The sequence below is a fragment of the Pseudomonas sp. A125 genome (assembly GCF_055409485.1).
In genome coordinates, this window is sequence record NZ_JBUZVP010000014.1 from 115,344 (window position 1) to 197,344 (window position 82,001).

The following is an 82,001-nucleotide window of genomic DNA, read 5'->3' on the forward strand; positions in this document are numbered from 1 at the left end:
TGCCAGAGACCCTCGGCCAGAATGGCGTGACCTCCAACTACAGCTACGAACACGCCGCCTACACCTGGAAGCTGGTGCAGCAACTCAAGCACGGCAAGGCGCTCTTCACCCAGCCGGCCATGCCGATCAAGTGCGCCGGTGCCCCGCAAAAGGCCCTGTACCTGTCGTGCGATCACTGGCTCAAGCAGGGTGACCTGAAGAACATCCACGTTGAATTCAACCTGGCCGGCGCCGCGTTGTTCGGCGTGCCGACCTTCGTGCCGCCGCTGATGAAGTACATTGAAAAGTACTCGGCGCAACTGGCGTTCAACTCCAACCTGGTCAAGGTCGACGGCCCGGCGCGCAAGGCCTGGTTCGAAATCAAGGACGCTGAAGGCAACGTACGCGTCGAAGAGAAAACCTTCGACCTGCTGCACGTCGTGCCGCCGCAAGTTTCCCCGGACTTTATCCGCCAAAGCCCCCTGGCCGATGCCGCCGGCTGGTGCGAGGTGAACCCCCAGAGCCTGCAACACCTGCGCTATCCCCACATTTTCGGCCTGGGCGATGTGTGCTCCACCACCAACGCCAAGACCGCTGCGGCGGTGCGCAAGCAAATCGTGGTGGTTGCGCAAAACCTGCTCGCCCTGCGCAAACAGGCGCCGCTGCCCCTCAAGTACGACGGCTACGGCTCCTGCCCGCTGACGGTGGAAAAGGGCAAGGTGGTGCTGGCCGAGTTCGGCTATGGCGGCAAGCTGCTGCCGACCTTTCCCCTCGACCCCACCGTGGCGCGACGTTCGGCGTGGTTCCTCAAGGCGCGCTTCCTGCCATGGTTCTACTGGAACGGCATGCTCAAGGGCCGCGAGTGGCTGACCCGTCTGGCCAAGGTGGATTGAGGCAACCCTATGCTGCTGGCAAGTTTTCTGGGCGTATTGATGGGGCTGGTCATGGGCTTGACCGGGGCCGGGGGCGGCATTCTGGGCGTCCCGGCGTTGGTGTTGGGGCTGGGGTTGACCATGACCCAAGCCGCGCCGGTGTCATTGTTCGCCGTGGGCGCGGCCGCCGCCGTGGGGGCCGTCGACGGCTTGCGCCATGGCCTGGTGCGTTACCGCGCGGCGCTGCTGATTGCGCTGCTCGGCGCACTGTTTTCGCCGCTGGGAGTGTTCTTCGCGCACCAGATGCCGGAGAAAGCCCTGATGGGCCTGTTCAGCGCGCTGATGGTGCTGGTGGCCTGGCGCATGCTGCAGCGCGAGAAGCGTGAGGCCGGGCCGAGCGACCACGGCAGCGCGTCCTGGGGCCAGAAGAACTGCATGCTCGACCAACAGACCGGGCGTTTTTCCTGGACCGCCAAATGCACCGCCACCCTGGCGGCCCTGGGTGCGGTGACCGGTGCGGTATCGGGTTTGCTCGGCGTGGGCGGGGGCTTTCTGATCGTACCGGCGTTCAAGCAACTGACCGATGTGCAAATGCGCGGCATCGTCGCCACCTCGCTGATGGTGATCAGCCTGATCTCGTTGATCGGTGTGATCGGTGCGTTTCACGCCGGGGTGAGTATCGAGCCGATGGGCTGGGTATTTATCGCTGCGAGCATTGTCGGCATGTTGGCCGGCCGGCGCCTGTGCTCGGTGATCAAGGCGCGCACCCTGCAAGTCGGGTTCGCCAGCCTGTGTGTGCTGGTGGCGGTCGGCATGTTGTGGAGGGCAGTCGTTTAGGCTTACACCCTAAGTGGCGGGCCTTTCGCGAGGCCCGTCTTACATCCAACTTGTTGCGTGCCCGCTGCGCGTCCAAAGCACCCCGCAGCTCCCTCCAAGGCAGCGTATGACGCTGCCATCATGCTTTCGATAATCGCCTCCGACATCCCGTCCCCCGCTGCGGAGCGCGCCATGCATAAGAATAAAAATTTTACCCGTCGTTTCTTGCCTGCCTTTATCGTCGGCCTGGGCCTCAGCTCGGTCGCCGACGCCGAGATCATGCTGTATGACAAGGACGAAACCACGTTTTCCACCGACGGCTACATCAACGCCTTCTACGTCAACAGCAACGTCGACCGCGCCGGTGACCAATACGACCGGCGCCAGGCGCGGGTAAAAATGGGCTTTTTGCCCAACTACCTGGGCTTCAACATGGGCAAGCAGGTCGACGACCTCAAGCTCGGTGCCCGCGCGTCCTTCTGGGTCACCATCAACGACAGCGAAACCAATGGCACCGACACCGCCATCGATGTGCGCCAGTTCTACGGCACGGTCGCCAACCCGGAGTGGGGCGAGGTGTTGATCGGCAAGGACTTTGGCCTGTTTGCCCGGTCCAACATCCTGCTCGACGAACTGCTGGCAGGTTACGGCCAGGTCAGCGACAGCCTCGGGCTGGTGGACGGCGGCGGGGTGTCGTTCGGCAATATCGGCAGCGGTTATCCGTACCCGTTTCCCACCTCGCAGATCACCTACCGCACCCCGGTGATGGACGGGTTGCGGATCGCCGTGGGCATCATGGACCCGGTAGACACCAACGACAGCAGCCCGCTGGGCAAGGCCTACCAGAAGAACCCGCGCACCGAGAGCGAGATCACCTACCAGTTCGACGTGGGCGGGGCGAAGGTCTACAGCTGGGTCAACGGCAGCTACCAGACCTCCGACAACACTGACTCCAACGTGGCGTCGGTGACATCCAAAGGCGTGGGCTACGGCGTACAGGCGAAAATGGGCGGGTTGTCGCTGACAGGTTCGGGCTTTCAGGCCAAGGGCATCAACCCGTTCTATACCAACAATGCCGGCGAGGCGACGTTGCGTAATGTCGATAGCAACGGTTACCTGCTGCAGGGTTCGTACAAGCTGGGCAAGAACCGGCTGGCGCTGTCCTACGGCAAGACCAAGGATGACGGTAATGGCGTGGTCGGCAGCGGTGCAGACTATGAGACCCGCGGGATCGCGCTGTTTCATGACATCAACGACAACCTGAAACTGGTGGCCGAGTACAACCAGTTCCAGATCCGCGGGCATGAGGGCAGTGCGCAGGACGAAGACACCGACACCATTGCCCTGGGTGCCGTGCTGACCTGGTAGGCCCTGGAAGAGGGCGGGGGTTCTCATCCCATCGAATCCCCTACCCGCTACCCAAGTAGCATAGGTCCCACTGCGCAGCCTTCGTACACTCATGCCTCATAGTGGGGAGTCGACCATGCAGCAAAACGAGGGCGTCGCCAGTGCCATGTCAGAGGCCACCGACCCGTGCCAGGCGGCAGATGACCTGGCCCGACAGCTGCTGCACCCACGGCTGGGGTTTGTGTTGTTCTTCTGCTCTGCCTCCTACGACCTGCACGCCCTGGGCCAGGCCTTGCAACACAGCTTCGGCGCCATCCGCCTGGTGGGCTGCACCAGCGCTGGCGAAATCACTCCACAGGGCTACGGCCGCAACTGCATCACGGCCGTCGGCTTCGATCACTCGCATTTTTCCATCGCCACCGAACTGATCGACCAGGTGGAACACTTCAGCCTGATCGACGCCCAGCAAATGGTCGAGCGCCTGGTGGGCGGCTGTCGCAGCAACACCCTGGCGCCGATCAAGGGCAACAGCTTTGCCCTGACGCTGCTCGATGGCCTGTCCAGCCGCGAAGAAATGGTCCTCGCCGCCTTGAGCGCGGCCCTGGGTGACATCCCCCACTTCGGCGGCTCCGCCGGTGATGACAACCGCCTGACTCACACCCACGTGTACTTCGGTGGTGAATTCCACAGCGGCGCGGCGGTGGTAGTGCTGGTCAACACCTGGCTGGATTTTGAAGTCTTCACCACCCACCACATCCTGCCCCGGGAAGAAAAACTGGTGGTGACCGGCGCCGACAGCGCTTCGCGCCGGGTGTTCGAGCTCAATGCCGAACCTGCGGCCCAAGAGTATGCCCGGCACATTGGCGTAGCGGTCGCCGACCTCGATTACCGGGTTTTCGCCGCCCACCCCCTGGCGGTGCGCATCAACAACCAATACTACGTGCGCGCAATTCAGCAGGTGCACCCGGACCTGAGCCTGAGTTTCTACTGTGCGGTGGAAAACGGCATCGTCCTGACGGTCATGACGCCGGGGGAGATCCTGCCAAACCTCGAACGTCTGTTCGATGGCCTGCAAGCGCGCCTCGGCGAGCTGCTGCTGACCCTTGGCTGCGACTGCTTCCTCAGGCGCCTGGAGCTGGAAGACAGCGGCGCCCTGGAGCACATCGGCGGCTTTCTGCGCGACCAGCGGGTGATGGGGTTCAACACCTACGGAGAACAGTTCAATGGCATGCATATCAACCAGACCTTCACCGGGGTTGCCATTGCCCGAGGTCGCGCCCCTGGACCGCGCTGAACTTGAGGCGCGGCTGGCCAGCCTGGAAAAGGACAACCAGAAACTCGTGCGGATCAACGCGGCGCTGATCGAGCGCATCGAGTCCGGCGTGACCCGTGGCAACGACCCGTATGCGGCGTTCCAGCACTCGGTGGTGCTGGCCGAACAAGTGCGCGAACGCACCGACGCCCTTAACCAGGCGATGGCCGAGCTCAAGGCCAGCAACCACCTGCTCAGTGACGCGCGCCTGCGGGCAGAAACTGCTCACCAGCATCTGATTGACGCCATCGAGAGCATCTCCGACGCGTTCGTGCTGTTCGACCAACACCAGCGCATCCTGCTGTTCAACAGCCGTTTCAAGGCGTTCTGGAACAACAGCCGCGTGGAGATCGTGGCGGGCATGCGCCTGGCCGAGGTCAAGTGGTTGATGACCGTCAACGGCCTGTTCACCGAAGAGGCGCTGGGGCACGGCGACGAAACCCTGTTTTATCGCCTGGATGATGGTCGCTGGCTGCAAGTCAGCGAACGGCCGACCCGGGACGGCGGCCGGGTGATCCTGTTCACCGACATTACCGACGTAAAGCTCGCTGAAACCCTGCGTCGGGAACAGGCCGTGGCGCAAAAGTCCCAGGAAAGCGAACGCTGGTTTCGCCTGATCACCGACCACGTGCCGGCGCTGATCGCCTACCTCAACGCCGACCTGGTCTACGAATTTACCAACAAGGTGTATGAGCAATGGTACTGCTGCCACCCGGGTGCCATGCTCGGGCGCAGCCTGCTGGAGGTGCACAGCCAGCAGCATTACCAGCGCCTCGATGCCTACGTGGCCCGGGCTCTGGCCGGCGAGAGCGTGACCTTCGAATTCTCCGAAACCAACCTCGACAACCAGGAGCGCTACATGTTGCGCTCCTACGTGCCCAACCGCCTGGCCAGCGGTGAAGTGGTGGGGATCTTCGTGCTGATCCGCGACATCACCGAGCGTCGCCGCACCGCCGAAGCCTTGCACCAGGCCAACCAGAACCTGGAGCAGCGCGTGCGCCAACGCACGTCCGAGCTGACCTCCCTCAATAACCAGTTGTTGCTTGAGATCGACGAACGCCGTCGCATGGAGTCGCGCCTGCGCGAGGCCAAGCTGGAGGCCGAGCGGGCCAACTTGTCGAAAACCAAGTTTCTTGCCGCCGTCAGCCATGACCTGTTGCAACCGCTCAACGCCGCGCGGCTGTTTACCAGTGCCTTGATGGAACGCCGCGACCCGGTGGCCAGCGAAACCCTGGTGCGCAATGTCAGCAATTCGCTGGAGGATGTGGAAAACCTGCTGGGCACCCTGGTGGATATTTCCAAACTGGACGCCGGGGTGATCAAGGCCGATATCGCACCCTTCGCCCTGAGTGAACTGCTGGACAACCTGGCCGCCGAGTACACCCAACTGGCCCGCAGCGAGGGGCTGGAGTTGCACTTCATTGGTTGCTCGGCGCTGGTGCGCAGCGACATCCAGTTGCTGGCGCGGATCCTGCGCAACCTCCTGAGCAACGCCATCCGCTACACCTACAGTGGCCGGGTAGTGCTGGGCTGTCGTCGGCACCACCAGCGTTTGTCGATCCAGGTCTGGGACAGCGGCATGGGCATTGCCGAAGAGCGGCTGGAGGAGATTTTCCAGGAGTTCAAGCGCGGCGACGTGCAGCGGCCGGACCAGGATCGCGGGCTCGGGTTGGGCCTGGCCATCGTCGAAAAGATCGCCGGGATCCTGGGGCACCGGATTACCGTGCGCTCATGGCCGGGCAAAGGGTCGATGTTTGCCGTGGAAGTACCGTTAAGCGCCACCGCGCCGAAGGCCTTGCCGATCCCGCTGATGAGCGAACCGATGCTGGAGCGTTTGCAAGGTGCGCGGGTGTGGGTGCTGGACAACGACGCGGCGATCTGCGCGGGCATGCGTACCTTGCTGGAAGGCTGGGGATGCCGGGTGGTGACGGCCTTGTCGGAGCAGGACCTGGCGCGCCAGGTGGACAATTACCACGCCGAAGCAGACCTGCTGATTGCCGACTATCACCTGGACGACGAGCAGAACGGCGTGGACGCCGTGGCCCGCATCAATGCGCGGCGGGCCAGTGCGATTCCGGCGATGATGATCACCGCCAATTACAGCAATGAGCTCAAGCGGCAGATTCGGGAGTTGGGGCATATGCTGATGCACAAGCCGGTCAAACCGATGAAGCTCAAGACCGCGATGAGTCACTTGCTGGGCAAATGAGCAGCGCACCAACGCGGGAGCTGTTGCCCCGTGGGGTCAGCGGCGCAGGTACGCGCCGAAGTCGATGTCCCCGGCACTGAGGATCGCCTGCACCCGATTGTGCACATTGAGCTTGCGCAAAATCGCCGACACATGGGCCTTCACCGTGGTCTCGGCAATCTCCAGCGTATAGGCAATTTGCTTGTTCGACTCGCCCTTGGTCATCCGCTCCAGTACCAGCAACTGCTTGCGCGTCAGGGCCTGCAGCAGTTCCGGCGCAAACCCCGGGTTCTCGTTCATCCGCCGGTGGGTGCCGGTTTTCTGGCTGCGAATGATGTCTGGCGGCAAGTACACATTGCCGTTGAGAATCTGCTGGATCGCCTCGGTCATTTGCAGCCTGGGCGAGGACTTGGTGATAAACCCCACCGCGCCATAGGTGATGGCTTGCAGCACGATCTGCTTGTCTTGCTCGGCCGAGACGATCACCACCGGAATCGTCGGTGACTCGTTGCGCAGGTTGATCAGGCCATTGAGGCCGTGCATGCCGGGCATGTTCAGGTCGAGCAGGATCAGGTCCAGGTCATCGTGCGCCTGGGTCAGGACCAGGGCGCTGTCCAGGTCGGCGGTTTCCATCACTTCGCTGCCCGGGAAACCGTCGCTGATGACGTTGTGGATCGCTTCGCGAAACAGTGGGTGATCGTCGGCAATCAGAATTTTGTACATGGCCGTTCACCTTATTATTTTTGATTATTGAAAAGGCTCGGGTTGCGCGAGCGCAACAGGCAGCTTTGCCGCTTCCCATGCATCCAGACCGTCGCGGTACCAGTACACAGAGGTATAGCCCAGGCTGGCGGCTCGTTTTACCGCGTTCCAACTCAGCCAGCAATCGGAGCGGCAATAGAACACCAGCGGTTGCGTGAGGTTTGCCGACGTCAGCCGGTACAGATGACGGGCGAAATAGCCTTGCCACTCGGGCGTCAGGTCGCCGTCGCCGGTGTTGGCCAGCCAATGGCTGCCAGGCAGGTTGGCGTGGGGTTGGTCTTCGATGAAACGCCCTTGCAGCCATTGGCGGCGGTAGACGTCGATCAGTACCGGTGCCGGCGTCTGGCGCAGCAAGGCTTGCAGTGCCTGGGTGTCGACGATGGTCGCGCCCGCCAGTTGCTCGGGCGTGGGGCTGCGGTACAGGGTGATGCGGTAGCCGTCGCTGGAAAACAGCGCGGTGTCGGCATGGGCAGTGGCCCAGAGCAGGCACAGCAGTGCCAGGAGTGAAAATCGAGCGGGCAGCATGGCGGGTCCATTCCTTATCGTTATGCGCCCATTACAGGCCAGGATCGATGCCTTGGGAATGCGACGATAGACAGGTAAACCAGTACCAAAGTACTGGTTTTGGCCCGCTTCAGCCTTTTTTACGCAATGCGGCATGTTGAGGGTTAAAGGTCAGCACCGCCAACAGCGAGAACACCAGGGTCAGGCCCAGGCACACCGCCAGCGCCAGCCCGCTGAAGCGTTCATACAGGGCGAAGCGCACCAGCTCAACGGCATGGGTGAACGGGTTGATGGCGCACAACCAGTACAGCCATTCGCTGGAGTCGCGCATCTTCCACAACGGGTACAGGGCCGAAGACAGGAAAAACAGCGGGAAGATCACAAAGTTCATGACCCCGGCAAAGTTCTCCAACTGACGGATCGCATTGGACAGCAACAAGCCCAGGGCACTGAGCATCAAGGCCACCAGCAGCAACGCCGGCAAGGCGATCAACAGGCCCATGGCCGGCGGTTGCACGCCGTAGACCCAGGCGATACCGAGGAACCCGTACACCTGCAGCAACGAAATCAACGAGGTGGCCAACAACTTGCTGCACAACAGGAAGGTACGGGGCAGGGGGCTGGTCAACAGGACGCGCATGCTGCCCATTTCCCGGTCGTACACCATCGACAGCGAGCCCTGCATGCCGTTGAACAGCAGGATCATGCAAGCCAGCCCCGGGATGATGTACACCTCGTAGGGAATGTAGGTGTCGTACGGTTCGATCACCGAAATACCCAGGGCCGCCCGAAAGCCTGCGGCGAACACCAGCAACCACAGCAGCGGGCGCACCAGGGCGCTGAGGAACCGCGTGCGCTGCAGCACAAAGCGCAACCATTCGCGCAGTACGATGCCGCGCAGACACTGCCAGTACGCGTTCATTGCGCGGCGCCCGAAGGGGTCAGCCGGGCGAAGGCGGCACTCAGGTCACCCCCGTGTTCCTGGCTCAAGGCATCGGTTTGCCCGCAAGCCACCAGGCGGCCCTGGTGCAGGATCATCAACGTATCGTCGGGCTGTACTTCGTCCAGCAGATGGGTGGTCCAGAGCACAGTGATGCCTTGTTCGCGGCACAGGCTGCGCAGGTGTTGGTTCAGGGCCAGGCGGCTGGCCGGGTCGAGGCCTACGCTGGCCTCATCGAGCAACAGCAAGCGGGGGTCGTGCAGCAGCGCGCGGGCGATTTCCACGCGGCGGCGGTGGCCGCCGTTGAGTTCGCGCACCCGTTCGCGGCGCCGTTCGGCCAGCCCCTGGCGGGCCAGTTCGGCGTCGACGCGCAAGGCGCTCTGGCGACGGGACAGGCCGTGGAGCGCGGCGTGATAGCGCAGGTTTTGTTCCACGTTCAGGTCCAGGTCCAGGGTGCTTTGCTGGAACACTACCCCCAGTTGCTTGAGAGCCGGGCGTGGTGCATCACGCAAGGAGTGACCGCCCACCCGGATGTCGCCCGTTTGCAGGTCGTACAGCCGGGTGAGCAGGGCGATCAAGGTCGACTTGCCGGCGCCGTTGGGCCCCAGCAGCGCGGCAAATCGTCCCTGCGCGAGGCTGAAACTCACCTCGCGCAGGGCCTGCTTGGGGCCATAGGCAAAGCTCAGGTCACTGACGTCCAGCGCGTTCATGGGGTGACCACCACGCCCCACGGGTAGCGTCCGACCTTGATCGACTTGATGACCTTGAGGCTGTCCACATCAATCACCGACACGTCGCCGCTGACGCCGTTGGTGGCGAGCAATTGCTTTTGGTCCGGGGTAAATGCCATCTGCCAGACGCGACGGCCCACCAGCAGGTAATCGAGGATCTCAAAGGTCTTGGCGTCGATCACCGCCACATGGTTGGCCGGGCCCAGCGCCACAAACCCATATTTGCCGTCGGCGCTGAGTTTGATGCCCACCGGCTGCACTTTGTCTGGGTGCACGCCTTTGATCTTGAAGGTCAGGGTCTTGAGGATGGCGCGGCTGGCCACGTCGAGGATGGTCACGGTGCCGCCGATTTCTGCCGAGGCCCACAGCTGCGAGCCGTCGTGGTTGAACTCGACAAACCGTGGCCGCTGATCCACCAGCGTGCTGTCGGCCAGGGTTTGGGTGCTGGTGTCGATCCAGTGCAGCATGTTGGTGGTTTCGCTGGTGTTTACCGCCCATTTTCCGTCGGGGCTGACGGCCATGCCTTCGGGCTCCACGCCGACGTTGACCTGGGCCAGCACCTTGGAAGTCTCAGTGTCGATCACTGTCACCAGTGCATCGTCTTCGTTGGAGACATACAGCCAGCGATTATTGGGGTGCAGGGCAAATTGCTCGGGGTCCTTGCCTGACGGCAGTTCCTTGATGATCGTGCGGGTAGCGACGTCCATCACCTGCACCCGGTCCGAATCGCTGGCGCAGATGTACAGCAGCTTGTTGTCGTGGGACAGCAACAGGCCCCGGGGGCGCTGGCCGACCTTGAGGGTGTCGGTGACTTGCAGGGTCTGCATGTCGATCAGGCTCAGGCTGTTGTCTTTCTCGTTGGAGACCCAGGCGGTGCTGGCCACGGCATGCCCGGCGGCAAGCAGCAGGGCGCATGAGAGCAGGGTGCGGCGCATGGCGGATTCCTTATTATTGTGGGTGCGTTCAGGGAAAGCGGCAGGTCACTTCGGGTTTGTCGTAGCCCAGGCTGTCCATTTCGTTGAAGGGGTGCAGGAAACCGTCCTGGGGCGAGGTGCTGACCAGCGCGCGGGGTTGCACGATGGGAATCGGTTGGCGCAGTTGGCCGTTCCAGGGGCGGTAGCTGAGTTTGCGGCCCTTGAAGCCGTCGAGGGGCAGTTGCTCGCTGATTTCCAGTTGGCGGATCACCATGGGGTCTGCCTGGCGTAACTTGCTCACCGCGCTGGCGACGCTGCGCACTGCCATCCAGGCGGCGAAGTCGCGGTCATTCATCCAGCGCCCGGCCAGGGCTTCGAAGCGTTTTTGCAACTGGGCAGCACCGTAGGTTTCCACGGTTTTGTGCCAGCCAGTGGGCGTCAGGCCCTGGGTGCCGGCCACGGGGCGCGGGTACCAGGTTTGATAAGGCACGTACTCGCCGAAGTCACCGCGTTCGTCGGCCACCAGCACCACGTCGTATTCGGCGGTCTGGGTGAAGAGCGGCATGTCCGCCTGGGCGCTGCGACGCTGATCATTGTCGAAACGCCAGGCTTTTTCCGCCACCAGTTGCACGCCGAAGCGCTTGGCGGCGCGACGCAGGGCGGCGGCATAGGCTTGATCATCTTCGGTGGGGCCAACGATCAACAGGGCCCGCTGCCATTTGCGCACCACCAGAAACTGCGCCAGGGCATCGGCCAGCATGGCGCGGCTGGGCAAGGTGTGCAGCACGTTGCCCAGGCAGTCGGTACTGCGCAGGCTGTCATCAGGGCTGCCGGCGTTGAACAGCAGGCTGTCGGGCAGGGCGGCGCTCAGTTGGCGCAGGCTGGCCGCGGGTGCGTTCACCACAAACAGGCGCAGGCCTTGTTCGTGCTGGGCCTTTGCAGCGTCGAGCAGTGCTTGCGGGTTGTCCACCGTGGCGCTGGCCAGGCTGTAGTGCTGATTGAGAAACGCCCCGGTGCTGTTGCTGTCGGTAATCGCCAGTTCGGCGCCACGCAGGCCGGCATCGCCAGGTTCGGGAATGACGTTGGACAGCAGCGGGCCCGGGTCGGGGCGATAGCCCAGGTAGCCGATTTGCACCTGCAAGGGCGCCTCGCCTGCCTGGCTGGCGCTGGCCAGCCCAGCGGCGCAAGCGACCGCCAGCAGGTAGAACAAGGCGTACGAGGCGAGCTGGCGCATAAGGCACTCCATGACAGGTAGCGCCAGCATAGGAACCCGCGCGCCGCCTGCAAATATGCAGAAAGTACCGCTGAGGCAGTACCAAGGTAGTAACTCGCCCGCCGCGGCGCGGTTTTAGCATGGACAGCCACGGCCCTCATTCAGGAGTTGAACGATCATGCGAGTCCTCAAGGCGCTGCTGTTGCCGTTCCTGCTGATTGTGAGCCTGATCGGCGTCGATAAACTCCATGCCCCGCGCCAGGCACCGGTGCAGGTAATGCCCGCGATGACGGTGCACTAGGCATGTCGGCACTCTGGAGGATCAACCTGTGGGTGTGCGGCTTTTTTGCCGTGGTGACGTGCGCGTGCATGGTCTTGCTGCTGCATCAGGCCATGGCAGACGTCGAGCGCGAGCTGCAGTCGGCCGAGGCGGTGGTGCAATACCTGAGTGAAACCGCCGAGCGTGACCCCGTCAGCCTGCAACCCCGGCTGACCGCCAGCCTGCGCCATGTGCGGGTACGCTGGCTGGCGCCGGGCGAAGCGGCGCGCGTGCCCAGCGAGGACGGGATGGATGCGTGGCTCGGTCGCCAGCTGTTTGCGTCGCAGCGCCAGCACCCCCGTGTCCTGGATTTGCAGGACGGACGCCGGGTGTCCATCGCTGTCGACCCGCGGGATGAAATCGACGAAGTCTGGGATTCCCTGCAACAGCTCCTCAGCCTGTGCGCGCTGGCGCTGGCCTTGAGCCTGTTGACGATCCGCTGGGCTGTGCGGCGCGGGATGGGGTTGCTGGACGAATTGCTGCGGGCCTTGCAGCAGGTGTGCAGCGGCCAACTCAATGTGCGCCTGCGCAGCGAAGGCCTGCCGGAGGCACGACAACTGGCGCTGCATTTCAACCGCATGACCAGCACCCTGGAGCAAGCCCGCACCGATAACACTCGGCTGACCCAAACCCTGCTGGCGGTGCAGGAGCAAGAGCGCACCCATTTGGCGCAAACCCTGCACGACGACCTGGGGCAATACCTGGCCGGCATTCGCGCCCAGGCGTGCCTGTTGCGCCTGGTCAGCGACCAACCTGAAACCCTGGCCCGCACCGTAGGGTTGCTGGAGGATCACTGTGAACACTTGCAACAAGGGTTCCGCACCCTGGTCCATGACTTGTATCCGGTGGCGCTGCAACACCTGCCGATGGCCGAAGCGTTCTCGATGCTGGTCGGGCAGTGGCAGGCCAGCCACGGTATCAATTGCCAACTGCGGGTCAGCGCGCACCTGCCGGCGCTTTGTGCCGGCGACAAAGCTCATCTGTACCGCGTGCTTCAGGAAGCCCTGACCAACATCGCCCGGCATGCCGACGCCAGTTGCGTGCGGGTGCGCCTGCACTATGGCGGCACGCGCCTGCGCTTGCTGGTGCGCGACAACGGCTGCGGGGCGCAGCCGCCCCAGCGCCCGGGCGTGGGGTTGCATTCGATGTTCGAGCGGGCCCGCTGTCTGGGCGGTGAATTGAAGATCATCAGCCAGCCCGGTGCCGGATGGGCGTTGGCGCTGAACATGCCTTTGGAGGCGTCATGAATATTCTGCTTGTCGACGACCATGCGGTGGTTCGCCAAGGCTACGCCAGCCTGTTGCGTGCGCTGTTGCCCGCCATTGAAGTGCGCGAAGCGGCGAGTGGCGAGGAGGCGCTGCTGCGGGTCCAGGAGGCGGTGCCGCATTTGGTGATCATGGACTTTGGCTTGCCGGGCATCAGCGGCCTGGAAACCACCCGGCGCCTGCGCCAGCGCCTGCCGCAACTGCGGGTGCTGTTTTTCAGCATGCACGATGAACTGCCACTGGTGCGCCAGGCCCTGGAGGCGGGGGCATCCGGCTACCTGACCAAAAGCTCGGCGCCCGAGGTGTTGATCGAGGCCGTACGGCGCATCCTTGACGGCCATGCCTATATCGAACAGCCCCTGGCCACCCAATTGGCGTGCCACCCGCAGCACAACGCCAGTGACCCGCGTCTACAAAGCATGACCCAGCGCGAACTGGAGATTTTCGTGATGTTGGCCAAGGGCACGCCGGCACGGGTGATTGCCGAGCAACTGAGTATCAGCAGCAAGACCGTGTCCAATCACCTGACCTTGCTCAAGAGCAAGCTACAGGTAACCTCCCATGCCGAGCTGGTGCACTTGGGCATTGATATGGGCGTGGTTCGGGTGGCTGGCTGATCACCGGTCCCAGGTGGTCGGGCAGCCGGTGCAACCTTCCATATTGGCATCCTGAAAGTTCGCGTAATGCTGGCGTGCTCCGGTCAGCGTGGCTTTTTCCAGGTTGCTCTCACTGAACTTGGCTTCCTGCAGGTTGGCATCGCTGAGGTCGGCGCCTTGCAGGTCGGCCTTGCTCAACCAGGTCATCTCCAGGTCCGCTGCCCGCAGGTTGGCCTTGTGCAACTTGGCCCCCGACAGGCGGGCGAATTGCAGGTAGGCGGCGCTGAGGTTGGCATTCGCAAATTGCGCGCCTTGGGCAAACAGGCCCCAGCCTTGAACCGCCATCAAGGTGGCGCCGCTGAAGTCGGCCAACCGCAGGTTGCTTTGTTGCAGGCTGGCGCGGGTCAGGTTGGCGCCCTGCAGCTGGGCTTTTTCCAGGTTGGCCAGGTCGAGGTTGGCGTGGCGCAAGTCGGCGCCCCGCAGGTCGGCGCCGGCCAGGTTCATGTGGCTCAGGTCCTGATTACTCAGGTTGGCGCCCTTGAGGTTGGCGCCGGGGCATTGGCTGTGTTCGGCGATGGTGCAGCCGTTGATGATCAGGGGCGCGTCGTCGCCGTCGTCGGCGTGGGCGAGCGGCAAGCTGAGTAACAGCAAAAAGGGCAGGTATTTCATACACGGACCTCATATGGCAGGAGGACGTGCGGTGAGGGGGAGCCCCTCACCGCACAGGGTTATTTCTGAGCGGTTTTCACATCCCAGCTCGGGATCTTGAACACCCAGAACGACCCGCCTTGCGCCACCGGCTTGGTCAGCTCGGCCATGTCGCCACCCCACAACGGCACGGCGCCGCCGTAACCGACGGTCACGCCGATGTATTGTTCGCCGTCCTGGTCCCAGGTGATGGGCGGGGAGACGATGCCGCTGCCGGTCTGGAACTTCCACAGCTCCTTGCCGGTTTTTGCATCGAAAGCCTTGAAGAACCCGTCGCCAGTGCCGGTGAACACCAGGTTGCCCTTGGTCGCGAGCACGCCGGCCCACAGCGGCAGGTGTTCCTTGTGCTCCCACACCACCTTGCCGGTGGTGGGGTTCATCGCCCGCAGCGTGCCGACGTGGTCGTCATACATGCGCTTGATACGAAAGCCCATGCCCAGGTACGCCGAGCCCTTTTTGTAGTTGACCTCTTCGGTCCAGTATTCCTCTTTCCACTGATTGCCCGGGATATAGAACAGCCCGGTGTCCTGGCTGTAGGCCATGGGGTTCCAGTTTTTGCCGCCGAGGAACGGCGGCGAGACTTCCACCGACTTGCCTTTGGTTTCACCCGGCAATGGCTTGGCGGGACGCTGGCCTTCGTTCTCCACTGGGCGACCGGTCTTGAGGTCGATGTGGCTGGCCCAGGTGATGTTGTCGACAAACGGGAACGCGTTCTGCAATTTGCCGTTGGTGCGGTCCACCACGTAGAAGAAGCCGTTGCGGTCGGCGTGGCCGGTGGCCTTGGTAACCTTGCCGTCCTTGTCCTTGTAGTCGAACAGCACCAGCTCGTTGTTGCCGGAGAAGTCCCAGGCATCGTTCGGCGTGTGCTGGTAGAACCATTTCACTTCGCCGGTGCTGGGGTCTACGCCAACCTGGCCCGAGGTGTAGAGGCTATCGAAATCGTGTGGGTTGCCGTCCTTGGAGGTGCGCGCCCAGGTGTTCCACGGGCCCGGGTTGCCGGCGCCAACGATGATGGTGTTGGTCTCGGCATCGAAGCTCGCGCTCTGCCACGGGGCGCCGCCGCCGTGGCTCCAGGCTTCGACTTTGCCGGTTTCGGTGGTCGGATCATCCGGCCAGGACGGTGCTTTTACATTGCCGGTGGTGGTGCTGTCCTTGCCGTTCAAGCGGCCCATATGGCCTTCCACGAACGGGCGCATCCAGACTTCTTCGCCGGTGTCCGGGTCGCGGGCGTACAGCTGGCCGACCACGCCGAATTCATCGCCGGAACTGCCGTGAATCAGCAGCACCTTGCCGGTGACCTTGTCTTTGATCAGCACGGGGGCGCCGGTCATGGTGTAGCCGGCGGCGTGGTCGCCGAACTTCTTGTTCCACACCACTTTGCCGGTGTTTTTGTCGAGGGCGATCAAGCGTGCATCAAGGGTGCCGAAGTAGATCTTGTCGCCAAAGATCGCCGCCCCACGGTTGACCACGTCACAGCACGGGCGAATGTTGTCGGGCAGGCGGTGGTTGTAGGTCCACAGGCGCTTGCCGGTCTTTGCGTCGAGGGCGAACACACGGGAGTAGGAACCGGTGACGTACACCACGCCGTCGCTGACGATGGCCTGGGACTCTTGGCCGCGCTGCTTTTCATCGCCGAACGAGTAGGACCAGGCCGGCGTCAGCTTGAACACGTTCTTGTCGTTGACCTGGGCCAGCGGGCTCCAGCGCTGGGCATTGGTGCCCATGCCGTACTGCAGCACGTCCTTGGTAGTGAGGTGGTCGTTGGCGATGTCTTCCCAGGTGACGTTGCGCGTGGTTTTTGCAGGTTCGCCAGCGGCGAGGCTGGCAGCACTCAGGGACAGGCTGCCCACCAGCAGAAAAGCCTGCAGGGCGAGGCTTAAAGGTGAGAGGGCGGGTAGCGATCTTATTGTCATGGTTGCAGTTCCCAGTGGAGGTTTTGGCCTGCACAGGGTGCTGCCTGCGTGCGGTGGGTGGATACGGAAAAACTCCCGGTGTTGCCGGGACAACTTCCCGAACGGCATCTGATTTGGGTGTGCCCCACAAGCCCTACTACCAAGGGAGTAGAGGGCGGCCACCAAAGCAGCATACGGCGTGCCCCCAGGGGTTTCTAAGATGGGTGCCATAGCCTCTGCATAGAGGTTTGCGTGCAATCCTGAGGGCAAAAATAATGACAACAAAACGCAACGCCTTGCTTGTGGCCGGTCTGCTGGCCGGCATCGTCAGTGCCGGTAACCTGTGGGCACACGGCAACGTGGTGCCGCAGGCGGTGGAAACCAAGGGCCTGACGTCGGTCAAGGACGCCGGCGTACCGGTCGACGCGGATGGATGGGCGGCGGTGAACCCCTATCGCACCTCCCCGGAGCACGACAAGGCGGTGGAAATCGGCTCGTCGGCCTACAACCAGAACTGCGCTGCCTGCCATGGGCTGGAAGCCAAGTCCGGTGGCATCGCCCCCGATTTGCGCATGCTGGACGTGGGCGACGCCGGCGATGAGTGGTTCGTCGAGCGGGTGCGCCACGGCGCCGTGCGGGACGGCCGGGTGTATATGCCGAAGATGGCGGACTACCTGAGCCAGGAAGCCCTGTGGGCGGTGCGGACCTACCTCGACACCGTGCACGTCGAGGAATAGCTGATGCGCCTGTTTGCTGCCGTACTCAGCGTGCTGATGCTGTGCTGCCAGGTCGCGCAGGCGCAGGTGCGCGGCTATGACCAGATGATCGCCGACGGCGAACTGAAAGTGGCGGTGTACAAGGACTTCGCACCCTACAGTTTTGAAGACGCCGGCACGCCTCGCGGGGTCGATGTGGAACTCGCCCAGGCCCTGGCCAAGGCGCTGGGGGTGCGCCTGACGCTGATCTGGGCCCCCGCCGGCGAGAAACTCGACGACGACCTGCGCGACTACATCTGGCGCGGCAGCCAGTTGCATAATCAGCAACTGGCCGACCTGATGATGCGTGCCCCCTACGACCACGATTACGCGCAAAAACGTAACGATCAGGGCGAGTTGGAAAACGGCCATGTGGTGATGTTCGGGCCCTACCAGAATGAACAATGGCAAGTAGCGTATGACCGCCGCCGCCTGGACAGCGTGGGCAGTGTGGCGGTGTTCGAGCAGCACCCCATCGGGGTTGAGGTCGACAGCGTGCCCTCGTTTTACCTGACCTCGGTGTTCAACGGCATGCTTGCCGGGCACACCCGTCACTACCCCGGCGTGCCCCAGGCTTTTGCGGCGATGAAGGCCGGGGAAGTCGATGCGGTGATGGGCATGCGCGGGGAAATCGACTGGCAGGTACACCAGGCCCACGACGCGCAGCTGGCCCTCGCGGAAAATGCGTACCCGAACATGGGCAAGCAACGCTGGGAAATCGGTATGGCCGTGCATGAAAGCAACCGTCAGCTGGCGTATGCGGTGGAGGAGGCGCTGGAAAGCCTGATCCGCGACGGCACGCTGCAAGCGATCTACAGCCATTACGGCCTGCGCTACGAAGTGCCCGAGATGTACCAATAGGAGCAGGCGATGAACTGGCGAGCGTGTTGCGTATTGGCCTGTTGGTTGCCGCTGGCGGCCTATGGGGTAGACGTCGACCCCGGCAAGGACCCGGTGCCGTCAGTGATGTGGGACTTCTACCACAAGCAGATGCTGGGCGATGCGCCGTTTGTGTTCGACCAGCGGGTCAGGCTGCTGGCGCCGCCGTTTGCCGAAGATGCCCGGCAGGTGCCCCTGGAGATCGACGCCCGGGCGTTCAAGGGCCAGGTGCTGAAAATCGTTGCCTGGGCCGAACTCAATCCGTTGCCCAAAATCGTCGATTTTCAGCCCCGGGCCCGGGTGCTGCCGTGGCTGTCGCTGCGCATCCGCATTGAACAGGCCACGCCGTTGCGTGCGGCGGTGCTGACGGAGGACGGCGTGTGGCACGTCGGCTCGACCCTGATCGATGCGGCGGGCGGTGGTTGCACGGCCCCAAGCGTGGTGCGCACGCAGCCCGGCTGGGAGGAGCATATCGGTGAAGTGCTGGGTGGGCGTTATCCGCGTGGTGAGTTCAGCCGCCTGCGGGTGCAGGTGGCACACCCCATGGACAACGGCATGATCAACGGCATCCCCGAGTTTTTTATCAACCACGCGCAACTGCAGGATCAGGCCGGGCAAGTGCTGGCCGACCTTGAACTGTTCCCGGCGGTCAGTGAAAACCCCAACCTGGCATTTGACATCGAAGGCGCAGGGCCAACCCGGCTGGTGCTGCGGGACAACAGCGGCAATGAGTTTGATGCAGCCATTCCCTGACCAGAAGGAGCGCGGCATGCGCTGGATACTGCTGTTATGCCTGAGCGTGAGCCTGCCCGCGCTGGCCGAGCTGGACTACGCCCTCAAGCCCCGGTTGATCGCTGAAGACACCTGGCTGCTGGAGGGCAGCACCGACAACTTCGCCAAGGCCAACGGCGGCAATATCGTCAACACCGGGTTTATCGTCACCGAAGCCGGGGTGGTGGTGATCGATACCGGGCCGTCGAAACGTTATGGCGAAGCCATGCGCCAGGCCATTGCCGGCATCACTGCCAAACCGGTGGTCCAGGTCCTGTTGACCCACCATCACCCCGACCACGCACTGGGCAACCAGGCGTTTCGCGAGGTGCCTATCGGCGCGTTGGCCGGCACCACCCGGTTGCTCCATGAGCAAGGCGACAGCATGGCCGAAAACCTGTACCGCATGGTTGGCGACTGGATGCGCGGCACCGAAGTGGTCTTGCCCAACCAGGTGCTGGAACCCGGCATTTTGACTGTGGGCAGCCACGACTTGCGCCTGGTGGCGCTGGCGGGTCATACCGGCGCTGACCTGGCGATCCTGGACCAGAAAACCGGCGTGCTGTTTGCCGGCGACCTGGTGTTCTACCAGCGCGCCTTGACCACCCCGAACAGCCCCGGCCTGGCCGTGTGGCTGGCAGACATCAATACCCTGCAAGGCTTGCCCTGGACCCTGATTGTGCCCGGCCATGGCCCGGTGGCCGCTGATGCCCAGCCCTTTGTGCAGATGCGTGACTACTTGACCTGGCTCGACCAGTTGCTGCGTGACGGCGCGGTCGATGGCAGTGACATGAGTGAGATGATCCGCAGCCCCATTCCCGAGCGATTCGCCGCCATCAGCCTGAGCCGCTACGAGTTGATCCGCAGCGTCAGCCACCTGTACCCCGGGTACGAGCGCGGGCAGATGCAACGCCTGGATTCGGCCGCACGCCCCTGATCCACCCGCTACTAAGGAACTAGCAAACTCGATACAGCGGTCAATTGTGGAGACGCCCCCAGCGCCCAAGAATCTGCACCAGACCGGGAAAATTTCCCGGGTATAACAAAAACCGCAGAGGTAGCCGTCATGACCCAACCCGCACGTCGCCAACCCTTCGCCTTGAGTGTGCTGCTCAGTGCCATCCTGTTGTCTGGCCACGCCTTCGCCGCTGTCACCGACCAGGACATTCTCCAGGACCCAAAAAATCCCGGGCAGATCGTCACCAACGGCCTGGGTGTCCAGGGTCAGCGTTACAGCCCGCTCGATACCCTAAACGTCGATAACGTCAAGGAGCTGCGCCCGGTCTGGGCCTTCTCTTTTGGCGGCGAGAAACAACGTGGGCAACAGGCGCAGCCGATGATCAAGGACGGGGTGATGTACCTCACCGGCTCCTACTCACGGGTGTTCGCGGTGGATGCACGCACCGGCAAGAAACTCTGGCAATACGATGCGCGCCTGCCAGACGACATCCGCCCGTGCTGCGACGTGATCAACCGCGGTGTGGCGCTTTACGGTGACCTGGTGTACTTCGGCACCCTCGACGCCAAGCTGGTCGCCCTGAACAAGGACACCGGCAAAGTGGTGTGGAGCAAGCAAGTGGCCGACCACAAGGAAGGCTACTCCATCAGCGCCGCGCCCCTGGTGATCAACGGCAAACTGATTACCGGGGTGGCCGGCGGCGAGTTCGGCGTGGTGGGCAAGATCGAAGCCTACGACCCGAAAAACGGCAACCTGCTGTGGACCCGGCCGACCGTGGAAGGTCATATGGGCTACGTCTACAAGGATGGCAAGGCGGTGGAAAACGGTATCTCCGGTGGCGAGGCGGGCAAGACCTGGCCTGGCGACCTGTGGAAAACCGGTGGCGCGGCCCCGTGGCTGGGTGGCTACTACGACCCGGAAACCAACCTGCTGTTGTTCGGCACCGGCAACCCGGCGCCGTGGAACTCCCACCTGCGCCCCGGTGACAACCTCTATTCGTCCTCGCGTCTGGCGCTGAACCCGGACGACGGCACCATCAAATGGCACTTCCAGAGCACGCCCCATGACGGCTGGGACTACGACGGCGTGAACGAATTGATCTCGTTCAACTACACCGAGGGCGGCAAGGAAATCAAAGCGGCGGCCACGGCGGACCGCAATGGTTTCTTCTACGTACTGGACCGCACCAACGGTAAGTTCATCCGTGGTTTCCCGTTCGTCGACAAAATCACCTGGGCCACCGGCCTGGATAAAGACGGCCGGCCGATCTACAACGAAGCCAGCCGCCCCGGCGCGCCGGGCAGTGAGACCAAGGGCACCTCGGTATTCGTGGCGCCGGCCTTCCTCGGTGCAAAAAACTGGATGCCGATGGCTTATAACCGCGACACCGGTTTGTTCTATGTGCCGTCGAACGAGTGGGGCATGGACATCTGGAACGAAGGCATCGCCTACAAGAAAGGCGCGGCGTTCCTCGGTGCGGGCTTCACCATCAAGCCGTTGAATGAAGACTACATCGGTGTGCTGCGGGCCATCGACCCGATCACCGGCAAGGAGGTCTGGCGCCACAAGAACTACGCGCCACTGTGGGGCGGCGTGCTGACCACCAAGGGCAACCTGGTGTTCACCGGCACGCCCGAGGGCTTCCTGCAGGCGTTCAATGCCAAGACCGGTGAGAAAGTCTGGGAGTTCCAGACCGGCTCCGGTGTACTCGGCTCGCCGGTCACCTGGGAAATGGACGGCGAACAGTACGTCTCGGTGCTTTCCGGCTGGGGCGGGGCGGTGCCGTTGTGGGGCGGTGAAGTGGCCAAGCGGATCAAGGACTTCAACCAGGGCGGGATGCTCTGGACCTTCAAGCTGCCCAAGGAATTGGTCGCCAAGCACTAAACCTACTACCAAATGACAAGAGCCCCCCTGCCAACGGCGCATTCGCCGGGCAGCGTGGGCTCTTTACTATCGGGTATCGCCTGTTGACCAACAGGCCTGGACCCCGACAGAGGCCTCACCATGATCTATGCACAACCTGGCACCCCCGGCGCGATCGTCAGCTTCAAGCCGCGCTACGGCAATTTCATTGGCGGCGAATTCGTCCCGCCGGTCAACGGTGAATACTTCACCAACACCTCGCCGGTGACCGGTGAAGTGATCGCCGAATTCCCGCGCTCCAACGCTGCCGATATCGACAAGGCCCTGGATGCGGCCCACGCGGCGGCTGATGCCTGGGGCAAGACCTCGGCCCAGGATCGCTCCCTGGTACTGCTGAAAATCGCCGACCGTATCGAGCAACACCTTGAAGTGCTGGCGGTCACCGAAAGCTGGGACAACGGCAAGGCCGTGCGCGAGACCCTCAACGCCGACGTGCCCCTGGCGGCCGACCATTTTCGCTACTTCGCCGGCTGTATCCGCGCCCAGGAAGGCGGCGCCGCCGAGATCAATGAACTGACCACCGCCTATCATTTTCACGAACCGCTGGGCGTGGTCGGGCAAATCATCCCGTGGAACTTCCCGCTGCTGATGGCCGCCTGGAAACTCGCTCCGGCCCTGGCGGCGGGCAACTGCGTGGTGCTCAAGCCTGCCGAGCAAACGCCGCTGTCGATCATGGTATTTGCCGAGCTGATCGCCGACCTGTTGCCGGCCGGCGTGCTGAACATCGTCCAGGGTTTTGGTCGCGAAGCGGGGGAGGCGCTGGCTACCAGCAAGCGCATCGCCAAGATTGCTTTTACCGGTTCCACCCCGGTGGGCGCGCACATCATGCATTGCGCCGCCGAGAACATCATCCCGTCCACCGTGGAGTTGGGCGGCAAGTCGCCGAATATCTTCTTTGAAGACATCATGCAGGCCGAGCCACAGTTCATCGAGAAAGCCGCCGAAGGCCTGGTACTGGCGTTCTTCAATCAGGGCGAGGTGTGCACCTGCCCATCGCGGGCACTGGTGCAGGAGTCGATCTATGAACCGTTCATGGCCGAGGTGATGAAGAAGATCGTCAAGATCAAGCGCGGCAACCCGCTGGACACCGAAACCATGGTCGGTGCCCAAGCGTCCGAGCAGCAATACGACAAGATTCTCTCGTACCTGAAAATTGCCCAGGAAGAGGGCGCCGAACTGCTCATCGGCGGTGCGGCCGAGCGCCTTGAGGGCGACCTGTCCAGCGGTTATTACATCCAGCCGACCCTGCTCAAGGGCCACAACAAAATGCGCGTGTTCCAGGAAGAGATCTTTGGGCCGGTGGTCGGCGTGACGACGTTCAAGGACGAAGCCGAAGCCCTGGCGATTGCCAATGACAGCGAGTTCGGCCTTGGGGCTGGCTTGTGGACCCGTGACATCAACCGCGCGTACCGCATGGGCCGCGCGATCAAGGCCGGGCGCGTGTGGACCAACTGTTATCACCTGTATCCGGCGCATGCGGCGTTTGGCGGGTACAAGAAGTCGGGCGTTGGGCGGGAGAATCACAAGATGATGCTGGACCATTACCAGCAGACCAAAAACCTGCTGGTGAGCTACGACATCAACCCGTTGGGGTTCTTCTAACTAACCACCCCTCGCACATTTTGATCGATGTACACCCCCGACCAATGCACTCGGCCTTTGCTTCGAAAGTAGCATTCGCTCCTTCCCGGCCAAGTGCATTAATGGCTTTACCGGAATACTCCGGCACAACAAGAGGACTGCCCCATGTGGATTAAACCCGCGTTTACCGACCTGCGTATCGGCTTCGAAGTGACCATGTATTTCGCCAGCCGCTGATGTGTTTCCCGGCCAGCCCCCGTGCTGGCCGGGTCTGTGCCGGAAGGTCACCAGGGCTACCCATTGGTCTGATTGCATTCAGCGCCGGATGGGTTAGTGTGGAGCGCATCTTCCAAAATAATAAAAACAGGCTTTCCAATGAGCCCGAACCTGAGCCTCCTGCGTAAATTCGTTTCTCCTGAAATCATCTTTGGCGCCGGCTGCCGGCACAACGTCGGCAACTACGCCAAGACCTTTGGCGCGCGCAAGGTACTGGTGGTCAGCGACCCCGGTGTGATCGCCGTGGGCTGGGTGGCCGATGTCGAGGCCAGCCTGCAAGCCCAGGGTATCGACTACTGCGTGTACAGCGCCGTCTCGCCCAACCCTCGGGTGGAAGAGGTGATGCTCGGCGCCGAGGTCTACCGTGAGAACCATTGCGACGTGATCGTCGCCGTCGGCGGTGGCAGCCCGATGGACTGCGGCAAGGCCATCGGCATTGTGGTCGCCCACGGGCGCAGCATCCTGGAATTCGAGGGTGTCGATACCATCCGCGTGCCCAGCCCGCCGTTGATCCTGATCCCGACCACCGCCGGCACTTCGGCGGATGTCTCGCAGTTCGTGATCATTTCCAACCAGCAGGAACGCATGAAGTTTTCCATCGTCAGCAAGGCGGTGGTGCCTGATGTGTCGCTGATCGACCCGGAAACCACCGCGAGCATGGACCCGTTCCTCTCGGCCTGTACCGGCATTGATGCGCTGGTGCATGCCATCGAGGCGTTTGTGTCCACCGGCCACGGCCCGCTGACCGACCCCCACGCCCTGGAAGCCATGCGCCTGATCAATGGCAACCTGGTGCAGATGATCGCCAACCCTGCCGACATCGCCCTGCGGGAAAAAATCATGCTGGGCAGCATGCAGGCCGGGCTGGCGTTTTCCAACGCGATCCTCGGCGCGGTGCATGCCATGTCCCACAGCCTGGGCGGTTTTCTCGACCTGCCCCACGGCCTGTGCAACGCGGTGCTGGTGGAACACGTGGTGGCGTTCAACTACAACTCGGCGCCGGAGCGCTTCAAGGTGATTGCCGAAACCTTCGGCATCGATTGCCGGGGCCTTAACCACCGCCAGATTCGGGGCCGGCTGGTGGAGCACTTGATCGCCCTCAAGCACGCGATCGGCTTCCACGAAACCCTCGGCCTGCATGGCGTGCGGGTGGCGGACATTCCGTTTTTGTCGCAACACGCGATGCACGACCCGTGCATCCTCACCAACCCGCGAGAGTCCAGCCAGCGTGACGTCGAGGTCGTCTATGCCGAAGCTCTCTGACGACCAGCAACGAGCGCTCGCGGGGCTGCTGGGGTTGGGCGACCAGTCGGCACGCAAGAGCCATTACCCGGAACTCACCGCGCGCCTCGATGAGCTGGAAGCCGAGCGCAACCGCTACATTCGCCTCAACGACGAACTGGAGCAGCGCGTCGCCGCACGCACCGACGAGTTGCTGGAGGCCAACCTCAACCTGCAACAGCAGATCGCCCAGCGCGAACGGATCGAACAAGACCTGCGCGACGCCCGGGATGCCGCCCAGGCCGCCAACCGCAGCAAGGACAAATACCTCGCCGCCGCCAGCCATGATCTGCTGCAACCGCTCAATGCCGCGCGCCTGCTGATCTCCACCTTGCGTGAGCGTAACCTGCCCAGCGTCGAGCAGGTGCTGGTGGAACGCACACACCAGGCCCTGGAAGGTGCCGAGGATTTGCTCACCGACCTGCTGGACATTTCCCGGCTTGACCAGGCAGCGGTTAAACCGGACATCGCCCTGTACCGACTCGACGAATTGTTTGCGCCGCTGGTCTCCGAATTCCAGTCGGTGGCGGCGGCGGCGGGGTTGAACCTGCGGGCACACACCGGCCGCTATGCGATCAACACCGACTTGCGCCTGATGACGCGCATTCTGCGCAACTTCCTCAGCAACGCCTGCCGCTACACCAGCGAGGGTTGCATCCTGCTGGGCGCCCGGCGCCGGGGGGATCGCCTGCGCCTGGAAGTGTGGGACACCGGGCGCGGGATCGCGGCAGACCGGCTCGACTCGATTTTCCTGGAATTCAATCAACTGGACGTGGGCCGCGCTGCCGATCGCAAGGGCGTGGGGCTGGGGTTGGCGATTGTCGAACGCATCGCCGAGATCCTCGGTTATGCGGTGGCGGTGCGTTCGTGGCCGGGACGCGGCTCGATGTTCAGCATCGAAGTGCCCATCAGCGACGTCATGCCGCTGCCCATCAACGTGATGGCTGCGCAACCGAGTACCGGCAATCCTTTACCGGGCAGGCGCCTGTTGGTGCTGGACAACGAAGTCAGCATCCTCGAAAGCATGAGTGCACTGCTGGGGCAGTGGGGCTGCGAAGTGGTTACCGCCACCGACCGGGCTGGTGCGTTGACGGCGTTGCAAGGCCGGGCGCCGGAGTTGATCCTTGCAGACTACCACCTGGACCACGGCGTGGTGGGCTGTGAGGTGGTGCGCGATTTGCGCGAGCATTTTGGCTGCAGGATCCCGGCGGTGATCATCACTGCCGACCGAACCGACCAATGCCGCCGTGCGTTGCGGCGGCTGGAAGCGCCGTTGCTGAACAAGCCGGTCAAGCCGGGCAAGTTGCGGGCGGTGTTGAGTCAGCTGTTGGCCTAGTGCTTTGAATATATACCCAGGAACCCAAATCCCCTCCCAAGATGGCAAGTTGAACTCCACTCAGGTTAACTACTCCCTGAGTAATGGTTTTACCGGCCTTGCGCGTCGGTCATCAAGGTCACCGAATGGACAAATACACCCCTCACACCTGGCAGCCCCACGAACGCCCGAGCCTGCCGGGCTCGCCGTCGACGCCGCTGCATTCCACCCGCAAACGCTGGGCCTACGCCTTGGTCGGTGTACTCGTGGCAATCACCGGCGGCCTCGGCAACTCGCTGGTGATTGCCAACCTGGTGTACCTGCAAGGCGCATTGGGCGCTACCACGGCAGAAATGGCCTGGCTCCCGGCCGCCTACGTCATGACCAACGTCTCGATGAACCTGCTGCTGGTGAAGTTCCGCCAGCAATTTGGCCTGCGGGCCTTTACCGAGGTGTTTCTGGTGCTCTACGCCCTGGTCACCTTCGGCCATCTGTTCGTCAATGACCTCAGCTCGGCGATTGCTGTGCGCGCCGCCCACGGGATGGTCGGCGCCGCCCTCAGCTCCCTGGGCCTGTACTACATGATCCAGGCCTTCCCCGCAAAGTGGCGCATGAAGGCCCTGGTACTCGGCCTGGGCACTGCACAATTGGCCTTGCCCCTGGCCCGGCTGTTCTCCGAAGACCTGTTGCAGATCGCCGAATGGCGCGGCCTGTACTTGTTCGAACTGGGCATGGCGCTGACCTGCCTGGGCTGTGTATTCCTGCTCAAGCTGCCTCCGGGCGACCGCTTCAAGACCTTCGAAAAACTCGACTTCCTGACCTTCGCGATCCTCGCTACCGGCGTTGCCTTGCTCTGCGCCGTGCTGTCCCTGGGCCGTATCGACTGGTGGCTGGAAGCGCCGTGGATCGGCGTGGCGTCGGCCTGCTCACTGGTGCTGATCATGGCCGGCCTGGCCATCGAACATAACCGTGCCAACCCCTTGCTGATGACCCGCTGGCTGGGCAGCGGGGTGATGATTCGCCTGGCGTTGGCGGTGGTGCTGATTCGCATGGTGCTTTCGGAGCAGTCCACCGGCGCCGTGGGCTTCATGCAGATGCTGAACATGAGCAACGAACAGATGCGCACGCTGTATTGGGTGATGCTGGCGGGGGCGATTGCCGGCCTGGCGACCAGCGCGCTGACCATCAACCCCTCGCATTTGCTGATGCCCTTGATCATTTCCCTGGCCTTTATGGCCGTGGGTTCGGTGATGGACAGTTTCTCGAGCAACCTCACGCGCCCGCAAAACATGTACGTCAGCCAGTTCCTGCTAGGCTTTGGCGGCACGTTCTTCCTCGGGCCGACCATGGTCCTGGGTACGCGCAATGTGCTGACCAACCCCAGGAACCTGGTGAGTTTCTCGGTGCTGTTCGGGATCTGCCAGAACCTCGGTGGCCTCATCGGCGCGGCATTGCTCGGCACGTTCCAGATCGTGCGGGAGAAATTCCACTCCAGCATGATCGTCGAACACCTGACCTTGCTCGACCCGCGTGTGGTCGCGCGGGTAGCCAGCGGCGGCTCGGCCTACGGCGGGGTGATCGCCGACCCCGAATTGCGTAACCTGATGGGCATTCGCAGCCTGGCCACGGCGGCCACGCGCGAGGCGAATGTAATGGCCTACAACGATGTGTTCATGCTGATCGCGATCATCGCCATACTCACCATGATCTGGATTTTTATCCGCAGCCTCTGGCTGATGAGTACCACTAAAGCTGCCGCCAGTGCAGCGCCTCCCGTTCAACCCAGCGGCGCACTTTCTTCATGACCGAACCGACGACGACCACCACCAACGCCATCGCTTCCACCCCGGAAGGCACCGCGCCGCCGAGCATGCCGGCCACCGAACCCCGCTCCTTGCGGGTGCGCATCATCTCCTCAATGGGCTTTGCCGCGATTGCGATTGTCGGCGTGCTGATCGTGCTCTATGCCTGGCAGTTGCCGCCCTTCAGCAGCGCGGTGGAAACCACCGAGAACGCGCTGGTGCGTGGCCAGGTGACAATCATCGGGCCGCAGCTCAGTGGCTACGTGTATGAAGTGCCGGTGACGGACTTCCAGTACGTCAAGGCCGGGGATTTGCTGGTGCGCCTCGATGACCGCATCTACAAGCAGCGCCTCGACCAGGCCCTGGCGCAACTGGCGGTGCAGCAGGCGTCCCTGGCCAATGTGGTGCAGCAACGCAACAGTGCCGAGGCGACCATCAAGCTGCGCCAGGCCGCCTTGGCCGACAGCCAGGCCCAGGCCCGCAAGAGCACTGCGGACTTGCGCCGCAACGAAGAGTTGATCAGCGACGGTTCGGTGTCCAAACGCGAGTTGGACGTGACCCGCGCGGCCAATGCGCAAACCATCGCTGCGGTGGCCCAGGCCCAGGCCAGCCTGGAAATCGCCCGGCAGGATTTGCAGACGGTGATCGTCAATCGCGGTTCGCTGGAGGCGGCGGTGGCTAACGCAGAGGCGGCGGTGGAGCTGGCGCGTATCGACCTGTCGAACACCCGGATCATCGCCCCGCGTGACGGGCAGCTTGGACAGATTGGCGTGCGCCTCGGTGCCTACGTCAACAGTGGCGCGCAGTTAATGGCGCTGGTGCCGAACCAGCTGTGGGTGATTGCCAACATGAAAGAAACCCAGATGGACAACGTGCAGGTCGGCCAGCCGGTGACGTTCACCGTGGATGCCCTGGACCATCGCAAGTTTCACGGCACGGTGCAGCGCATTTCCCCTGCCACCGGGTCTGAGTTCAGCCTGTTGCAGGCGGATAACGCTACCGGCAACTTCGTGAAGATCGCCCAGCGGGTGCCGGTGCGGATCACCGTCGACCCGGGGCAGGAGCAGAGCGAGCGACTGCGCCCGGGGTTGTCGGTAGTGGTGAGTATCGACACACAAGGGCGCTTGAAGAACACCCCACCCTGACCCACCGGAAGTCTCCATTGTGGAATGCGATCAATGGGGGGGCTGGCTTGTCGGGTCGCCGCATCGCTGCGATGGCATCACCTCGGTGTACGTGAAAGACCGTGTTGCCTGCATCGCAGGCAAGCCAGCTCCCACATGGGTTTTGTGTTGTTAGAGGGGGTTGTATTGCAGGCTGAAACCCAGCGCTATCGATTGGCCTTTCTCCAACAGCTTCAACCCCGGCCTGCCCGGCAGGTGATGGGCATTCACCGGATGGCTCACCGGCTCGAAGCAAAAAAAATCCAGCCCCGGCGGGCAGTACAGCAGATAGTAGTCGCTGCCGGTAGCCTGGCATTCCAGGTTGTAACCCAAGTCGGGCTGCTGGATCAGGCAAAGCCCGTCCCATTGGCAAAAGCCATTGTCCACCAGCGCCTCGGGCAACGATTTGAACTGTTGAAAGTCCCACTCGGCGGGCACGGTAGCCAGCGCCGTCGGCAGTTTCGTTTCATCACTCATCCACACCTGCGATGCCTTGGCCTGCAATTGCGTGCCCGGCCTGCGGGGTAGATACGGATGCAACCCCAGCCCATGCCACGCCGCCTGCTCTGCCAGGTGGGTGACCCGCAGACTGATGCTCAACCTGCCGTCCTTCAACTGAACGCGCTGCTCGGCGCGATAGGCAAACGGTGTAGTGCAGTCCAGTTGCAGCAGCACTTCGTCTGCCGACTGGCCGATTACCTGCCACGCCTGTTGCCAGGCGCTGCCATGAATCGGCAGCGGGTCCAGCGGGCTGTTGGACCCAAGGGCCAGCCATCCGGAGGGATTATCGAAGCCACCCTCGGCAATCCGGTTCGACCAGGGCGCCAGCGGGAAACACCCCAGCTTGCCCGGCAATCCGCTGACCAACGCCTGTTGATCGGTGTGTCGAAGCAACGGTTGGCCGCTGCTGCGCAGGGCCCAGTTGACGATACTCCCACCCAACTCAGGTGAGAGTGTCAGGCGGGTGAGGTTATCTTCGAGTTCAAGCATCATGACTGTCAGCAGACCTGTTGGATGATGAGTGCTTCTGTGGCGAGGGCGCTTGCTGTGGCAAGGGAGCTGTTGTGGCGAGGGAGCTTGCTGTGGCGAGGGAGCTTGCTCCCGCTGGAGTGCGAAGCGCTCCCAAGATTTTGGGGCTGCTGCGCAGCCCAGCGGGAGCAAGCTCCCTCGCCACAGCAGCTCCCTCGCTACACGCAGTGTGAGGTTTATAACACCAACCCAGGCAACCACAACGACAGCGCCGGAATGTAGGTCACGGCGATCAGCACCAGGAACAACACCCCGTAAAACGGCAGCAGCGCCTTCACGGTCTTCTCGATGCTGACCTTGCCCACCGCCGCCCCCACGAACAGCACCGCACCCACTGGCGGCGTGATCAGGCCGATGCCGAGGTTCACCAGCATGATCATGCCGAAGTGTACCGGGTCGACGCCGATGCCCAGCACCACCGGCAACAGGATCGGCGTGAGGATCAAGATCAGCGGCGCCATGTCCATCACCGTGCCCAGCAACAGCAGCATCACGTTGATGCACATCAGGATCACGTAGCGGTTGTCCGACAGGGTCAGGAACATCGTGGTGATCTTCGCCGGGATCTGCATCAGCGTCATGATGTAGCCGAAGCTGGCGGCGAAGGCGATCAGGATCATCACGATGGAAATCGTGCGCACCGTGCGGTGCATCAGCTTGGGCAGCTCGCTCCATTTGTAGTCGCGGTAGATGAACATGGTCACGAAGAACGCCCACAACACCGCAATCGCCGCCGACTCGGTAGCCGTGAAAATGCCCGACAGAATCCCGCCGAGAATGATCACCATGGCCATCAAGCCCCACAGCGCTTCGCCGCAGATTTTCAGCGCCTGTTTCAGCGGAATCACTTCACCTTTGGGATAGTTGCGCTTTTTCGCGAAGATCAGGCACAGCACCATCAGGCAGGCGCTCATCAGCAGCCCCGGTACCACGCCGGCCATGAACAGCGAGGCGATGGACACCGTGCCGCCCGCCGCCAGGGAATACAGCACGGAGTTGTGGCTGGGGGGTGTCAGCAAGGCCTGCACCGAGCCGCTGACGGTGACGGCGGTGGCAAATTCGCGGGGATAACCCCGGCGCTCCATCTCGGGAATCAGCACTGAACCGACGGACGCGGTATCGGCCACCGAGGAGCCGGAGATCGCCCCGAAAAACGTCGAGGCCATGATGTTCACCAAAGACAAGCCGCCGCGCACAAAGCCCACCAGCACCCCGGCAAAGGCCACGAGCCGGCGTGACATGCCGCCTTCGGCCATGATCGCCCCGGCCAGCACGAAGAACGGAATCGCCATCAGCGAGAATTTGTTCACCCCGCCCGCCACCTGAATCATCAGGGCCTGGAACGGGATGTCGATCCACCACGCGCCAATCAGCGCAGAAAGCCCGAGAGCGTAGGCCACCGGCATGCCGATCAGGATCAAGGCGATAAAGCTGCCCAACAGAATCAATGCGTCCATTCAGGCAGCTCCTTCGCTTTCTTCAACCAGGTCGAAGCGCACGACCCGCCGGTTGCTCTGGTCACCGAGCAGGAGTTTTTCCAGCACAAAAATCAGCGTCAGCAGGCCGCCAATCGGGATCGGCATGTAGGTGATGCCCACCCGCAAGGTCGGCATGGCGCTCATGAACTGGTTCCAGGTAGACAGGCACAGCTTGGTGCCCCAGATCGCCATGAACAGGCAGATGGTGCCCATCAGCAATTGCGAGACGATACCGACGATGCGGCGCTGGCCCGGTGGCAGGCGGTCGGTGACCATGGCCACCGACATGTGCGCCCCGGCGCGATAACTGGCGGCGGCGCCGACAAAGGTGAACACCAGCATCAGCAGGATGGCGGTGGGTTCTGGCCAGCTGGAGCCGGTGCCCAGGATGTAGCGGGCAAAGATGCCCCAGGGAATGATCAGCGCGACACCGAGAACGGCGAGGCCGGCGATCCAGATGCAGCTCATGTAAATGCGGTCGTTGATGCGCAGCAGTAAATTCTTCATGGCGTTCACCGTGACCGGGCGCGTCGATGCCGACCGCGCCGGGCCTTTTCTATAAGGGGAGGGCGGTTTACTCGACGGCTTCGATGCGCTTGATCAGGTCGGCATAAGGCGCGCCGTATTTCTCGCGAATCGAAGCGGTGGCCTCATAGAAGGGTTTTTTGTCGATGTCGATGAACTCCACGCCGGCGGCCTTGAGCTTGGTTTCACTGCTGGCAGACTTGGCGTCCCACAGCTCGCGCTCCTGGATCTGCGCGGCCTTCGCGGTGTTTTTTACCAGCACCTGTTGCTCGGGGGTGAGCTTGTTCCAGGTGATTTTCGACATCACGATGGGCTCGGGCAGGATCAGGTGGCCGGTGAGGCTGTAGAACTTGGCGTTCTGGTAGTGGTTGTGTTCCAGCAGGGTGGGCGGGTTGTTTTCCGCGCCGTCGATCACGCCGGTCTGCAGGGCACTGAAGATCTCGCCCGTGTCCATGGCAATACCGTTGCCGCCCATGGCGTTGATGGTTTCGATGAAGATCGGGTTGCCCTGCACGCGGATCTTCATGCCCTTGAGGTCTTCGATCTTGCGCACCGGTTTCTTGGTGTAGATATTGCGCGTGCCGCCGTCCATCCAGGCCAGGGCGACCAGGTTGAATTCGGAGTCGGTGATCTTGGCGAGAATTTCATCGCCGATCTCGCCGTCGATGACCTTGCGCATGTGCACCTGGTCGCGGAACACGAACGGCATGTTGAACACGTTCACGTCCGGCACCACTGGGCCAACAATACCGAGGCTGACCCGGGCCATCTGGATTGCGCCGACCTGGGCCTGTTCGACCACTTCCTTTTCCGAGCCCAGCACGCCGCCGGGGAACATCTTGAAGGTCAGGCCGCCGTTGCTTTCGGCGACCAGGGTTTTACCCAGCTGTTCTTCGGCGACGACGGTCGGGTAGCCCGCGGGGTGGATATCGGCGAATTTGATTTCCAGCGCGTGGGCGGCGCCGGCGAACATGAAGGTGAAGGGGAGTGCGGCGAGGAGCAAGGTGCGTTTGAAGTCCATGGGGTGTCTCTCCAGTCTTGTTATTGTTTTGTTCAAGGCACAGCGATGCAGCTAGAGGATGAAGGTGGGTTCCGGCATTCCCTGTACGCCAGGGTTGAGGGCGAAGACGCCGCCGGCCAGGGACTGCGGGCTGTGGTCGTCGCGGATCGAGGTGACGAACAAGGTGTCCAGGCGGCTGCCACCGAAGGCGCACATGCTGGGTTTTTTTACCGGTATGCTCAGTGAACGGTCGAGGCGGCCGTCGGGGGTAAAGCGGTGGACCAGCCCGGCATCGTTGGCGCAGATCCAGTAGCAACCTTCGGCGTCCACGGCGGCACCGTCGGGGCGGCCGAGGAACTTGTGCATGTCCACAAACAGCCGGCGGTTGGACGGCGTGCCGCTGTCGATGTCGTAGTCGAACGCCCAGATCTGCTGGATCAGCGGGTGTGAATCCGAGAGGTACATCGTGCGCCCGTCGGGGCTGAAAGCCAGGCCATTGGGGGTGATGAAACCGTTGAGCGCGGTGTGGACCGGTTGGCCGGTCTCAACGCGGTACAGTGCGCCGTCGGCGGCATTCGCGCCCATATTCAGCACCATGCTGCCGGCCCAGAACCGGCCCTGGCGATCGCAACGGCCATCGTTCAGGCGCATGTCCGGGCGGGCGTGCTCGACGCTGGCCAGGGGCGTGGTGTCGAGGCTGCCGTCGTTGTGGGGCGTGAGCTGGAAAAAGCCGGTTTCCATGCCTGCGACCCAATTGCCCGCGCTGGTGCGGGCGATGCAGGCGAGCATCTGTGGGGCTTTCCAGGCCTGGGCCTCACCGCTGCTGGCGCTCCAGCGTTGCAGTTCGCCAGTGGGAATGTCCACCCAGTACAGGGTATTTTCCTCGGGCACCCACACCGGGCATTCACCCACTGCGTTGCGGGCGTCGACAATCAGTTCTGCTTGCATGGCCACTCATTCCCTTGGGTTGGTATGTGGTCAGTCCCCGAACGGGCCGGCCGCACAAAACGCGCCGCCCTGGTACACCCGCGCCGGGTCGTCGGTGGCGGGCATGGGTTGGGCTTCCACCTGTTTGCGGAAGACTTCGGAGCTGTCACGCGGGGTGAAGCCCAGGTGCGCGGCGAAGCGGTTGTCCCACCACACATCGAGGTTATCCGACATGCCATAGACCACGGTGTGGCCGACGTTCGGTGTGTACAGCGCACGTTCGAGCAATTGGGTGAGGTCGTCGAAACTCAGCCAGGTGTGCATCATCCGACGGTTCTGTGGTTCCGCGAACGAGGAGCCGATGCGGAGGCTGACGGTCTCGATGCCGTAGCGGTCGAAGTAGAAACTGGCCATGTCCTCGCCGTAGGATTTGGACAGGCCGTAGTAACTGTCCGGACGGCGCGGGGAGTGGGCATCGAGGGCTTCGCCCTGCTTGTAGAAACCGATCACGTGGTTGGAGCTGGCGAAGATGACGCGCTTGACCCCATGGCGACGAGCGGCCTCATAGATGTGGAAGATGCCGCAGATGTTTGCGCCGAGTACTTCTTCGAACGAGCGCTCCACCGATACGCCGCCGAAATGCAGGATGGCGTCGACGCCTTCCACCAGTTGGTGCACTGCCTGTTTGTCGGAAAGATCGCACGGCGCTACTTCTTCGCCTTCGTCGGCAGCCGGGGCCATGTTGGCGATATCCGACAGGCGCAGCACGTTGGCGTAGGGGCGCAGGCGTTCGCGCAGGACGTTGCCCAGGCCTCCGGCGGCGCCGGTGAGCAGCAGGCGGTTGAACGGGGTAGGAGCGGTGGTGGTGGTCATGGTGGTCCCGTTATTGTTGTAGGTTGTCGTATGACTAGGTTGAAGTATCCTTAGGGTTTCCTACTCTTGTCAACGCGCTATTGGTCTAAAAGTGGTGCCCTTAGTCGCTTGGGCGTTCACACCAAACGTGTGGTTGAAGGCGCCTTTACCCGTGGTGAGCGGGCTTGCCACGTGCTGGGGTGCGCAGCAGCCCCAACAAGATCACCGAGTTCTTTCAGGGGCATTCCGGTGGCAGATTTTAGGGCCGCTTCGCAGCCCAGCGCGGGGCAAGCCCGCTCACCACAGGTCTTACAACAACGACAGCGGGTAACTGATGAATATCCGGTTTTCATCAAACTCATTGGTGCTGAAGTCCCGGCGCATCGTCGCGTTGCGCCACCGCAGATTCAGGTCCTTCAGCGCGCCGCTCTGCACGGTGTAGGCCAGTTCCGACTCGCGGCCCCATTCCTTGCCGTTGGTGATCGCCCCGGTGTGCACGTTATCGCCGCTGATGTAGCGGTTCATCATGGTCAGCCCGGGGATGCCCAGCACTACGAAGTTGAAGTCGTGCCGCACCTGCCAGGATTTTTCCTTGGCGTTGTCGTAGCTGGCGTTGTAGCTGTCGTTGGCCAGGGTGCCGCCGCTGGTGCCGTTGACCCGCATCCAGGCACTGTCGCCGGTGAGTTTCTGCAGGCCAACATAGAAGCTGTTGCCTTTGTATTTGGCCGAGAGCAAGGCGAACGCGGTTTTGTTGTCGAGGTCGCCGGCCAGGGCCTTGCCGTCTTCCTTGCCGGTGAAGAACCCGAGGTTGGCGCCCAGGGTCCAGTCGCCCACGGGCTGGCTGTGGGTGAGGTTGAAGTACTGTTGCTGGTAGATGTCGCTGAGTTCGGCGTACCACACGCCGACCTGGGTGCGCTTGTCGTTGAAGGTGTATTCACCTCCACCGAAGTTGAAGCGATCGGAGGTGAACGCAGCTTTGCCGTTGAGGAACATGTCGTCCATGCTCGCGTCGTTACGCGGGCTGTTACCGCGGAACTGGCCGCCGTACAGGGTAAGGCCGGCGATTTCGCTGGAGGTGACCTGGCCGCCACGGAAGGTTTGCGGCAGTGAGCGGCCGTCATCCGAGCGCAGGATCGGCAGCACCGGCATCCATTCGCCAACTTTCAGTTCGGTCTTCGACAGCCGGGTTTTCAGCGCAACACCCAGACGCCCGAAGTTGTCGACGGGGCGGCCATCGCTACCGGTCGGCAGCAGTTGAGTGCCCGCAGTGCCTTTGCCACCGTCGAGTTTCTGCGAGTACAGGCCGAGCACGTCCAGCCCGAAACCGACGGTGCCTTGGGTAAAGCCGGACCTGGCATCGAGGATAAAACTTTGCGTCCACTCTTCGGCCTTGGCTTGTGGGTGGGCGGAGTTGGTGAAGTTACGGTTGAAGTAGGCGTTGCGCAGGTTAAGCGTGGCTTTGGCGTCTTCAAGGAAGCCTTCTGCCGAGGCGGTGATGGGGAGGGTGAAGGCCAGGCTGCTCAAGCCGATGGCGGCGAAACGGGCAGTGCAGGAGAAATGACGGACGTGTTGGCTCACAGTGACGCTCCCTTGTCTTTTTTGTTGTTTTTATTTTTTGTTATACGTTGTCGTACAACATTGGGGCGATATTTGCGAGGTTTTAGGGGGTTGTCAATCGAAAGTTATACGATGACTTCGGTCGCGCCACCGATCAAATGTAGGAGCCGGCTTGCCTGCGATGGCATCACCTCGGTGTACCTGAAAGACCGAGTTGCCTGTATCGCAGGCAAGCCAGCTCCCACATTGAGCGGGCCCGGGCTATTTTTTTCAGCCGTTCAAAACCATGGGCGGCAAGGTGCCAAGCAACGAAACGGCGGCTACCGCTGAAACACCTAGTAACAGTTCCAGCCTCACGCTGGCCTTCAACGCTGGCAGTCGCTGCTCACAGTTATAGATCCGCAGGCGGTTCAACAGCGCCAGCGCGAGCATGCCGAATACCAGTAGCACCTTGATCAGCAGGATCAGGGCGAAACCGCTGAACAATGGCGTTGGCCAGAACTGCCCGGTGAGCACCCGCACGTTGATCAGACCGGTCAGCAGCAACCCCGTCACCAGCCCATACCCGATGCCACTGAAGCGCTGAAGGATCGGTTCCAAGGGGTAGCGCGGCGATTGCCTGAGGATCAACACCAGCATGAGCAGTCCGCCCAGCCAGGCACCGACGCACACCAGGTGCACCACCTGATTGAGGATCAGCAATTGCCCGGCCAGGCCATTGAGCATGGCGCCATGGCCCACGGGTGCCAGTGTCGCCAGCAGCAATGCACAGAGCGGCAGGCGCACCGCCTTCCACGGCGTCATCAAACCGAGCACCAGCAGCACGTTCAGCGTCAGGTGCCAGGTCCAGACCTGGCCGAAAAAGGTTTTACCCAGCACCAGCTGCACCGTCGACCACTCCAGCGCGCCCAGCCCGACACCGGCCATGCTCGCGCTGATCAACAACAACCACGCCACCCCTGACACCAACGCGAGCCACGCCAACCCCTGGGTGATGCGTGACAGCTGTCGGTCCAGCACCGGTTGCGGTCCCGTCCCCAGCAGCCAGGGCCTGAACACACAGGCCCCGAACATCAACAACACCACGATGAAATGCAGGAAGCGGCACAGCACCAGCAGGGTGGCCATGGATTATTGGCCGACCTTGAAGCTGTATTCACCGTTGCTCTTGTGGGTATCGACCGAGACGGCGTTCCACACCACTTTGTAGGTGCCGGCGGCCAACGGCGCGGCCGGTGTCACCACCAATACTTTTTTGTCGGCGTCCGGGGTTTCCAGGCCCTTGATCGCCACTTCGGTACCGTCCTTGCTCAGGGACACCTTGGTGAAGGTTGCTTCAACGCCTTCACTGAATGACAGGCGCAGGTCCTTGGGCGCAGCGACGCTGCTGTCGGCGGCTGGCTGCGAGCTTTTCAGGTGGGCGTGGGCAAAGGCTGCCGAGGCGCCCAGCAGGGAGGCCAGCAGGGCGACAGTGGTGAGGGTCTTCTTGATCAACATTGTTCAATACCTTCAGGTGAGAGTCAGTCGTTCAGTGGCGCCGCAAGCACCGGGTCGTCGCACGCGTCTCGCGGTCGAATCGTCATGGAGGCGATCCTTCGAGGGGATGGCGATGCTAACCAATCCGGTTTCCACGGGGAAGGTTCTTGTACGAAGTTTCACCGTGGCGTGTCGCCGCGACTTAGAGCGGATGGTAGTCTTGAAGCTATGTTGTTGTCAGGGAGCCCTTATGGGCAATCACAAGATCGGTATTCGTCGGGTCAACGTCGAAAAGATTCTGCTGGCGGCCGAAAAGGTCTTCGCCGAGAAGGGCTACGGCAGCACCGCCATGGCCGACATCGCTGAAGAAGTGCAACTGCCGCGTTCCAACCTGCATTACTACTTCAGCACCAAGAGTGAGCTGTACAGCGCGGTGTTGTTCGACCTGCTGGAAGTGTGGAAGCAGGACGCCTTGTGCTTCGAGATGTTCGACGACCCACGCGTCGTCCTCAGCAGCTACATCCGCGCCAAGATGCAGCACTCGCGCAGCCGGCCGTATGGTTCGAAAGTCTGGGCCAACGAAATCATCCACGGCGCGCCGACCCTGGGGGAGGCGCTGGATGTGAGCCTGTATGACTGGGCCAAGATGAAGGAAGCGAAGATTCGCCAGTGGGTGGAGGACAAGCGGATTTTGCCGGTAGAGCCTTCTAGTCTGCTGTATATGATCTGGGCGTCGACCCAGCACTATGCCGACTTTGATCATCAGGTGAAGATCCTGAATGACCATCAGCCGTTGTCGGACATGCAGTTTGAGCGGGCGGTACAGACGGTGACGAGTGTGATTTTGCGGGGGATTGGGTTGGAGCCTTGAGCGCCTACCCATAGCGCGAGTTATCCACCCGCGCGCGTAGCAGCTGTCGAGCCTAGGCGAGGCTGCGTCGGGCGCGCCACGATTCAAGACTGAGTCGCGCCCTACGCAGCCTCGCCTAGGCTCGACAGCTGCTACGGTTGTTGGGAGTGTTATACCGCCTCGCGGTAGGGATTCCTCGGATCCTGCGTCCAGTTCAAAAACGGCTTCCCGGTATCCACCGGCACCATCTCGATACAGTCCGCCACCGGGCAGGTGATCTGGCACAGGTTGCAGCCCACGCACTCGTCATCAATCACCTCGTACTTGTGCGTCCCATCCGCCAATTTCAAACTGCTGATCGCCTGGTGCGATGTATCCTCGCAAGCAATATGGCAACGCCCACAGCCAATACACGCCTCCTGGTCAATTTTGGCGATTACCTGATAGTTGATGTCCAGGTACTTCCAATCCGTTGTATTGCCCACCGCCCGCCCGGAAAACTCCTGCAGGCTGCTGTAACCCTGGCTGTCCATCCACCGCGACAGCCCGTCCTTCATCTCTTCGACAATCCTAAACCCGTGCAGCATCGCCGCCGTGCACACTTGTACCGCGCCGCAGCCCAGCGCCACGAACTCGGCCGCATCGCGCCAGTTGCCAATCCCGCCAATCCCGCAGATCGGCAAGCCTTGTGTCTGTGGGTCGCGGGCTATCTCCGCCACCATGTTCAGCGCAATCGGCTTCACCGCCGAGCCGCAGTAACCCCCGTGAGTACTCTGGGTGCCGACCATCGGCAGGGCGACCATGCGCTCCAGGTCGACACTGGTGATGGAGTTGATGGTGTTGATCAGCGACACCGCATCCGCGCCCCCGCGATACGCCGCACGGGCCGCCACGCGAATGTCGGTGATGTTCGGCGTCAGCTTGACGATCACCGGCAGCGAGCAATAGGTCTTGCACCAGCGCGTCACCTGTTCGACGTATTCCGGTACCTGGCCCACCGCCGCGCCCATGCCGCGTTCCGGCATGCCGTGGGGGCAGCCGAAGTTCAGCTCGATGCCGTCACAGCCGGTGGCTTGCACCAGCGGCAGGATGTGTTTCCAGGACTCTTCAACGCACGGCACCATCAGCGACACGATCAGCGCGCGGTCGGGCCAGTCCTTTTTCACCTGGGTGATTTCCCGCAGGTTGATCTCCAGCGAGCGGTCGGTAATCAGCTCGATATTGTTGATGCCGAGCACTTCACGGTTGGCGCCAAAGTGCGCCGAGTAGCGTGACGAGACGTTGACCGCGGCAGGGTCTTCGCCAAGGGTTTTCCAGACCACGCCGCCCCAGCCCGCTTCAAAGGCACGCACCACGTTGTAGGCCTTGTCGGTGGGCGGCGCGGAGGCCAGCCAGAACGGATTGGGGGCTTTGATACCGGCGAACACAATCGAGAGATCGGCCATTACGCAGCCTCCACATTCAGCATGAGTTGGGCGTGCATGGCTTCAGCGGCCAGTTTGCCGTGTTGCACCGCCTGGACGGTGAGGTCCTGGCCGAGGCTGACGCAATCACCGCCGGCATATACGCCGGGAATGCTCGTGCACAGCTGTTGGTTGACGAAGATACGGTTGCCCTGGCGTTGCAGTTGGTGCGCCAGCGGATCGTGCAGCGCTTCGTCGTCGAAGCCTTGGCCGATGGCCTTGAAGATCGCGTCGGCGGCCAGTTCAAAGGTTTCGCCGGTGGCTTGCAGGCGGCCATCGACCATGCGGGTGCGGGCAAAGCGCATGCCGCGCACATGGCCCAGGTCGTCGAGCAGTACTTCTTCGGGCTGGGCCCAGGTCAGCAGGCGCACCTGGTTGGCCTTGGCGATGTCTTGCTCATGGCCGGTAGCCCCCATTTCAGTCAGGCCACGGCGGTACACCAGGTTGACGTCGCGGGCACCGAGGCGGGCCATTTGCACGGCCATGTCGATGGCCGTATTGCCGGCGCCGAGGACGATGCAGCGGTCGGCCAGCGGCAGTTGGCTGAGGTCGTCGGCCTGGCGCAACTCGCGTATATAGTCGGTGGCGGCGAGCAGGCCGGGGGCGTCCTCGTGAGGCAGGCCGAGCTGTTTGCTGGCGGCCAGGCCCAGGCCGAGGAACACCGAGTCGAACTGTTGGTGCAGTTCGCTCAGGGTCAGGTTGTCGCCCAGGCGCTGGCCATGGCGGATTTCGATACCGCCGATTTGCAGGAGGAAATCCAGTTCCTTTTGCGCGAAGTCATCCACCAGTTTGTACTTGGCGATCCCGTATTCATTCAGGCCACCGGCTTTTTCCCGGGCTTCGAAAATCACCACGTCATGGCCATGCAGGGCGCTGCGATGGGCACACGACAACCCGGCAGGCCCGGCGCCGACCACCGCAATGCGTTTGCCGGTGGGCGCGGCGCGCTGGAACGGGTGTTCGCTGAAATGCGCGTTGTCCACCGCATACCGCTGCAACAGGCCGATCAGCACCGGGGCGCATTCTTCGGCGTTGTTGCGCACGCAGGCTTGCTGGCAGAGGATTTCTGTCGGGCAGACCCGGGCGCAGCTGCCGCCGAGAATATTCGCCGAGAGGATCTTTTGCGCGGCGCCCTGGACGTTTTCGGTGTGGATATTGCGGATGAACGAGGGGATATCGATCTCGCTGGGGCATGCGTTGACGCACGGCGCGTCGTAGCAGTACAGGCAACGCGAGGCCTCCAGTTGGGCTTGCCGGGCGTTGAGCGGCGGCGCCAGGTCGGTGAAATGCGCGGCGAGTGCCGCCGCATCTTCATGGGGGTGTGGAAGATGGTTCAGGGTCTGGATCACAGTAGTGGCCTCACGGTTTTTGAGGTGCTGCCTCTGGTGGGCAGTGGTTTTTTTGTTGCCTGTACCGGCCTCATTGCAGGCAAGCCAGCTCCCACATTTGAATGTATTCACAGCTCAAAAATGTGGGAGCCGGGCTTGCCCGCGATAGGCCGAAGGCCGCTTTCAGCGTTTCACAGCAACCGGCCTGGAACGCTCCGCCCGCTTGCTCAACTGCTCAAACACCGACGGGTACGCCGGCCGTTCGATGTACCGCCCCGCACCCCGCTCGGCGCGCAGATCCCCATCCACCCAGACCAACTTGCCCTGGCTGATGGTGTGGCTTGGCACGCCGCGCACGGTCTTGCCCTCGAAGATGTTGAAGTCGACGTTCTGATGATGGGTCTTGGCGGAAATGGTCCGTGAGCCTTGCGGGTCCCATAGCACCAGATCAGCATCGGCACCCACGCGAATCGCCCCTTTGCGCGGGTACAGGTTGAAGATCTTCGCGGTGTTGGTCGACGTCAGCGCCACAAACTCCTGCATCGACAAGCGCCCGGTGTTCACGCCTTCGTCCCACAACAGCGCCATGCGGTCTTCGATACCGGCAGTGCCATTGGGAATCTTGCTGAAGTCATCACGTCCGGCGGCTTTTTGCTCGGCACAGAAGCAACAGTGGTCGGTGGCAGTGGTGTGCAGGTTGCCCGATTGCAGGCCATGCCACAGCGCCTCCTGATGCCCGCGCGGGCGGAAGGGCGGGCTCATCACGTAGCCCGCAGCGGTCTGCCAGTCGGGGTGCTGGTAGACGCTGTCGTCCAGCAGCAAATGCCCGGCCAATACCTCGCCATACACCGGCTGGCCCTTGCTGCGGGCGTAGGTGATTTCATCCAGCGCTTCTTTGGTGGACACGTGCACCAGGTACAGCGGAGTGCCGATGGTCTCGGCAATCCGGATCGCCCGGCTGGCGGCTTCGCCTTCCACTTGCGAGGGCCGCGACAATGGGTGTGCTTCCGGCCCGGTAATGCCCTGGGCCATCAGCTTGCGTTGCAGGTGATACACCAGTTCGCCGTTCTCGGCATGCACCGTCGGCACCGCGCCCAGTTCCAGGCAGCGCTCGAAGCTCGCCACCAACGTATCGTCGGCGGCCATGATCGCGTTCTTGTACGCCATGAAATGCTTGAAGCTGTTGACGCCGTGGTGGCTGACCAGCTCGGCCATTTCCTCACGGACCTGCTCGCTCCACCAGGTAATGGCAACGTGGAAGCCGTAGTCGGACGCCGACTTCTCGGCCCAGCCACGCCATTGGTGGAAGGCTTCCAGCAGGGATTGCTGCGGGTTGGGAATTACAAAGTCGATGATCGACGTGGTGCCGCCCGCCAACCCGGCGGCCGTGCCACTGAAAAAGTCTTCACTGGCCACGGTGCCCATGAAGGGCAATTGCATATGGGTATGGGGGTCGATGCCACCGGGCATCAGGTATTGACCGCTGCCATCGAGTACCTCGGTGCCGGCGGGAATATCCAGGTCCGTGCCAATGGCGCGGATTAGACCGTCTGCGCATAAAACATCGGCTCGGTAACTTTCATCATGGGTAATAACGGTAGCGCCACGGATCAACAGCGACATGTCGAGTTCCTCACAGGCTTGACCGGCTTGTGCCAGTTCTAAGTGTTGTATTGCATCGCGCCGCTGCAGGATTAATTCCTGTCAGTGGTGACAGGAATAGAAATTAGCCCGAGTTTTTCGAATGAGCAAGAATATTTTTCATAAGCTTATATCTGTATTAACGTATTGAATTTAAACGATAAAAAATGAAAATCACCAAAATGTAGCGGCCTCTCACCATTTTGACGCACTTGACAGGTTCCCAATATGAGCAACATTTCTTATTGCAAATCAGACGCTTGAGACATGCCTCTTGACGGGGCGGGTAAATAAAAATAATTGTGTTGCACCAGATTGAGTCCTGAGGGTTCGGACAACTTCTGCGTTATTTGGCCTGAGTAACGCTGACAGTAACGAGGGGCTCTTCGGTCGAGACAATAAAGCTGATAAACATCAGAGAGTTATATAAGCGGTGCGGGCAGGGCGACGGTTTACGGCACGGTTATTGAGTGCGGTGGCGGTTGGTCGGGTCCCGGATGTCATGTTGTCAACGAGGTACTCCGGCCATCCCGTGCACGTCACGGGATGAGCAAAAATAATTCGAAAAAACCGTGGAGCGGCCATGCAACAGAACAGATCGCAAGTCATTGAGCGCAACGGCCTGTACGAACTCGACGCCGGCCCCGACGTCCTCGACAGCCCCCGTTACAACCACGACATGGCACCGACCAAGGTGCACGAACGAACCTGGAACAAGTGGCACATCACCGCGCTGTGGATCGGCATGTCGGTGTGCGTGCCGACCTACACCCTGGGTGGCGTGCTCACCGCGTACTTCGGGTTGTCGGTGGGCGAGGCGCTGATGGCGATCTTGCTGGCCAATATCGTGGTGCTGGTACCGCTGACCCTTAACGCCTTCCCTGGCACCAAGTACGGCATTCCGTTTCCGGTATTGCTGCGCTCGTCCTTCGGCGTGCTTGGCTCCAACGTGCCGTGCCTGATTCGTGCGCTGGTGGCGTGCGGCTGGTTTGGTATCCAGACGATGTTTGGCGGCCTGGCGATTCACCTGTTCCTGGGCTCGGTTTTCGAGGGTTGGAAATCTTTGGGCGGCACCGGTGAAGTGATCGGTTTCATGATCTTCTGGACGCTGAACCTGTGGGTGGTACTACGCGGCGCCGAGTCGATCAAATGGCTGGAAACCCTGTCGGCACCGCTGCTGGTGGCGGTGGGTATCGGGCTGCTGGTGTGGGCCTTGCCCAACGTATCCTTGAGCGAGCTGATGGCGATTCCGCCCAAGCGCCCCGAAGGCGCGAGCCTCACTGGTTACTTCATGGCGGGCCTGACCGCGATGGTGGGTTTCTGGGCCACCTTGTCGTTGAACATTCCCGACTTCAGCCGCTACGCCAAAAGCCAGAAGGACCAGATCCTCGGGCAGATATTCGGCCTGCCGCTGACCATGTTCCTGTTTGCCGCCCTCGGTGTGATCATGACCGCCGCCTCGGTGAAACTGGTGGGCGTCAGCGTCTCCGACCCGGTGACCCTGATCGGCCATATCCAGAGCCCGGTGTGGGTGGCCGTGGCTATGGCGTTGATCATCATCGCCACTTTGTCCACCAACACCGCGGCGAACATCGTCTCGCCCACCAACGACTTCCAGAACATCGCGCCCAAGCTGATTAACCGCACCACGGCGGTGGTGTTGACCGGTCTGGTAGGCCTTGCATTGATGGCCCATGAACTGCTGAAAAAGCTCGGGCTGATCATTTCCGACGTGAGCCTGGAAACCGTCTATTCCAACTGGCTGCTGGGGTACTCAAGCCTCTTGGGACCGATCGCCGGGATCATGGTGGTGGACTATTTCATCATCAAGAAACAGCAACTGGACCTTGCCGGTTTGTACCGCGATGACGTGTACCCGGCGTGGAACTGGCATGGTTTCCTGGCGTTTGGTGTGCCGGTGGTGCTGACACTGTTGTCGCTGGGTAGTGATGCATTCAGCTGGTTCTACAGCTATGGCTGGTTCACCGGCTCGGCGTTGGGCGGGTTGTTGTATTACGCCCTGTGCATGAAGCGCGGCGCCCGCGTAGTCGCCGTAAAAACACCTTTGTGAGCATGCTCAATGTGGGAGCTGGCTTGCCTGCGATGGCATCGACTCGGTGCAACTGAAAGACCGAGTCGCCCGCATCGCAGGCAAGCCAGCTCCCACAGTTGACCGAGTCGATTCATATAAAAAGTAGTTGAGGAGATCCCCGTGAACGCTGCCGTAGACGTTCTGCAATCCACCCATCAGCATATCAACCGCGACCGTTTGTGGCTGTCCCTGATGGAACTTGCCAAGCTCGGCGCCACGCCCAAGGGCGGCGTGTGTCGCCTGGCCCTGACCGACCTTGATCGCCAGGCTCGCGACCTGTTTGTGAAGTGGTGCGAGGAGGCGGGCTGCACCGTGAGCATCGATGGCGTCGGCAATATTTTCGCCCGCCGCCCGGGGCGCAATCCCAACTTGCCGCCGGTGATGACCGGCAGCCATATCGACACCCAGCCAACTGGTGGCAAGTTTGATGGGTGTTTTGGTGTTTTGGCGGGTGTGGAAGTCCTGCGAACGCTGAATGACCTCAAGATCGAAACCGAAGCACCGCTGGAAGTGGTGGTGTGGACCAACGAAGAAGGCTCGCGTTTTCCGCCGTGCATGATGGGCTCTGGCGTGTTTGCCGAGAAGTTTACCCTGGCCGATACGCTGGCCAAGACCGATGCCGACGGTGTAACCGTGGGTGATGCGCTGAATGCTATTGGTTATGCCGGATCACGCCCGGTGAGCGGGCACAAGGTGGGTGCGTATTTCGAAGCGCATATCGAGCAAGGCCCGATTCTTGAGGATGAAAAGAAAACCATCGGCGTGGTGCTGGGCGCCCTTGGCCAGAAATGGTTCGACCTGAAATTGCGCGGCGTTGAGGCGCACGCCGGTCCAACGCCGATGCACCTGCGCAAAGATGCATTGGTAGGCGCCGCTGCTGTGGTCGCCGCCGTCAATGCCGCTGCGTTGGGCCATCAGCCTCACGCCTGCGGCACCGTGGGTTGCCTGCAGGCGTATCCCGGTTCGCGCAACGTCATTCCTGGCGAAGTGCGTATGACCCTGGACTTTCGTCATCTGGAACCGGCGCGGCTGGATTCGATGATTGCCCAGGTGCGTAAAGTGATCGACGAGACCTGCGCCAAGCACGGCCTCACGTTCGAGATGACACCCACCGCCGACTTCCCGCCGCTGTACTTCGACAAAGGCTGCGTGGATGCCGTGCGGGATGCGGCCAATGGTCTGGGGTTGTCGAACATGGACATTGTCAGCGGGGCAGGGCACGACGCGATTTTTGTCGCGGAACTGGGGCCGGCGGGGATGATCTTTGTGCCGTGTGAGGGTGGCATCAGCCATAACGAAATCGAGAATGCCGCGCCGGATGATCTGGCGGCGGGATGTGCGGTGTTGCTGAGGGCGATGGTGGCGGCGTCGGTGGCGATTGCCAGCGGCAAACTGGCTGCCTGAATCAGCCGGCTTCACACTGATCAACTGTGGGAGCCGGGCTTGCCCGCGATAGCAGTGTTTCAGACACAGTAGCGGTGCCTGACACTCCGCTATCGCAGGCAAGCCAGCTCCCACATTTGATCCGGGGTGGGCTCGAGATTTGTATCAGGCGTCGGGCTTCCAACCGCCGCCCAGCGCCGTCACCAACCCTACACTCGCCTGCAACTGCCGCGTCTGCACCGCTTGCAACGTGCGCTGCGCCTGCAATGCTGCGGTCTGCGCCGTCACTACGTCCAGGTAGCTCACGGCACCCGCCTGATAACTGTTCATCGCCAGCGCCTGCGTGTGCTCGGCAGCGTTTGCGGCGGCCTGTTCGTCCATCGCTTCCTGCTGCAAATCACGCAGTTGCCCAAGGTTATCTTCCACCTCACGCACGGCCCGCAAAACCTGGCTACGGTAATGCGCCGAGGCTTCTTCAAACTCGGCCTTGGCCTGGCGTTCGTTGGCGCTCAACCGCCCGCCATCAAAGATCGGCAGATTCACCAACGGCCCCAGCGCCCAATACCGATTGGCGGCGGAAAACAGGTTACCCACACCTTGCGTCTGCCCACCAATCAACCCGGTCAAACTGAAATCCGGGTACCACGCAGCCTTTGCCACGCCGATGTTCGCGTTGGCCGCAAACACCCGTCGCTCCGCCGCTGCAATATCGGGCCGACGTTGCAGCAGATGGCTCGGCAGCTGCTGCGGAATCCCCGGAAGCGCGATCAGTTGCTTGCTCGGCGGCAGTTGGAATTCGCTGGCGGATACGCCCACCAGTTCACCAATCGCATGTTCGGTAAGATTGCGCTGGCCGCGCACATCATCAAGCTGTGCTTGCGCTTCAGCCAGTTGATTTTGCGCGCGGGTCAGGTCCAGTTCCGAGGCGATCTGCCCTTCATAACGACTGCGGGTCAGTTGCAACGCCTGGCCAAAATCATCCAGCGAGCTGCTGAGGATCCGGCTTTGTGCATCCAGCCCGTTGAGCTGCACAAACAACGTCGCCAACTGATGTTGCAGGCTCAGGCGTGCGACGGCCAAATCATCCCCGGAGGCTTGGGCTTGTGCATCGCCCGCTGCGACCTGGTTGCGGATTTTGCCCCACAGGTCCAGATCAAAACTCAGCGCAAACCCCGCCGTGTTGCTGTTGTACACCGAAGGCTGGGTATCGCCTCGCAGCGGTCGACTGTCCGATTGCCGCTGGCGCAACGGCTGCGCGCTGGCGGTAATCTGCGGGAACAATCCGGCATGCAATTGGCTGGCATATGCCTGGGACGCATCGAAATGCGCCAGCGCCGCCGCCAGGTCCGGGTTGGCCTTGAGCAGTTGCTCCTGCAAGTCGTTAAGGCGCGGGTCCTGATACAGCTGCCACCACTTCGGCGCCAGTTGGTCGGACGGCTGCGCGCTGTGCCACGGGCCGTCGCTGGTCTGCTCGCGGTACTTGGCTGGCAGGTCGATGGTCGGCGCCTTGTAGGTGGGCGCCAGCGAGCAACCGTGCAGCGCCAGCAATACCAAGGCGGCAAGGGGCTTAAGCCTTGGGCGCATGGGCACCTCCGGCGTCGGCCAGTTGCACGGCATCGCCTTCGCGCAGCGCGTCGGGCGGGTTGTCGACCACGCGATCGGCGGGTTTCAGGCCCTGGTCGATGACCAGGCGCTCGCCGAGGTCGAGGCCGATGTGGATGTCTTGCAGGTGCACGTGGTTCTTCGCATCCAGTACCGCGACCTGTGTGCCTTGGGCGCGGAAGATCAGGGCGCTGGCCGGGATGCTCACGCCGTGGGTGTCTGCCGGGATCGCCAGGGTGGCTTCGGCGTAGTCGCCGGGCAGCAACTTGCCGTCTGGGTTGTCTGCCACGAACTGCGCGAGCAGGGTGCCGGAGCGGCGGTCGATGGCGGTGGAATCGCCCATCAGCTTGGCGCTGAAGTGCTCGCCGGGATGCTCGGGCACCGTCAGTTGGGCTGCCAGGCCCGGATGAATTACCGCTGCGTAGTTCTGCGGCACCGGCACGTACAGGCGTAGCTGGTGGGTGTCGGCGATGTCGAACAGTTCTGGATCGCTGTCGCTGTCAGCCTTGATCAACTGGCCGATGTCGGTGTTGCGGGCGGTGATTACACCGGCGAAGGGGGCGCGGATGGTCTTGTAGTCTTCAAGCGCCGAGAGCCGCGCATAGTCAGCCTCGGCGGCCTGGGCGTTGGCCTTGGCGGCCAGGGCATTCGAGGCTTTTTCATCAGCCTCCTGACGCGATACCGAGTGGCTGTCCAGCAGGTTTTTCCAGCGGGTGGCGGTGGTTTCTGCCAGCCGTGCGTTGGCCTGTTCCTGCACCATGCGGGCGTGGGTTTGCGCCACTTGCTGGTCAAGGTCGGGGCTGTCGATCTCGGCGAGGATTTGCCCGGCCTTGACCTGGGTGCCGATGTCGACTTTCCAGTCTTTCAAGTAGCCGCTGACACGCGCATGAATCGGTGCCTTGCTCCAGGCTTCCAGGTGCGCGGGCAAGCGCAGGGTGTCACCGGCCGCGTTCTGTTGTGGCTGGAACACCAGCACTTGCGGCACGGCCGCGGTTTCGGTCCAGGCGGTGACGGATTTTTCATGCATCGTACGGGCGTGCAGGCCGTTGGCGACCAACAGGGCGGCCAGTGTCAGGCCGCCGACACCCATGAGCATCAGACGCTTGCGCGAGGGTTTGTGATCAGACGACATGTGGGGTAACTCCTGCAGCAGCGCGAGTAGGGTGACGACCGTGGACCAGGCTGAATACCACGGGTACAAACAGCAAAGTGGCAGTGGTGGCGAGGATCAGGCCGCCGATCACGGCACGTCCCAGCGGCGCGTTTTGTTCTTCGGACAAGGCCAGCGGCAACATGCCGATGATCATCGCCAGGGCGGTCATGCAGACCGGGCGAAAACGTGTGTAACCGGCTTCCAGTGCCGCCTTGAGTGCGTCGCCATGTTCGGCCAGGCGCTCTCGACAGAAGCTCACCACCAGGATCGAGTTGGCGGTGGCCACGCCCATACAGAGGATGGCCCCCGTGAGTGCGGGCACCGACAAGGAGGTGCCGCTGAGGAACAGCATCCACACGATGCCCGCCAGGGCCGCCGGCAGTGCGGTGATGATCACGAACGGGTCGGTCCAGGACTGGAAGTTGACCACGATCAGCAGGTAGATCAGCACCACCGCGCCGAGCAGGCCGAAGCTCAAGCCGTTGAACGCCTCATGCAGCGCATCGATCTGCCCGTGCAGGCTGATGGTCGCGCCTTTGGGGCGCAGCGGGGCCATGTCATCCAGCACCTTTTGCACATCGCTGGCGACGCCGCCGAGGTCGCGGCCTTGCACGTTGGCGTACAGGTCCAGGGTCGGCTCGATGTTGTAGTGAGTCACCACCGCCGGGCTTTGTACGCGGGAGATAGTCGCCACGCCGCCGAGGATCTGCGACTGGCCATCGGCACCGGTCACCGGCAAGGCTTCCAGGGACGGCAGGCTGTCGAGGCGGTACTGCGGGGTTGCAGCCACGATCGAATACGACACGCCGTTGGCCGGGTTGAGCCAAAAGGTCGGCGCGGTTTGCGAGCTGCCGGCCAGGGACGCAACCATGCTGTTGGTCACGTCGCGCTCGGTGATGCCCAGGCCGTTGGCGCGCATCCGATCCACGTTGACTTGCAGTGACGGGTAGCCGGTGGACTGCTGGATACGCAGGTCGGCGATGCCCGGTACGTGCTTCAGGCGACGTTCCAGTTCCACGGCGTAGGCGCGGTTTTCTTCATCGCTGCGCCCGGAGATTTTTACGTCCAGCGGCGCCGGTGAACCGAAGTTGAGGATCTGGCTGCTGATGTCGGCCGGGAGAAACGCGAACTGGCTGCCGGGGAAACTTTCAGGCAATGCTTCACGCAGTTTTTTCACGTAGTCGGCAGTCGGTGCATGGTCCTTTTTCAGGGTGACCTGAATATCCCCGTCCTGCGGGCCGATGGTACCGCTGCTGCTGTAGGCCATGTCGATGCCGCTCAGCGGGATGCCGATGTTGTCGACGATGGTGTCCAGTTCATCTGCCGGAACGATCTCGCGAATCCGCGCTTCAATCCGGTCAAATGCCGCGGCGCTCTCTTCGATGCGCGTGCCCAACGGCAAGCGTACGTGCAGGGCCATGGCGCCGGCATCGGTGGCCGGGAAGAAGTCCTGGCCCAGGCTTGGCAGCAGCAGGAACGAGGCAAGGATGCAGGCCAGGAAGCCGACGATGAACCGCTTGCGCGCGCCCAGGGCGAGGGTCAGCAGGCTGTGATACACGTCCCGCAGGTTGGAGAAACGCCGCTCGAAACCCTGCTGGAAGTTGAGTACCGATTGCAGCACCGCATTGCGCTGCGGCTTGTGCTGGTCACCCTCGTGATGGTTGATGAATTCATCTTCCGGATGATGCCCTTGGCCTTGCTCCGGTACATGAGGCTTGAGCAGGAACATTGCCAGGGTCGGCACCAAGGTCCGCGACAGAATGAACGAGCTGGCCATGGCAAAAATCACCGCCAACGCCATCGGGCGGAACAGGTAGCCGGCGATGCCTTGCAGCATGAACATTGGCACAAACACGATGCAGATACACAGCAGGGACACGAACGCCGGGCCGACGATTTGCTTGGCGCCGTCGAGGATTGCGTCCTTCACCGCCTTGCCTTGTTCCAGGTGCCAGTTGATGTTCTCGATGGTCACCGTGGCGTCGTCCACCAGGATCCCCACCGCCAACGCCAGCCCGCCGAGGGTCATGACGTTAAGGGTTTGCCCGGTGGCCGCCAGCAGTGCGATCGCCGACAACACCGCCAGTGGAATCGAGGCGGCGATGATGATGGTCGAGCGCCAGCTGCCGAGGAACAGCAGGATCATCGCGCTGGTCAGCAAGGCCGCGATGATGCCCTCCTGGGCCACACTGCCCACCGACTGTTTGACGAACACCGAGGCGTCCCCCAGCAGTGAGGTCTTCAGCGAGGGCGGCAGGGTTTCATTGATGCGCGGCAGCATCTGGCGGATGCCGTCGATGATCGACAGGGTGGAGATGCTGCCGTTTTTCAGGGCCGGCATCAGCACCGCACGGTGGCCGTCGACGCGCACGATGTTGGTCTGTGGCGGCGAACCGTCACGCACGTGGGCCACCTGGCCGATGGTAATGATCGCGCCGTCGACCGTCTTGATCGGCAGGTCGTTGAGCTCATCAATCGCCTTGGGGCTGTTGTTGAGCAAAATCGTGTATTCGTTGGGGCCGAGTTTGGCAGTACCCACCGGGATGATCTGGTTTTGCAGGGCCAGGGCGTTGCCTACGTCCTGTGCCGACAGGCCTTTGGCGGCCAGCGCCTGCGGGTCAAGGTCGAGGGTGATCTGGCGTTGCTTGCCGCCCATTGGCGTTGGCATGGCCAGGCCGGGCAGGGCGCTCAGGGGCAGGCGGATGTTGTTCTGCACCAGGTCGCGGATCTTCGCTTCCGACAGGCTGGGGCTGGAGAACGCCATCTGCAGAATCGGCACCGTGGACGCGCTGTAGTTGAGGATCAGCGGTGGCGTGATGCCCGGTGGCATCTGCTTGAGCACGGTTTGTGACACCGCTGTTACCTGGGCGTTGGCGGTGCGGATATCCACGCCGGGCTGGAAGAAAATCTTCACGATGCCCATGCCAGGTAACGACTGCGATTCAATGTGTTCGATGTCGTTGACGGTGGTGCTCAGGGAGCGTTCATAGGTGTAGATCACACGACCGGCCATGGCGTCCGGAGACAGGCCATTGTACTGCCAAACCACCGCGACGACGGGGATGCCAATATCGGGAAATACGTCAGTGGGGGTACGCAAGGCCGCCATGGGCCCAATGATGCAGATGAAAATTGCCAGCACGATAAACGTGTAGGGCTTGAGCAGTGCGGTCTTTACCAGCCCGAGCATGCCGTAACCTCCAAAGGAGTTGGATTGCAAACGCTCGCAGTCTTGACGGACCCACCTAACACGCACCTTTCAGCCAGGTGAAGGAAGATTTAGTTAACGGCTGAAGATCCTTTCATATGTATTCATTTGTTCAACAAAGGCGTGGGTACCAAGCTGGATACCGATCGAACAGGCGCTGTTCTGCCCGTTCACTCTTTATCCATTTGGAGTTCTGCCATGTCTCTTAAACCCTTGTTGTTGATCCCGGCCTTGAGTGCGGTCCTGCTGTTGTCGGCGTGCGCCGGCCCGATGCCGAAGGCGGACCCGAGCGAAGCCTGGATCGGCCTGCAAGAGGAGGCGCCCAACGACCTGATGGCCGAGCGGGTAGACGGTAAAAACATTAATGATGGTCGCTACTTCGAAGTGAAGCCCGGCGCGCATCGCCTGGATGTCACCTTGTTTGAAGAGGAAGCGGGGGACGATAACCAACAGGACTGTCGCGGGCATGTCACCTACGGCAACTTCAAGGCCGGTGAGCATTACACCCTGGTGGAATCCAGCCTCGGTACAACCGTACGCGCCGAGTTGAAGGACGCACACGGCAAGGAACTGGCGCAGACCGAGGACTTCAGTTGCATGCCTGGCTAGGGCGTCAGGCGTGGTGCCCGGCGGGTTTGTTCAGCTTGCCGGGGGCCGTGGGTTTTACCTGTGGGTGATGGTGCCGGCGGGTCACGCGCATCACGCCCCACAGCATGGCGGCGGCAACGGCCAGCCAGCCACAGATCAAAAGCAGAATCGTTGTTGTCAGGCTCATAAGTGCCTCCTTTCGCCCGGTGCCGGGCACACACTGTCTTCTCAATGGACAGTCTAGCTATCCGCAGGTTGCCTGCTATTGACCAATGGTCGTGCGCGTCCAACTTGTTTGCTCTATCGCCGGCCTTTTACTGCGCTGCAAGGCTATACCCGCGCCCCGGAGCGTCCTATGATCAGGGCCCACGTCGACCGTTGATCAAGTGAGTGAAGAAGTTGCGGTTTCCCTCGAACATTAAAACCTCCTGGTGGGTCGCAGCCTGTTTCATGGGGCTGGCGGCTTGCACCTCGCACCCAAAACCCACGAGCATCCCGGGCTTGCCGGAGAGTGTCGAACTCAAGGGCGTGCCGGCGTTTCGTGGTGAGACGTACCTTGGTGGCCCGGCTGCCCTGGCCAGCATGCTGTCCCAACAAGGCATTGTGATTACACCGGGCTTGTTGGATAAGCCGTTGCATTTGCCGGGCGCCGAAGCAGACCTTGAGCGCAACATGCAGGGGCTGGCCCGTGAATACGGGATGTTGGTGTACCCGCTGGAAGATCAGCTGCCGGCGCTGCTGGCACAGGTCGCTGCCGGATACCCGGTGATGGCGCGCATCACCCAGGGCTCGACCTTCTGGGCTGGGCCGCGGTATGTCGTGGTGGTGGGTTATAACAAGCACAAGAGTATGGTGTTGCTGCGTTCGGGGTTGACGCGACGCATGCCGATGGACTTCAGCGCTTTTGAGTCTGCCTGGAAAGATGCCGGCAAATGGGCCGTGCTGATTCAGCGGCCCACCCAACTGCCGGCCAAGGTCGACGCCCAGCGCTGGCAGCAGGCCGCCAGCGCCACGGCCCAGGCGGGCCAGGAACAGGCGGCGGCCCAAGCAGTCAAGGCACTGGCCAGTCAGGCCAAATAAAAAAACGGCGCTCAAGGGCGCCGTTTTTTATGTCGCTATTTACGGATCAGCGGGACTCGGTGACCTGAACATTCGCCCGTGGGCGGTTCTTCAAGTTTTTGTCAGCCTTGTAGCGCAATGCGACGTCTGGCACCGAGCCGCTCTTGCCGGTTTCGACCCAGCTGCGGATGCGCCCGGCATCGGCAAAGTGGGTGAATTTGCCGAAGGCGTCGAGGATCACCAGCGACACCGGGCGATTGCCCATGCTGGTCACCAATACCAGGCAGTGGCCGGCCTGGTTGGTGAAGCCGGTCTTGGTCAGCTTGATGTCCCAGTTCGCGCGGTTGATCAGGTGGTCGGTATTGGAGAAACCCAGGGTGTAGTTGGGCTTGCGGAACGAAACGGTTTTTTCCTTGGTGGTGCTCAACTGGCTGAGCATCGGGTATTTGCGTGCGGCGGCCAGCAGCTTGCTCAAGTCGCGGGCGGTGGACACGTTATGGATCGACAGGCCGGTAGGCTCAACATAGTGGGTGCTGGTCATGCCCAGTGCCTTGGCCTTGGCGTTCATTGCCGCGATAAACGCCGGGTAGCCGCCCGGGTAGTGGTGGGCGAGGCTGGCGGCGGCGCGGTTTTCCGAGGACATCAGGGCAATCAGCAGCATCTCTTTGCGCGGCATCTCGCTGCCGATCTTGACCCGGGAGAACACGCCTTTCATCTCTGGCGTGTCCTTGATGTTGATGTCGATGTATTCATCCATGTTCTGCTTGGCTTCCAGCACGATCAGGCCGGTCATCAGTTTGCTCACCGAGGCGATCGGCACGATGACATCCGGGTTGCTGGCATAGATGACTTTGTTGGTTTGCAGGTCTACCACCATCGCACTGCCAGAGGCGATGTGCAGGGTGGACATGTCGCGGGGGGCGATAGTGGTTTCGCTTGCGCTCGCGAAGGTGCCTGTAAATGCAAAAAATAGGCTGATGATGGAAAGGTGAATTTTCACGCGGATGAACTCGCTAAAAAAGTAGGGATATACCGTTCTGCAACGGAGGTTCTGACAAATAACGTTACATTCTAGAAGTATGGATCAGAAACTGTCGAATGTTCTTCTAGAAACAGATGAAACCCCTTAAAAACAAAGAAAAAAGTACTTTTTATCCGGCCAATAAAAAGCCCTGCGATAAGGCAGGGCTTTTTCAGAGCGGCTGGTTATTAGCTGTGCAGGGTTTCGGCTGCGTACAGGGTGTTTTCCAGCAGGCAGGCGCGGGTCATCGGGCCAACGCCGCCGGGTACCGGAGTAATCCAGCCGGCACGGGGCAGGGCGGTTTCGTACACCACGTCGCCCACCAGCTTGCCATCGTCCTGGCGGTTGATGCCCACGTCGATAACGATGGCGCCTTGCTTGATCCACTCACCCTTGACCAGGCCCGGCTTGCCGGCGGCGACGACCACCAGGTCGGCGCGGCCAACATGACCGGCCAGGTCCTTGGTGAAGCGGTGGGTGACGGTCACGGTGCAGCCGGCCAGCAGCAGCTCCATGGCCATCGGGCGACCGACGATGTTCGATGCGCCGACGATGACCGCGTCGAGGCCGTACAGGTCGACGCCGGTGCTTTCCAGCAGGGTCATGATGCCCTTCGGGGTGCATGGGCGCAGCAGCGGGATACGCTGGGCCAGGCGGCCGACGTTATAAGGGTGGAAGCCGTCGACGTCTTTGTCCGGGCGGATGCGCTCAAGCAATTTGGACGCGTCCAGGTGCTCGGGCAATGGCAGTTGCAGCAGGATGCCGTCGATGGCCGGATCGTCATTGAGGCTGTCGATCAGGTCGGTGAGGGCTTGCTGGGTGGTGTTGGAAGGCAAGTCATAGGCTTTGGAGATAAAGCCGACCTCTTCACAGTCTTTACGCTTGTGCGAGACATAAACCTGAGAGGCAGGATCGCTGCCGACCAGGATCACCGCGAGGCCCGGCGTGCGCAGGCCTTGTTGGCTGCGCTCGGCGACTCGTTTGGCGATCTGCTGGCGCAGGCTGGCGGCGATTGATTTGCCGTCGATAAGTTGTGCAGTCATTACGCGTGATTAACCATCGAGAGGGGGAAGAAAAGTGCGCGCATTCTCGCATGCCGTGGCGTGAGGGCAAAGGCGCTTGGTCTGCAAATTCCCCTAACCCCTTAAATAAAATGAATTTTTTATAAAAAGGATTTGACGGGTTTCGGGTGCATCTATACTATTCGTCGCACTTGTCGGGCACAGCCTAGCACTGGTTAGTTTGTAATCCTCCAAGAGTACAGATTAATAAGGCGCCCGTAGCTCAGCTGGATAGAGCATCCGCCTTCTAAGCGGATGGTCGCAGGTTCGAGTCCTGCCGGGTGCGCCATTAGGCAGCTTTGGCACAAGTAGCGCAATATGGTGGGCGTAGCTCAGTTGGTAGAGCACGGGATTGTGACTCCCGTTGTCGAGGGTTCGATCCCCTTCGTCCACCCCATATTTAAAAAGGCGCCAGATTAATAGTCTGGCGCCTTTGCTTTAAAAGCTTCAAGCGCGGATGTGGTGGAATTGGTAGACACACTGGATTTAGGTTCCAGCGCCGCAAGGTGTAAGAGTTCGAGTCTCTTCATCCGCACCAAATAAAGTTTTGTGAAGGCCTGCTTGGTCCTCATGAAGCTCAACAAATAGCCATTTTGACGGGCTTTTTGGTCACGCAATATGGTGGGCGTAGCTCAGTTGGTAGAGCACGGGATTGTGACTCCCGTTGTCGAGGGTTCGATCCCCTTCGTCCACCCCATATTTCGAAAGGCGCCAGATTAATAGTCTGGCGCCTTTTTTGTTTCAGCGGTTTTAGTGTTAACGCAGTCGCAGGTGTTGGGCTGCAGGGGGAGGGCGTTTCGTCGTATTTATGTTTCGCGATGATGCTGCACTGCTCGCCGGCCTTGCCTGCAGGGCCGGTTGTCAGGGAGATGATTGGCAACCGCTTCTATATATAGAAGGGTTGGCGCAGAGCCCTGGCGTGATGGGATGTATTTGCCACCGGGGCGAGGTGCACTCGTGCATTCGCACCTATAAATTGCCTGCTGTTTTTTTACCCGTTTTCAGTAGGGTGACTTCTTGAGTTTGACCCACTAGAATGCATGCCCTTGATTCTGGGGTCGGAAACGGCCAGCTAACGTCTGTGCAACGAGGAATATCCATGCAAGTTTCTGTTGAAAATACTTCTGCTCTTGAGCGCCGCATGAGCATCACCGTGCCGGCCGAGCGCATCGAGACCCAGGTCAACAAGCGTCTGCAGCAGACTGCCCAAAAGGCCAAGATCGCCGGTTTCCGTCCAGGCAAAGTGCCAATGAGCGAAATCAAGCGCCGCTTCGGTGCCGATGCGCGTCAGGAAGCTGTAGGTGACGTGATCCAGGCTTCCTTCTACGAAGCCGTTGTCGAGCAAAAGCTGAACCCGGCTGGCTCGCCTTCCATCGAGCCAAAGTCCCTGGAAGCAGGCAAGGACCTGGAATACGTTGCAATCTTCGAAGTGTTCCCTGAGTTCGAAGTTGCCGGTTTCGATTCGATCGCTATCGAGCGCCTGAGCGCTGATGTTGCTGACTCCGATCTGGACAACATGCTGGAAATCCTGCGCAAGCAGAACACTCGTTTTGAAGTGGTCGAGCGCGCTGCCCAGAACGAAGACCAGCTGAACATCGATTTCGTTGGCAAGGTTGACGGCGAAGTATTCGCTGGCGGCTCCGCCAAAGGCACTCAGCTGGTGCTGGGTTCCAACCGCATGATTCCTGGTTTCGAAGACGGCCTGGTTGGCGCTAAAGCCGGCGAAGAACGCGTTCTGAACCTGACTTTCCCGGCTGACTACCAGAACCTGGACCTGGCTGGCAAAGCCGCCGAGTTCACCGTGACCGTCAACACCGTTTCCGAGCCTAAGCTGCCAGAACTGAACGAAGAATTCTTCAACCAGTTCGGCATCAAGGAAACCGGTATCGAAGGTTTCCGCACCGAAGTTCGCAAGAACATGGAGCGTGAGCTGCGCCAGGCGATCAAATCCAAGGTCAAGAACCAGGTGATGGACGGTCTGCTGGCCTCCAACCCGATCGAAGTGCCTAAGGCCCTGCTGTCCAACGAAGTTGACCGTCTGCGCGTGCAGGCTGTTCAGCAGTTCGGTGGCAACATCAAGCCTGACCAACTGCCGGCCGAGCTGTTCGAAGAACAAGCCAAGCGCCGCGTAGTGCTGGGCCTGATCGTGGCTGAAGTGGTCAAGCAATTCGACCTCAAGCCTGACGAAACCCGCGTTCGCGAAATGATCCAGGAAATGGCTTCGGCCTACCAGGAGCCTGAGGCTGTTGTGTCCTGGTACTACAAGAACGACCAGCAACTGAACGAAGTGCGTTCGGTTGTGCTGGAAGAACAAGTTGTGGATACTGTTCTGCAGAAGGCTAAGGTGACCGATAAAGCGGTCTCTTACGAAGAAGCAGTCAAGCCGGCTGAAGCAGCACAAGCCGACTGATCGCTCAACTCGTTTGAAAATACACCCATAAGCCAGCCTCGCGCTGGCTTATGCGTATTCAAGACATGACTATTTGGGAGTAACTGCAGAGCATGTTCCGTAATTCGTATATTCAGCAGAACTCTGATATCCAGGCCGCTGGCGGCCTGGTCCCGATGGTTGTCGAGCAATCTGCTCGTGGCGAACGCGCCTATGACATCTACTCGCGCCTGCTCAAGGAGCGAGTGATTTTTCTGGTTGGCCCGGTAGAGGACTACATGGCCAACCTGATCTGTGCGCAGCTGCTGTTCCTTGAAGCGGAAAACCCGGACAAGGACATCCATCTCTACATCAACTCCCCGGGCGGCTCGGTCACTGCAGGCATGTCGATCTACGACACCATGCAGTTCATCAAGCCGAACGTATCGACCACCTGTATCGGTCAGGCGTGCAGCATGGGTGCTTTCCTGCTGACCGCTGGTGCTGAGGGTAAGCGTTACTGCCTGCCGAACTCGCGCGTGATGATTCACCAGCCACTGGGCGGTTTCCAGGGCCAGGCGTCGGACATCGAAATCCATGCCAAGGAAATCCTCTTTATTCGTGAGCGTCTCAACACGCTGATGGCCAAGCATAGCGGGCACACCTTGGAAGAGATCGAGCGCGACACCAACCGCGATAACTTCATGAGCGCCGAAGCCGCACGTGAATACGGGTTGATCGACGCAGTGATCGAAAAGCGCCCCGCTTAATATAAGCAGCTCAAAATAGGGCTGGTCGGCAAGTCCGACCACCGGTGGGCTTGAAAAAGCCCTCAATAGCCTTCATCTTGTGTTGCAAGCCTATCGGATTTGGATCGAACGAATGACTGACACCCGCAACGGCGAGGACAACGGCAAGCTGCTCTATTGCTCCTTCTGTGGCAAAAGCCAGCATGAAGTACGCAAGTTGATTGCCGGCCCCTCGGTCTTTATCTGCGACGAGTGCGTCGACCTGTGCAATGACATCATCCGTGAGGAGGTGCAGGAAGCCCAGGCCGAAAGCAGCGCGCATAAATTGCCTTCGCCCAAAGAAATCAGCGGCATCCTTGATCAGTATGTGATTGGTCAAGAGCGTGCAAAGAAGGTTCTGGCCGTAGCGGTGTACAACCACTACAAGCGTCTGAACCAGCGCGACAAGAAAAGTGACGACGTCGAGCTCGGCAAAAGCAACATCTTGCTGATCGGTCCTACAGGTTCGGGTAAAACCCTGCTTGCAGAAACCCTGGCTCGCCTGCTGAACGTTCCCTTCACCATTGCCGATGCTACCACGCTCACCGAGGCTGGTTACGTAGGTGAAGACGTTGAGAACATCATTCAGAAGCTGCTGCAGAAATGCGACTACGACGTGGAAAAGGCCCAGATGGGCATTGTCTACATCGATGAAATCGACAAGATTTCGCGCAAATCCGACAACCCGTCGATCACCCGGGACGTTTCCGGTGAAGGCGTGCAGCAAGCGCTGTTGAAACTGATCGAAGGGACTGTTGCTTCCGTACCGCCACAAGGCGGCCGCAAGCATCCACAGCAGGAATTCCTTCAGGTTGATACGCGCAACATCCTGTTCATCTGTGGCGGTGCGTTCTCCGGTCTGGAAAAGGTTATTCAAAACCGTTCCACCCGTGGCGGCATTGGCTTCAGTGCAGAAGTACGCAGCAAGGAAGAAGGCAAGAAAGTCGGTGAATCCCTGCGTGAAGTCGAGCCTGACGATCTGGTCAAGTTCGGTCTGATCCCGGAATTCGTTGGCCGTCTGCCAGTGCTGGCGACGTTGGACGAGTTGGATGAGGCTGCATTGATGCAGATCCTCACCGAGCCGAAAAACGCCCTGACCAAGCAATACGCCAAGCTGTTCGAGATGGAAGGTGTGGACCTTGAGTTCCGTGCTGACGCGCTCAAATCGGTGGCCAAGCGGGCACTGGAGCGCAAGACCGGCGCCCGTGGTTTGCGCTCGATCCTCGAAGGCGTACTGCTCGACACCATGTACGAAATCCCCTCGCAGTCCGAGGTGAGTAAAGTGGTGATCGACGAAAGCGTTATAGAAGGCAAGTCCAAGCCACTGTATATCTACGAAAACAGTGAGCCGGCTGCCAAGGCTGCGCCAGACGCGTAAGCGTTGCACCGCAGAGCTGTACAAAATAAAGGGGCCTTCAGGGGCCCCTTTGTTTTTACTGCGTTTAACTGATGCCATTACGCTTGTTTTTTTTGCAGGCAGCCCCCATCTTGGTTTCAAGTTACTTTCATCTGTCATAGAGGCGAAATCATGAAGACAACCATTGAATTGCCTCTCCTGCCGTTGCGTGATGTCGTCGTCTATCCGCACATGGTTATCCCGCTGTTCGTGGGGCGCGAGAAGTCTATCGAAGCCCTCGAGGCCGCGATGACGGGCGACAAGCAGATCCTGCTGCTGGCCCAGAGAAATCCTGCTGACGATGATCCAGGCGAAGACGCCCTGTATCGCGTTGGTACCGTTGCAACTGTCCTGCAACTGCTCAAGCTGCCTGATGGCACCGTCAAGGTGCTGGTGGAAGGTGAGCAGCGCGGTGCGGTCGAGCGCTTCATGGAAGTGGACGGCCACCTGCGTGCCGAAGTGGCGCTGATCGACGAAGTCGACGCCCCTGAGCGCGAATCCGAAGTGTTCGTGCGCAGCCTGCTGTCCCAGTTCGAGCAATACGTGCAACTGGGCAAGAAAGTCCCCGCAGAAGTCCTCTCTTCCCTCAACAGCATTGATGAGCCTAGCCGCCTGGTCGACACCATGGCCGCGCACATGGCGCTGAAGATCGAGCAGAAGCAGGACATTCTGGAAATTATCGATTTATCGGCCCGGGTCGAACACGTCCTGGCGCTGCTGGATGCCGAAATCGACCTGCTGCAGGTTGAGAAGCGCATCCGTGGCCGTGTCAAAAAGCAAATGGAGCGCAGCCAGCGCGAGTACTACCTGAATGAGCAGATGAAGGCCATTCAGAAGGAGCTCGGCGACAGCGAAGAAGGCCACAACGAAATCGAAGAGCTGAAAAAGCGTATCGATGCTGCTGGCCTGCCGAAAGACGCGTTGACCAAAGCCACCGCCGAGCTGAACAAGCTCAAGCAGATGTCGCCGATGTCGGCCGAAGCCACCGTGGTTCGTTCGTATATCGACTGGCTGGTGCAGGTGCCGTGGAAGGCCCAGACCAAAGTTCGGCTGGACCTTGCCCGTGCCGAAGACATTCTCGATGCCGATCACTACGGCCTCGAAGAAGTCAAAGAACGCATCCTCGAATACCTTGCCGTGCAAAAGCGCGTGAAGAAGATTCGCGGTCCGGTGTTGTGCCTGGTCGGTCCTCCTGGTGTGGGTAAAACCTCGCTGGCGGAGTCGATTGCCCACGCCACCAACCGTAAATTCGTACGCATGGCCTTGGGTGGCGTGCGTGATGAAGCCGAAATTCGTGGTCATCGCCGGACTTATATCGGTTCGATGCCAGGAAGATTGATTCAAAAGATGACAAAGGTGGGCGTGCGCAACCCGCTGTTCCTGCTTGATGAAATCGACAAGATGGGCAGCGACATGCGTGGCGATCCGGCATCTGCCTTGCTGGAAGTGCTCGACCCCGAGCAGAACCACAATTTCAACGACCATTACCTGGAAGTCGACTACGACCTGTCCGACGTAATGTTCCTGTGCACCTCCAACTCGATGAATATTCCGCCAGCCTTGCTGGACCGGATGGAAGTGATTCGTCTGCCGGGTTACACCGAAGACGAGAAGATCAACATTGCCGTCAAATACCTCTCGCCCAAGCAGATTGCGGCCAACGGCCTGAAAAAAGGCGAGATCGAATTTGATGCCGACGCGATCCGCGACATCATTCGTTTCTACACCCGCGAGGCCGGTGTACGGGGCCTTGAGCGTCAACTGGCGAAGATCTGCCGTAAGGCCGTGAAGGAACATGCGCTGGAAAAACGCTTCTCGGTGAAGGTCACCGCTGACCTGCTGGAACACTTCCTGGGCGTGCGTAAATTCCGCTACGGCTTGGCTGAACAGCAGGACCAGGTGGGTCAGGTCACAGGCCTGGCATGGACCCAGGTGGGCGGCGAATTGCTGACCATCGAGGCTGCCGTTATCCCGGGCAAAGGGCAACTGATCAAGACCGGTTCCCTGGGTGATGTGATGGTCGAGTCCATTACCGCCGCGCAGACCGTGGTGCGCAGCCGCGCCAGAAGCCTGGGGATCCCCCTGGACTTCCACGAGAAGCACGACACCCACATCCATATGCCGGAAGGGGCGACGCCCAAAGACGGCCCTAGCGCTGGTGTAGGCATGTGCACGGCACTGGTATCAGCCCTGACCGGGATTCCGGTGCGTGCCGATGTCGCCATGACTGGGGAAATCACCCTGCGTGGGCAAGTGCTGGCCATTGGTGGCCTCAAAGAGAAATTGCTGGCTGCACACCGGGGTGGTATCAAGACCGTGATCATTCCTGAAGAGAATGTTCGCGACTTGAAGGAGATTCCTGACAATATCAAGCAGGATCTGCAGATTAAACCGGTTAAATGGATTGACGAGGTCCTGCAAATTGCGCTGCAATACGCGCCGGAGCCCTTGCCGGATGTGGCTCCGGAGATAGTCGCGAAGGACGAAAAACGCGAGACTGACTCTAAGGAAAGAATTAGCACGCATTAATACGTTTAAGCCTGGGGGCTTCCTTGACAGCTTTTTAGAGCCCTTGTTATAAAGCGGCTCTTAAGTGTCTGTAGGCCATTCAGCACTGGTTTTTGCTTTCACCAAAAAACTTAGAATCATACTCAATAGATATAAGGGGACTTAGAGTGAACAAGTCGGAACTGATTGATGCTATCGCTGCATCTGCTGATATCCCGAAAGCCGCTGCTGGCCGTGCGCTGGACGCAGTAATCGAATCCGTCACTGGCGCTCTCAAGGCCGGCGACTCTGTGGTACTGGTGGGTTTCGGTACTTTCTCTGTGACCGATCGTCCAGCTCGCACTGGCCGTAACCCACAGACTGGCAAGGCTCTGCAAATCGCCGCTGCCAAAAAACCAGGCTTCAAAGCCGGTAAAGCCCTGAAAGAAGCGGTTAACTAAGCTTCGCTAAAGCCTTACCCATCCGGGTCGGACGCAGGTCTGACCTGGCAGCGGAGCGGCAGCTGACCCGAGCATCCATCGGGTCGCCACGCCGGGGGTGTGGGTTCAAACCCCCGTCCGCTCCGCCAGTTACGAGAAGGCGCATCCTCGGATGCGCCTTTCTTCTATCCGGACTCTACCCACGCTCCACGGTTGCCTAATTTTGAAGTTCAACCGTTTCTGGGGGACGCATGCTGCAGAATATCAGGGACAATTCACAAGGCTGGATTGCCAAGACTATTATCGGGATCATCGTCGCATTGATGGCGTTCACCGGTATCGAGGCTATTTTTCAGGCTTCGACCAACAACAAGCAGGACGTGGCCAAGGTCAACGGTGAAGAAATCACCCAAAGCGAACTGGGCCAGGCCGTCGACATGCAACGTCGTCAGCTGATGCAACAGCTGGGCAAGGACTTCGATGCTTCCTTGCTGGACGAAAAGCTGCTGCGCGACGCCGCCCTCAAAAGCCTGATCGATCGCAAGTTGCTGCTGCAAGGCGCGGCCGATTCGAAATTCGCTTTCTCCGAAGCTGCGCTGGATCAAGTGATCCTGCAGACGCCGGAATTCCAGGTGGATGGCCAGTTCAACGCTGAACGTTTTGACCAGGTGATCCGTCAGCTGGGCTACAGCCGTATGCAATTTCGCCAGATGTTGAGCCAGGAAATGCTGATCGGCCAGGTTCGTGCAGGCATTGCCGGCAGCGGGTTTGTCACCGATGCCGAAGTGCTCGCTTTTGCCCGTCTGGAAAAACAGACCCGCGATTTCGCCACCGTCAGCGTCAAGGCCAACCCGGGTGCGGTAAAACTCACCGACGACGAGGTCAAGGCTTACTACGACCAGCACGCCAAAGAGTTCATGACTCCGGACCAGGTGGTTATCGATTACCTGGAACTGAAGAAGGCTTCCTTCTTCGACCAGGTCACGGTCAAGGACGATGAGCTGCAAGCTCTCTATCAGAAAGAAACCGCCAACCTCGCTGAACAGCGTCGCGCGGCGCACATCCTGATCGAAGTCAACGACAAGACCACTGACGAGCAGGCCAAGGCCAAGATCGAAGAGATCCAGGCACGCCTGGCCAAAGGCGAGAAGTTCGAAGCCCTGGCCAAGGAGTTCTCCCAGGACCCGGGTTCTGCGAACAACGGCGGTGACCTCGGTTTCGCCGGCCCTGGCGTCTACGACCCAGCCTTTGAAACAGCGCTGTACGCGTTGAACAAGGACCAGGTCTCGGCACCGGTGCGTTCGAGCTTCGGCTGGCACCTGATCAAGTTGTTGGGCGTTGAAGCACCTGAAGTGCCATCGTTCGCCAGCCTGAAAGACAAGCTGACCCGCGAGCTCAAGACCCAACAGGTTGAACAGCGTTTCGTCGACGCGACCAAGCAACTGGAAGACGCTGCATTCGAAGCTTCCGACCTGGCCCAGCCCGCGTCGGACCTTAAGCTGACCGTGCACACCTCCGCGCCGTTTGGCCGTGAAGGTGGCGAAGGCATCGCTGCAAACCGTGCTGTGGTAACCGCAGCGTTCAGCCCTGAAGTACTGGATGAAGGTGCCAACAGCAGCGCCATCGAGCTGGATCCGGAAACCATCGTGGTGCTGCGTGCCAAAGAGCACTTGAAGCCTACCCAGTTGCCACTGGAAAGCGTTTCCACGGCCATTCGCGCCCAGTTGACCAAGGAGCGCGCAAGTGCTGCGGCGAAGACTCACGCGGACGAGCTGATTGCCAGCCTGCGCGATGGCAAGACCCCGCTCAACCAGCCGGTTGACGGCCAGGCCTGGAAAGTCACCGAAGCGGCCACCCGTGGCCAGGAAGGTATCGAGCCTGCCGTGCTGCAAGCCCTGTTCCGCATGCCCAAGCCTGCGGCCAAGGACAAGCCGACCTTCACCAGCGTGACCTTGCCGGACGGTAGCCTGATGATCGTGCGCTTGAACGCGGTCAATGAAGCTGCTGCCCCGAATGATGACGAGAAGGCTCAGTACCGCCGCTTCCTCGCCTCTCGTGTGGGTCAGCAAGACTTCGCCGCCTACCGCAAGCAGTTGGAAACCAAGGCTGAGATCAAGAAGTTCTGATCTCGTAACAGCCTGAATAAAAAGACCCCGGCCTGAAGAGGCCGGGGTCTTTTTTTATCCGTAGTATTCGGGGGGCGTTCAGTCGATGATTCAGGAGAGCAAGCCGTGAGCAAACGGATCTACATCAGCGGCGCTTCGGGCGCAGGCGTGAGTACCTTGGGCGCCGCTCTGGCAGGCAGCCTTCACCTGCGTTATGTGGATGTCGATGATTACTACTGGTACCCCACTGACCCTCCCTTTGAAAAATCACGCCCACCTGAAGAGCGGATCGCGTTGCTGATTCAAGCGCTTGCTGATTCCCCTTGGGTGCTGTCCGGATCAATGGATGGCTGGGGCGCCGAGGTGATTCAAAACGCTGACCTGGTGGTGTTCCTCGACACACCAACGGCACTGCGAATCGAGCGCTTGAAATCGCGCGAATCGCAACGGTTTGGCTCGCGGATCTTGCCGGGCGGCGATATGCACGAGAACCACCGCAAATTTCTCATATGGGCTCAAAGCTATGAGGCTGGCAGCCGGGCGGGGCGCAGCCGGCCCAGGCATGAGCTGTGGCTCAAGCAGCTGACTACACCTGCCATTCGGTTGAACGGGGAAATCGCGGTTGCCGAGTTGGTGACAAAGGTCATCGCCGCGATTTCCGGTTTGACTCAACAACAATCCACCGGCGACTGAGTCAACGAGCAAACTTGAGCTTGCCCCACGTCAGGCCAATCACGGCGGCCAGGGACGATGCGGTCAGCACACTCAGCTTGGCGGCCGACAACAGCGCCGGATCGGAGAAGGCCAGCGACGAGATGAAAATCGACATGGTAAAACCAATCCCCGCCAGCAGGCCCACCAGGGTGACGCCGTTCCAGGTCACGCCTTCCGGCAGTTTGCAGATGTTCAGTTTGACCAGCACGACACTCGCCAGCATCACACCCAGCGGCTTGCCGAGTACCAATGCCAGGATGACGCCCATGAATACTCCGTGAGGCAGTGGGTCGCCGAGGTTGAACCCTTGCAGACTCACCCCGGCGTTAGCCAGGGCAAACAGCGGCATTACGCCGAAGGCCACCCAAGGGTGCAAGCCCGCTTGAATGCGCTGCACCGGCGGTAACATTTCCCGCTGGGCCTGTCGCAATTGCTTTAACGGTTTGGCGACTTGATGCGCGCTTTCAGCTGACTGCGAAAGCCGGTCCATCAGCTCATTGAACGTGCGACCGATAGTGTCGAGAGGGCGTTCCCGGGTGGGTCTGGAAGTGACAGGCGTCATCAGGCCAAGCATTACGCCCGCGAGCGTCGGGTGTACACCCGTCTTCAGCAGCCCAAACCACACAATTGCCCCCGGCAGCAGGTACACAACGGCCTTGCCGACTCCCATCCGTTGAAGCACCAGCACCAGCGCCAAGCCGCAGGCCGCGATCACCAGGCCCATGTAGTCGAGGCTCGCGGTATAGAAGATCGCAATGATCAGGATGGCGACGATGTCATCAATGATCGCCAGCGCCAGCAGTAAAATGCGCACGCCAGCGGGGATGGATTTACCCAGCAATGCCAGCACACCCACGGCGAACGCGATGTCGGTGGCGGTGGGCACCGCCCAGCCACTGGCCGCTGCGGTGCCATGGTTGAGCAGGGTGTAGATCAGCGCCGGCATCAGCACGCCACCCAATGCCGCACCCAAAGGCAAGGTGGCCAGTTTCAGGTTGGCGAGTGCGCCGTCCTTGATCTCCTGGCGAATCTCGGCGCCCACCACCAGGAAGAAGATGGTCATCAGCCCGTCGTTCACCAGGAAGTGCAACGAGCGCGAGACCGTGAAATCTCCCAGCCCGACAGTGAGTGGGGTATTCCAGAAGTGTTCGTAGGAGTCGGCGACCGGGCTGTTGGCCCAGATCAGCGCGACGATCGCTGCCAGCAGCAACACGATGCCGCTGACCGCTTCGATGCGTGAAAATCGCTCCAATGCAGACAGCGCGCCTTCGACCAAAACCTGGGGGCGAGGAATAGCAGGGTGTTTATCAGGCACGACAAGTCTCCATTGGCGGCCCGACCAATGCTTATCCTTTAACCTGCGCCGTGCCGTATGCAGCAACGCACCCAGGGCGATCATAAGAGTTAAGAAACATCACGTCACGTTTCTGTTTGAACATCGGTTAAACGAAGCGATGCTGTCAGGGCCAGCACGATCAATGCGGCGACCGCCCACGGAAACGAGGTCACTCCCCAACCCTGCAGCAACATGCCGCCGAGCAGGCCGCCACCGGCGATGCCCAGGTTCCATACGGTCACCAGCATCGACTGCGCGGCATCGGCTGAAGCCCCGGCCGCCTTGGCCAATGCCGTCTGCAGCAGTGCCGGCAGGCCGCCAAATGCCAGGCCCCACAATGCAACCGTGGTGTAGATGACTATCGGTGAGGTAATCCAGAACGCCAATGCCAATGCCGACAGCGCGAACATTGCGCAACTGATGACCAATAAGGCGCGCAGCCGCTGATCAATCAGCGCGCCAACGATCCAGATGCCCAGCAGCGCCGCCAGGCCAAACACCAGCAGCACTTGGTCAATGTCTGCGGCAATCCCGGCGGGCACCAAAAACGGCGCGATATAGGTATAGAGAATGTTGTGGGCCAGCACGTAGGTAAAGGTCACAAACAGCACCGCACGAATCCCCGGCAATGCCAGTACCTGACGCAGCCCCAGACGCTTTTCCGCGTGTTCCCCGGCGAAGTCCGGAACCTGCCAGCGCACCCAGGCCAGCAGCACAACGGTAAGGCCGGTCATGATCGCAAAGCTCAGGCGCCAGCCTACGGCGGTGCCCAGGAACGTCCCGGCGGGCACACCCAGTGACAAGGCCAGCGGTGCCCCGAGCATGGCCACGGCAATTGCCCGGCCCTGCAGGTGCGGCGCAACCATGCGGCTGGCGTATCCGGCCAGCAGCGCCCAAAGCAACCCTGCGAATACCCCGGCGAAGAACCTCGCTACGAGGGTCAGCAGGTAGTCGCTGGAAAACGCCGTGACGCTGTTGACCAAGGCAAACCCGCCGATGGCAATCATCAGCAAGGGCCGCCTGCGCCAGCCCCGGGTGGCGATGGTCAGGGGGATGGCGGCTAATAGCGAGCCGAGGGCGTAGAGGGTCACCAATTGGCCCACCAAGGCTTCGGACACTGCGAGGTCGGCGCCCATTTGCGGCAGCAGGCCCGCTGGCATGGCCTCAGTGAGGATGGTGATGAAGCCGGCGGTGGCCAGTGCCAGCAAGCCACCCAAGGGCAGTCGTTCACAGCTCGCGGCAAGGGTTGGGGACGATAAGGCGCTGTCGCTCATGTTTCGTGGCTCCGGTTTTCAGACAAATGGGCAGGGAACCAGAGTAGGGGGCTGCGGGGCATAGAAAAACAGGCTAAGGTTCCGAACTTATCGGACGCCAACGTCCGCAATCCTCGGGAGCGAGACGATGGACAGCCTGGGCAGTATTTCAGTGTTTGTGCAGGTGGCAGAAACCCGCAGCTTTACCGAGGCCGGGCGCATGCTCGGGGTGTCGTCCTCGGCCATTGGCAAAAGCATCGCGCGCATCGAAGAGCGTTTGGGTGTGCGGTTGTTCCATCGCAGTACCCGCAGTATCACGTTGACCAGCGAGGGCGCGCTGTTTCTCGAACGCTCCCGGCGCATCCTGGCCGAGGTCGAGGCCGCCGAACAGGAACTGAGCCAGGCATCCGCCACCCCGCGGGGCAAGCTGCGTATCAGCCTGCCGCAAGTACGCGGCCTGTTGATGCCGGTGCTGACGGATTTCATGCGGGCCTATCCCGAGATCGAGCTGGACGTGGACTTCTCCGACCGCATGGTGGACGTGATCGAAGAAGGCTTTGATGCGGTGATCCGTACCGGCAAGCCCGAGGACTCCCGCTTGATGGCCCGTCACCTCGGGTATTACCGCCTGGTGCTGGTGGCCTCGCCCGACTACTTGCGCCAGCACGGTGCGCCGCGCCTGCCCCGGGACTTGAGCGACCATGCCTGCCTGCGGCACAAGTTCTGCGCCACCGGCAAACTGGAAGCCTGGCCGCTGCGCCCGGAATTAGGCATGCCCGAGCCGGTGCTGCGCGCGCCGCTGGTCTCCACCACCATCGAATCGCTGATGCACGTGGCCCATGAAGGCCTGGGCATTGCCTGCCTGCCAGATTTCATGGTCCGCGAGTCGGTGGAGCAGGGCCGGCTGCAACGGGTACTCGACTACTACCTGGAACACAGCGGCAGCTTTTGGATGCTCTGGCCATCAAGTCGCCATGCCTCGGCAAAATTGCGTGTGTTTATTGACCATATGGGTGAGCGGCTTTTTCCTGCAGACACCGTTCCATAAGGTTGTGACGTTTTACCGACAGGAATTCGCGCGCCAAGGCCACGTTCTGTTGCACAATACCGGCCTGACTGTTTTCCTCAGGATTTTCGATGTCGACATCATTTCACTTGCGTAGCCTCGGGGTAGCGCTGGTGCTGGCGGGCGCTGCGGGCTGCTCGTCACCCAAGACCGCTATTTATGAACATGAGAATTTCGACGACTCCGGTACGTTTTCCCGTGATTACCCGGTCAGTGACACCGCGGCCTGCGAAGCGGCGCGCCGTGCGCTGTTGAGCCAGGGTTACATCATCACCAGCAGCGATCCAAAGCTGGTAGTGGGTAACAAGAGTTTCCAGCAGACCGGCGAGACTCACCTGCAAATCAGTTTCAACGTGGTGTGTGCCGACGATGGCAGTGGTGATCATCACTCGACGATGTTCGCCAACGCCTTGCAGGACCGCTACGCGCTGAAGAAGGTCAACAACTCCGCCAGTCTCGGCGTGGGTGTGCTGGGCTCGGTGTCGATGCCGATTGGTTCCACCGATGATTCGATGGTCAAGGTGGCCAGCGAGACGGTGTCTGCGCCAAAGTTCTACGACCGTTACTTCGCCCTGGTGGACGTTTTCCTGCCGCAGGAAGTGAAAAAGGCTGCGCATATTCCAGAGAAACCCAAGGCTGACCTGGGCATTCCAGAGCCGAAGGCAGCCCCGGTAGCCCCGGCAGCCGATAAGGTTGAGGCGCCTAAAGAAGCGCCAAAAGAAGTCCCCGCCACACCGGCAGCCCCCGTTGTGCCGGCGATAGAGCCTGCGGCATCGGAGCCGGTCGTACCGCCGGCAGAGCCTGCGCCAATTGCGCCAAAGGAAACCCCGGCACCGGCGCCAGAGGCCACCAACCCGGCACTGCCGGCGCCGACCGAAGTGATTCCGCCCCTGCCGACGCCTGCGCAGTAACTACACCGCTACGGGGTTGGCCTTGTCGACGTTGATCCCGTAGCGGCTGATCGCCTGCGCCACCCTGGCGCGGCTGATCATCCCGTCATCCGCCAGCGCCTTCAGGGCCGCCAGTGCAATGAAGTAACGGTCCACCTCAAAGAACGCGCGCAAGGTTTCGCGGGTGTCCGATTGCCCGAATCCATCGGTGCCCAGCGCCACAAAGCGCCGGCCCGGTACGAACGGGCGGATCTGGTCGGCGAAGATCTTCATGTAGTCGGTGGCCACCACCACAGGCCCGGCCTGGCCCTCGAGGCATTGCTCGACATAGCTGCAACGCGGCTCGCTTTGCGGGTGCAGCAGGTTCCAGCGCTCCACGGCATGGCCTTCACGGCGCAGCTCGGTCAGGCTGGTGACGCTCCACACATCGCAGGCCACGGCAAAGTCATCGCGCAGCAAATCCGCGGCGCCGAGCACTTCCCGCAGGATCGAACCGCTGCCCATCAGCTGTACCCGCGGTTGCGCGTTATCTTCGGCGGCTTTGAACCGATACATGCCCTTGAGAATTCCTTCCTCGACGCCTTCGGGCATCGCCGGCTGCGGATAGTTTTCGTTGAGCAGGGTGATGTAGTAGTAAATGTCCTCTTGCTCGACGTACATCCGGCGCATGCCCTCGCGAATGATTACCGCCAGTTCGAAGGCAAAGGTCGGGTCGTAGGAAACGCAGCACGGAATCACCGACGACAGCACATGGCTGTGGCCATCGTCATGCTGCAAGCCTTCGCCCATCAATGTCGTACGCCCGGCGGTTGCCCCCAGCAGGAAACCACGGGCCCGCGCATCGCCGGCGGCCCACGCCAGGTCGCCAACCCGCTGGAAGCCGAACATCGAATAGAAGATGTAGAACGGCACGGTCATCAGGCCGTGGTTGGCGTAGGACGTACTCGCCGCGATCCATGAGGAGATGGCGCCGGACTCATTCAGGCCTTCCTGCATGATCTGTCCGTCCTTGCTCTCCTTGTAGTAGGAAAGCTGGCCGGCATCCTGCGGGGTGTAGAGCTGGCCGACGGCGGAGTGGATGCCGATCTGGCGGAACAGGCTTTCCATGCCAAAGGTGCGGGACTCGTCCGGCACGATGGGCACGATCAGTTTGCCCAGGTTCGGGTCCTTGAGCAGGGTGCCGAGGATGCGCACAAAGGCCATGGTGGTGGAAATCGAGCGCTCGCCGGTGTCCTTGAGCTGGGTGGCGAAGGCTTCCAGTTCCGGGATCTTCAACGATTCGACGGCGCTATGGCGAGCTGGCACGTAACCGCCCAACGATTGGCGACGGGCCGCGAAATAGCACGCTTCTTCGCTATCGACAGCGGGTTTGAGGTAAGGAATTTCGGCCAGTTGATCGTCAGCCACTTCCAGCCCGAAGCGATCACGAAAAGCCTTGACCGCCTCAGCGCCCATTTTTTTCAGTTGGTGGTTGATGTTCTGGCCTTCGCCGGCCTCGCCCATGCCGAAACCTTTCACGGTTTTTGCCAGGATCACCGTCGGCTGGCCGCTGTGGCGCACGGCGGCTGCGTAAGCGTTGTAAACCTTGTCCGGGTCATGGCCGCCCCGTGAGAGTTTCCAGATATCGTCGTCGGACATGTCCGCCACCAGCGCCAGCAACTCCGGGTATTTGCCGAAGAAGTGCTCCCGCACGTAGGCGCCGTTTTGCGACTTGTAGTTCTGATAGTCGCCGTCCACGCATTCCATCATGCGCTGGCGTAGCAAGCCGCTGTTGTCCTTTTCCAGCAGCGCATCCCAGCCGCCGCCCCAAATCACCTTGATCACGTTCCAGCCGGCGGCGCGGTACAGGCTTTCGAATTCCTGGATCACCTTGGCATTGCCGCGCACCGGGCCGTCGAGGCGTTGCAGGTTGCAGTTGACTACAAAGATCAGGTTGTCGAGCTTCTCGCGCCCGGCCAGGGAAATAGCCGCGAGCGATTCCGGTTGATCCATCTCGCCATCACCGAGGAAGGCCCAGACCTTGCGACCCTGGTGCTGCTTGAGGGCGCGAAACTCCAGGTAACGCATGAAGCGCGCCTGATACGCGGCGGTAATCGGCCCGAGGCCCATGGACACTGTAGGAAATTGCCAGAAGTCCGGCATCAGCCTTGGATGCGGATAGGACGACAAACCATCGCCGCCGGCCTCCCGGCGGAAGTTGTCGAGTTGCGCTTCGCTGATCCGGCCTTCGAGGTACGCGCGGCCATAAATGCCCGGCGCCGAGTGGCCCTGGATGTACACCAGGTCGCCATCGAAGGTATCGGTGCGGCCCCGGAAGAAATGGTCGAAGCCTACGTCATACAGTACGGCCGCCGACGCGTAGGTCGCAATATGCCCACCCACGCCGGAATGTTTGCCGGCGCGCAGCACCATGGCCATGGCGTTCCAGCGGATAAACGCATTCAGCCGGCGCTCGGTGGCCAGGTTGCCGGGGTAGGGCAACTGGCGGTCCACCGGGATGGTGTTGACGTAAGGCGTGGTCACCCGCCCGTAGAAGTCGCCATGGCGCGCTACATCGAAATCCAGCAACTGATCAATCAGGTAATGCGCACGCGGGCGGCCTTCGGTGGACAGCACCGATTCGATGGACTCCAGCCATTCGCGGGTTTCCTGTGGATCGTCGTCGAGGCGTACTGCTGTGTTCGGGGTCATGTCAGGCTCCAGGGTGGACGGATTTCAACGTGCGGGCTCCTTGTGGGAGCTTTGCGAATGTAGTTGCAATTGCAACTATATGGCTGAATCTAGCGCGGGATGAGCTACTATTGCAACCTTCTTGAAATTTCCCGGATGGTGCTGCATGTCGTCGAAAGAGCCTGATGTATGGTTCCGTTTTGTTCGGGCCCACAGGACGGTCATCCGTGAAATCGAGCGGCGCCTGGCCGAGGCCGGGCTGCCGCCATACGCCTGGTACGACGCGTTGTGGGGCCTGGAAAGCGGCCCCGACGGCACCCGGCGCATGCACGAATTGGCCGACGTACTGGCGATCGAGCGCTACAACCTGACGCGCTTGGTAGACCGCCTGGAAAAGGACGGCCTGGTGGTGCGTTCGCGCTCCGACGGTGACGGGCGGGCCGCCTTTGTCTCGATCACCGATGAGGGCCGGGCGTTGCGTAAAAAGATGTGGAAAATCTACGAAAGCAGCGTGGATGAATTGTTTTTGTCGCAGCTCGACAGCGAGCAACGCCGGGGCTTTGCCGAGGCGTTGGAACGCACCACAGGGTTGGCGATGGAGGCGGGTGTGCAGACCCGGGGGCGGCGTAAGGCCTGATTCATTTCAGGTGATATCGATGCAGGGCGGTTTCGACGTGTTCTGCTTCGATGTATCCAGCGTTGGGCCGCATCTGCCTGGCGGGCCAGCCGGGTGTAGCTGGGGCAACTCCACAGCTGCGCCTCGATGTTCCAGTCGGTTTCGAGCAACTGTGCCGCGTGCACAACTTCTTCAACGCGTCGATACACATCAGGGCAGAGCGTTCGGTGCTGGCAGTCATGAGCAGGGTCGCCTGGCAACGGGTGCCCATACCCTAAAGGAAGTCGGTTTATGATTGCAATTGCAATGATTGCAGTTGCATCTAAAATTCACCCGGCTAAATCGGCCCGACACTGCTACGTTTAACCTTGAAGTGCAGGAACGTCATGCCACGGACATTTTTTCGTCATGACGGCACTTTAGGCTGGTTGTGCAGGTCACTTAGCAACCCCTTTTCATAAAACAAGGAGTCAACCATGGACGAATACCAGGAAGAATTGCTGGAGTACCAGGCCTTTGAACTGGATCCGCTGGATCCGGCCGATGATGCCACCGAGCTGTAAGACAGACGTCAGGCGGAATGCCGCTGACTGCGGCGAAATTCCCCTGGGGTCTGGTTGTTCCAGCGCTTGAAGGCTCGTTGAAAGGCTTCCGCTGAAGCAAAACCAAGCAGATAGGCAATTTCACCGAACGCCAGTTCGGTATCGCGAATGTAGGTCATGGCCAGGTCGCGGCGAGTGTCGTTGAGAATCGCCCGGAACTGAGTCCCTTCCTCCGCCAGCTTGCGCCGCAAGGTCCAGGTGGGCAGTTTCAAGCGTGACGCCACTTCTTCCAGGTCGGGTTCCCGGCCACCATTGAGCATCGGCCCGAGCAACCGGGTAATGCGCTCGCGCAGGCTGCGGGTGCGCGTCAACTGCTCCAGTTCCCGTTCACACAACTGCACCAGCAACTGCCAGGTACTTGGGCAATGTTGCGGGTTGCGCATGCCCAGGGTTTGCTGGCTCAGGCGCAGTTGATTGTGCTCGGCGCCAAACTGGATCGGGCAATCTCCCAGCACGCTGTAGCGCTCGCTGTAGTCGGGTGCCTGGAACTCGATTTCGATGCGCTGCGCTTGCACCGGTTGCAGGCAAAGGCTCGACAATTGATGCAGCCAGCCAGCGATGATCGAGTCCACCACAAAGCGGTTATAGGCGTTGTAGGGGCTGATGGAATAGAAGCGCAGCCAGGCGCCGTTGGCGTCCTCGTGAAAGCTTGACTGGCCGCGATAGTTGGAGCCGTACAAGGCTTCGAAACGCGTGAGGGTGCGTGCGGCTTCGCGCACGGTGGGCGCCTGGGCGGCGGTAACACCGGCGAGGCCCGCCTGGCTCAGGCGGCTGAGTTGGCCCATGCGCAGGCCCAGCCCGGGGTCGCCGGTCAGCTGGATGGCCGCAAAACCCAGGCGCATATAGCGCGGGATCGACAAGCGGGCGCCAGCCTCGGCCAGGCGCGCCGGGTCGAGCCCGTATTGCAGCAGTAATGGTTGCGGGTCCAAGCCGTGGCTGTGGATCGCATCGGCCAGGGTGTGGACAAAGCCCACCGATAAATCCCCCAGCCGCACCGGCTTCATCGCCTTACAGCCACACGTTCAGCAGGCGTGCACCATGGGCATTGCCGTCGGCGAACACCTGGCCGTTGCTGCTGAGGAAGCTTTGCCCGGCGCTGCCCATGTCAAAGAACTGCCCGCGCAGGAATACGCTCATGCCGGCAGTCGCCTGGCTGATGGGCCGTTGGCTGATCAGGGTCAGGCGGTGCCAGGCTTCGCCTTCGCTGAGTTCTTCGGGCTTGAGGCTGATCTCCGGTGGCGTCGACACGCTTTTGAAGCCGCGCCAAGGCTTGTCCCAGGTCTCGCGGCCAATCACGAAGGCCGGCACAGCCACCAACTGTGCACCTTGCTCGTTGAGCTTGCGGTAGTTGTCGGGGTACCAGCTGTCGCTGCCGATCAGGATGCCCAGGCGCCCGGCTGGGGTGTCGACCACGCTGACGGTGTTTTCGTCGCCCGGTTCGATAAAGCCGCGCTCGTCGAAAATCGGGTACAGCTGGCGTTGCGGCTGGCCCAGTGGCAAGCCGTCGCGGTCGAATACCACGCTGGTGTTGTACAGCGCGCCATGGCCGATGTGCAGTTGGCCCTGGCTCACGCTCGGGTTGGGCAGGGCGATGGAACCGGCCACCAGGGTCACGCCGAACTCCTTGGCCAGGCCGCCGAACAGCACCTGATAGTCGCGGGCCATGGCCTGGGCCTTCATGCGCAGGTAGGCGTCGTCGATGCGGTCATCACCCTTGGCACTGATCAATGCCCGCAGGAACAGCAACGGGTTGCTTGCCGACAACCAGTTCATCGCTTCCTTGAGGTTGGTGGCCTGGTACAGCTCGTTTTTCTCGCCACTGACCATCAGCCAGGTGCCGATATGTTCCGGCAGCACCACGATGGTCTTGTCGTTGATCAGCCCCTGGTCCCGGGCCTTCTGCAGATAGGCCGCAAATTTCAGGTGCAGGCGTTCCAGGCTTTGGTAGTCGGCGGGGAACAGTTCCGGCTGGATGCCCAGCAGGTTGCCGCGGTCGGCGGGCACGCCTTGGTCGACGGCCAGGTTGATCCGCAGGTCGGACAGGTAATGCCCCACGGGGCGCTCCTGGGTCCAGACCAGATAGGCAGAAACGGCGGCAACCAGGGCCATGGTTAGGGTGAAGGCAAAAAGCTTACGCATGGGAAAAAGACAACAAACCGGGTTCAGAGCATGAGTTTTCGTGTGACCTGAGAATGAGGATACACAGACTCTACGGCTAACAGGAATTATTGCGTAGACGCCGAGGTTTTTCTTCACACACATCGACATCTGTTTGCCGTCAACAGACGTGTCACGGTCGCGCCATCGAAACCATGGTCTGCAGCCAAATTTCTTTGAGGCGCTCTTAAGCAACTGAACCCTCAGCAGCCGTCGCCCAGTGCAAACCTAATCAACTGAGCGCCGAGGGCGGCGGGCGGGCTGTTGGCAGCAGGCAGCATCAGGGTTGCCGCATCAAGCTCTCCCTGGAGCATCAGCCGTTCCAGTTCTGAGCTCCAATCGGTGACGATCTGCATTTCCAGGCTCGGTAAGCGCGCTCTCATCCGGGAAACCACCTCAAACACCACCGCGTCCGCGACGATCTGTGTCAGGCCCACGCGAAATCGTCCGCTCGGCATCGCGTTTTCCTGGGGAATACTCAGCAGGTGTTCAGCGTCCCTGAGTAGTTCCACGGCTTTTTCATAGATGCGATACCCCATTGCGGTAGGTGAAGGAGGGCGCGTCGTGCGGTCGAGCAGCGTTTCACCCAGCGTCTCCTCCAGATGCTGGATGCGGCGAGACACGGCGGATTGCGTCAGGCACAGGGTAAGCGCCGCCTTGGTCAGCGATGCGCTTTCGATGACAGTGACGAAAGCTTCAGGTCCTCAAATAGCATGCGCAATCCTCATTATGTTTTTGAAAACTATGCGCTTGATGAATTTTGCCGTCGAGACTAGCGTTACACCACTGGCCACCGCCGTGGACTGGCCACCGACCTCGTCAAGGACTCTGCCATGCCTTTAGTTCGAATCGACCTCGCCGCCGACACCAGCGTTGAAACCGCTGCGGCGATCGGCGATGTGGTATATGCCGCGATGACCAACGTTGCCAACGTGCCTGAGCACGATAAATTCCAGATCATCAACCGCCACGCCAAGGATGAGTTGGTGTACCCGGCGGCGGGGTACCTTGGGGTCACGTACACGCCCAAGATCGTTTTTATCCAGGTGACGTGGAACGCCGGGCGCACCATTGAGGTGAAAAAGGCCTTCTACAGGTTCATCGCCGAAGGCATCCACGCCAAGACCGGGCTGCGCAAGGAAGATGTGTGGATCAGCCTGGTGGATGTGAAACGTGAGGACTGGTCATTTGGCAATGGCGAGATGCAGTACGCGCCAACTGAATGACTGAAACACTAAAAGAGGGGCGACTGATCCATTAGTCGCCCCTCTTTTTTATTGGGCGTTCAGTGTTTCCAGAAACTGTACGTGCAGCAACTCAGCGCCCTTGGCCGATAATCTTGTCTTTTAAGCTCACTTGCTGTCTCTCGTGTGGCGGAGTTACTTTCGTTCCATTCAAAAATACATGATTATAAAAATCTATTAAGTAGAGTTTGAGTTGAATCTGTTTTTATTGTGGGTCTTGCCGGGCCACCGCTGCGCGATTTGATCATTAACTTGTCACTTTCAGTCATTGAGCACCAAACCCTGGGCTCTTAGTCTGTGGGACATAAACCGATGGAGTGCCATACGAGCGCTCCACGTCCCGTGATGATCCGTTGTGGAGCTGTACCATGACCGCTGCTGCCTACCCGCACCTGCTGGCCCCGTTGGACCTGGGTTTTACCACCCTGCGTAACCGCACCCTGATGGGCTCGATGCACACCGGCCTTGAAGAGAAACCCGGCGGCTTTGAGCGTATGGCGGCGTACTTTGCCGAGCGTGCCCGTGGCGGCGTGGGCCTGATGGTGACCGGCGGTATTGGCCCGAACGATGAAGGCGGGGTGTATGCCGGTGCAGCCAAGCTGACCACCGACGAGGAAGCGCAAAAGCACAAGATCGTGACCCGGGCGGTGCACGAGGCGGGCGGCAAGATTTGCATGCAGATCCTCCACGCCGGGCGTTATGCCTACAGCCCGAAACAGGTCGCGCCGAGTGCGATCCAGGCGCCAATCAATCCGTTCAAGCCCAAGGAGCTGGACGAAGAAGGCATCGAAAAGCAGATCAATGATTTCGTTACCTGTTCGGTACTGGCTCAGGTGGCCGAGTACGACGGCGTCGAAATCATGGGCTCCGAAGGGTATTTCATTAACCAGTTCCTCGCCGCCCACACCAACCACCGCACCGACCGTTGGGGGGGCAGCTATGAAAACCGCATGCGCCTGCCGGTGGAAATCGTGCGCCGGGTGCGCGAAGCAGTAGGCCCGAATTTCATCATTATCTTCCGCCTGTCGATGCTCGACCTGGTGGAAGGCGGCAGCACCTGGGAAGAGATCGTGCAGTTGGCCAAGGCCATCGAACAGGCCGGTGCGACCCTTATCAACACTGGTATCGGCTGGCACGAAGCGCGCATCCCGACCATCGCCACCAAAGTGCCGCGTGGCGCGTTCAGCAAAGTCACCGCCAAGTTGCGCGGTGCAGTGCAGATCCCGCTGATCACCACCAACCGCATCAACACCCCGGAAATTGCCGAGCAGATTCTGGCCGAAGGTGATGCGGACATGGTGTCGATGGCTCGCCCATTCCTGGCTGACCCGGACTTCGTCAACAAGGCCGCCGAAGGCCGCGCCGATGAAATCAACACCTGCATCGGCTGCAACCAGGCCTGCCTGGACCACACCTTCGGCGGCAAGCTGACCACCTGCCTGGTCAACCCGCGTGCCTGCTACGAAACCGAGCTCAACTACCTGCCGGTCAAGCAGATCAAGAAAATCGCCGTGGTCGGTGCCGGTCCTGCGGGCCTGGCGGCTGCCACCGTTGCCGCCGAGCGCGGGCATCAGGTGACCCTGTTCGATTCGGCCAGCGAGATCGGTGGCCAGTTCAACATTGCCAAGCGCGTTCCGGGCAAGGAAGAGTTTTTTGAAACCCTGCGCTACTTCAAGCGCAAGTTGCAGACCACTTACGTCGAGCTGTGCCTGAACACCCGGGTCAACGTTGAGCAACTGGTTGCGGGCGGTTACGACGAGGTCATCCTCGCCACCGGCATCGCGCCGCGTACGCCGGCGATCCCGGGCGTGGAAAACCCCAAGGTGCTGAACTACCTGGACGTGATCCTGGAGCGCAAGCCGGTGGGCCATCGCGTGGCGGTGATCGGTGCCGGCGGTATCGGTTTTGACGTGTCGGAATTCCTCGTGCATCAGGGTGTGTCCACCAGCCTGGACCGCGAGGCGTTTTGGAAAGAGTGGGGCATCGACACCCATCTGCAAGCGCGCGGCGGTGTGGCCGGGATCAAGCCCGAGCGCCATGCGCCGGCGCGCGAAGTGTTCCTGTTGCAGCGCAAGGCTTCCAAGGTTGGCGACGGCCTGGGCAAGACCACTGGGTGGATTCATCGCACGGGCCTGAAGAACAAGCAGGTGCAAATGCTCAACAGTGTCGAGTACCTGAAAATCGACGATGAAGGCCTGCACATCCGCATCGGCGCCGAGGGTGAACCGAAGGTGCTGGCGGTGGACAATATCGTTATTTGCGCCGGCCAGGATCCTTTGCGGGAATTGCACGACGGCCTGGTCGCGGCCGGGCAGAACGTGCACCTGATCGGCGGTGCGGACGTGGCGGCCGAGCTGGATGCCAAGCGCGCCATCAACCAGGGTTCGCGCCTGGCGGCCGAGCTGTAAACACGCAAAAGGGGCGGTGGTAGACTACCGCCCCTTTTCTTGTGCAGAACTGCCCTCATGGGTCCTTTCGACTGGCTTCCCCGCGCGCCCCTTGAACTCCTGAAGCTCGACTGGATGGGGTCGGTGGAGGTGGCGGTGCTGCGCCTGGACCGCATCGACCCGCTGATCAGCGGCAACAAATGGTTCAAGCTTACCGAGCACTTGGCGCAAGGCCGGGCGGCAGGTGCTACCGGCATCATTAGCCTGGGCGGGGCCTACTCCAATCATCTGCATGCACTGGCGGCGGCCGGGAAACGCTTCGGCTTCCCGACCGTTGGCTTGCTGCGTGGCCATCCGCAAGACACGCCCACGGTGCTCGATCTCAAAGCCTTTGGCATGCAGCTGCATTGGTTGGGTTATGGCGGCTATCGTGCGCGCAATGAGCCGGACTTCTGGCTGCCGTGGCGCGAGCAATATCCGAACCTGCACGCGGTGCCCGAAGGCGGCGGTGGCTTGGCCGGTGCGTTGGGCTGCGGGGTATTGGTTAGTCAGGTGCGGGCGCAATTAAGCGGCCTGGGCTGGGCGGGCTATGACGGTTGGTGGCTGGCAGCAGGCACTGGCACCACGTTGGCGGGGTTGGTGCTGGCCGAGGTGGGTGCGCATCCGGTGTACGGTGCGTTGGCGGTGCCCGACGACCATGGGGTGGCGCAGCAGGTGCAGGCGCTGGTGCAGGATGGTTATGAGTTGCTGGAGGCCAGCCGGGGTGGTTTTGCCAAGGTTGATCCGCAGTTGCTGGGGTTTATCGAGGCCACCGAGCAAGCCTGCGGGCTGCCACTGGAGCCGCTGTATACCGGCAAGGCGCTGTTGGCGTTGAAGCAGCAGATTGAAGCCGGCCGCTTCGTTCCTGGGACTCGCCTGATCTTCGTCCACACTGGCGGCCTGCAAGGCCGCCGAGGGTTTGCGGTTAGGCACTGTTGATGGGGTCGGTGGGTGGTGTACATATCCGTTGCTGCGGTAACGGCTGATATGGGTTCCGCTCTTACAGCCATGCCTTTCAAGGTCTACGTTTAAAACCCCGTTTAAAGTCATCTTCAAGTCCGTTTATCCGCCTTGGCAGATTTAAGCAC

General features: G+C 61.2%; 69 protein-coding genes, 4 tRNA genes and 1 pseudogene (1 of these 74 only partly in view). 41 read left to right on the forward strand and 33 right to left on the reverse strand.

Annotation, left to right across the window (positions count from 1 at the left end; all coding sequences use genetic code 11):
- From ACZRN6_RS19775 to ACZRN6_RS19795, 5 genes are all read left to right on the forward strand, one after another.
- On the forward strand, positions 1–872 hold the 3' portion of the coding sequence (locus ACZRN6_RS19775) for an FAD/NAD(P)-binding oxidoreductase (RefSeq protein ID WP_322146203.1). 373 nt of this gene lie to the left of the window's left edge; only the last 872 of its 1,245 coding nucleotides appear in the window; its start codon lies off the left edge, out of view; its stop codon occupies positions 870–872.
- Positions 873–881: 9 nt separating this feature from the next.
- Complete coding sequence (locus tag ACZRN6_RS19780; protein ID WP_322146202.1) at positions 882–1,688, forward strand: sulfite exporter TauE/SafE family protein; 807 nt, start codon at positions 882–884, stop codon at positions 1,686–1,688.
- Between the two features lie 171 nt (positions 1,689–1,859).
- Complete coding sequence (locus ACZRN6_RS19785; RefSeq protein WP_464008601.1) at positions 1,860–3,035, forward strand: porin; 1,176 nt, start codon at positions 1,860–1,862, stop codon at positions 3,033–3,035.
- Positions 3,036–3,150: 115 nt separating this feature from the next.
- The gene (gene nosP / locus ACZRN6_RS19790; RefSeq protein ID WP_322146200.1) at positions 3,151–4,308 is read left to right on the forward strand and encodes a nitric oxide-sensing protein NosP; all 1,158 of its coding nucleotides are present in this window, start codon (positions 3,151–3,153) and stop codon (positions 4,306–4,308) included.
- Positions 4,277–6,535, forward strand: a complete 2,259-nt coding sequence (locus ACZRN6_RS19795; RefSeq protein ID WP_464008629.1) for a hybrid sensor histidine kinase/response regulator — start codon at positions 4,277–4,279, stop codon at positions 6,533–6,535. Before nosP ends, ACZRN6_RS19795 begins: the two co-directional genes overlap by 32 nt.
- Before the next feature lie 36 nt (positions 6,536–6,571).
- Here the strand turns inward: ACZRN6_RS19795 and ACZRN6_RS19800 are convergent, their stop codons facing one another.
- From ACZRN6_RS19800 to ACZRN6_RS19825, 6 genes are all read right to left on the reverse strand, one after another.
- Positions 6,572–7,237 carry a response regulator transcription factor gene (locus ACZRN6_RS19800; protein ID WP_322146199.1) on the reverse strand — a complete coding sequence of 222 codons (666 nt, stop codon included), beginning with the start codon at positions 7,235–7,237 and terminating at the stop codon, positions 6,572–6,574.
- Between the two features lie 24 nt (positions 7,238–7,261).
- Positions 7,262–7,801, reverse strand: a complete 540-nt coding sequence (locus ACZRN6_RS19805; protein WP_322146198.1) for a PQQ-dependent catabolism-associated CXXCW motif protein — start codon at positions 7,799–7,801, stop codon at positions 7,262–7,264.
- A 109-nt stretch (positions 7,802–7,910) separates the two neighbouring features.
- A complete protein-coding gene (locus ACZRN6_RS19810) occupies positions 7,911–8,702 on the reverse strand; it encodes an ABC transporter permease (RefSeq protein WP_464008602.1) in 792 nt (263 codons plus the stop codon).
- Positions 8,699–9,430, reverse strand: a complete 732-nt coding sequence (locus tag ACZRN6_RS19815; protein WP_464008603.1) for an ABC transporter ATP-binding protein — start codon at positions 9,428–9,430, stop codon at positions 8,699–8,701. Before ACZRN6_RS19815 ends, ACZRN6_RS19810 begins: the two co-directional genes overlap by 4 nt.
- Entirely contained in the window at positions 9,427–10,386 is a 960-nt protein-coding gene (locus tag ACZRN6_RS19820; protein ID WP_322146195.1) for a YVTN family beta-propeller repeat protein, read from the reverse strand. The genes ACZRN6_RS19815 and ACZRN6_RS19820 overlap by 4 nt, the downstream gene beginning before the upstream one ends.
- Positions 10,387–10,414: 28 nt before the next feature.
- Positions 10,415–11,599, reverse strand: a complete 1,185-nt coding sequence (locus ACZRN6_RS19825) for an ABC transporter substrate-binding protein (RefSeq protein ID WP_464008604.1) — start codon at positions 11,597–11,599, stop codon at positions 10,415–10,417.
- 157 nt (positions 11,600–11,756) lie between these two features.
- Here ACZRN6_RS19825 and ACZRN6_RS19830 point away from each other — a divergent pair, with 157 nt between their 5' ends.
- From ACZRN6_RS19830 to ACZRN6_RS19840, 3 genes are read left to right on the forward strand one after another with little or no spacing between them, the layout of a single operon-like run.
- Positions 11,757–11,879, forward strand: coding sequence for a hypothetical protein (locus tag ACZRN6_RS19830; RefSeq protein ID WP_322146193.1), 123 nt, complete (start codon positions 11,757–11,759; stop codon positions 11,877–11,879).
- Between the two features lie 2 nt (positions 11,880–11,881).
- Positions 11,882–13,144, forward strand: a complete 1,263-nt coding sequence (locus ACZRN6_RS19835; RefSeq protein WP_464008605.1) for a sensor histidine kinase — start codon at positions 11,882–11,884, stop codon at positions 13,142–13,144.
- Positions 13,141–13,779 carry a response regulator transcription factor gene (locus tag ACZRN6_RS19840; protein ID WP_464008606.1) on the forward strand — a complete coding sequence of 213 codons (639 nt, stop codon included), beginning with the start codon at positions 13,141–13,143 and terminating at the stop codon, positions 13,777–13,779. Before ACZRN6_RS19835 ends, ACZRN6_RS19840 begins: the two co-directional genes overlap by 4 nt.
- Here the strand turns inward: ACZRN6_RS19840 and ACZRN6_RS19845 are convergent, their stop codons facing one another.
- Positions 13,780–14,427, reverse strand: coding sequence for a pentapeptide repeat-containing protein (locus tag ACZRN6_RS19845; protein WP_322146190.1), 648 nt, complete (start codon positions 14,425–14,427; stop codon positions 13,780–13,782).
- Positions 14,428–14,486: 59 nt separating this feature from the next.
- Positions 14,487–16,379: a quinoprotein ethanol dehydrogenase gene (gene exaA / locus ACZRN6_RS19850; RefSeq protein ID WP_322146189.1), complete on the reverse strand. Its 1,893-nt coding sequence runs from the start codon at positions 16,377–16,379 to the stop codon at positions 14,487–14,489.
- A gap of 254 nt (positions 16,380–16,633) precedes the next feature.
- Between exaA and pedF the strand changes: the two genes are divergently transcribed.
- The 11 genes from pedF (at position 16,634) to ACZRN6_RS19905 (ending at position 29,044) form a co-directional block, all read left to right on the forward strand.
- Positions 16,634–17,095, forward strand: coding sequence for a cytochrome c-550 PedF (gene pedF / locus ACZRN6_RS19855; RefSeq protein WP_464008607.1), 462 nt, complete (start codon positions 16,634–16,636; stop codon positions 17,093–17,095).
- Between the two features lie 3 nt (positions 17,096–17,098).
- Complete coding sequence (locus ACZRN6_RS19860) at positions 17,099–17,974, forward strand: substrate-binding periplasmic protein (RefSeq protein ID WP_322146187.1); 876 nt, start codon at positions 17,099–17,101, stop codon at positions 17,972–17,974.
- 9 nt (positions 17,975–17,983) lie between these two features.
- Entirely contained in the window at positions 17,984–18,745 is a 762-nt protein-coding gene (locus ACZRN6_RS19865; RefSeq protein ID WP_322146186.1) for a quinoprotein dehydrogenase-associated SoxYZ-like carrier, read from the forward strand.
- A 16-nt stretch (positions 18,746–18,761) separates the two neighbouring features.
- Positions 18,762–19,700 (forward strand): quinoprotein relay system zinc metallohydrolase 1, encoded by a 939-nt coding sequence (locus ACZRN6_RS19870; RefSeq protein WP_464008608.1) that lies wholly within the window; start codon positions 18,762–18,764, stop codon positions 19,698–19,700.
- 129 nt (positions 19,701–19,829) lie between these two features.
- Positions 19,830–21,605 carry a PQQ-dependent methanol/ethanol family dehydrogenase gene (locus ACZRN6_RS19875; protein WP_464008609.1) on the forward strand — a complete coding sequence of 592 codons (1,776 nt, stop codon included), beginning with the start codon at positions 19,830–19,832 and terminating at the stop codon, positions 21,603–21,605.
- Positions 21,606–21,725: 120 nt separating this feature from the next.
- Positions 21,726–23,246, forward strand: a complete 1,521-nt coding sequence (gene exaC, locus ACZRN6_RS19880) for an acetaldehyde dehydrogenase ExaC (protein ID WP_322146183.1) — start codon at positions 21,726–21,728, stop codon at positions 23,244–23,246.
- 144 nt (positions 23,247–23,390) lie between these two features.
- On the forward strand, positions 23,391–23,462 hold the full coding sequence (gene pqqA / locus ACZRN6_RS19885; RefSeq protein ID WP_106805631.1) for a pyrroloquinoline quinone precursor peptide PqqA: 72 nt from the start codon (positions 23,391–23,393) through the stop codon (positions 23,460–23,462).
- Between the two features lie 138 nt (positions 23,463–23,600).
- Positions 23,601–24,764 carry an alcohol dehydrogenase-like regulatory protein ErcA gene (ercA, locus tag ACZRN6_RS19890; protein ID WP_322146182.1) on the forward strand — a complete coding sequence of 388 codons (1,164 nt, stop codon included), beginning with the start codon at positions 23,601–23,603 and terminating at the stop codon, positions 24,762–24,764.
- A complete protein-coding gene (locus ACZRN6_RS19895; protein WP_464008610.1) occupies positions 24,748–26,118 on the forward strand; it encodes a hybrid sensor histidine kinase/response regulator in 1,371 nt (456 codons plus the stop codon). The genes ercA and ACZRN6_RS19895 overlap by 17 nt, the downstream gene beginning before the upstream one ends.
- Positions 26,119–26,243: 125 nt before the next feature.
- Positions 26,244–27,902, forward strand: a complete 1,659-nt coding sequence (locus tag ACZRN6_RS19900) for an MFS transporter (RefSeq protein WP_464008611.1) — start codon at positions 26,244–26,246, stop codon at positions 27,900–27,902.
- Positions 27,899–29,044: an HlyD family secretion protein gene (locus tag ACZRN6_RS19905; protein WP_322146179.1), complete on the forward strand. Its 1,146-nt coding sequence runs from the start codon at positions 27,899–27,901 to the stop codon at positions 29,042–29,044. The genes ACZRN6_RS19900 and ACZRN6_RS19905 overlap by 4 nt, the downstream gene beginning before the upstream one ends.
- A gap of 150 nt (positions 29,045–29,194) precedes the next feature.
- On the opposite strand, the gene ACZRN6_RS19910 is transcribed toward ACZRN6_RS19905, so the two are convergent.
- The 9 genes from ACZRN6_RS19910 to copC all read right to left on the reverse strand — a co-directional run bounded on the left by ACZRN6_RS19910 (position 29,195) and on the right by copC (position 37,927).
- Complete coding sequence (locus ACZRN6_RS19910) at positions 29,195–30,055, reverse strand: aldose 1-epimerase (protein WP_464008612.1); 861 nt, start codon at positions 30,053–30,055, stop codon at positions 29,195–29,197.
- 212 nt (positions 30,056–30,267) lie between these two features.
- Positions 30,268–31,548 carry a TRAP transporter large permease gene (locus ACZRN6_RS19915; RefSeq protein WP_322146177.1) on the reverse strand — a complete coding sequence of 427 codons (1,281 nt, stop codon included), beginning with the start codon at positions 31,546–31,548 and terminating at the stop codon, positions 30,268–30,270.
- A complete protein-coding gene (locus ACZRN6_RS19920) occupies positions 31,549–32,076 on the reverse strand; it encodes a TRAP transporter small permease (protein WP_322146176.1) in 528 nt (175 codons plus the stop codon).
- Positions 32,077–32,143: 67 nt separating this feature from the next.
- Positions 32,144–33,115 carry a TRAP transporter substrate-binding protein gene (locus ACZRN6_RS19925; RefSeq protein ID WP_464008613.1) on the reverse strand — a complete coding sequence of 324 codons (972 nt, stop codon included), beginning with the start codon at positions 33,113–33,115 and terminating at the stop codon, positions 32,144–32,146.
- 51 nt (positions 33,116–33,166) lie between these two features.
- Positions 33,167–34,042 carry an SMP-30/gluconolactonase/LRE family protein gene (locus ACZRN6_RS19930; protein WP_464008614.1) on the reverse strand — a complete coding sequence of 292 codons (876 nt, stop codon included), beginning with the start codon at positions 34,040–34,042 and terminating at the stop codon, positions 33,167–33,169.
- A gap of 30 nt (positions 34,043–34,072) precedes the next feature.
- On the reverse strand, positions 34,073–34,894 hold the full coding sequence (locus ACZRN6_RS19935; RefSeq protein WP_464008615.1) for an NAD-dependent epimerase/dehydratase family protein: 822 nt from the start codon (positions 34,892–34,894) through the stop codon (positions 34,073–34,075).
- A 288-nt stretch (positions 34,895–35,182) separates the two neighbouring features.
- The gene (locus tag ACZRN6_RS19940) at positions 35,183–36,451 is read right to left on the reverse strand and encodes an OprD family porin (protein WP_322146172.1); all 1,269 of its coding nucleotides are present in this window, start codon (positions 36,449–36,451) and stop codon (positions 35,183–35,185) included.
- Between the two features lie 249 nt (positions 36,452–36,700).
- Complete coding sequence (gene copD / locus ACZRN6_RS19945) at positions 36,701–37,558, reverse strand: copper homeostasis membrane protein CopD (RefSeq protein ID WP_464008616.1); 858 nt, start codon at positions 37,556–37,558, stop codon at positions 36,701–36,703.
- 3 nt (positions 37,559–37,561) lie between these two features.
- The gene (copC, locus tag ACZRN6_RS19950) at positions 37,562–37,927 is read right to left on the reverse strand and encodes a copper homeostasis periplasmic binding protein CopC (protein ID WP_322146170.1); all 366 of its coding nucleotides are present in this window, start codon (positions 37,925–37,927) and stop codon (positions 37,562–37,564) included.
- Between the two features lie 229 nt (positions 37,928–38,156).
- Between copC and ACZRN6_RS19955 the strand changes: the two genes are divergently transcribed.
- A complete protein-coding gene (locus ACZRN6_RS19955) occupies positions 38,157–38,777 on the forward strand; it encodes a TetR/AcrR family transcriptional regulator (RefSeq protein ID WP_003207828.1) in 621 nt (206 codons plus the stop codon).
- Between the two features lie 149 nt (positions 38,778–38,926).
- On the opposite strand, the gene preA is transcribed toward ACZRN6_RS19955, so the two are convergent.
- The 3 genes from preA to hydA form a co-directional block, all read right to left on the reverse strand.
- A complete protein-coding gene (gene preA, locus ACZRN6_RS19960; protein WP_322146169.1) occupies positions 38,927–40,201 on the reverse strand; it encodes an NAD-dependent dihydropyrimidine dehydrogenase subunit PreA in 1,275 nt (424 codons plus the stop codon).
- Entirely contained in the window at positions 40,201–41,568 is a 1,368-nt protein-coding gene (locus ACZRN6_RS19965; protein ID WP_322146168.1) for an NAD(P)-dependent oxidoreductase, read from the reverse strand. The genes preA and ACZRN6_RS19965 overlap by 1 nt, the downstream gene beginning before the upstream one ends.
- A gap of 162 nt (positions 41,569–41,730) precedes the next feature.
- Entirely contained in the window at positions 41,731–43,170 is a 1,440-nt protein-coding gene (gene hydA / locus ACZRN6_RS19970) for a dihydropyrimidinase (RefSeq protein ID WP_464008617.1), read from the reverse strand.
- 601 nt (positions 43,171–43,771) lie between these two features.
- On the opposite strand from hydA, the gene ACZRN6_RS19975 reads away from it, so the two are divergent.
- Both ACZRN6_RS19975 and ACZRN6_RS19980 read left to right on the forward strand, forming a co-directional pair.
- Entirely contained in the window at positions 43,772–45,259 is a 1,488-nt protein-coding gene (locus ACZRN6_RS19975) for an NCS1 family nucleobase:cation symporter-1 (protein ID WP_322146166.1), read from the forward strand.
- A gap of 141 nt (positions 45,260–45,400) precedes the next feature.
- Positions 45,401–46,684 (forward strand): Zn-dependent hydrolase, encoded by a 1,284-nt coding sequence (locus tag ACZRN6_RS19980; protein ID WP_322146165.1) that lies wholly within the window; start codon positions 45,401–45,403, stop codon positions 46,682–46,684.
- 144 nt (positions 46,685–46,828) lie between these two features.
- Here ACZRN6_RS19980 and ACZRN6_RS19985 read toward each other — a convergent pair whose 3' ends face one another.
- The 3 genes from ACZRN6_RS19985 to ACZRN6_RS19995 are packed head-to-tail and all read right to left on the reverse strand — an operon-like array spanning position 46,829 to position 52,608.
- Complete coding sequence (locus tag ACZRN6_RS19985) at positions 46,829–48,247, reverse strand: efflux transporter outer membrane subunit (protein ID WP_322146164.1); 1,419 nt, start codon at positions 48,245–48,247, stop codon at positions 46,829–46,831.
- Positions 48,231–49,397 (reverse strand): efflux RND transporter periplasmic adaptor subunit, encoded by a 1,167-nt coding sequence (locus tag ACZRN6_RS19990; protein WP_322146163.1) that lies wholly within the window; start codon positions 49,395–49,397, stop codon positions 48,231–48,233. Before ACZRN6_RS19990 ends, ACZRN6_RS19985 begins: the two co-directional genes overlap by 17 nt.
- A complete protein-coding gene (locus tag ACZRN6_RS19995; RefSeq protein WP_322146162.1) occupies positions 49,387–52,608 on the reverse strand; it encodes an efflux RND transporter permease subunit in 3,222 nt (1,073 codons plus the stop codon). The genes ACZRN6_RS19990 and ACZRN6_RS19995 overlap by 11 nt, the downstream gene beginning before the upstream one ends.
- A 216-nt stretch (positions 52,609–52,824) precedes the next feature.
- Between ACZRN6_RS19995 and ACZRN6_RS20000 the strand changes: the two genes are divergently transcribed.
- Positions 52,825–53,235: a PA0061/PA0062 family lipoprotein gene (locus ACZRN6_RS20000; RefSeq protein WP_464008618.1), complete on the forward strand. Its 411-nt coding sequence runs from the start codon at positions 52,825–52,827 to the stop codon at positions 53,233–53,235.
- A gap of 4 nt (positions 53,236–53,239) precedes the next feature.
- On the opposite strand, the gene ACZRN6_RS20005 is transcribed toward ACZRN6_RS20000, so the two are convergent.
- Positions 53,240–53,401: a hypothetical protein gene (locus tag ACZRN6_RS20005; RefSeq protein WP_322146160.1), complete on the reverse strand. Its 162-nt coding sequence runs from the start codon at positions 53,399–53,401 to the stop codon at positions 53,240–53,242.
- Positions 53,402–53,664: 263 nt separating this feature from the next.
- Here ACZRN6_RS20005 and ACZRN6_RS20010 point away from each other — a divergent pair, with 263 nt between their 5' ends.
- On the forward strand, positions 53,665–54,294 hold the full coding sequence (locus tag ACZRN6_RS20010; protein WP_464008619.1) for a peptidase C39 family protein: 630 nt from the start codon (positions 53,665–53,667) through the stop codon (positions 54,292–54,294).
- Between the two features lie 46 nt (positions 54,295–54,340).
- On the opposite strand, the gene pbpG is transcribed toward ACZRN6_RS20010, so the two are convergent.
- Together pbpG and folD are read right to left on the reverse strand one after the other, a co-directional pair.
- The gene (pbpG, locus tag ACZRN6_RS20015) at positions 54,341–55,273 is read right to left on the reverse strand and encodes a D-alanyl-D-alanine endopeptidase (protein ID WP_322146159.1); all 933 of its coding nucleotides are present in this window, start codon (positions 55,271–55,273) and stop codon (positions 54,341–54,343) included.
- 209 nt (positions 55,274–55,482) lie between these two features.
- On the reverse strand, positions 55,483–56,337 hold the full coding sequence (gene folD, locus ACZRN6_RS20020) for a bifunctional methylenetetrahydrofolate dehydrogenase/methenyltetrahydrofolate cyclohydrolase FolD (protein ID WP_322146158.1): 855 nt from the start codon (positions 56,335–56,337) through the stop codon (positions 55,483–55,485).
- Positions 56,338–56,567: 230 nt separating this feature from the next.
- On the opposite strand from folD, the gene ACZRN6_RS20025 reads away from it, so the two are divergent.
- The 11 genes from ACZRN6_RS20025 (at position 56,568) to ACZRN6_RS20075 (ending at position 66,632) form a co-directional block, all read left to right on the forward strand.
- Positions 56,568–56,644, forward strand: a tRNA-Arg gene (locus ACZRN6_RS20025).
- Between the two features lie 32 nt (positions 56,645–56,676).
- Positions 56,677–56,752 (forward strand) — tRNA-His (locus ACZRN6_RS20030).
- A gap of 56 nt (positions 56,753–56,808) precedes the next feature.
- Positions 56,809–56,893 (forward strand) — tRNA-Leu (locus tag ACZRN6_RS20035).
- 83 nt (positions 56,894–56,976) lie between these two features.
- A tRNA-His gene (locus ACZRN6_RS20040) sits at positions 56,977–57,052 on the forward strand.
- A gap of 402 nt (positions 57,053–57,454) precedes the next feature.
- A complete protein-coding gene (tig, locus tag ACZRN6_RS20045; RefSeq protein WP_322146157.1) occupies positions 57,455–58,765 on the forward strand; it encodes a trigger factor in 1,311 nt (436 codons plus the stop codon).
- Between the two features lie 92 nt (positions 58,766–58,857).
- Entirely contained in the window at positions 58,858–59,493 is a 636-nt protein-coding gene (gene clpP, locus ACZRN6_RS20050) for an ATP-dependent Clp endopeptidase proteolytic subunit ClpP (RefSeq protein ID WP_003174822.1), read from the forward strand.
- 112 nt (positions 59,494–59,605) lie between these two features.
- Entirely contained in the window at positions 59,606–60,889 is a 1,284-nt protein-coding gene (clpX, locus tag ACZRN6_RS20055) for an ATP-dependent Clp protease ATP-binding subunit ClpX (RefSeq protein WP_003207856.1), read from the forward strand.
- Between the two features lie 150 nt (positions 60,890–61,039).
- Positions 61,040–63,436 (forward strand): endopeptidase La, encoded by a 2,397-nt coding sequence (lon, locus tag ACZRN6_RS20060; RefSeq protein ID WP_322146156.1) that lies wholly within the window; start codon positions 61,040–61,042, stop codon positions 63,434–63,436.
- 146 nt (positions 63,437–63,582) lie between these two features.
- On the forward strand, positions 63,583–63,855 hold the full coding sequence (locus tag ACZRN6_RS20065; protein WP_003174819.1) for an HU family DNA-binding protein: 273 nt from the start codon (positions 63,583–63,585) through the stop codon (positions 63,853–63,855).
- A 230-nt stretch (positions 63,856–64,085) separates the two neighbouring features.
- Positions 64,086–65,960 (forward strand): SurA N-terminal domain-containing protein, encoded by a 1,875-nt coding sequence (locus ACZRN6_RS20070; protein WP_322146155.1) that lies wholly within the window; start codon positions 64,086–64,088, stop codon positions 65,958–65,960.
- Between the two features lie 105 nt (positions 65,961–66,065).
- Entirely contained in the window at positions 66,066–66,632 is a 567-nt protein-coding gene (locus ACZRN6_RS20075) for an AAA family ATPase (RefSeq protein ID WP_464008620.1), read from the forward strand.
- Position 66,633: 1 nt separating this feature from the next.
- Here the strand turns inward: ACZRN6_RS20075 and nhaA are convergent, their stop codons facing one another.
- Entirely contained in the window at positions 66,634–67,968 is a 1,335-nt protein-coding gene (gene nhaA / locus ACZRN6_RS20080; protein WP_464008621.1) for a Na+/H+ antiporter NhaA, read from the reverse strand.
- A 104-nt stretch (positions 67,969–68,072) separates the two neighbouring features.
- Positions 68,073–69,263 (reverse strand): MFS transporter, encoded by a 1,191-nt coding sequence (locus tag ACZRN6_RS20085; RefSeq protein ID WP_464008622.1) that lies wholly within the window; start codon positions 69,261–69,263, stop codon positions 68,073–68,075.
- Positions 69,264–69,390: 127 nt separating this feature from the next.
- Here ACZRN6_RS20085 and ACZRN6_RS20090 point away from each other — a divergent pair, with 127 nt between their 5' ends.
- Together ACZRN6_RS20090 and ACZRN6_RS20095 are read left to right on the forward strand one after the other, a co-directional pair.
- On the forward strand, positions 69,391–70,290 hold the full coding sequence (locus ACZRN6_RS20090) for a LysR family transcriptional regulator (RefSeq protein WP_322146151.1): 900 nt from the start codon (positions 69,391–69,393) through the stop codon (positions 70,288–70,290).
- Positions 70,291–70,379: 89 nt separating this feature from the next.
- The gene (locus ACZRN6_RS20095; protein WP_322146150.1) at positions 70,380–71,219 is read left to right on the forward strand and encodes a DUF2242 domain-containing protein; all 840 of its coding nucleotides are present in this window, start codon (positions 70,380–70,382) and stop codon (positions 71,217–71,219) included.
- On the opposite strand, the gene aceE is transcribed toward ACZRN6_RS20095, so the two are convergent.
- Positions 71,220–73,889, reverse strand: coding sequence for a pyruvate dehydrogenase (acetyl-transferring), homodimeric type (gene aceE / locus ACZRN6_RS20100; protein WP_464008623.1), 2,670 nt, complete (start codon positions 73,887–73,889; stop codon positions 71,220–71,222).
- Positions 73,890–74,034: 145 nt separating this feature from the next.
- Here aceE and ACZRN6_RS20105 point away from each other — a divergent pair, with 145 nt between their 5' ends.
- A complete protein-coding gene (locus ACZRN6_RS20105; RefSeq protein WP_464008624.1) occupies positions 74,035–74,505 on the forward strand; it encodes a MarR family winged helix-turn-helix transcriptional regulator in 471 nt (156 codons plus the stop codon).
- On the opposite strand, the pseudogene ACZRN6_RS20110 reads toward ACZRN6_RS20105, so the two are convergent.
- From ACZRN6_RS20110 to ACZRN6_RS20125, 4 genes and pseudogenes are all read right to left on the reverse strand, one after another.
- A pseudogene (locus tag ACZRN6_RS20110) lies at positions 74,493–74,687 on the reverse strand (hypothetical protein); the annotation flags it as partial. The gene ACZRN6_RS20105 and the pseudogene ACZRN6_RS20110 overlap by 13 nt on opposite strands.
- 368 nt (positions 74,688–75,055) lie before the next feature.
- Entirely contained in the window at positions 75,056–76,090 is a 1,035-nt protein-coding gene (locus tag ACZRN6_RS20115) for an AraC family transcriptional regulator (RefSeq protein ID WP_322146149.1), read from the reverse strand.
- Between the two features lie 4 nt (positions 76,091–76,094).
- On the reverse strand, positions 76,095–77,225 hold the full coding sequence (locus ACZRN6_RS20120) for a carbon-nitrogen hydrolase family protein (protein ID WP_464008625.1): 1,131 nt from the start codon (positions 77,223–77,225) through the stop codon (positions 76,095–76,097).
- A 221-nt stretch (positions 77,226–77,446) separates the two neighbouring features.
- Positions 77,447–77,923 carry a LysR family transcriptional regulator gene (locus tag ACZRN6_RS20125; protein WP_464008630.1) on the reverse strand — a complete coding sequence of 159 codons (477 nt, stop codon included), beginning with the start codon at positions 77,921–77,923 and terminating at the stop codon, positions 77,447–77,449.
- A gap of 153 nt (positions 77,924–78,076) precedes the next feature.
- Between ACZRN6_RS20125 and ACZRN6_RS20130 the strand changes: the two genes are divergently transcribed.
- The 3 genes from ACZRN6_RS20130 to ACZRN6_RS20140 all read left to right on the forward strand — a co-directional run bounded on the left by ACZRN6_RS20130 (position 78,077) and on the right by ACZRN6_RS20140 (position 81,852).
- Positions 78,077–78,469 (forward strand): tautomerase family protein, encoded by a 393-nt coding sequence (locus ACZRN6_RS20130; RefSeq protein ID WP_322146146.1) that lies wholly within the window; start codon positions 78,077–78,079, stop codon positions 78,467–78,469.
- A 386-nt stretch (positions 78,470–78,855) separates the two neighbouring features.
- Positions 78,856–80,895, forward strand: coding sequence for an oxidoreductase (locus tag ACZRN6_RS20135; protein WP_464008626.1), 2,040 nt, complete (start codon positions 78,856–78,858; stop codon positions 80,893–80,895).
- Positions 80,896–80,952: 57 nt separating this feature from the next.
- The gene (locus tag ACZRN6_RS20140; protein WP_464008627.1) at positions 80,953–81,852 is read left to right on the forward strand and encodes a 1-aminocyclopropane-1-carboxylate deaminase/D-cysteine desulfhydrase; all 900 of its coding nucleotides are present in this window, start codon (positions 80,953–80,955) and stop codon (positions 81,850–81,852) included.
- Positions 81,853–82,001 lie beyond the last annotated feature (149 nt).

Coding starts and splice junctions, on each gene's coding strand:
- ACZRN6_RS19780 (WP_322146202.1), top strand. CDS start 882: ATGCTGCTGGCAAGTTTTCTGGGCGTATTGATGGGGCTGGTCATGGGC.
- ACZRN6_RS19785 (WP_464008601.1), top strand. CDS start 1,860: ATGCATAAGAATAAAAATTTTACCCGTCGTTTCTTGCCTGCCTTTATC.
- nosP (WP_322146200.1), top strand. CDS start 3,151: ATGCAGCAAAACGAGGGCGTCGCCAGTGCCATGTCAGAGGCCACCGAC.
- ACZRN6_RS19800 (WP_322146199.1), bottom strand. CDS start 7,237: ATGTACAAAATTCTGATTGCCGACGATCACCCACTGTTTCGCGAAGCG.
- ACZRN6_RS19805 (WP_322146198.1), bottom strand. CDS start 7,801: ATGCTGCCCGCTCGATTTTCACTCCTGGCACTGCTGTGCCTGCTCTGG.
- ACZRN6_RS19810 (WP_464008602.1), bottom strand. CDS start 8,702: ATGAACGCGTACTGGCAGTGTCTGCGCGGCATCGTACTGCGCGAATGG.
- ACZRN6_RS19815 (WP_464008603.1), bottom strand. CDS start 9,430: ATGAACGCGCTGGACGTCAGTGACCTGAGCTTTGCCTATGGCCCCAAG.
- ACZRN6_RS19820 (WP_322146195.1), bottom strand. CDS start 10,386: ATGCGCCGCACCCTGCTCTCATGCGCCCTGCTGCTTGCCGCCGGGCAT.
- ACZRN6_RS19825 (WP_464008604.1), bottom strand. CDS start 11,599: ATGCGCCAGCTCGCCTCGTACGCCTTGTTCTACCTGCTGGCGGTCGCT.
- ACZRN6_RS19830 (WP_322146193.1), top strand. CDS start 11,757: ATGCGAGTCCTCAAGGCGCTGCTGTTGCCGTTCCTGCTGATTGTGAGC.
- ACZRN6_RS19835 (WP_464008605.1), top strand. CDS start 11,882: ATGTCGGCACTCTGGAGGATCAACCTGTGGGTGTGCGGCTTTTTTGCC.
- ACZRN6_RS19840 (WP_464008606.1), top strand. CDS start 13,141: ATGAATATTCTGCTTGTCGACGACCATGCGGTGGTTCGCCAAGGCTAC.
- ACZRN6_RS19845 (WP_322146190.1), bottom strand. CDS start 14,427: ATGAAATACCTGCCCTTTTTGCTGTTACTCAGCTTGCCGCTCGCCCAC.
- exaA (WP_322146189.1), bottom strand. CDS start 16,379: ATGACAATAAGATCGCTACCCGCCCTCTCACCTTTAAGCCTCGCCCTG.
- pedF (WP_464008607.1), top strand. CDS start 16,634: ATGACAACAAAACGCAACGCCTTGCTTGTGGCCGGTCTGCTGGCCGGC.
- ACZRN6_RS19860 (WP_322146187.1), top strand. CDS start 17,099: ATGCGCCTGTTTGCTGCCGTACTCAGCGTGCTGATGCTGTGCTGCCAG.
- ACZRN6_RS19865 (WP_322146186.1), top strand. CDS start 17,984: ATGAACTGGCGAGCGTGTTGCGTATTGGCCTGTTGGTTGCCGCTGGCG.
- ACZRN6_RS19870 (WP_464008608.1), top strand. CDS start 18,762: ATGCGCTGGATACTGCTGTTATGCCTGAGCGTGAGCCTGCCCGCGCTG.
- ACZRN6_RS19875 (WP_464008609.1), top strand. CDS start 19,830: ATGACCCAACCCGCACGTCGCCAACCCTTCGCCTTGAGTGTGCTGCTC.
- exaC (WP_322146183.1), top strand. CDS start 21,726: ATGATCTATGCACAACCTGGCACCCCCGGCGCGATCGTCAGCTTCAAG.
- ercA (WP_322146182.1), top strand. CDS start 23,601: ATGAGCCCGAACCTGAGCCTCCTGCGTAAATTCGTTTCTCCTGAAATC.
- ACZRN6_RS19895 (WP_464008610.1), top strand. CDS start 24,748: ATGCCGAAGCTCTCTGACGACCAGCAACGAGCGCTCGCGGGGCTGCTG.
- ACZRN6_RS19900 (WP_464008611.1), top strand. CDS start 26,244: ATGGACAAATACACCCCTCACACCTGGCAGCCCCACGAACGCCCGAGC.
- ACZRN6_RS19905 (WP_322146179.1), top strand. CDS start 27,899: ATGACCGAACCGACGACGACCACCACCAACGCCATCGCTTCCACCCCG.
- ACZRN6_RS19910 (WP_464008612.1), bottom strand. CDS start 30,055: ATGATGCTTGAACTCGAAGATAACCTCACCCGCCTGACACTCTCACCT.
- ACZRN6_RS19915 (WP_322146177.1), bottom strand. CDS start 31,548: ATGGACGCATTGATTCTGTTGGGCAGCTTTATCGCCTTGATCCTGATC.
- ACZRN6_RS19920 (WP_322146176.1), bottom strand. CDS start 32,076: ATGAAGAATTTACTGCTGCGCATCAACGACCGCATTTACATGAGCTGC.
- ACZRN6_RS19925 (WP_464008613.1), bottom strand. CDS start 33,115: ATGGACTTCAAACGCACCTTGCTCCTCGCCGCACTCCCCTTCACCTTC.
- ACZRN6_RS19930 (WP_464008614.1), bottom strand. CDS start 34,042: ATGCAAGCAGAACTGATTGTCGACGCCCGCAACGCAGTGGGTGAATGC.
- ACZRN6_RS19935 (WP_464008615.1), bottom strand. CDS start 34,894: ATGACCACCACCACCGCTCCTACCCCGTTCAACCGCCTGCTGCTCACC.
- copD (WP_464008616.1), bottom strand. CDS start 37,558: ATGGCCACCCTGCTGGTGCTGTGCCGCTTCCTGCATTTCATCGTGGTG.
- copC (WP_322146170.1), bottom strand. CDS start 37,927: ATGTTGATCAAGAAGACCCTCACCACTGTCGCCCTGCTGGCCTCCCTG.
- ACZRN6_RS19955 (WP_003207828.1), top strand. CDS start 38,157: ATGGGCAATCACAAGATCGGTATTCGTCGGGTCAACGTCGAAAAGATT.
- preA (WP_322146169.1), bottom strand. CDS start 40,201: ATGGCCGATCTCTCGATTGTGTTCGCCGGTATCAAAGCCCCCAATCCG.
- hydA (WP_464008617.1), bottom strand. CDS start 43,170: ATGTCGCTGTTGATCCGTGGCGCTACCGTTATTACCCATGATGAAAGT.
- ACZRN6_RS19975 (WP_322146166.1), top strand. CDS start 43,772: ATGCAACAGAACAGATCGCAAGTCATTGAGCGCAACGGCCTGTACGAA.
- ACZRN6_RS19985 (WP_322146164.1), bottom strand. CDS start 48,247: ATGCGCCCAAGGCTTAAGCCCCTTGCCGCCTTGGTATTGCTGGCGCTG.
- ACZRN6_RS19990 (WP_322146163.1), bottom strand. CDS start 49,397: ATGTCGTCTGATCACAAACCCTCGCGCAAGCGTCTGATGCTCATGGGT.
- ACZRN6_RS19995 (WP_322146162.1), bottom strand. CDS start 52,608: ATGCTCGGGCTGGTAAAGACCGCACTGCTCAAGCCCTACACGTTTATC.
- ACZRN6_RS20000 (WP_464008618.1), top strand. CDS start 52,825: ATGTCTCTTAAACCCTTGTTGTTGATCCCGGCCTTGAGTGCGGTCCTG.
- ACZRN6_RS20005 (WP_322146160.1), bottom strand. CDS start 53,401: ATGAGCCTGACAACAACGATTCTGCTTTTGATCTGTGGCTGGCTGGCC.
- ACZRN6_RS20010 (WP_464008619.1), top strand. CDS start 53,665: ATGGGGCTGGCGGCTTGCACCTCGCACCCAAAACCCACGAGCATCCCG.
- folD (WP_322146158.1), bottom strand. CDS start 56,337: ATGACTGCACAACTTATCGACGGCAAATCAATCGCCGCCAGCCTGCGC.
- tig (WP_322146157.1), top strand. CDS start 57,455: ATGCAAGTTTCTGTTGAAAATACTTCTGCTCTTGAGCGCCGCATGAGC.
- clpP (WP_003174822.1), top strand. CDS start 58,858: ATGTTCCGTAATTCGTATATTCAGCAGAACTCTGATATCCAGGCCGCT.
- clpX (WP_003207856.1), top strand. CDS start 59,606: ATGACTGACACCCGCAACGGCGAGGACAACGGCAAGCTGCTCTATTGC.
- lon (WP_322146156.1), top strand. CDS start 61,040: ATGAAGACAACCATTGAATTGCCTCTCCTGCCGTTGCGTGATGTCGTC.
- ACZRN6_RS20070 (WP_322146155.1), top strand. CDS start 64,086: ATGCTGCAGAATATCAGGGACAATTCACAAGGCTGGATTGCCAAGACT.
- ACZRN6_RS20085 (WP_464008622.1), bottom strand. CDS start 69,263: ATGAGCGACAGCGCCTTATCGTCCCCAACCCTTGCCGCGAGCTGTGAA.
- ACZRN6_RS20090 (WP_322146151.1), top strand. CDS start 69,391: ATGGACAGCCTGGGCAGTATTTCAGTGTTTGTGCAGGTGGCAGAAACC.
- ACZRN6_RS20095 (WP_322146150.1), top strand. CDS start 70,380: ATGTCGACATCATTTCACTTGCGTAGCCTCGGGGTAGCGCTGGTGCTG.
- aceE (WP_464008623.1), bottom strand. CDS start 73,889: ATGACCCCGAACACAGCAGTACGCCTCGACGACGATCCACAGGAAACC.
- ACZRN6_RS20105 (WP_464008624.1), top strand. CDS start 74,035: ATGTCGTCGAAAGAGCCTGATGTATGGTTCCGTTTTGTTCGGGCCCAC.
- ACZRN6_RS20115 (WP_322146149.1), bottom strand. CDS start 76,090: ATGAAGCCGGTGCGGCTGGGGGATTTATCGGTGGGCTTTGTCCACACC.
- ACZRN6_RS20120 (WP_464008625.1), bottom strand. CDS start 77,225: ATGCGTAAGCTTTTTGCCTTCACCCTAACCATGGCCCTGGTTGCCGCC.
- ACZRN6_RS20130 (WP_322146146.1), top strand. CDS start 78,077: ATGCCTTTAGTTCGAATCGACCTCGCCGCCGACACCAGCGTTGAAACC.
- ACZRN6_RS20135 (WP_464008626.1), top strand. CDS start 78,856: ATGACCGCTGCTGCCTACCCGCACCTGCTGGCCCCGTTGGACCTGGGT.
- ACZRN6_RS20140 (WP_464008627.1), top strand. CDS start 80,953: ATGGGTCCTTTCGACTGGCTTCCCCGCGCGCCCCTTGAACTCCTGAAG.